Raw genomic sequence first — 115,343 nt, 5'->3', positions numbered from 1 at the left:
GAAGGTTGCCAAAACGGCGAACGCGTCGCACTTTGTTACGTAACAGATCAGACCGGACACCGTAACATCGCCCCACTGCCGCACCCAACGCCTCAATAGCGACGCGGGTTTCCAGTGCCGGCGCATCTGGCACGAGGCTTGCGTGAAGATTGAAGGTCGCCCTTTCAAATGCCCCGAAGAGAGCGACTTTGCGTCTGCTCCTCCTCCCGTTTCAGACGCGGGAGGAGGACTTTTTCCCGATCCTCCGCCCTGCATGCCTCCGGAAGCCCAACACCGGATCGCGCGCCTTGCCTGCATCGCCCACTGTGCAGGCGTCCTCCGAATTCCACTTCATTTGAGCGTTTGAAATGTATCGACGACATAAGCGCGTCGACTTCGCACACGGTTGCTTTATCGTGAGCGTCTTATTTGGCGCGGCTTTCGACGGGATTCACCGTTCGCGGCAACCAACGACATGCGGGTTGGCCCGGTCTCAAGTTGCCGCCTTCCCTGTCGTAATCGCGTCTATAGAGGACTGCGCGCCAACGTCGCGTTGGCGCAGCATCCCTTTCGTGACGGCCGCACGACACGCGCCGGGGCAAGCGTATCAAGGGAGAACGTCATGGAAATCGCCACACCGGAATTGCAAATGGAACAACAGGAACTACAGGCCGTCAGCGCGGCGCTCAATCGCGTGCAGGCCGTCATTGAGTTCGATTTGCAGGGTCAGATCCTGCACGCCAACGAGAATTTCCTGCAGACCGTCGGTTACCAACTCGACGAAATACGGGGGCAGCATCACCGTATCTTCTGCGAGTCCGACTACGTGGCGTCCGGTGCGTACCGCGACTTCTGGGCCAAGCTGGGTCGCGGCGAGTTCGACGCCGGCGAGTACAAGCGCATCGGCAAAGGCGGCCGCGAGGTATGGATCCGCGCGTCGTACAACCCGGTGTTCGACACCCATGGCACCGCGTACAAGGTCATCAAGTTCGCCACGGACATCACGGCGGATCGTGCACGCCAGGCGGAATTCGAAGGCAAGGTGCGCGCCATGGACCTCGCCCAGGCCGTCATCGAATTCAACCTCGACGGCACGGTCATCGCGGCCAACGACAACTTTCTGAACACGCTCGGCTACTCGCTCGACGAGATTCGCGGCAAACACCATCGCATGTTCTGCGAGGCGGATTACGCCGCGTCGCCGACCTATCGCGATTTCTGGGGGAAGCTCAATCGTGGCGAGTTCGACGCGGGCCGCTACAAGCGCATCGGACGTGGCGGGCGGGAAGTCTGGATCCAGGCGACTTACAACCCCATCCTCGACGCAAGCGGCCGCCCCTACAAGGTGGTGAAGTTCGCCACCGATATCACCCAGCAGGTCGAACTGGAAGCGAGCGTGAAGCGCCGCGCCGAAGACGACCAGCGCAAGGTGGCGCTGCTGCTCGACACGGTCAATCGCGCGGCGGCGGGCGACCTCACGGGCGAGATCGCGGTGGCGGGCAACGACCCCATCGACCAGTTGGCCGACGGCATTCGCCACATGATGGACGACTTGCGCGGGGTGATCGGCAAGGTCGTCAAATCGGCGGGCGAGTTCTCGAGCGCCTCGCGCGATATCGCCGACCGTGCCAATACCGTCGCCACCGGCGCGCAGGCGCTCGGTGCGACGGTGGAAGAGATGAACGCGTCGATCGAGGAGCTGACGGCATCGATCAACTCGATTGCGGACAACACCAAGGGCGCCGACCAGCTCGCCAAGGCAACGCAACAGGAAGCCGAAACCGGCGCCCGTGCGATCGCGCGTTCGGTCGAAGCCATGGAGCTGATCAACAAGTCGTCGGAAGACATCAGCGAGATCGTGAAGGTGATCGGCGAGATCGCCGGGCAAACCAATCTGCTCGCGTTCAATGCGGCCATCGAGGCGGCCCGCGCCGGAGAACACGGACTCGGCTTCTCGGTCGTGGCCGACGAAGTGCGCAAGCTCGCCGAACGCTCGTCGCAGGCGACCAAGGAAATCTCCAAGCTGATCAACGAGTCGACCAAGCGCGTGGCGCAAGGCAGCGACGTGTCGCGACAAGCCGGTGAGGCGTTCGAGAAGATCGTCGGCGGCGTGTCGCGTACCACGCAGGCGATCTCCGAAATCTCGTGCGCTGCCGAAGAGCAACTCGTCGCCGCTCGCGAAGTCAGCCTTGCCATTCAGCACGTGGCGGAAGAGACAGAGAAATCCGCGGGCGCCTGCGAAACCATCGCACAGGCGACGACCGGGCTCAACCACGGCGCGGAAGATCTCGACCGCACCGTGTCGCGATTCAAGGTGTAAGCCCCATCCGGCGAACGCCACGGGCATCGGCCCGGACCGTTCGCCGGGATCTCCCGGTTGCGGTCGTTCGTGCCGCGCCGGATCACACGTCCGCCACGAGGGGCCGATATGGAAATCGAAGCCGACGCCGATCCCGGTACCCAGCAGGCGCTTCTGCGCGCTGTCCACCGGCACACCGGCATCTCGATGAACGAGAAGAAGTGGACAATGTTGCAGGGCCGTCTTCGCCCGCGTCTGCGCACGCTCGCGCTGTGCAGCTACCGCGACTATCTGGCGCTGCTCGAGAACACGCCCGACGAAGTGCGCAACTTCGTGAACCTGGTCACGACGAACGAGACCACGTTCTTTCGCACGCCGCGCGTCTGGGATTACTTCGCGCAACACTACCTGCCGCGCTGGCATGCCGCGAATCCCGGCCGGATGTTCCGGATGTGGTCCGCCGCGGCCTCTTCCGGCGAGGAGTCCTACTCGGCCGCGATGCTCTGCGAGGAATTCCGCGCTCGACACAGCGGCTTCCAATACCAGATTCACGCCACCGATATTTCAAGCCAGGTGCTGGCCGTGGCCATGGCCGGCAACTTCAGCGGGCGCAGCATCGACGGTCTCAAGCAGCAGCGTCCGGCCATGCTCGCAAAGTACTTCCGCCCGGGCGCCGGCGGCTTCACTGTCGCCCCCGAACTGCGAGCGCACATCACGTTTGCCGAGCACAACCTGTACCAGCGCATGCCGCGTCGCGACACATTCGATCTCGTCATGCTGCGCAATGTCCTGATCTATTTCGAATCCGCCGATCAGGAACGCGTTCTCGAGAACGTCCGCCACACGCTGACCCCCGACGGCGTGTTGATTGTCGGAGAATCGGAGTCGCTGACGCGGCTCTCGACCGGCTACCAGTTTGAGCAACCGCTCATTTACCGGAACCAGGGGGCATCGAATGGGGCCGTCGCATGACATCCAGGTGTTGATGGGCGAGGTGCGCATCGGGCGCGGCGAAGACGTGCTGCGCGCCACCCTTGGCTCGTGCGTAGGTATCGGTCTGATGTGGCGCGCGCGTGGCCTCTACGGACTCGCGCACTGCCTGTTGCCCGAAGCGCCGAACCCTACCTTCGCTATCGGGGCGAAGTACGTCACACAAGCCGTGCCGTCGCTCCTCGCGCTGATGCGGGCAGACCGCGCGCGCCGCAGCGAAATCGAGGCGGTGATCGCGGGCGGCGGCAACATGATGCCGCACCAGCCGCCCGCCCGGCACGGGCTGATCGGCGTGGCAAACGCCAAGATGGCGCAGACCCTGATGGCCGAGACCGGTATTCCGATCGTGCACGTCGAGGTCGGCGGCGAGATCGGCCGGCAACTGACGATCCACTGCGCACATCACACCTTCCATGTGCGCACGATCGGCACCCATGGGGCGGCGGCAGCACCCACCCCGCCCGTACTCTGACGCGTGGGACGAAAATCATGAATGCACCGACACCAGAATTTCCGCTTCCGCAGCACGATGCCGTCGCCGGCCGCACGTTGCTGCCGCGCGCGTCAACTTCGGAGGACATCGAAGTCTTCGGCTCGTTTCATCTGGGCGACGTGGAATTCGCGCTGCCCATCGCGGCATTGCAGGAGGTGGTGAACTACCCGGCGCGCGTCACGCCCGTGCCGCTCTCGCCGCCCTTTCTGCTTGGCCTGTTCAATCTGCGCGGCACGCTCATTCCCATCGTCGATCTCAAGCCGCTGCTGGCGATGGCCGCCGACGTGCCGGACAGGCCGGCGCCCGTGAACGAGAAGATCGCGATTGTCGACGTCGAGGGCGTGCGGGTGGGGTTGCTGTTCGACACCACGAGCGAGATTCTGCGCGTGCGCGCATCGCAGCGCACCGGGTTCGAATACGCCCCGTCGCATACGGCGCCGCAGGTCGTCTGCGGGGCCATCAAGCTCGACGACGGCGACCGCATCCTGCAGATCCTTGCGCCGAGCGCCCTCGTGCGCATCGAGAACATGCCGCAATTGCTCGCGCGTCAGGCGCTGAGCGCACCGCAGCGCCGCCAGCAGCGTCAGCGCCTGCAATGCGTGTCGTTCACGGTGGAGCAATCGCGTCTGGCGCTGCCGATGAGTGCGATTCGCGAAATCATCCGTATTCCCGACTTGCAGAATTCGGCGCTCTCCAGCGTGTTTTGCGTCGGCATGCTCAATCTGCGCGGCACCGTTGTGCCGGTCATCGACTTCGCTCACTTCCTCGGCCTGCACCCTTGCCGCCCCGAGCCCGAGATGGCGGGCACGGCCTCGGATCCGCGCCGGATTCTGATCGTCAAGCAGGAAGACGTGCATTTCGGTCTGCTGGTGGACGCCGTGGACAGCATCGTGACGTACTTCGCCGACGAGCTGCTCGCCATGCCGTCCTTCAGCGCCTCGCACGCGCAGCTCTTCTCGGGCTGCATCGCGCGCGAGCCCGCCGACGATATCGTGCTGCTCAACGCCGACGAACTCTTCACGCATTCGCAAGTGCTCGAGCTCACGCACGGCCATCGCGAGCTATACCGGGAGAGCGACAGCGCACAGCGCGCGACGCCAGGCGATTCGGCATGGCGCGGCGCCGGGGCCAGGTCGTCGCGCGGCACACGCCATGCCTATGTGTCGTTCCGTCTGCAACACATGCTGGCCGTGCGTCTCGATCAGTTGCGCGAGATCATTCACGACTCTGCGGACATCATGCCCGCGCCGGGTGCACCGCCCTTTGTACGCGGCATGCTCAATTTGCGACGCGAGCTGGTCGCCATCGTCGATCTGCGCACGCTGTACGGCATGCCGCCGCAAGACGATGCGCAGGCGCGCAAGATTCTCGTCATCGAACATGGAAAGGACAAGCTCGGGCTGCTCGTCGACGCCATCGAGAACATCGTCACGCTCGACGAGGCGGACAAGCTGCCGGTGCCCGCCATGCTGCTCGGACGCGCCACGCACGAAATGCGCAACGACATGCGCGAAGCCGTCGAGTTGCCCGCCGCAGACGGCACCGCGCGCACGGCCATGCTGCTCGATCTGCAACCGCTCAAGCAGCGGATGGAGACGGCGCTGGCGCAGTCGGCGGTGTGAGCGGGTGAGCGGATCGGTTCAACGAAGTGCCGGCGATTCGCACGAGCCGGTCGCGGGGCCCTGTGGCGTGTCGGGGGGCACGCCACAGGGGTAGTTCGAACGAGATGAGGCCCGATAACGACGGGTCAGACGACTTCGTGACGATGGATGTCGTGCGTGACGAAGCCCGAGGTATCGTCGGGCATGGACAGCCAGTCGGCATGCGTGAGCGTGCGGCGCACGTCGTCGAGTCCGCTTGCCCAGTGATCGAGCATGGTCGCGAGCCCGAACTGATAGTCCTTGTAGTGCCCCTCGTTTTCCTTGTTGCGATAGATGAGCTGGATGACGTTATAGCGCTTGCTGCAGGCGATCTCCTGCGCCGCGTGGCACCACGGGTCGTGCGCGCGAACGTCGGCCGGCACACGCTCGAGCACTTCGCGCAACACGCGACGATAGTGCTGGGCGCGCTGCAGGTTGTCGGTCACCAAGCGCGTACGGCTCGAAAACTGGATGTCCTTCTGACGGCCCGCGACATCGTTCAGATTGTCGGGCAGCGGCCCGCGCGCACTCCATAGATCCACCTGGAACGCGAGCGTGTCGCGGCGCGGCGACGTGCCGAGCACCTCCGAGAGCGGCGTATTCGACACGAGGCCGCCGTCCCAGAAATACTGTCCGTCGATCTCCACGGCGGGAAATCCCGGCGGCAAGGCCCCCGATGCCATGAAATGCTCCGCGCGCAGCTTTTCACGCGTGTTGTCGAAGTAGATGAAGTTGCCCGTTTGCACATTGACGGCGCCCACGGACACGCGCGTCTCGCATGCGTTGATTCGGTCGAAGTCGACGAAACGCTCCAGCGTGCCGCGCAGCGCCGAGGTGTCGTAGTAGCTTGCGTGCGCCGGGTCGCCCATCGCCGCGGGCAACGGTTGCGGCCAGCGCGGCGTGAAGAAGCCCTTCTGGCCTTCGGCCATGGCGCGCCATGCCTGCCATGCGCTGTAGGCGATGCGTCCCGACTCGGGGCCGTTGAGGATGGCCGCTTCCAGCGGTGCCGGCAACGGCGGGAAAACAGCGGGCTCGCAGATCGTGCGCCAGAACGCTTCGAGCTGTGCCACGCGACGCTCGGGCGGATTGCCCGCGATGATCGCGGTATTGAGCGCCCCGATGGAAATACCGGCAATCCAGTTCGGCGCGATGCCGGCCTCGAACAGACCGGCGTATACGCCTGCCTGATAAGCCCCGAGCGCGCCACCGCCCTGCAAGACGAGCGCGACCGTCTCGTAAGGCGGGAGATCAATGGCACGTTTGGGGACTTTCGGCGGGTTGGCCGTCATGACCGTTCTCCTGAAGCTTTCTGAGGCTGAATCGAGACGCGACGCAACGGGACGGCGCCGGCGCATGTCGCGGCCGGCCCCCCCGCTTCGTCAGCGTGTTACTGCATGAACCAGCCGTGGCTCACCACGAACGACTGGCCGGTGAATGCGGCCGTCGGGAACGTGGAGAGGAAGAGCGCGGTTTGCGCAACGTCGTCGACCGTGGTGAACACGCCGTCGACCGTACCGCCGAGCATGACCTTCTTGATGACCTCGTCTTCCGAAATTCCCAATTCCTTGGCCTGCTCCGGAATCTGCTTGTCGACGAGCGGCGTGCGCACGAAGCCAGGGCAGATGACGTGCGAGCGCACGTTGTGCTTCGCGCCTTCCTTGGCGAGCACGCGCGCGAGTCCGAGCAACGCGTGCTTGGCCGCCACGTAGGCCGACTTCAGCGGCGACGCCTCATGCGAATGCACCGAGCCCATGTAAATGACGATGCCGCCGCGGTCGTCCTTGTACATATGCTTGAGCGCTGCCTTGGTCGTGAGAAAGGCGCCGTCCACGTGAATCGCCTGCATCTTCTTCCAGTCGGCGAACGAATAGTTCTCGATGGGATTGACGATCTGAATGCCCGCGTTCGAGATCAGGATGTCGACCGACCCGAAGGTCGCCGCCACCTTGTCGATGCCGCTATTCACCGCCTCTTCGCTGGTCACGTCCATCGCCACGCCAATGGCGCGGCCACCGGCGGCCTCGATTTCTTTCGCCACGGCATCCGCGCCCTGTTGGTTCAGATCGGCAATGGCCACGGCCGCACCGGCACGCGCGAGCGTGAGCGCGATTTCGCGTCCGATGCCGCTGGCGGCACCGGTCACCACGGCGACTTTCCCATTCAACTGATTCACTGACTGGCTCATTTGCACACTCCTGATTCGTCAAAATGGCGGGTCATGCGGCGCACCGGGCGCCAACATGGCACGTCGAACACGGGTAATGACAGCCGGCCTACTGCCACGCACTCGTCATGCGCTCGGCCGAGCCGTCGTTCAAACAGAAAAGGCGCCTTGCGGCGCCCTCTCGTGCCTTACCGCGCGATCGGCTTGTAGCGGATTCGCGTCGGTTTTGCGCCCTCCTCGCCAAGGCGCTTCTTCTTGTCCGCCTCGTATTCCTGATAGTTGCCCGGGAAGAACTCGACGTGCGAGTTGCCTTCGAAGGCCAGAATATGCGTGGCGATACGATCGAGGAACCAACGGTCGTGCGAGATGACCATCACGCAACCGGCGAACTCGAGCAGGGCGTCTTCGAGTGCGCGCAGGGTTTCGACGTCCAGATCGTTCGACGGTTCATCGAGCAGCAACACATTGCCGCCGGAAATCAGCGTCTTGGCCATGTGCAGGCGCCCGCGCTCACCGCCGGAGAGCGACCCGACCTGCTTCTGCTGGTCCGAGCCCTTGAAGTTGAAACGCCCGATGTAGGCCCGCGACGGCGTTTGATACTTGCCCACCGTCAACATGTCGGCACCACCCGCGATCTCTTCGAACACGGTCTTGCTGCCATCGAGCGCGTCGCGGCTCTGGTCGACATAGGCCATCTTGACCGTCGGCCCGATCTTGATCTCGCCGCTGTCCGGCTGCTCGCGGCCCGTCAGCATCTTGAAGAAGGTCGATTTACCGGCGCCGTTCGGGCCAATGATGCCGACGATAGCGCCCGGCGGCACGTTAAAGCTCAGGTCGTCGATCAGCAGACGGTCGCCGAACGCCTTCGACACGTGCTTGAACTCGACGACTTCGTTGCCCAGACGCTCACCCACCGGGATGAAGATTTCCTGGGTTTCGTTGCGCTTCTGGTATTCCTGGCTATTCAGTTCGTCGAACCGGGCGAGACGCGCCTTCGACTTCGCCTGACGGCCTTTCGGGTTCTGACGCACCCATTCCAGTTCCTTGTGCAGCGCCTTCTGACGCGCCGACTCGGTCGCTTCTTCCTGCTTCAGGCGCTGTTCCTTCTGGTCGAGCCATGAGCTGTAGTTGCCCTTCCAGGGAATGCCTTGCCCGCGGTCGAGTTCGAGAATCCACTCGGCGGCGTTGTCGAGGAAGTAGCGATCGTGGGTGACGGCCACCACGGTGCCCGGGAAGCGCGTGAGGAATTGTTCGAGCCAATCGACCGATTCTGCGTCCAAGTGGTTGGTCGGTTCGTCAAGCAACAACATGTCGGGCTTCGAGAGCAGCAGGCGCGCCAATGCCACGCGGCGCTTCTCACCGCCGGAGAGCACACCAATTTTGGCGTCCCACGGCGGCAGGCGCAGCGCGTCGGCGGCCACTTCCAGGGTTTGTTCGATGTTGTTGCCGTCGCTCGCGGCGAGAATCGCTTCGTACTTCGCCTGCTCGGCGGCAAGCGCGTCGAAGTCGGCGTCCGGCTCGGCGTAGGCGGCGTAGATCTCGTCGAGCTTCGTGCGGGCTTCGAAGACTTCGCCCATGCCGCCTTCAACGGCTTCACGCACGGTCTGCTCCGGATCGAGTTGCGGCTCCTGCGGCAGATAACCGATGTTCAGGTTCGGCATCGGGACCGCTTCGCCCTCGATCTCCTTGTCGACGCCGGCCATGATCCTGAGCAGGGTCGATTTGCCCGAACCGTTCAGGCCCAGCACGCCGATCTTGGCGCCGGGGAAGAACGACAGGGAGATGTCCTTGAGAATGTGACGCTTGGGCGGCACGATCTTGCCCACGCGGTTCATGCTGAATACGTACTGTGCCATTCGGCTTTCCTGATCCTGAATCGGTTATGTCGGCTCGGGGGCGAGCGTCAGATAGCGCCAAGTTTAACAAAGCGTGGCGTCGGGCGCGTCGATGACGAGGTCGGCGCGGGCATAGGCGCAGCACGGCAGCAGCCATCCTTCGGTTTTCTCCTCGCGCGACAGCCCGGGCCAGGCGATGCGGTAAGCGACCGGGGCGGGCTCGCCGCCGGTTTGTGCCCGGCAGAGACAGGCGCGGCAGGTGCCATTGCGGCACAGGCTCGGCAGCTTGATGCCGGCGGATTGCGCCGCGAGCAGGATCGGCGTGTCGGCCGGGGCGTCAAAGTGCCAGCCCGACGGCACGAGCGTGACGCGGCAGGACTCCGGCTCGCGATTTCCGTCGGATGGCGCGGGGTCGGACGTGAAACGGTTCAAGGGCGGCGAGCTCGGGAAGGACGGGGACAGGGACAGGAACGAGGATGGTGCACCGCGCATCCAGCGCCAACGCGCTACCATACTCCGTTCCCGCGGCTTTTTGTCGCGTTTTCCCAGTCCGCCGTCGGCCCGCCGGCTGCCAGTGGGTCGCCTCTAGACCTTCTCCGAACTTCGCACCCCATGACCGCTGCTCTGAACGAAGCTTCTGCACAAGGTAACGTCGACGCCCCCCACGCGCGTCTCATGGAGACGGCCGGACTGGAAACGGCCCTGCAGGCGTTCGCGGATGCGCGACACTGGCAGCAGTACCATACGCCCAAGAACCTCGCGATGGCGTTGTCCGTCGAAGTGGCGGAACTGGTCGAAATCTTCCAGTGGCAAACGGACGCCGAAGCCCAGGCCGTGATGCAGACGACCGAAGCCCGCCACGTCGAGCAGGAGCTGGCCGATATCGCCATGTATCTCGTGCGATTGTCGTCGGTGCTTGGTGTCGACCTGAACCGTGCCGTGGCAGACAAGCTCGTCATGAACGCGCAGAAATACCCGGCACCGCCTGCGTAATTCGTCTGCCGCCCTTGCGATTGCGCCGCGCGCCCCGATAGTGACCTCGTCCGCCCCCGAATTTCGAACAGACAACGCCATGTCGCCCTCCCCACACGCTTCAACCGCATCCCACCCCTCGCCAGACGCCGCCCATGCGCACAGTAAATCGTCACGGCGCACCCTGCCCGCGCGTCCGCGCTGGTTGATGCTCGCGCTCATCGCGCTACTACATGCCTACATCGGCTGGCGTTTGCTTACGCCGTTGCCGGTGGCCGTCGGCTGGAAGGTGCTGGGCGGGCTGTGGCTCGCCGCCTCGGCCGCACTCATTCCGCTCGGTTTGATGAGCCGCGCGATCCAACGGGAGCCGCTTGCGACACTGCTGACCTGGACCGGCATGACGGCCATCGGCATCTTCTCGACACTGTTCGTGCTCACGGTGCTGCGCGACGTCGTGCTCGGCGTGGCGATGCTCATCTCGGCACTCGACGCGCAACTCGTCGTCCGCTCGGCGGTCATCGTGCTGATGCTCACCGCCATCGCCACCTTGCTGGGCTTCTACAACGCGCGACGCCTGGCACGCGTCGTCGACGTGGACGTACCCATCGCCAACCTGCCGCCCGAACTCCACGGATTCACGATCGTGCAGTTGAGCGACATTCACGTGAGTTCGACGATTCGCCGCGGCTATATCGAGGCCATCGTCGAAGCGGCCAACGACCTCTCGCCCGACCTCATCGCCATTACCGGCGACCTGGTCGACGGCGGGGTGCCCGCGTTGCGCGAACACATCGCACCGCTCGCGCAGCTCACGTCGCGCCACGGCACCTACGTGTGCACCGGCAACCACGAGTATTACTCGGGTGCGCCGGCCTGGGTCGAGGAGTTGCGGCGCATCGGCCTGACGGTGCTCGAAAACGAGCACGTGGTGCTCGCTCACGAAGGCGCGTCGCTGACCGTGGCGGGCGTGACCGACTTCACCGCGCACCATTTCGACCCCGAAAAGTCGAGCGACCCGCACGCAGCCGTGGCCGGCGCCCCCGAAGGCGTACCGCGCGTGTTGCTCGCGCATCAGCCGCGCAGCGCGCCGGCGGCGCAGGAGGCCGGCTTCGACCTGCAACTCTCGGGGCACACGCACGGCGGGCAATTCTGGCCATGGATGTACTTCGTGCCGCTGCAACAACCTTATGTGCATGGCCTGCACCAGCTCGGCCGTCTGGCCATCTATGTCAGTCGGGGCACCGGCTACTGGGGACCGCCCAAGCGCTTCGGCGCCCCGTCGGAGATCACGCGTCTTCGGCTGGTCACGGGCAAGGACTGAGCCGCAAGGGCGCGCTCACGGACGACGGGGCGGGCAAGCGTCAAACGATGGCGCTACAATCGCCCCTTCCCTGAAGGCTCGTCTTTCGAATCCTTGTCGTTGCTTTTTCCGCTGCTCGCCGCCATGAAGTCACTCTCGCCCAGTTCCCTGCTCGAAACCGTTGCCGTGCGTTTGCGCGGCAAGATTCAAGGCGTGGGCTACCGGCAGGCGGCCGTGCGCGAGGGGCACTTGATTGGTGTACGCGGTTGGGTGCAGGCGCTGCCCGAGGGTGACATCCTCGCGCTGGTGCAAGGCACGCCCGATCAGGTCGACAAAATGCTCGAATGGATGCGGCATGGCCCGCCGGGCGCGCGCGTGACGGCTTTCGAGAGCGAAGTGGAGTACACGGGTCGCCGATTCGACCGCTTCGAGCAGCTCTGAGAGCATGACACCCACGCCCCGCCGGCCTTGCTTGCGCCGCACCATCGAGCCTCGGTGACGGCGGGCGTGCGCGAATGGCAGCCGCTCAGGCAGCACGTTCTGCGAGCCATACGGGGACTATCCGGGGAACAACTCGGGAGGGGATATCCGAGGGGGAAATGCGGGGGGGAAACGGGAGGGGAAATTCGGCAGCAAATGCGAAGTGACGAGCAGCGACCGACCCTCGGGTCGCCGCGCATCGCTTCCGTGCGCGTCAAGGCGATGCCCGTGACGCGCAAAAGCCAGACGTCTTCGCTGACTTAATTCTTGTGACGATAGTTGATGCGGCCCTTGCTCAGGTCATAGGGCGACATTTCCAGCGTCACGCGGTCACCCGCGAGAATGCGGATGCGGTTCTTCTGCATACGGCCGCTCGCATATGCCATCACTACCACGCCGTTTTCGAGCGTGACGCGAAAGCGATTGTCCGGCAATACATCCGAAACGTGTCCGCTGAATTCGATCAGTTCTTCCTTGGCCAATATCGTGTCCTCTTGAGGGTGCCGCTCGCGAGAGCGCAGCACCGATGTTACTGAAGGTTCGTTCGCCAATACCGTCGCCGCACCCTGGCGATGACCGGGTGCACATCGAACGCCAAAAGGAGCCTACCCGGTGGACTGGCCATGACAGCATGGCGGTGCACCGAAACGCGGCGATGGTTCGAAGGAGCAAGGCACATTGCGGCAGTGCCACAATGACGAGCAGTGTGTGTCGGGAGGGCGAAGACCGTGGGGTCTGCGCCATCGGCACAGCGAGTGATCCGGCTCGCAGGACATGGCTGTCAGCGACGCCGACAAAGCTTTTCGCGATCGTCAGGCGATGATCGACGAATTTTCGCCGATCCCGCTAGGATACGCCTTTCTGCGTTGCTCGTGGGAAAAAAATGGCATTCGGGCGGCAATCGCGAGGGCTTGGGCCGCCGATTGGTGGCGCATTGCACAAAAAGCGGCCGGTCGTAGCCGCCGCGCGGGTTTGCCGCGATCGCATTCACTCGGGGACAACGCGAGCATGACGCGCGGCCCGCCCTCAACTATGCTGTAAGTACCCGCAGCCCGCAGGAGGATGACCATGAAAACAGTCGCTCAGATCCTGAAGTCCAAATCGGTCGACACGGTGTACAAGGTACACCCGTCCGATTCGGTACTCGATGCCTTGACCCTGATGGCCGAAGCACGCATTGGCGCGGTGCTGGTCAGCGAAGACGGCCGCACGATCGTCGGCATCTTCACCGAGCGCGATTACGCTCGAAAGGTCGCCCTCATGGGGCGAACCTCGGTCAATACGCCGGTGCGCGACGTCATGACCTCGGCCGTACGTTACGTCGGCCCCGAGCAGACCAATGAAGAGTGCATGTCGCTGATGACGGAACATCGCATTCGCCACCTGCCTGTCATGAAAGACGGCGAGCTGATGGGCCTGCTTTCCATCGGCGACCTGGTCAAGGCGATCATCACGGAACAGCAGTTCACCATCGACCAGTTGGAGAATTACATCATGGGGGGTGGCGCCGCGCTGGCGGGCCGCACACCGTCGCGGCCGAGCTGAGCAGGCGATCACGGCAGCGCAATCAGGGATACGGCGCCTCATTCGAGGCGCTTTTTTTCGGGTCGCGCCTCAACATGTCGGCACCGGCCAGCCTGGCGCCCCCCCGCCCGCTCACGGGCAGGCGCGCCTACCGCATCGTCGCCTCGGTGGCGAGGGGGCCGCCCTGCCCTGATGGGTAACGAAGTCAAATGCCATTCAAATCGCAAATCGTTAGTGAACCCTCACCTTCCATTAAGCGTTTACAGAACATACCCTCATGCCTCAGCCGGCGAGACGATTATCGATGGGCCCGCCGAAAAGGAGACAATGCGCTTGGAACCTGCGTCGTGATAGGCGCAACGCCATTACAAACGCTTACCTTTTCTTACAGCACAAAGGTCTGCGGAACCCTACATTCCGCGTCGTGGTCGCAATAGACTCACCACAGGGTGCGCAGCGTCACCGCGGACGTCGGTGATGGCGCATTTACCTCACGCTCACGAGGACGAACCAAAATGAATATCAAGACACTTACGGGAATCAGCGCGGCACTGGCCGCCCTCATGCTGGCCGGTTGCGTTGCACCGGGCCCGCAGTATGGGTATCAGCAACAGGGATACCAGCAAGGCTATCAACAACCGGGGTATCAACAGGGCTATCAGCAGCAGCCGCCGGGCTACCAACAGGGGTATCAGCAGCCGCAACAGCAGCAGATTCCGGGCGCGCTGTATGGCCGCGTCGAATCGATCGAGCAGGTGAACGGCGACAATAACAGCCCGAACATTCTCGGTACGGTGCTCGGCGGCGCGGCGGGCGGCCTGCTCGGCAATACGATGGGCGGTGGGCGTGGGCGTACTGCGACCACCATTGGCGGTGCCTTGATCGGCGCCATCGCGGGCAATCGCATCGAGAACAATATGGGTCAGCCGAACGTGCTGTACCGCATCACCGTGCGCCTGGACGACGGTCGCGTCGCGACGGTAACCCAGGCACCGCCGCTGCGCGTTCAGCAGGGCCAGCGCGCCGCCGTCGCGAACGATATGGTGTATCCGTACTGATCGCTCACGCGTGACAGCAAAGGCACTCTCCAAAAATAGCGCCCGCCGGTGTCATGCCGGCGGGCGTTGTCGTTTGGCCCGCACGCAGCGGTCAATCGGCAGCGGGTGAGGCTGCTTCGATCTCGCGCCGAACGAGAAACAGCCGTGTATCGAATTCGAGTTGCCGATACTGTGGCTCCATGAACTCGCACAGGCGGTAGAAGGCCTTGTTGTGATCGCTTTCCTTGAGGTGCGCGAGTTCGTGCACGACGATCATGCGCAAAAACTCGGGCGGGGCTTCGCGAAACAACGAGGCGACCCGAATCTCCTTCTTGGCCTTGAGCTTGCCGCCCTGCACCCGCGAGATGGCCGTATGCAGCCCCAGCGCGTGATGCACGACATCGATTTTGGCGTCGTAGGCCACCTTGTGGATGGGCGGAGCGCTGCGCAGGTAATCCTGTTTGATCTGCGCCGTGAATTCATACAGCGCGCGGTCCGTCTGCACCGTGTGCCGCGCAGGATAGCGCCGGTCAAGATGTGCGGCCAGTTGGCCCGCCTCGACCAGTGCTCGCACTTGCGCAAGCACGCCGGCGGGATAGGCGGCGATGAAGCGCATCGGATCCTTCGGCGCGGGACGCCACGGCGTGAGCACGGCGGTCATGGATGATTCGCTCGGCCGAACCGGGGCACCTCGGCGGCCCGCCCAGCGAATACCCGGGCGAACGGCGCGCGCACGCAAGTCCACGCCGCGCGTACGAGCGCGAGCGCAGCGCTCAATGGTGATGGTGATGTGACCATAGCGGATCCATCGAGTCGACGAACGACGCCACCGCGTTCTTGTCGCCCGTGGCATGACGCATCAACTGACCGCACTTGCACCAGCCCTGATACGGCGTGATGTGTGAACACGCGGTCGTCTTCTGCAGATACAACGTGACCGGCTTGGCGCACTTCGTGCACTTGAACTTGAGAGTGAGGGCGGGTTTGCTCATGAGGAATTCAGCACAGCGCGCGCGTCGACATGGCGTGCGCAAAGACGTCATTGTACCGGCAACGCCCGCTGGCTTGCCGGCACGCGCCTGCGCCGTCTGACGCGGGCAGGCCGTAAACGCAAGAAGCCGGATGTCGTGAAAGACAGCCGGCTTCCTTGAGCGATTTGCCGAATCTGACGCCGGCCGGCTTCGATGTATCGATGTCACATCGCTGCCGTGAGATGGCGTCCCCTAGGGGATTCGAACCCCTGTACTCACCGTGAAAGGGTGATGTCCTAGGCCTCTAGACGAAGGGGACGTAAACCGTCATTCGTTTGGTGGAGGTAAGCGGGATCGAACCGCTGACCTCTTGCATGCCATGCAAGCGCTCTCCCAGCTGAGCTATACCCCCGCGCGAAGAGGCGTGACTATAGCGCATTTGATTGCGACCGGCAACTGCTCGCCCCGAGCACGGTGGGCCTTCTGGCGGGATGTTGAAGATCGCGCGACGCGAGTAGAATCGGCCGCACGGCGCCCGTCTCGGGCGACGCGTGGCGGATGCGGACGCAGCCGCCGTAGACTCCTGACGGAAGACATCCCCATGAAGAAAGCCGCCGCCCTGGCGCTGATGGTCGCCACGAGTTGGGCGCATGCCGAGAAGATCGGCGACGTCGATACCGCGTTCAAGCTCGTAGGACCCGACCACAAGATTGTCGTCGACGCCTACGACGATCCGAAAGTGCACGGCGTGACCTGCTACGTGTCGCGCGCAAAAACCGGTGGCCTAAAGGGACTGGTCGGACTTGCGGAAGACAAGGCGGAAGCCTCGATTGCGTGTCGTGCGGTCGGGCAGGTCTCGTTCGAAGGCCCATTGCCCAAGAAGGAAGAAGTCTTCTCGGAAGGCCTGTCTCCGCTCTTCAAGAAGCTGCGCATCGTGCGCATGGTCGACAAGACGCGCAACACACTCGTCTATCTCACCTACTCCGACAAGCTTATCGACGGCTCCCCGCAGAACAGCGTGACCGCCGTCCCCGTGGATCGCGCAACGCCGATCCCGATGAAGTGAACGCCCCCGCTCGGCGGCTGCGCGACCGGTGTTATCCGCGCAGCAGGCCGAATCGCTTCAACTTTCGATAAAGCGTATTCCGACTCACGCCGAGCTTGCGCGCCGCGGCACTGACCTGCCCCTGACAGGCATCAAGTGTCGTGCGCAACGCCTGGCGTTCCGCCGCCTCCAGGGGCGCCTCCGCCAGCGGGTCGATCGGGGGAAGCCCCGGCGCGTCGCGCAATGCGTCCGGCAGGTCGTCCAGCGTGATGACGCCGCGCTCGCTGAGCGCAACCAGTGTCCGAATGACGCTGCGCATCTGACGCACATTGCCGGGCCACGGATACGCGCACAGCCGATCTCGCGCCGCGTCCGTCAGGCTGATGGGGCCTTGCGGGCAGGCCTGCGCCAGCAGCATGCGCATCACGTCGACTTTGTCGTCGCGCTCGCGCAGCGACGGCACACGCACCTCGAGGCCGCTCAACCGATAGAAAAGATCTTCGCGGAACTGCCGCTCGGCAATCCGTTCGGACAGATCTCGGTGCGTTGCACTGAGCACGCGAATATCGAGCGGCACCGGTTCGCCACCGCCGAGCGGCGACACCCTGCGCTCTTCGAGCACGCGCAGCAAACGGGTTTGCATGGCGAACGGCATATCGCCGATTTCGTCGAGAAACAGCGTGCCGCCGTTGGCTTGCCATAGCTTTCCGGCCATCCCTTCCTTGCGCGCCCCGGTGAAGCTGCCGCCCACGTAGCCGAACAGCTCGCTCTCGATCAACGACTCGGGAATCGCCGCGCAATTCAACGCCACGAACGGGCCGCTGGCGCGCGCGCTTGCCGCATGCACGGCGCGCGCGAAGACTTCCTTGCCGCTGCCGGTCTCACCGCGAATCAGCACCGGCACGTCATGCGCGAAAACGCGGCACGCGCGCGAAAATTCACGCGTCAGCACCGGGTCGGAAAACGGTTCGACCGCCGCCTCATGCGGCACGCTCACCGCACGCGCTACCCGGCGCACCGCGCGCAACGGCGAACGCACCATCGCCACCAGCGCCTCGCCCGTGTGCGTCCGAATCGGCCAGCACGCACTCGGCGTCGGATGCGCTTGCGCGAGCATGGCGTCGAGCGCTTGCGCGAACCATCGATCCACGCGCGTGCCCACCAGCGCGTCGCGCGTCGCGCCGAGGCGATTCAGTGCGCTCTGATTGGCGGCGAGAATATGGCCGGCGTCGTCGAAAGCAAGCAACGCCTGCGCGAAGTCACCCAAATGGTCGCCGGGCTCCTGCAATTGCAGCAGCCACTCGTCGCGATAGTGCTGGAAAAAATAGTCGCGCTCCACGACTTTGGCCGACAGGTTCACGAGCGCCAGCGTATGAAACTGGCTTTGCCGGGTCTCATCGGCGCTCGTCGACGAGACATCGATCACGGCAAGCAAGTCCCCCTGCGGCGCGAAGACAGGACTTGCCGTACAGGTGAGCGGCGTGTGCAGCGCGCGGAAGTGATCTTGCTGGCAGATGATGACGGGCGCACGCTCGACCACGCAGGTGCCGATGCCGTTGGTCCCTTCACACGACTCGCTCCAGTCGGCGCCCGGCCACAAGCCTGCGCGATGGAAGTCGTCGCGCGTGTCGTCGTGCAGCCGGGAGTCGACGATCACGCCGTCAGGGGCCGTGAGCAGCACGGCCTGGCGCGGATTCATCAACTGACGCTGCAAACGCTCGAGCACCGGCATGGAGACATGGCACAGCCGCTCCATCGCGCTGCGCCGCTCACGTAGTTGCGACGACGCCAACACCCGCGGCGTCATGCGCGCCCCCGGATCGAGCGCGTAGGTGTCGAGACATCGGCGCCATGAACTCGCGATGTTCGGGTCTGTCGCCGTCGCGACGGACGTCAGGTGACCTTGTACGACATCCAGCACACGACGCGCGTGCGCGGATTCTGTCTTGGCTGGCATTGGTCGTCTCCCCCGTGCCGGATGATCTCGTAGTCGTTCCCGAAGCATGTCCCATGCCGGGGGCGATTGCAATGCGGTATGTCAATCGATCGGCACTGAGCGATTGCCTGTCATGAGGATGAGACAACCGTGTCACGGCACGAGACAACCCTGTCTCGGATTCGGCACACATCGCCCGTTGTCGAACCGGCGTCTGGCCCGTGAATCGGCGACCGGCCCCGGGTGGCCCGCGACTTGCTTATTGCCCTGTGTGGCCGCCGCGCCACCGACACGACAATTATCCGGAGACACACCATGCGATACGCCCCGCCCGGCACCCCCGGTGCCCTGCTGACTTTGCAGACGCGCTACGAGAACTACATCGGCGGCAAGTTCGTTCCGCCCGTGGAAGGCCGTTATTTCACCAACACATCGCCCGTCACCGGCGGTGTTATCGGAGAGTTCCCACGCTCCAACGGGGCGGATATCGAGCTGGCGCTCGATGCGGCACACGCGGCGGCGCCCAAATGGGGGAAGACGTCGGTGCAGGCGCGCTCGCGCATTCTGTTGCAGATTGCCGACCGGCTCGAAGCGCACCTCGAACGGTTCGCCGTGGCGGAGACGTGGGACAACGGCAAGCCGGTGCGCGAGACGCTCGCGGCGGATCTGCCGCTGGCGATCGATCACTTCCGCTACTTCGCCGGTTGCATCCGCGCGCAGGAGGGCACCGCTGCCGAGATCGACGAGCACACGGCCGCGTATCACTTTCATGAGCCGTTGGGTGTCGTCGGCCAGATCATTCCCTGGAATTTCCCGCTGTTGATGGCCGCGTGGAAGCTCGCACCGGCGCTCGCGGCCGGAAACTGCGTGGTGCTCAAGCCTGCCGAGCAGACGCCGCTCTCGATCACGCTGTTCGCCGAGCTGGTCGGCGATCTGCTGCCGCCCGGCGTGCTCAACGTCGTGCAAGGCTTCGGCAAGGAAGCCGGAGAAGCGCTGGCGACGAGCCGTCGCATCGCGAAAATCGCCTTCACCGGGTCGACGCCGGTCGGTGGCCACATCCTGTCGATGGCGGCGGCCAACCTGATCCCGAGCACGGTCGAGCTGGGCGGCAAATCGCCGAACATCTTCTTCGACGACATCATGCACGGCGAGCCGGCGTTCATCGAGAAGGCGGCCGAAGGTCTCGTGCTGGGCTTCCTGAATCAGGGCGAGGTGTGCACGTGTCCGTCGCGGGCACTCGTGCAGGAATCGATCTACGAGCCCTTCATGGAAGTGGTGATGGCGCGGGTGGCGCGCATCAAGCGCGGCGATCCGCTCGATACCGACACAGCTGTCGGCGCGCAGGCGTCGCAGCAGCAGTACGACAAGATCCTCACGTATCTCGATCTCGCCCGCAAGGAAGGCGCGCAGGTATTGACCGGCGGCGGCATCGAATCGCTGGGCGGTCCGCTGGCGTCGGGCTTCTACATCCAACCGACGTTGCTCAAGGGCGATAACCGCATGCGCGTGTTCCAGGAAGAGATCTTCGGCCCGGTCGTTGGGGTGACCACGTTCCGGGACGAAGCGGAAGCGTTGGCGATTGCGAACGACACCGAGTTCGGCTTGGGCGCCGGGGTCTGGACACGCGACATCAATCGCGCGTATCGCATGGGCCGCGGCATTCAGGCCGGACGCGTGTGGACCAACTGCTATCACCTCTATCCGGCGCACGCCGCGTTCGGTGGGTACAAGAAGTCCGGCATCGGCCGCGAGACGCACAAGATGATGCTCGATCACTACCAGCAAACGAAGAATCTGCTGGTGAGCTACGACGTCAATCCGCTCGGTTTCTTCTGAGCCATCGGGCGATGTGCGTCGCATGGCGCGCTGACCCGCGCGCCATGCGACGAGCAGGCAGAACAGGTAGCGATCGAGGCGTCGCTGCGCCGGACGCTCAAGGGATTGCGGGCATCGACGACGCTGGCGACACGGGGCGTTGGCCGAGATTGTTGCGTGCTAACATTCTCATTTTCGTTGCCAGCCAATAGCTATGAAGCGCGCGGTGAAATCTGAGAGTCCGGGGTCTGTCGCGGCGGCGCCCGCCGCCGACGGCCGGCGCAAGTACGATGCCGAACAGACCAAGCAGAACATTCTGGATATCGCGACGCACGAGTTTTCCACGATGGGTCTGTCGGGCGCGCGCGTCGATGCGATCGCCGAGCGCACGCACACGACCAAGCGCATGATCTATTACTACTTCGAGAGCAAGGAGAAGCTGTATGAAGCCGTGCTCGAGAAGGTGTACAGCGACATCCGCGTACTCGAGCAGGCACTGAACGTCGATGCCATGGATCCCGCCGAGGGCATGCGCACACTGGTCGAGTTCGCGTTCGATTACCACGACAAGCATCGCGACTTCGTGCGCCTCGTGGCCATCGAAAACATTCATCAGGCGAAGTACGTCGAGCAACTCAAGACGTTCAAGAACCGCAACGCCACCATCATCAACACGCTGGAATCGTTGCTCGCGCGCGGCACCGCGTCCGGCGAGTTCCGCGCGGGCATCGACGCGGTCGACCTGCACCTCATCATCAGCTCGTTCTGCTTCCATCGCATTTCGAACCGCTACACATGGGCGGCGGCCTTCGGGCGAGACCCGTCTCACGCGCGCTTGCGTACGCAGCATCGCGACACGCTCGTCGACGTCGTGCAGCGTTACGTCGCCGCCTGAGCGGTGGCATCGCGCGCGTACGGTTAATCGCCCCGCCATCGCGCGCATCACACGACGCCAATTGCGCACTCGCTCGATTCGATCCGTGGTCGAAGACATGCGAAACGCCCCGGACGCCTTGACGGCGTGCCGGGGCGTTTCATTGGCGTGCCACGTCGATCAGCTTGCCAGCTCGATCCGCTTGATGTCCCCCACCACGAAGATGTAGGACAGCGCGCCGATGATCGCGATGGCGCCGATGAGCGTGAGCGCCCAGACGAACGACCCGGTCGCGGCGACGATGAAGCCAATCACGAGCGGCGTCACGATACCGGCGAGGTTCGCCGCGAAGTTGAAGATGCCGCCCGTCAGGCCCAGCAGGTGCTTCGGCGCGATGTCCGAGACCAGCGTCCAGCCCAGCGCCGCCATGCCTTGCGCGAAGAACGCTACCGACAGGATCGCGATGACGACGGCATTGTTGTCGACGTAGTTCGCCGCCACGATGCTCGATGCGCCCAGCAAGCCTGCGATGATCGGCAGCTTGCGGGCCACGTTGGCCGAGAGGCCACGACGCAGCAACCAGTCGGACAGCGAGCCGCCGAACATCACACCCACCGATGCCGCGATGAACGGCAGGATGGCGAAGAAGCCGATCTTGAGCCAGCCCATGTGACGCTCGGTCGCCAGGTACGTCGGGAACCAGGTGAGGAAGAACACGAGCGTCGAGTTGCCCGCGAACTGGCCGATACAGATGCCGAGCAACTGGCGGCGACGAATCAGCTGACCGACCGTCTTCCAACTGAATGGCTGCCGCTCGACGGCAACCGCCGGCGTGGCCGCTTCATCGCCGCGAATGTAGGCCAGCTCGGCGGCGTTGGCCCCCGGGTGATCCTGCGGTTCACGGTAGAAGCGCCACCACACCAGCCCGAACAACACCCCTGCCACCCCCACCGTGATGAACAACACGCGCCAGCCGAAGGCGCCCGTGATGGCGAAGAGCACCGGCGAGAAGAACGCCAGGCCGATGTATTCGCCAACGGTATAGGTGCCGGTCGCCATCGCGCGCTCGGTCTGCGGGAACCATGTGGCAACGACGCGGCTGTTGACCGGGAAGCAAGGCGCTTCGACCAGCCCCAGTCCGAGCCGGCAGGCGATCAGCCCCGACAGCCCTGTGACGAGGCCATGCGCGAGCGTGCAGATCGACCAGAGCGTCATCGCCAGGTAGTACGTAATCTTGCTGCCGAAGCGGTCGAGGAACATGCCGCCCGGTACCTGCGCGAGCACATAACTCCACGAGAACATCGAGAACACGATGCCCATGACGGCGGCCGACAGCCCCAGCTCCTTGGTCAGTTGCGGTGCGGCAACGCCCAGCACCGTGCGATCGAGATAATTGATCATGGTGCCGATCGCCAGCAGCGCGAGAATCTTGTAGCGCGCGTTGGTTCGTTTCGTACCGGCCGCCACGTTCGGGCCGCCCTTCGCTCGTGCTTCTACGCCTTGAGATCCGGCGCTTTGTGATGGGTAAGACATGTCTCCTCCTAGGGAAAGGGTATCAGCTCGACAGCAGACTTCGGAAGTGATTGAGCATTCGATCGGGATCCGGTGCCATCCGCGTAAAGATCTCGTAGGCATCCACCGCCTGGAAGACGGCCATGCCGCCGCCGTTGAGCGTGCGGCAGCCCACCGACCGGGCGGTACGGATCAGTTCGGTTTCCAGCGGGAAATACACAATGTCGGCCACCCACATCGCGGCGCGCAGCAACGTCGCCGGAATCGGCATGCCCGGTAGCTTGGTCATGCCGGTGGGGGTCGCGTGGATCACACCGTCGGCCGCGTCCAGCGCCTGTGCAATGCTGGTGACGGCCAGCACGCGCGCCTGCGGGAAGCGCCCCGCGAGATCCTGCGCAAGGTGGTTGGCCTTCGCGGCGTCGACATCGAACACACGCAGCTCCTGCGCGCCAAGCTTCATGGCGGCATGACCGACGGCGCAACCCGCGCCACCGGCGCCGATCAGCGCCACGCGCGCCATCGCCACGTCGCCCGGCATGCCTTCGCGGAATGCACGGTAGAAGCCCGACCAGTCGGTGTTGTGGCCGAACCGGCGCCCGCCTCGCAACACCACGGTGTTCACGGCACCGAGCGCTTTCGCGTCTTCGGACAACTCGTCGAGCTGCGCGATGATGGCCTGCTTGTACGGATACGTGACGTTGAAGCCGTCGTAGCCCGCCGCCTCCAGCGCCTTCACCGTGGCCGGCAGGTCCGCGGCGCCGCGCCCGAGTTCCGCCATATCGATACGGCGATAGACATACGACACGCCCATGCGGCGCGCCTCCTCCTCGTGCATGGCCGGGGACATCGAGGCACCGATGCCGTCGCCGATGAGGCCGATGAGCCACGACTTCGGCTCGACTCGCAGATCGTTCTTCATACTCACTCCGTCGTGTCGCCCAGCAGCTTGGCCAGGTAGCGCAAGCCATACTCGTAACCGTCGGAGCCCGCGCCGCAAATCACGCAGCGCGCCACGGCGGACACATAGGAACGATGACGAAACGCCTCGCGCTGGTGCACGTTCGAGAGATGCACCTCCACGACAGGCAGATCGGATGCGCGCAACGCGTCGCCAATGGCGACCGACGTATGCGTGTAGGCGGCGGGGTTGATCACGATACCGTGCGCTTCGACACGGGCCTGATGGATCCAGTCGATGATCTGGTGCTCGGCGTTGGATTGATGGAAACGAATGTCCACGCCCAGTGCGTCGCCGACGCGACGGCATTTCGCCTCGATATCGGCAAGCGTCTCCGAACCGTAGATGGTCGGCTCACGCGTTCCCAACATGTTCAGATTCGGCCCGTTCAGCACCCATACCGACGGCCTCGTTCGATTCGACATCCCTTCACTCCTCTTCACGTTACCTGCTGGCGCGACACCCTCCGGTACTCAGGGGGAGGGTCGGGGCGGGTCGCCATTCGGCGGCACAGCACCGATTCACGCTCATCAGGCCACCGATTCTGAGAACAAAAACGTCGGGCGTCATCTGGGGTTAACTATAATTTTAACCATCTAGTTAGTTACTATAATTCGCATCACAACCGTTATATCAATTGAATTACTTTTGGTTATGCATGATCTAACTGGTGGGTATAACCATTCATCGATCATCGAATCACGTAGCTTTCAGCCCCGCCATGGGGCGATCGGATCGCACCGCGCATGAAGACATCCATTGCCACCGTATCGCTGTCGGGCATGCTTCCGAGCAAGCTGACGGCCATTGCCGCCGCCGGCTTCGACGGCTTCGAACTGTTCGAGAACGATCTGCTGTACTTCGACGGCGCCCCCAGGACGGTGCGCTCGATGGCCACCGATCTCGGGCTGGCGATTTTTCTGTATCAGCCGTTTCGCGACTTCGAAGGCGTGTCGCCGGCCCAGTTGGATCAGAACCTCGAGCGGGCGCGGCGCAAGTTCGACGTGATGCACGCGCTCGGGGTCGACACGATGCTGGTGTGCAGCAATGTCTCGCCGAACGTGATTCGGGACGATCGCCTGGCGATCGATCAGCTTGGCGCGCTGGCGGAACTCGCCCGTCAGGCCGGCATCGTCATCGCCTACGAGGCGCTTGCCTGGGGCGCCCATGTCAACTCGTATCGCCACGCCTGGCAGTACGTGAAGGCGGTGAACAGCCCGCACCTCGGGCTCGGGCTCGACAGCTTCCACACCTTGTCCATCGGTGACGACCTCGCCGACCTGGCATCGATCCCCGGCGAGAAGCTGGCCTTCCTGCAGGTCGCCGACGCGCCGCTGCGCAAGATGGACGTGCTCGAATGGAGCCGCCATTACCGCTGCTTCCCCGGCCAGGGCGACCTCGATGTGACGCGCTTCGTCGCCACCGCGCTGGAGGCAGGCTATCGGGGTCCGCTGTCGCTGGAGATTTTCAACGACGGATTCCGGGCCGCCCCGGCCGAGTCGACCGCCAAGGATGGCATTCGCTCGCTGCGCTATCTCGAATCCCAGGTGCGCGATGTGCTGGTCGACGACAAGGCGACGCGCGGACTCGACACGCTGACGAGCCTGCCCCCGGCCTCGGCGGCCATCGACCTTCAGTTCCTGGAATTTGCGGTGGATGCGAACGCGCGCGCCACGCTCACGACGTGGCTCGAGAAGCTCGGCTTCCTGCGCATGGGCCGCCATCGTTCCAAGGATGTCACGCTGTTTCAGCACGGCCGCGCGTCCATCATCCTCAACGCCGAGTCCGATTCGTTCGCCAGTGCGTTCTTCATGCACCACGGCGTATCGCTGTGCGCGTCGGCCGTTCGCGTGCCCTCGGCGCACGACGCCGTGACGCGTGCGACGCAAGTCGGCTACGCGCGCTTCGAAGGACGCGTGGGACCGAACGAGCGCAATGTGCCCGCCGTGCTCGCCCCTGACCAGAGCCTCTTCTATCTCGTCGACGAGTTGCCCGATGCGCCGACACTGTTCGAGTCCGACTTCCACCTCACAGACATCGACGGGCCGACCCAGACCGGCCCGATCACGGCGGTCGATCACGTGGCGCTGTCGGTGCCGGGCGGCTCGCTCGAACGTTGGGCGCTGTTCTTCCGGTCGGTGTTCGGATTCCAGGCGGAGCACAGCGTCGTGTTGCACGATCCTTACGGGCAGATCCAGAGCCAGGCGATCCGCAGCCGTGACGGATCGGTGCGCATCGTGCTCAACGCGTCGGTCGATCCGCGCACGATCCATTCGGAGACGATTTCCGCTTACAAGGGCTCCGGGCTGAACCATGTGGCGTTCCGCACCGACGACATCGCCCTGGCGGTTCGTCGATTGGAAGGCGACGGCGTGCCGATCCTGCGAATTCCGCAAAGCTATTACAACGACATTGCCGCGCGCTTCGGCCTGAACGAGGCGTTCGTCGACACGCTGCGCAAGCACAACATTCTGTACGACCGTGATGCGAGCGGCGGCGAGTTCCTGCACGCCTATACGGCGCAGGTCGATCACCGCTTCTTCTTCGAACTGGTCGAGCGGCGCGGCGGCTATGACGGCTACGGCGCCCCCAATGCGTCCGTGCGCTTGGCCGCGCAGTCGGCACTGCGTAGCTGAGTGCGGCGTCGCGCAATCACTGGGTTCCAGAAAAGCAAGCACCACCCACGTCAATCACCAAGAAGGAGACACACATGAGGAATGCACGTCAGTGCAGGCGCGCGGTCGCACTTGCGGCCGGGATGACCATTGCCGGCGCGGCCGCCGCGCAATCGAACGTCACGCTTTACGGGATGGTCGACAGCGCGATCACCTACGTAAACAACCAGAACGGCGCGTCGAACGTCTATCTGCGGCAGGGCAATCTTTACGCGTCGAAGTGGGGCCTGCGCGGACGCGAGGATCTGGGCGGCGGCACCGCGGCAATCTTCGACGTGCAGGCCGGCTTCGACCTGAACACGGGCGCAGCCGCGAGCGCCGGTCAGTTATTCAATCGTCAGGCATTCGTCGGCCTGCAGGACAACAAGTTCGGCACGGCGACGATCGGTCGTCAGTACACGCCGTATTACCAGTTCGTCGGCCCGCTCACGGGCAGCAACCTGCTGACGGGTGCTACCGGCGCGCATCCGGGCGATATCGACGGCCTCGACACGACGATCCGCATCAACAACTCGATTGTCTACACGACGCCAACGTATGCGGGCCTGCAAGCCAGCGTGATGTATGCGTTCGGCGGCCAGGCGGGCAGCACGGGCAAGGGCAGCACGATCAGCGCGGCCTTGCGTTACGACAATGGGCCGGTGTCCGTCGGTGCGGGGTATTTGCGCCTGAACAATGCGGCCACGACGACCGGGTTCGACAGTGCGTCGACGGGCTCTTTCGGCACGTCCGTGTTGAACCAGGGATATGTCAGCGCGCGGGCATTGGAGCAGTGGGCGGCGGCGGGCAACTATTCGTTCGGCAACTTCGTTCTCGGCGCGAACATCTCGCACGTCACGTATCTGCCGGGCAGCCGTTCGATCTTCACCGACTCGGCGATCTTCAATACAGTGGGCGTGCTGGGCGTGTACAAGCTCACGCCGGCCTTCGACGTCGGCGCGGGCTATTCGTACACCGCCGCGACGAGTGCGAACGGCGTGACCGACAGCGCGCGTTATCATCAGTTTTCGCTGCGTGAGTACTACCGGTTGTCGAAGCGCACGGTACTGTATGCGCTTCAGGCCTATCAGCACGCGAGCGGGCAGACGCTGGGCAAGAACGGGGCGGGGAACATCATCGCCGCCTCGCCGGCCGTCGGCGACTCGCAGAACCTGACCGGGTCGAGCACGTCCGGCCAGTTCGTCGGCATGCTGGGCATGGCCGTCATTTTCTGATCGTATTGCAACGTCCCCTGCGATACGTTGGAAACAGCCCCGCCGGCATCACTGCCGGCGGGGCTTTCACACGTTCCGACATCGAACGATCGTCGTTCGGCTGGCGCGGCTACGCGCCGATATCAAGGAGTGCCATCTTTTTGTACAGCGTGGCACGCCCGATGCCCAATCGCGCGGCAGCCTCCGCGACCCGCCCGCCTGCGGCACGCAACGCGTCGATCAGCAACTGACGCTCGAACGCTTTCATCGCCTCGTCGTATCGCGGCACGTCAGCCGCGCCCAGATCGCCGTTCGCCTGACCGACGACCGTCTCCGCATCCGCCGCCCCATCGGTATCGCTTTGCGCGCCGACGCCGTCGCCAATGAAGCGAGCCAATGAACGCGCGTCGATGCGCCCGCTCTCCGAGAGCAATGCCACGCGCTCGAGCGTGTTGTGCAATTCACGCACATTCCCCGGCCAGCGATAGGCCCTGAGTCGCCCGATGGCGTCTTCGTTCAATTCCAGATGCCCCGCATCGCGGCGCGAACTCAATTTATCCAGAATCGCATATGACATGGCCTCGATGTCCGACGCACGCTCGCGCAGCGGCGGAACCCGAATCATCAACACGTTGAGGCGATAGTACAGATCGGCCCGGAACTTCCCTTGCGCGACCAGGTTCGGCAAATCCGCCGACGTGGCGGCGATGATGCGCACGTCCGTCTGGACGACACGGTTCGACCCTATCGGCTCGAATTCCCGCTCCTGCAAGACCCGCAATAGTTTGCCTTGCAGCGATAACGGCATGTCGCCGATTTCGTCAAGGAAGAGCGTTCCGCCATGCGCCAGTTCAAACTTGCCCGTTCGGCCTTTTCGGTCCGCCCCGGTATAGGCACCGGCCGCGGCGCCGAAGAACTCCACTTCGAGCAGTGCATCGGGAATCGCGGCGACATTGACCGTGACCAGCGGCTTGTCTGCGCGCATGGATTCGCCATGAATCGCATGGGCCAGCAACTCCTTGCCGGTCCCGGTTTCCCCAAGCAGCAACACCGGCGAATCGAGCTGAGCGGCGCGACGCCCGAGGCGCTTGGTCTCCAGGCTTGCCGCACTGGTGCCGACAAAACTCGAAAAGCTGTATTTCGCCCGCCGCGCCTGCGCCAACGACTGGCGCGTTGCAAGGAGCTCCGACTGCAGTCGCGAGTATTTGCTGAACATCGGCGTCAACGCCTTCAGCTCGTCGAATAGCGCGAATCCCACGGCGCCAATGGTTCCACCGCGCGAATCCCGAATCGGAAGCCGCGTGACCACCAACGGCTCCTGCCCGGTCTCAAGAATATCGAGCAGGATTGGCCTGCCCGTCGCCACAACTTCGCGCATCAAACTATTGGGAATCACGGTTTCGCAATCCAGACCGATCACTTCATCGGGATTGGTGAATCCGAAGCGAGCCGCGTAACTGCGATTGATCCAGACAATCCGCGCATCGCTGTCGACGACCACGGTGCCCTCGCTGGAATTGTCCAGCGTCTCGAACAGCGACTGCATGGCGTGCTTGCGAACGAATCCGTAATCGGAAAGCAAGCCTCTCGCCTTGCCTAGCGTGACGGTGTCCGGCGTTTTGTCATCAGTCATGTCGAAATCGCTGTTTGTCCATATTTCGAGATGATTATTCCACAAACTGAGACACCGGCTCTATCAGTGAAAACGCCTTCTCAACACTGATTTTTCTGAAATTTCGGCCATTGCAGCCCAAGCAACACTCGCTACCCGTCTCCAAATCGAGACAATCCAACGCCCTCTTACCGCGCTTCGCTGTTCGTTTCGTTGGTCACTGCGGGGCAAGAACTGCCGGAGTCTTTCCCGATCAAGGACTTAAGCAACGAAGGCACGGTTATTGCGTAAGCGGCTGCCGGTCGTAAGAACTTCAGCCTGCACAACAACGTGCAGGCAAACATACCGGAGACAAAATGTCGTTTCTCATCGTGCTCGCCGCATTGGCGTTTCTGATGTTTGTTGCGTATCGCGGCTATAGCGTGATTCTTTTTGCCCCGATCGCGGCGCTGGGTGCTGTGCTGCTGATCCAGCCCGACGCCGTTGCGCCCGTCTTTTCCGGCATCTTCATGGAAAAGCTGGTCGGTTTCGTCAAGCTCTACCTGCCGGTATTCCTGCTCGGGGCCGTATTCGGCAAGGTCATCGAACTGTCCGGTTTCTCCGAGTCCATTGTTGCCGCGGCGATCAAGTACATTGGCCGCACACGGGCAAACGCCGTGATCGTCGCGGTGTGTGCGCTGCTCACCTATGGCGGCGTCTCCTTGTTCGTGGTGGTATTTGCCGTCTATCCGTTTGCCGCGGAACTCTACCGACAGAGCAATATCCCCAAGCGCCTCATGCCCGGTGCTATTGCGCTGGGGGCATTCAGCTTCACGATGGATTCGCTGCCGGGCACGCCGCAGATCCAGAACATCATCCCGACCACGTTCTTCAAGACCACGGCCTGGGCAGCGCCTGTGCTGGGGGTTGCCGGGGCAGTCTTCATCGTCGTGGTTGGCCTGAGCTACCTCGAGTGGCGTCGCCGCATTGCGGCGGCCAACGGCGAAGGCTACGGCGATTCGCTGCACAACGAGCCCGAGCGCGTCAACACCGAGAACCTGCCCAATCCCATTCTGGCCATTACGCCGTTGGTCCTGGTGGGCGTGGTCAATTACGCGCTCACGAAGGCGATTCCGCATTGGTATGGCGATCGCTTTGACGTGACCCCGGACATTCTTCCCGGTATTCATGCCCCGCTGACGATATCGATCAATGGCGTGGTGGCGATCTGGGCTGTCGAAGGCGCGCTGCTCACCGGCATTCTGCTCGTGCTGCTGACGGCCTTCGGCAAGGTGCGCCACCGCTTCGCGAACGGCACCAAAGCCGCCGTGTCCGGCGCCTTGCTCGCCACGCTCAATACGGCTTCCGAGTATGGATTCGGGGGCGTCATTGCCGCCCTGCCCGGCTTCCTCGTGGTCGCCAATGCGCTCAAGGGAATTCCCAACCCGCTCGTGAACGCGGCAGTGTCCGTCTCGACGCTCGCGGGGATTACGGGCTCGGCCTCCGGTGGCATGAGCATTGCGCTCGCTGCCATGTCCGACACGTTCATCAAGGCAGCGCAAACGATGCACATCCCGCTCGAAGTGCTGCATCGCGTGGTGGCGATGGCCAGCGGCGGCATGGACACGCTGCCGCACAACGGCGCCGTCATCACCCTGCTCGCCGTCACCGGACTGACGCACCGTGAATCGTATCGCGACATCTTTGCGGTGACGTGCATCAAGACGATGGCGGTGTTCTTCGTGATCGCGCTCTATTACACGACTGGATTGGTGTGAACGATGGATTCCATGACGACGCTGAACGGAAAAACCGCGCTTGTCACTGGCTCGACCAGCGGCATTGGCCTGGGTATCGCACGGGTACTGGCACACGCCGGCGCCAACCTCATTCTCAACGGCTTCGGCGATGTGGATGCCGCCGTCTCGACGATCGCATCGGAGGGTGCCGAGGTCATGCACCATCCGGCCGACATGCGTAGCGCCGAAGCCATCAACGCCATGTTCGCTGCGGCGCACGATCGCTTCGGTGCCGTGGACATTCTCGTCAACAATGCCGGCATTCAGCACGTGGCGCCCATCGAGACGTTCGACCTCGACAAATGGGACGACATCATCGCCATCAACCTGAGTTCGGCGTTCCACACGACCCGCCACGCGTTACCTGGCATGCGCGCTCGCAACTGGGGGCGCATCATCAACATTGCGTCGGTGCATGGCCTCGTTGGCTCCGCGGGCAAGTCGGCCTATGTGGCCGCAAAGCACGGATTGGTGGGGCTGACGAAAGTCACGGCGCTGGAAACCGCGAGGACCGGCGTGACATGCAATGCCATCTGCCCGGGATTCGTGTTGACGCCGCTGGTGCAGAAACAGATCGACGACCTGGCGCTGCGCGACGGCCTTTCTCCCGACGACGCGCGAGCTCGCCTGCTGGGGGAAAAGCAGCCGTCCGGCCAATTCGTGTCGCCCGAGGCGCTTGGCAACCTTGCCTTGATGCTCTGTTCGCCGCTGGCGTCTGAGGTACGCGGCGCCACATGGGCCGCGGATGGTGGCTGGACCGCGCAATAGGCTTGGCCGGTGGTACGGGCCCTCGCGGACCGAGAGGCGCGATGGGCCCACGTGCTGTGACGTGAGTACAAAGCACGGCGACTTCGTTTTCCTAACCCGCAGTTTTCATTGATTTGTCATCGACATCATGAACAGCAACGAAAGCCAGTTTTCCCACGTCAAGCCGGGCGACACCGCATTTGTGAGCGGCGGTCTGCGCGACTTCTTCATGTATCGCGACCTCGGCATTGCCGACGCCACCGGCGGCAAAGTCATCGCGCACCTGGTTCGCGCCAATCAGGCGCCCGAGGCGGGTACGGGGTGGCATATCCACGGTGCCGATTTCCATATCGTCTACATGCTCAAAGGCTGGGCCAAGTTCATGTATGAAGACAAGGAAACGCTCGTGGAAGCGGGCGATTGCGTGCATCAACGACCCGGCATCCGCCACTTCCTTTTCGACTATTCGCCGGATATGGAATATCTGGAAGTGGTGGGCCCGGCGGAGTTCACCAGCGTAGGCGTTGAGGGGCCGTGCGCCGTGCCCGCACCGGCGAAATGGTGACGTTCGCGACGACGCGACGACGCGGCTACACGCGGCTATGCGGCGATGGCAACCGCGAGGTGCGCTGACTCGGTAATCTTGAATGACGAGACCGCGGTTTTCAGCTTGGCCGCCTGGTCTTCGAGCGAGTGGGTGGCGGCTGCCGCCTGCTCGACCAGCGCCGCGTTCTGCTGCGTCACCTGGTCCATCTGCGTGACGGCCTGGCTGACCTGTTCGATGCCACGACTTTGCTCTTCCGACGCCCCCGCGATTTCGCCAACGATTTCCGTCACCCGCTTGATGGCGCGCTTGATCTCGTCCATCGCGGCGCTGACTTCGACGGCCTGTTGCGAGCCATCCTGAATCGTGGCGACCGACGAGGAAATCAAGTCCTTGATTTCCTTTGCCGCCGACGCCGATCGCTGGGCCAGGCTACGCACCTCACTGGCCACCACCGCGAAGCCACGTCCCTGCTCGCCGGCCCGCGCCGCTTCCACGGCGGCATTCAGCGCGAGGATATTCGTTTGGAACGCAATCCCCTCGATCACGCTCGTGATTTCGGAAATCTTGTTCGAGCTACCGTTGATTCGCTCGATGGTGGCCACCATGGTTTGCACGGCGTTGCTGCCAGTACCGGCGATGTCCGTGGCGTTCGTAGCCAGTACGTTCGCCTGGCGTGCATTGTCGGCGTTCTGCTTCACCGTCTCGGTCAGTTGCGTCATGCTGGCGGCGGTCTGCTCCAACGACGCGGCCTGTTCTTCCGTGCGCGCGGAAAGGTCGAGATTTCCGGCCGCGATTTCGCGCGTCGCAGTGGCGACCGATTCGGTCGAAACATTCACGGCGGACACAGTCGCTTCGACACGACGCATCAACTTGTCGAACGCCACGGCGGCGCGGCCGAACTCGTCCATGCGCGGACTGGATGAGCGCTTTGACAGGTCAAGGGAGACCGCGATGTCCTCGAATTTTTTGCCCATGCGGTTCAACCCACCGCATACAACGCGGTTCAGATGAACACCGCAATAGATCGCGACGGCACCGCCCATCGACGCCACGGCAATCAGACTCGTCAGCGACAAGCGGTATGACGACGCCGCGTTCGCGTCGAGGCCCCAGAGGGATGTCAGCGCCACCAGTCCGACGACCAACATCAGGGTTGCCCAGGCGCCGAAGGCAAGCATCAACTTGAATCGGATCGTGAAGACAAATCGCTGCACTTCTCTTCCTTCGTGAGTGGCGACGCGGCAGCGCCGTGAAACGTACCGCCAAGGGAGGCCGTACGACACAGGCTGATGCTTTTCGACGTGCTGTCGCGCGCGCTTGTTTTACCGGAATGCAGGGGTTCGGCCTTTAGATCAGTCCATACGGGCCTGATATTTCGAAACGCGATCAAGGCATTGACCCTTGCACTTGCTGTTTACGGCCGGGATGCAAGATCTTGCATACGCGTTTACCCGGTTCCGTCATTGAGACACTGGGCCCACCTTGTGCCAGTTCCTTGATCGACCTCAAGTCGTGCCTCGGCAAGACGCCCAGAATTGTCATGTGGGGAATTGCGCTCGCGGCCATCACATTGAACGTCGTGTCGAACCGCACACCTCGGAGGGAGTGCCGACGTGGCGAGCGCTCCGAGACGGGAGTCGAGCTTGCACGACACGTGGACGCATATGCGGGCCGGGGCGATGTGATCGTACTGGCACCGCCGCGCGGCGGCGTCGGACGGCTTATCGGGGACTTCGGGCAGACGCGCGACGCCGACGTGTGCGTGCTCCTCGCCCGCTCATATCAGGACCATCGATAATGCACCCCGCTACCACGCCCTTTCTCGCCGTGCGCGAGCTCGCGCAACGGCTCAATGACAACGATGGCGATTACGATGCGTTGCTGGAGATGGCGCGCGATCGCGAATTCGTGCTGCTTGGCGAAGCCACGCACGGCACGCACGACTTCTACCGGATGCGAGCACAGATCACCCGCCGCCTGATCGCGGAGGGGGGATTCGACGCTGTCGCCATCGAAGGCGATTGGCCGGATACCTGGCGCGTGAACTGTTTCGTGCAAGGCGAAGGCGATGCCGATGCGGAGGCCGCACTTGCGGATTTCAAGCGATTCCCTACCTGGATGTGGCGCAATCGTGAGATGCGCGACTTCATCCTATGGCTACGTGAGCACAACGCCTCGCTGTCTCCCGAAGCACGGGTCGGCGTTTATGGACTCGACCTGTACAGCATGTACCAGTCGGCGGATGCGGTGATCCGTTATCTTGAGCGGGTCGATCCCGAGCAGGCTGCCATGGCGCGCGATCGGTACGCGGCGCTCGATCACGTGCGCGAGCCTCAGGCGTATGGGTACGCCACTGCGGTCGGCGCTCGGCCGGATGCCCGCGAAGGCGTCGTCGCCCAGTTACTGCAACTGCGGGCCGACGCGCGCCTGCATCTCTTGCAGGATGGCCTCGCAGCGCTCGATGCGCAGTTCTTTGCGCAACAGAATGCTGAAGTTGTCGTCGACGCGGAGAATTACTATCGGTCGATGTTCGGGCGGCGCCTGAACACCTGGAATCTGCGTGATGCGCACATGTACCGCACGCTATCCGCCCTCGCCCGTTATCGTCTACAGCGTGGTGGACGGGGGCGGATTGTCGTCTGGGCACACAATTCGCACCTGGGCGATGCACGCGCGACGGACTCCCATTGGCGCGGCGAATGGAATCTTGGTCAACTGGTGCGAGAAGCGGCCGGTGCGAAGGCCCTGCTGGTCGGCTTCAGCACCTACACGGGGCACGTATCGGCCGCGTCTCAATGGGACGGCGACGTCGAGCACAAATGGGTGCGTCCGGCGTTGCACGACAGCTATGAATACCTGTTTCACAGCACCGGACTGGACCGGTTCTTCCTGCCGCTCAATGAGGTTGCGGCGGAGCCGCTTTGCGACGCCATGCTTGAACGGGCGATCGGCGTGATCTACCTGCCTCAGAGCGAACGTGAAAGTCACTATTTCTGGACATCACTCGCCCACCAGTTCGACGCACTGTTTCATCTGGACGAGACAAGCGCCCTGGAGCCGCTGGACGTGCCACCGATCTGGCACCGGCGTGAGGCGCCGGAGCAGGCGGCCTGAACGCAATGAGGCGATACAGAGGCACCCAATGCGCGAAGTTCAGTTGACTGGCGCGCTGTGCTCCCGGCAACCGCCACGTTCAACGTATCGGCTTCGCCGTGTCGCGCTGAGGCCGCCAGTGCAGAACGCGCCACTGTTTTCCGGATTCCAAGAGAGGTTCTCCGACGGATCGTCGCGGAACACGTCAGGGCAACGCTCAGATCGACTTGGCGATCAGACCGATCGAGACAATCATGCACACCACGGAGAACGCCTGCTTGAGATGCGAGGGATGCCATCGTGTCAGGAGTCTGCCGCCGACCAGCATGCCGACCACCGCACCTGCCGAGAACGGCAATCCGATCGTGAGATCGAAATGGCCGCCATAGATGCTGGTACCGACGCTCACCAGCGAGATCAGCGAGATCACAGCCAGCGAAGTCGCGATGACCGAGTGCATCGCCAGATCGGTAAAGCGTTGTAACGCCGGCACCATGACGAATCCGCCGCCCACACCGAGCAGACCGGAGAGCACCCCCGCCACGCCGCCCATCGCCGCGAGCCGGCTGGCGCAGCGCCGGGTCCAGACGAAGCGGCCGCTTGCGTCGCGCAAGCAAGGGCAATCGGGCTTCACCGGCGCCAGCGACTTGCCGCGGCGGGCTTCCCATAACCCTTTGAGCGCCACCCAAATCATGATTGCCGCGAACAATAGCGTCAGATAGCGGGTATTCATGTGATGCGCCAACCACGAACCCAACGGCGTAAGCACGATGCCAATGGCGGCGATGAGCATTGCCGCGCGATAACGGACGATACCGGCGCGCACGCCCATCCATGCGCCCATGGCAGACGCGATGCCCACGGCCAGAAGGCCGATCGGACCGGCCTCCGGCACGCTCAGATGCCGGCCGAACACCAGCAGCGGAATCGCGAGGATACCGCCGCCGGCGCCGGTCAGGCCCATGATGCAGCCGACGATGGCGCCCAGCAACAGACTGACAGTCATGGCAAAGAATCTCGATGGATTGTCATGGAACGAGCGCGCATCAGCCGACCATTTCCGGCTGTGCCATCCACTCATGGCCTTTGAGCATGCCTTCCCAATAGAGCGGCGGCAGAATGCGCTCCTTGAGCAGCCACGCCAGACGCGAGGGGCGCGTGCCGTCGATCAGCCAGGAAGGAAAGCTGGGCGCGAGCTTTCCACCGTACTTGAACTCGGCCAGCACGATCTTGCCGCGCTCCACCGTCAGCGGGCACGATCCGTAACCGTCGTAGCGTGCCTGCCCGCGTTTGAGACCAAGGTTGAAGAGCACGTTGTGCGCCACCACCGGCGCCTGTTTTCGCGCGGCCGCAGCAGTTTTCGCGTTGGGCGAATTACTGGCATCTCCCAGTCCGAAGATATTGCTGAAATGCTTGTGCTGCAGCGTCTCCTGATCGACATCGATCCACCCGGCGGGATCGGCCAGCGGACTGCGGCTGACGAAGTCGGGCGCCGTTTGTGGCGGCACCACGTGGATCATGTCGAACGGAACTTCGATCTTCCCGGCGTCGGCCTGGGCGGATGCCACGCTGAAGGTCGCGATCTTGCGTACGCCGTCGACGGCCGTCAGGTTGTGGCCGAAATTGAGATCGATGCCGTAAGACTTCACATACTCCATGAGGGCCGGTACGTATTCCGGCACGCCGAACAGCGCATTACCGGCCGAGAAGAACTTCACGTGCGACTGGCCGAGCACGCCGGCGCGTCGCCACGCGTCGCACGAGAGGTACATCGCTTTCTGAGGCGCGCCGGCGCATTTGATCGGCATCGGCGGTTGGGTAAACAGCGCATTGCCGCCTTTGAAGCGCTCGACCAACTCCCACGTGTAGGGCGCGAGATCGTAGCGGTAATTCGACGTCACGCCGTTGCGCCCCAGCGTATCCGTGAGCCCTTCGATACCCTCCCAGTTCAGTTTCAACCCTGGGCACACAATCAACTGCTCGTACTTCACGACCCGGCAGCCTTCGAGCAAGACCGCGTTGCGCTCCGGTTCGAAGCCTGCGACAGCCGACTTGATCCAGCGCACGCCGCGCGGAATCAGCGACCCCATGACCCTGGCGGTCTGTGCGGGCTTGAATACCCCGCGGCCCACCAGCGTCCATCCAGGCTGGTAGTAATGCACGTCGGCGGGATCGATGATGGCGATGTCGAGTCCCGGCTGGCGGGCCAGCAGACTCGACGCCACCGATATGCCGGCCGCGCCGCCGCCCACGATGACGACCCGGTGGGTCGAATCGGCGACAGCAAACGGCGTGGCAGCGTTCTGTGAGATCCGGCGCACCAGCGCGCTCAGATCGTAGCCGCACGCTTCGGCGCGCTTGAGGATTTCGCTGGTGGACAGGCGATCGGCGCGCGAGAGTCCCCACAGCGTCGTGCTTCGCATGCCACTGCGGCAATACGCAAGGATCGGCTTGGGCAACACGTCGAGCAGTTGATCGAACTGCGCGGCCTGTTCGTCGGAAACCTTGCCGGGTGTCACCGGCAAGTAGCGGATTTCCAGCCCTGCTGCCTGAGCCTGCTGCTCCACTTCGCGAAAGCTGGGTTGGTCGGCGGCTTCGCCGTCCGGCCGGTTGCAGATGATGGACTTGAAGCCGGCGGCAGCAATGTCCGGAACGTCGGCAGGCGAGACCTGCGCGCAGACGGACAATTGCGCCGTCAGTTGCTTGATATTCATGGCGTGTCTCCTCGGTGACTATAGGTGCTTCGGCGTGGGCGTTTCGGGGGCAAAGCCGCGCCGGTGCCGTCCGAGCGATGGGGTCAGCGACCCCGTGTCTTGCAACTGCTGATGCCGAACAGCGAGTAGAGCGGACAGAACCGGACCAGCCCGGTGATCACAGCAATCAGCCCCAGCCACCCCCACCAGCCGATGGTCCCGGTGGCCGCAAGCATCACCAGCACCGCGCCGGCGACGATTCGCAGCCCCCGGTCCACACCGCCCACATTGATATTCATGATGGCGCCTCGCGTTTTCAGACAGCGTTAAGGGGAATCTTCAGGTAGCGCACGCCGTTGTCTTCCGCAGGCGGCAACTGCCCCGCGCGCATGTTGACCTGGACTGACGGAAGCAGCAGCGTCGGCATGTCCAGCGTCGCGTCGCGTGTCGTGCGCATGGCCACGAACTCTTCCTCGCTGATTCCGTCACGCACGTGAACGTTGTGCTTGCGTTCATCGGCGACAGTGGTGACGAATTCCAGCTTGCGGGCGTTGGGTTGATAGTCGTGGCAGAGGTAGAGCCGCGTATGCGCCGGCAGACTGAGAACCTCGTTGATGGAGTGGAACAACGTGCGCGCATTGCCGCCGGGAAAATCGCAACGCGCCGTGCCGTAGTCGGGCATGAAGAGCGTGTCGCCCACGAAGGCGGCGATCTGGTCGCCTTCCTCGACGACGTATGTGATGCACGCGGGGGTATGCCCCGGCGTATGCATGACGCGGGCTTTCAGATCACCGATCTGGAAGTGCTCGCCGTGCGCGAACAGGTGATCGAACTGACTTCCGTCGTGCGCGAATTCGCTGCCCGCATTGAACAATTTGCCGAACACATCCTGCACCTGGCGGATATGCTCGCCAATGCCGATACGACCGCCCAGCTTCTGCTTGAGATAGGGCGCAGCCGACAAATGGTCGGCGTGAGCGTGGGTCTCCAGAATCCATTGCACCGTCGCGCCCAGCGCCTGAACCCGCTCGATAAGGTGGTCGGCGCTGTGTGTCGAGGTCCGGCCGGACTTCGGGTCGTAATCAAGCACAGTGTCGAGCAATGCGCAGTGGTTTGTGGCGCGATCCAGCACGATATAGCTGATGGTGCTGGTCGCCGGGTCGAAGTGACCCTCGATGTACAAGTTCTCCATGATCTCCTCCTCATGAATCAGTCGAATGTCCGATAACTATCAAAATTCGTGCCAACTCACGAAATTCCTTTAACTCAATGATTTGAATAATAAAAATTTTGATCTCGGATGAGGCTGAAGGATTTCTGTCGCTCGTGACAGTGCCATTTGGCAGTGGCATACTGCCAAATGGCAGTACTGGCAGTTGTTGCTGTTCCACTATCGCGAGCATCCGCTATGCAACCCGTTCCCGACGTTCTTCAGGCCTTTCAGGTCCAGGCCCTGATTTCCTATCTCGATCACGAATCCGCGCCCATGATCGTGATGAACACCGATTACGAGATCCTGGCGGCCAATACGGCCTACAAGCGCCAGTTCGCGACGGCAGGAAAGCCTTACGTCGGCCACAAGTGCTATGCGATGTCGCACCATTACGCGGTGCCCTGCGATCAGGCCGGCGAGCATTGCCCTATGCAAAGCGCGCTGATCAGCAAGGGGCCGGATCGCGTTCTCCACATCCACCACACGCCGCGGGGTCCGGAGCATGTCGACGTTGAACTCCGGCCGATCGTGGACAGCCATCATCAAGTGGTTGGATTCGTCGAACGGTTGCAAACCGTACGACACGCGTCGGTGCAAGCCAGTCGTCAGGGGCTGGTCGGCAAGTCGCCCGCGTTCAATCGCGCCCTTGGCGAACTGCAGCGGGTGGCTACTGCCGAATTGCCGGTGTTGCTGCTGGGGGAGTCTGGCAGCGGCAAGGAGTTGTTTGCGCGCGCGTTGCACGAGGCGAGCCAGCGCTCGCGCGGCCCGTTTGTGGTGGTCGACTGCTCGGGGCTGACCGAAACCCTATTCGAGAGCGAACTGTTCGGCTACGAGAAGGGGGCATTCACCGGCGCGCATACGCGCAAGGCTGGACTCGTCGAGACGGCAAAAGGCGGCACCATTTTCCTCGACGAGATCGGTGACGTACCGCTGGGGATGCAGGTCAAGCTGTTGCGGCTGATTGAGTCGGGCACCTACCGCCGGGTCGGTTCCGTCGACACGCAACAGGCGGATTTCCGTTTGGTCGCCGCCACCCACAAGCCGCTGCAAACGATGGTGGCCGAAGGCGCGTTTCGACAGGATCTCTATTACCGGATCAGCGCTTTCCCCATTCACCTGCCCGCGTTACGGGAGCGGCGCGACGATATTCCCCTGCTCGTGGAGTCGTTGCTGCAGCGAGGCGGCAAAGACCCCGATCAACGACTGCATACTTCGCCGGAGGCCATGGCGCAACTCGTTCGATACGACTGGCCAGGCAACATCCGGGAATTGCGAAACGTGCTTGAGCGCGCGCGTCTGTTTGCCGACGACGGCGTGATCAGGCCCGAGCACCTCGCACTTGACGTGGCCACAACCCGCCAGACGGAGATGCGCACGACTGGCGGCGAGGTCGATCTCGCCACGGTGGTCCGCGATTTCCAGGGCACGCGCAAGGCGTTGGCGGCCCATCTGGGGTTGAGCGAGCGCACCCTGTATCGGCGTCTGAAAGCCGAAGGATTGGCGTGACACCGGCATTGCCCGCCGGTTGCGCCGCGCGGGTGCGAATCGAACGCGACATCCGGCTTCGCGGAGAAGCGGGAAACCGGCGGCGGGAGCGGGAAGCGGCGAGGGAGTGACGCATCCGTATTTTCAACCCGCCGTACGTCGCGAGCGTTTTTGTCGGTGGCCGATACGTTTCGAGTGTCGACACATCGGCGAAGTTATTCGGAAGTTACTGAAACTCAAGGCTCGACACTGCTGCGATGATGAGCTTGGCCGAAAGACCGGCTGAACCCGCGCACATCACAGGAGGCCTTGATGAGTACTTCAGAGAATGACAACGGAAAGGGCGGTTCAGATGGAGGAGATGACGGACGCGATATCCCGAAGTCGCTGGCACGTGAAGGACACGTTGTCTGGTTCTATGAACACAGGAAATACCTCGGCTTCGAGTGGGACGAACTGGCAAGGGAAATCAAAAAGTCCCCGGTTGCCGATCCGGAGCACGCCATCTATTTCGACACCTTGGCACATGCCGTGGTCGCGTCGGACAAACTGATTAGCCCGAGTCTTATCCTCTACTCGCCGGGCAAGGGGCTGCCGCCGAAAGTGAGGGGGTAGCTGGGGCGGAGGCCCGTCTAGGTCGGCGGGCCTCCCTTCTTCATGCCTACTTTCCCGACTACGTGATTGGACGCTATCTCCGCGCGCAACTCAAATTCGGGGAGACGTCGCACCGAATCGGCAGCAGCCCGGTTTGCCTCGACCTCGGCGACAATTGGAAACGTGCGGTTGTTGGCAACCGACGGCTTGCGGGTCTGCAGGCGATCAATCTTCGCGCTGTGCTCAAGGCCCTGCCGCACCTGCCGATAATGGATTTACAGGGTATTGGAAGATCACGATGAGTCACGAAGAAAAGGATTTAGCTCCCAGCTCGCTTCAAGCCGCATTCCTGCGCCACGAGGACAGCCTGGTATCGTCCGGACACCAGCCCGGCGAGGACAACCCCGCGGTTTATCGCACGTTGCTCGAGTCAACCCGAGCGATCCCCTGGAAGATCGACTGGGCGACAATGCAGTTCACCTATATCGGCCCGCAGATTGAGGAACTGCTTGGCTACGCGCCGTCGACGTGGAGAACGGTCGAGGACTGGGCCTCGCGGATGCATCCGGAGGACCGGGACGCGGTTGTGGAATTTTGCGTCGCACAGTCGCAAGCGGGTGCCGATCATGAGGCGGACTATCGTGCGCTGACTGCGGACGGCGGGTATGTGTGGATTCGCGACGTTGTCCACGTCGTGCGCAAAGAGAACGGTGACGTTGACGCGCTGATCGGCTTCATGTTCGACATCAGTGAACGTAAGCGCACCGAGGCACGGCTCGCGGAACTCCAGCGCGAACTGGAGCGGCTCTCGTTGTCAGACAGTTTGACCGGGGTCGGCAACCGTCGCATGTTCGACACGGTCATTGCCCGCGAATGGGCGAGCGCGGCGGCATCGGGCAACCCGCTTTCGCTCGTGATGGTCGACATCGATTTCTTCAAATCGTACAACGATTATTACGGTCATCTTCAAGGCGACGAATGTCTGAAACGCCTTGCGCGCGTGCTCGAAGAGGCAGTGGGGCCGAATGCGTTCCTGGGCAGGTTTGGCGGGGAAGAATTCGTGCTCGTGCTCGCAGATACGAATGCCGATGACGCCGTGCGTGTCGCGGAGCGTTGCCGCGCGCTGATCGCGGAGGAAGCCATCGCTCACCTGCGCTCCCCGCACGGTCTGCGAGTCACAGCAAGCTTCGGGGTAGCCACCGTCGTGCCGACCGGAGACATCGATATCACCGCGTTTATCAATCTGGCTGATGCGCAGCTCTATCAGGCAAAAGACCAGGGACGCAACCGAATTGCGGCGGTGGACCGAGCACGCATCGGCGGCGAAGGATACAAGCGGCAGTCGCGCTGATCAGCTGGTTTGGGTGCGGCGATTGTTTTGGCGTGGCGTTATGTGTTTCGCCGGGCTGATCCTCGCGACTGGGCGTCGTCGGGCGTCCCTGCGGCGACCTGCACCGGGAGCGTTAGTGAGCCGTCTCAAGCGGCACATTGGCAGCGCGGAAAAAGAAGAACGGAACGAGGACCGCTGTACTCGCTCATGCCCCTCAAGCTTTCCAACCTTGCGGCACAAACGGTTAGCTCGTGGCTGGAATCCGAGGTGCCGGTTGGTCCCACCAGCGCCGCCTACGCCTTCCGCATGCTCGAGGCGTTTGCCCGGTGGTGTGAGGGCGAGGACAGGTACGCAGGCATCCTTCCGTCCGACACCTTGAACACATCCACCGCGCGCTTGAGAAGCGCGGCCTGTTCGCTCATCGACTGGGTGGCCGCCGTCGCCTGCTCGACGAGCGCCGCGTTTTGCTGCGTGACCTGGTCCATCTGGACCACCGCCGAATTTACTTGCTCGATGCCCTTGTGCTGTTCGTCCGAGGCGGCTGCGATCTCGCCCATCAGATCCGCCACGCGGCGCACGGCGGACACCACTTCGTTGATCGTCCGGCCGGCTTCGTCCACGTGTTCGGCGCCGGCGCTCACGTGGTCCACCGACTCGTTGATGAGGTCCTTGATCTCCTTCGCGGCCGTGGCCGCGCGCTGCGCCAGGTTGCGCACTTCGTTCGCGACCACCGCGAAGCCGCGCCCCTGTTCGCCGGCCCGGGCGGCCTCCACGGCCGCGTTGAGCGCGAGAATATTGGTCTGGAATGCGATGGATTCGATCGTGGCGGTAATGTTGGCGACTTTCGTCGAGCTGTTCGAAATATCGCGCATCGTGTGAACCACGCGCCCCACCACCTCGCCGCCGCGCGCAGCGATTTCGGATGCGTGGGCCGCGAGCGTGTTGCCCTGTCTCGCGCTTTCGGTGTTGTGACGAACCGTCGACGTCAGCTGTCTCATGCTCGCCGCGCTTTCTTCAAGTGACGCAGCTTGTTCTTCCGTTCGCGAACTAAGATCCGCGTTGCCGGCAGCAATTTGCGCCGACCCCGTGGAAATGGTTTCCGCTCCCGTGCGAATCCGGGCAACCATGCTGGCCAGGCTACTGTTCATCGCTTTCAGCGCCTGCATTAGCTGGCCGGTTTCGTCCGTGGTGGCCACTTCGATATGACTCGTGAGATCCCCGTCGGCCACACGATTCGCCAAGGCCAGCGCATTACGGAGCGGCCCCGTGATGCGGCGTACGACAATACTGGACAAAGCGATCGCGATGAGAAGCATCATGCCAAGCAGTCCGACCTGGACCAGCATCGCGCGATGCACGCGGTTCGAGCGCAGGTCGAGTTGTGCCTTAAGGCTGTCGAGCGCGCGGGCTTCGAGCGCAAAAAGCGGGTCCAACGCGCCCGTGAAGGTTTTGATGTAGTCGATTGCCGCGTAGTGGATCGCGTCGGCACTGACGATCTCTCGGGTCGCCAGATCAAGGGCCGCGCGAATCGACGTATTGGCGCGATCGAGCTCGTCCGCCAGCGCGGCACTGAGTTCGGGCTCCGCGTGAAAGGCCTTGTCAAAAGCCTTTCTCAGATCGTCGGCCTGATCCGATGCGGCGTTGGCCAGCGAGGCGAGCATGGCCCGTTCCGTCGGGCTCGCTTCTCCTCTGGCCAGTATTCCGGCGCCCCGGGACCGCGTGAGGCTCAGCGTTGCGGTGGCCTTCGGCAAGCTCACGAGTGCCGCCCGCACGAGATAGTGCGTCCCCACCTCGGGATCGAGCGCGAGGCCGCTGTCGTCGAGCAGGAGATCGAGAAGCGAGAGGTATTGTTCGATGATCTCCGTGTGGCGCATAGTGGATTCCTTATCGCTGAGCTTGCGCGCGTCGACTGCCGCTGCAATCTCACGCCAGTTCGCGACCGCGCTTTGCCAGGCACGCATTATGTCAGGACGGCGCGTTCGTGCTTTCAGATCCTGGTCGATGCGGGCGATGGCCTGGTCCATCGCTGCCCGTGTCGCTTCGCGACTCGCGGCGACGGTGTTGTTACCGCCCAGCAGCGTGGCGGCTTGCGCCCGGTGCTGCAGCGTCAGTTGAATCAACGACAGGAGCGCGCGTGCGGACTCGAGGCCCGCCTTTTCGACGCTGTCAGCGCTCACGGCGTTCAACGATGACTTGACCTGGAGGTACGTTGGCACGCCTATGGTGGGCAGAATCAGGATTCCCAGCAGGAGAAGCTTTCGGGCGATAGGCAGGCGATCAATAAACGATATCAACAATTTCATGATTTCCGAGAGCAGGCGTTTCGAAAGCGGTCAGCGCGCAACAGCGCGCCGAAACGGGTAGGGCGGATGCCAGGCGCGGGCAGTGCTTTATCCTTGCCGGCCTACGCGTCGCCGGTCACGCTCATCACGCCGGACCGGAAGATTTCAAGCACGACGTTCGCGCTCGCACGAGGCGCCGGAAAATCGCCTCGCCGTCCTCGCTTTTCACGTTAAGCGAGCACTTGCCGGCGTTCTGCGCGAGAAAGGAGGTGCCCATGCCGCGCCGGTTCAGCGCGGCGTCGGCGCCGAGCAACGCGAGCTGATAGCCCGCGAGCGGGCCGGCCAGCACGTTGGTCAGATCGAGCACGCGCACGCCCGTCAGTAGTTGGCTGCTCATCACTATCCCGACAAGATTTCGACTGTATTCGCGTTGTACGAATTTCACCGCTTCGACGCCTCCGTTTCGCCGGTTCCGGCACGTTGCGGAGGCGTCGTTTTTCAAGCGGGTGAAGTCAGGCGCGATGCGACTGAGGGCGCGCTTTAGAACACGTGACGAATGCCAGTCACGACCACCGTCTGGTTTCCGTCGCTCGACGGCGCCAGCAGGTACGTAACGGCTTTCGCTTCGGTCGCACGCTGATAGGTGGTAAAGACGTAGACGTTGGTACGCTTCGACAACAGATAGTTGATGCTGATCTGTCCCATGTTCCAGTGCGGAGCCGCGTCGATACCGCCGCCGTATTGCCCCTTCGTGTAGACATAGCCCGCGCCGAGCACGAGGAACGGCGTGATGTCGTAGGTGACGTTGATGTCAAAGTTGTCGAGATGCAGCGACGTGTGGTCGCGATAGTCGTACCGCACGTCCGTGACGACGCCGCCCAGGCGCAGCTTGCCGAACGTGTATTGCGCGCCGCCGCCGAATACGCGCTGACGGCTCACGCCCGCGTTCCTGTTGATCGGGCTGGTATGGAACAGCAGGAACGGCGGCCCGACGTAATCGTCGGTGACCGCGCCGTTCGAATTCGGCGTCGCGCCCGGGTAATTCGTATTCAGGCCGACCAGCGCCAGCTTGAGCGGCCCGTTGTCGTAGGCCACGCCCGCGCTCACGGAGCGATTCACGGCCCACTGGCCGGGCGCGTTGCTCATCGCGTACATGACCGACCCACGCAGGCCGTTTACCGTCGGCGACTGGTACTTGATCGCGTTGTTGAAGCGATACGATCCGAACAGATTGTCGTTGTCGCCGATATGGGTGGCGAGGCCCAGCGCGGCAACCGGCGCTTCGAAACGGTCGAGATAGTCGAACGGGATGTCGTACTGGCGACCGAGCGTCACCGTACCCCAAGACTTGTCGCTCAGGCCGACGTAGGCCTGGCGTCCGAACATGCGTCCACCTTGCTGGAATTGGCCGTTGGTGATGTCGAAGCCGTTTTCGAGCGTGAAGATCGCGTTGAGACCGCCGCCCAGATTTTCGACGCCGCGCAGGCCCCAGCGGTTATTCTGCATCGTGCCTGCAATCATCTGGACGGACGAGCTTCCGCCCACGTTACTGACCCATCCCACGCCCGTGGAGATAATGCCGTACAGCGTGACCGAACTCTGCGCGTGCGCAGCCTGGGCGCCAAAGAGCAAGGTGGCGAGGGACGCCAAAGCTGCGCTCCGGCGCAGCACGGCGTTGGGTGACTTCGAATTCATATGCGTCTCCAATGCGTAGTTATAAGAGTGGACTGCAATACGAAAAGCGGATTGCCCGAAAGCAGTCGCGCTACGTGCCTGATTTAAACGGCCCGTTCCGGAAAGTGCTGCATCAGGCTGTTATTTTTTCGACGAACAGCGCGTCCCGCTCATCCGGATGGAGCCGGATGACTGAACGGGTTTTGTGGTGGGCGCCGCTTTTTCGGGCGCCCGGACTTCACTGGATCATCAGCACGTGAGCCCGAATACTCTTCGTGCGTTTTCCTCGAAGATGAGCTTCTTGTCGCTCTGGCTGATTTAGTTATCCATGCGGCATACAGAAATGCGCAGCGTCCAATACACGTGCCAGCACATCGTCCAGCACCTGTGCCAAGCATTCGGCGGCAACCACATGGTCAGGACGAACGACAACCGCACCGACCGGCCTGGCGTCAAACCAGGCTTGCAAGCTGGACTCTCCACCCAAGTCACCGATCACCGTAACTCCGGCAGGGGCGTGACGACGCGCCCACGGCAGTTGTGTTTTAGGCACCACCTGAACAAGTCGTACGCGCAGATGCGCTAGCGCAGCGCAACGTTCGGCCGAAATAAAAGCCATCGGATTGTTGTTCCACATCACTACGCGCCAACCCTGACCGGTGGCGTCGTCGAGCAGCATTTCGACGCCTTCAGCGTTGGTCACTCGTGGCTGCGGGAAGATGGCACCAGCCATGCTGGGCACATCGCGCGCCGGCACTGTCTTGAAGCTCGGCAGCGGTGTGTGTACCACCACACCTTTGTCGAACTTGGGTTGAGGCTTGAAGGCCTGACGCTTCTGTGCTTCACGTTCCTCGGGGGTGCGGTTGGCAGCGATGCGGTCTCGTTCCGCGGCTTTCGCGGGGTCGTGATCCGTCATTTCCTTGGCCATGCCAAGTGAGACGGCGACCATCTGCTTGACGTGCCCCATTCGCTCCATCTCGTACGTTTCGAGCAGGGCATCGCCGCATGCGCCATCGATCACCGCACCAAGCTTCCAGGCCAGATTGAAAGCGTCGCGGATGCCGGAGTTCCATCCCTGTCCACCCACCACCGGCATCACGTGCGCGGCATCGCCCGCGAGGAAGATGGAGCCAACCTTGAACTGTCCGGCCACACGCGCGTGGTGCCGATAGACGCGACGACGAATGATCTCCAGCCTGGTTGGGTCAGGCACATGCGGTGCCAGCAGCGCGTGAATGTAGTCATCGTTTTCCACCAGCGAAGGATCTTCGCTTTCGAACAGCGTGAATTCCCAACGACGGATCCCATGCGGCAGTGCGATGCTGGCATAGCTGCGTTTCGGGTCGCCGCCGAACACGGCGTGCGGCGTTCCAATGGGGTCGTTGGCAACGTCAATGACGATGCCATCGGATGGTCGAGTTTCGCCGTCGAACGAAATACCCAGTTGCTTGCGAGTGCGCGAAGCACCGCCTTCTGCTGCGACTACGTAGCGTGCACGCAGCTTCTCGCCACGCTCAGTCGTGGCCACCACACCCTCGCCATCGTCGAGCAAATCGACGACCTCGGTACTGAACCGCACCGCCGTGTTCGGAAAACGCTTGAGCCCGTCAAGCAGCACCCTATCCACCAGCGGCTGAACAAATCCGTTGCGGCGGGGCCACCCAAACTCGCGAGTTGTCGGGTTGACTTCAGAAAGGATCTGTCGATCGCCGTTGACCATATAGATCTTCTGATCGGGGATGGTGTGAGGCAACACCTCATCCACAAGGCCAGCAGTCTGCATCGCCCGCAGGGCTTCGTCGTCGATGCCCACGGCGCGTGGGTAGTCGATCAGAGTCTCGCTCTTCTCGACGAGAAGAACCTTAACTCCCTGCTGTCCAAGCAGGTTGGCTAGCAAAAGGCCAACAGGCCCCGCACCGATGATGAGAACGTCCGCGGTTTTGCTCATGAGCGATTCCTTGTAGATAGCGCGGTCTTGAGTTCGTTAATGTTGTCGCCGAGCGCGCGATTCAACAGAACAAGGTCGATACCGAATGCGACATAGTCAACCAGTCCATCGGCCAACAACGCCGCGGTGTATGCAGATTTGCCTGAATAGATGCCGAGGGTCACGCCATGGGCTCGGGTGAGTTTTCGCAAGTGGACGATCGCGTCGCGAACAGGCCCGTCGTCCCAGTCACCACGCCCCGGAAGGCCATAGGAAACGGCAAGATCGGCAGGACCGATGTAGATCGAGTCCAGCCCCGGAGTGGAGATGATTTCCTCCGCGCGTTCGACGCCGATTCTGGTCTCGATCTGCGCAATGGTCGAGACGGCGAGGTTGCCTGCTTCGGCATACGAATCACCGATGTAGAGCCCCGGCCTCGACGGTCCCATGCTGCGATTACCAACGGGTAGATATTTGGTCGCAGCCACCAAGGCCTGTGCCTGCTCGCGCGACTCGATCGTTGGGGCAACGATGCCGCGCGCGCCGCTGTCAAGCAGGCGCAGGATCGGGCCGGGGTCAGTCGAGCCGACACGTGCCCAAGCGTAAGCGTTGTGGCGAGGAATCGAGCGCAGGATGCCACACGCGGCGTCGACACCCAGTTCGCCATGCTGAAGATCGAGGATGACGCCGTGGTAGCCCGCAACCTCCGCCCATTCCGGAATGGAGAACGAAGGCAGCGTCTGATGCACCAATATCTTGGGCCCGCTCACGAGATCTGCTGTTTTCATGACTTGCTCTCACTTTCTGTGAGCCGCGCCGCATGCGCAGCAGCAGCGTTGCCTCCGAAGACTGGCACGATCTCGCGGCGGGCGAATCGCCACTGACCATCTACCTTGCGATACCGCTCACGGAACTCACCCACAGTAGCGGGCTGTGTCTGCGGCTCGTTGGTGTCGCGGAACGTCAGATACTGCACGGTGCCGGCCACTTCATCGCCGTCCCAGACCAACCGGACTCCACCAATGAAATGGCGGCTGACGATGTCGGCTTGCTTCACCCGCTTGGCACCCCAAGTCTTGCTCTGCTCGCGATTCATCGTGCCCAAGGGCCCGACTGAGACGCCGTCTTCGGTATAGAGCTCCCACGTGGTATCGGCCTGGTTGTGATCCAGGCGGTAAAGCATCTCGGAAATGAGCTGCTCAATCTCGACGCGGGTGACTGCATCAACGGGGCAATAGTTACTCATGGTGTAGCTCTCTCTCTCGAAACTCATGCCTTAGAATCGACACTCGCGACCACACGGCCGAGACCGGTAATGGTGGCAACACACTCGACATCCACCGGCCAAGGCTCGATGTAGCCGATCGAACCCGAGAGCAGCACCTCGCCAGCTCGCAACGGCTGCCCCGTGCGGATGGCTGTGTCGGCCAGCCAGAGCACGGCGTTGATCGGGTCGCCAAGTACATTGCTTCCGACGCCGCGAGTAATCTCCTTGCCACCCCCGGTAATCACCATTTCGACCGCTCTGAGATCTACCGAGCCATAAGGATGCTTTTCCTCGCCTACCACGATGCCACTGCATCCGGCGTTGTCGGCGATGGTGTCCACAATCTGCCCCACGCTGCCGTCGTAGCGGAAATCAACGACCTCGAAGGCTGGTGTCACGTAGTCAATGGCCGCCGCCACTCGCTCGAGCGTGGCATCGAAAATATCGCTCTTGAGCACAAATGCGACTTCGGCTTCGATTAGCAATCGGTTGTAGCGCGACTTGGGCAACACCACACCCGACTGAAAAACCATGTCGTCGTGGATAACTCCGTAGTCAGGTTCACTAATGCCGACGCGCTTTTGCACGTTCGGATTGGTCAGTCCCACTTTTCGACCTACCCTGCGCACGCCCAGATTCCGTTCGCGCAGTGCGGCGAACTCAGCCGAGATTGCATAGGCCGCATCAAGGTCGCGCTCAGGCAGTCGCGGGCTGACGTAAGGAACGGTATAGACACCAACGCGGGCGTCGTAGAGCTCACGAGCGATGCTATGGATAGTTTCAGAGAGGATCGTCATAGTGGTCATGATCTGGCTAGCTCTGGCGGTGCTGTTTGTCGAGGAAGGAGATAGCCGCCGCATTGAACACCTCCGCACCTTCCCACTGGGGCCAGTGCGCAGCGCCCTCAACAAGCAGAAACTCGCCTTGAGGAATAAGCGCAGCCAAGCGCCGGCCCTCTGAAGCGTCGCCCGTAGGTTCATGGTCGGTCCAGACAAAGAGCGCTGGCACGGGGATGGCCGCGAAATCCTGATCTGTGACACGGTTGCGCCAACGCTGGTCCGGCTGACGCAACACCGAGATATGAGCCATGTTTGCCCCGCTCGGATCCCGGCTGTATATAGCTTGGCGAACGCGCACTAACTCTTCCGTTATCTTCTGTGGGTCGTGGATCACGACCTGAAGGCGCTTTTTGACGTTCTCGAATGTCGGCTCGGTGACCGCTTGCTTGCTCACCGATTGAGCCTTGTCTACCTTCTGCTCGCCAACCACGCGGCCGCCGGGCGCACTCAGAATCACGCTCAGCAAACGATTAGCGTGGTGGGCAGCGAACTTGACCGCGACCCATCCCCCGAGTGACTCCCCGGCAAGATGGACACGCTCGAGATTGAGCACATTCAGCAGCCCTAGCAAGTGCGACCCGTACTCGGGGATTTCCAAGTCGTGATCGGTCAGGGTTGTGTACCCATGACCTGGATAGTCGTAACCGATGACACGGTAGCCCGCCTGAACCAGCGCGCGCACGTTCTGCGTCCAGGCCTCGATGTGGCCACTGGTGCCATTGGCAAGCACTACGACCCTGTCACCTTCGCCGAGGTCGAGCACACGCGTGCGCCACGGCCCGACGTCAACGTAATGCAGACGATGCGGAAGATCCGACACTGCTTCCCAGAAGGTCACAAGACGGTTCATGCTGCACATCCCGCCTGAACGGCAAAGCCGGCGCCCCAGCGCTTGACGGCCCAGTACCGGTCGACAGGCAGCTTGTATTTGCCAGCAGTTGAGAGCGCGGCATAAGCCGCTATCCAGCTGCGCATCTCATGTGCAGCTGAGCCACCATCAATGACGAACTGGTCGTTGTCCCACGTATCAACCGGTGACAAATCACCCGATCGGAAGGTGTCGAGCAGCAAGGTATCCCAAGCTTCGTTCAGCGGGGCACTCGAACCCTTGCCATCCGCGATCCGCTGGATCGCATCCACGATGGCCTGTTCACGTGTGCGGCGCTCTTCGCGCGTGGGGGCATACGAAACCAAACGTGCTTTCAGTTCGGGAGGAGCCCCCTCCCAACGCGGAATTGGCGGGGAATGCGAAATGCCTCCCGAGGCGATGAAGAGCACTCGCTTTCCAAGCTGTAGCGCAGCTTTGCCAAACGCCTCACCCATCTCGCGCACACGCCTCATCGGTGTCAATGGAAAGGCAATTGCGTTGACGAACACCGGGACGATGGGCCGCGTATGACGCTTGCCAAGCAAGAAATCCACGGGCTGCATGACGCCATGATCAACGGTCATTCGCTCCGATCGCGCGATGTCGATGCCCTGATCCAGCACTGCGGCATGCAGCTGGCGCGCGGTCTCGCCATCAACATTGATGAAGCCCTCGGTCGTGCCGTAGTCGCCGACCCCCTCAGCCTGCGCACCGATCACCCACGGGGCGATGCACGAATACAGCTGGCCATTGAAGTGATCGGGCCCGAAAACGACGACGACCTCGGGGGCGAAATGCTCAATGAAGGCGCGAACCTCCTGGATGCCGGCCATGATTTCAGCAAGCGTGGTACCGCCTGGATCGACGTTACCGAAAGACGGCGCATGGGATAGCGCTGCGACAGCGAGTGACATGTGTATTCCTTTTCGAGGCGACCTGAAGGGCAGCCCTCTTGTTAGTAGGCTTGCTGACTACGGTCGGCCTGCTTGCCACCAGATCTCGCAGCCAAGGCTGCGCGCTCACGTGATGCCGAGCACTTAAGTCCAACGTGCAGTACCAAAAGGCCGACGGCTGCGATCAACATCGGAAGTGAAAACAGTGTGAAGGCCGTACCCATGTCCATGCCACCATCGAAGCACATACCGCCAAGGATGGGCGCCGCGATGCCGCCAAAGCGACCCATGCCGATGACCACCCCGTAGCCCGTTGAGCGGGCCAACGTGGGATACAGGAGCGGAACGATCCCGTAAAAACCCGCCGTTCCGGCACAGACGAAGAACGACGCGATGAACACCGTCCACATCGCACCAGGCATCGCCGGGCCGGCGATGCCGAAGTACGACATGGCCGCCGCGGCCATCACCAGGAAAATGGGCGTCAGGATGCGCAAATTGATGCGGTTGCCGATGAAGCCGAAGACGAGGCTCCCGGCGATACCACCCAAGCTGAATGCAACAACGAGCTGGGGAGCCAGCAACGGCTTGTGGTTCATACTGGCCACCGTGGTGGGCGCCCAGGTGGTCAGGAAGTAGAAGCTCACCATGTAGGCAACGTAGGACAAGATCATCAGCACCGTCTGCCAGAGCAACGGGGCGCTGGCAATGGTGCGCAATGCCCCGGTCACCTTGACATCGGGATTCGAAGACTCCGGCAACGCGGTCAACGTGGGCTGCCCCATTTTCGCGAGGATCCTGTTCAGTTGCAGCAGCGAGTCGCGACGACGCCCCTCGGCCAACCAGGCGAGCGACTCCGGCAGCAAAAAGTAGGTCCCGATCGCGGCAATCACGCTGAGGACAAACCCGACCCACCAGCCGAATTGCCACCCATGGGTGGCCAGCATCGGCCCGACAAGCATGGCACCGAGCAATCCGCCGATGTTGATCGCGGCCGCGTAGATCGCCATCACCAATGGATAGACGCGCTTGGCGGTGTATTCAGACAGGATCACGCCGACCACGGCGACAAGGGCACCAATGCCGACGCCGGTGATGATGCGGCTGATGACCAACAGCATGGTTCCACGTTCGGCTGAAGCGAACGGACCGATCAACATCCCGATCCCGATCACGCACGTCGCGAGCACTCCCGTCAGGCGGCGCCCCATTCGGTCGGCAATGGGTGCGACGACGATCGAGCCGACCAACATCCCGATGAGGGCGCCCGACAGCACCATCCCCAGCTGCGTCTTTGAAACGCCAAAGCCCCGCTCAATAAACGGCGCAGCGAATGCCGCCAGTGTCAAGTCGTAACCATCGAGCACGACGAGCACGATCGACACGAAGACGACGCGCAGCTGTAAGCCGGTCATGGGCGAATCTGCGATGTGATCGGAAATTTTCATAAAACGCTGTCTCTTTTGTATAATTGATTTTGTGATTTTATCTCAGCAATTGAGAAAAAAGTCAATTTCAGCATTGGGGCATTCCCGGAGCCGCAGTTAACACCACACACTCGAAGGAGTCAGCGCATGACCAAGATTGGAGATAGCCCGCGAGGCACGGAAAAGCAAAAGGTCGGCATTGTTGTCGCCGGAGGTTCCGGCATTGGCGCAGCCTGCGTGCGTGAGCTTGCGGCCTGCGGCTGGCGTGTCGTGGCCCTGTCTCCGTCCGGCCGCGGTCGCATGCTCGCCGAGTCACTAGGCGGTGCTGGCGTTGATGGCTCCAACACCAACATCGCGGACCTGCGCGCGACGGTTGATCTCGCAATCGAAAAGTTCGGTCGCATTGACGCGGTGATCAACAACAGTGGTCACGCCGCACGCGGGACTCTGCTCGACATCAGCGATGACGACTGGCTGCACGGTGTGGATTTGTACTTGTTGAGCGTGGTTCGCATGGCTCGCATCGCTACCCCACACCTTCTTGCGTCGGGCGGTGGCGCGATCGTCAACATCTCCACAGCCGGGGCTTTCGAACCCAACCGGATGTTCTCTATCTCGACAACGCTGCGCGCCGCGCTGGGTTCGTTCACCAAGCTCTATGCCGATGAGTACGGGCCGCAAGGCATCCGCATGAACAACGTGCTCCCCGGATTTACAAAGGACGATCCCGCTGCAGTGCCGCCCGAATGGACCAGCAAGATCCCCTTGCGCCGCGCTCAAAGTACCGCCGAATTGGCCCGGGTCGTACGCTTTCTCGCGAGTGACGAGTCCGCGTACATCACCGGGCAGAACCTGCGCGCCGACGGCGGGGAAACCCGCTCGGTCTGAGCAACACCGATCATTTGGTCGTCCCAACTGCTACGCTACGGGTCACGCCCACTTCAACACTTGCGCAGGTTGCGCTGCGCAATGTTGCTCAAGTGTTTGTGGCGCCCTTGCCGCCGGCGCTCATGCACAGATCGGGGAATCTGCGCCGCGTGCCTGCAGCAATTGCTCCAGCTCGCGGTCTGTCGCAGCGACCCCCGCGACATAGCGGTCGGGGCGTACCAACGCGGCAACGATGCCCGACGCCTCCATCCAATTCGTCAGCGAAGTCTCGGTGACCGCGACGATGGGCAAACGGTCCTTGATCAGGGCCTCCGCTGCACCTAGCGCGACGGGAGATACAAACAACGAATAGGCGTAGCCCGTGTCATCGTCCGTGCGCGATCCGTCGGCGCGAACCGCCTGCGGGATCATGCGTCCGCCAAGGGCACCTCCCACATGAGCGCCAGGGCCGAGCGACGGTTGCGGAGTCGAAAACAATTCAGGCTGTGCAAACTCCTTGTCGCGCCGCCGCACGACATCTGGGTCGGTGGTTTGGATGATGTGTCCCAGGCGCACCGCCGTTGAGACGAACTCACGCACGTGCGGCTCGCGCTCGGATTCATAAGTGTTCAACAAGTCTTCACCTGCCTCGCCGCGAATCACTGCCGCCAACTTCCATGCGAGGTTGGAAGCATCGCGGATACCCGCGCACATGCCTTGCCCCATGAACGGCGGAGTCAGATGCGCAGCATCGCCCGCCAGCAGCAGGCGGCCTTTTCGCCACCCGCGCGCGACAACAGCGCGAAAGGTATAGAGCGCGGGTCGCTCCAGCGTGGCCTCTTGTGGCGAGACCCATCGCGACAGCAGTTTCCAGATGGATTCCGGCTGCGTAATGATGGCTGGATCGTCGCCCGGCACCAACATCAGCTCCCAGCGCCGGCGCATGCCGACGCCGCGCACGTAAGTTCCCGGGCGCGATGGATCGCAATACTGGATGCTGTAGTCGCCTAAATCGGGGCGCTCATGATTCAGAACAATGTCCACGACGATCCATTGTTCGTGTTGCTGCAAATCGTCCATGCGCGCTCCGGTGAGTCCACGCATGATGGATCGCGCTCCATCGCAACCGACGACGTAGCGAGCTTTCTCTTGCAGTGCCTTGCCTGTGGAAAGATCCTTGATGCGTAGATCAACGCCGTCAGACGCAACCGTGCAATCGAGCATCTCGTGCTTCACGCGAATGTCCGCACCGGCGTGCTCGGCCAGCTTTTGCCGCAGCGTTTGTTCCAGCCAGGGCTGGTGGCAACGGTAGCTGGCATACCAGCCCATGGGCCCGACTTCCAAGTCGCGGGACCAATCAATCAGCAACCGCCCGTCGGAGTCAATGAACTTCATGCCCGGCGATGGACGCACCTGGGATTTCAAGGCATCGGCAACGCCGATGCTCTGGAACACACGCATGCACTCACCATCGAAATGCACTGCACGCGGCAGGGGATAGATGCCCGCCTCGCGGTCGATCGCCAGCACCCGAAGGCCTTGCTGTGCGAGCAGGGTTGCCAGCGTTACCCCCGTGGGGCCGAGACCGATGATCGCAACGTCGTGCATAAATTCTTTTTTCGATAGAGCGTTGCTCTGGTTTGCCTGATGGCGATGTCCCGGATCGCCTCGTCTTATTTTGGAAGCCATTGCGTTGATTTAGGCTCCCGCAGATCAGGTCTGCGCGACCTTGGGACAGCTAGTTCTGAGCGCTGTTCAGGATAGGAAGCCATGCGATGGGCACGCAGCCCACCATGCATCGGTATAGGGTCTTCATGCCGGTCTGTGAATGACCGTGAACATGAAAGAAGCCAAGGCTGATGCGCGATTCGTACGGAGCCGGATCACTGCTCGTCAGCAATCGGATTGCGCAGCACGCCGATGCGCTCCACCTCAATCTCCACCACGTCGCCCGCCTTCATCCAGACCGGCGGGTGGCGTCGTGCACCGACGCCACCCGGCGTACCGGTGACGATGACGTCGCCCGCTTCAAGCGGTGCAATGGTGGACACATAAGCAATCTGCTTGGCAATGCTGTGAATCATCATGTCGGTGGTGGTGTTCTGCATCTCTTGTCCATTAAGGCGCGTCACCATCTTCAGGCGCGTGTCAAACGGAATTTCGTCTGCGGTCACCATCCAGGGGCCAAATCCGCCGGTGCGCCAAAAGTTCTTGCCCGGAATCCACTGCGAGGTATGGCGCTGCCAGTCGCGCACGCTGCCATCGTTGTAGCAGGCATAACCCGCGATGTGCTGGGCTGCATCTGCTGGGGCGATGCGACGCCCGCCCTTGCCGATGACAACGGCGATTTCCGCCTCAAAGTCGAGCTGCGTCGATTCCCTGGGCCGCACGATGGCCTGCTCATGACCGACTTGTGAACTTGCCACGCGCAAGAAGAAGGTCGGCTCTTCAGTGACTTCGCGGTTGGTTTCCTGAACGTGCGCGTGGTAGTTCAGACCGCAGCACCAGATCTTGCCGGGGTCGGGAATCACCGGCAGCAGCGTCACGTCGGACATCTGAAAATCTGCCTGGCGCCCCGACACCAGCTCGGCAGCGTCACCCACGGCATCTACAGCCAGCAAATCCTTCAGGCTGACATACCGCCCGTTGAACGCCCGACCCAAGTCCACGATGCCTGCATCGATCACCGCACCAAAACCTACACGGCCTTGCCATTCGAAGCTCACCAGTTTCATTTAACGCCCCTCAATAAAATTTAATATATCTCATTATTCGAGATTTATATTTTATCGTCAAGCCATGCAGGATTCGAATGCAAGGCTCAACCATTCCTAGGCGAGCTGGCGAAGCACTTCGTTTCGGTTGGCGCGTGGTGCCTGACAGGCGCTGTAAGTTGAGCCCACGAGAGTCGCAAGACAAGATCTCAGAAGATGCACAGATCGCCATCAGTACGGTCACCATTGCCGATGACCATGGCGAGCGCGAGGCATCCAACGACGACACGCGCCGCACACGCTGGTACGGACAAGCGCCGTGACGCCAGAGCGTTCATCAACGCGCGCCTATGCACGGGGCGTGATTGCGCAGGCAACGCCGAACAACTGGGGCCGCCGCTCGATCAAGTGCCTGTAGACGACTCGTGTTGAAAAAGTGGCTCGGCAGCCTGTTGGATGGCGCGACTTCATGCGAGCAATTTGCGATCAAGAAAGGCGCCTATTCTTTCCAGCACCTGATCGCTGGCCGGCAGGATGCCTGTCATGGTGAAAAATCCGTGCATCTGGCCTGCCATTTCATGCTGCTCCACTTCCACGCCAGCATCAGCCATCGCGGCCGCGTAGGCCTGTCCTTCATCACGCAGGATGTCGTGTTGCCCTGTCACCACGAATGCCGCAGGCAAGCCCGACAAGTCCTTGGCACGCAGCGGAGATGCATCGGGATGCATGCGTGCAGATGAATCGGCCACATATTGGTCCCAGAACCAGGCCATGGATGGCGTTGACAGGAAGGTCTGGTTCTCCGGTTCGTGATAGGAGGCGCGCGTGAAATCTGCATCGGTCACGGGATACACCAGCACTTGCGCCGCCAGCTTTGGGCTGTTTCGCTCCCGCGACCACCGAGCGACGACAGCTGCCAGATTGGCGCCAGCGCTGTCCCCAGCGACGACCAGCGGGACGTCGTCTCCTGCGATCTCCACTTTGTGTTGATTCGCCCATAGCAGAGCATCCCACGTGTCTTGCAGCGGGATTGGAAAGCGATGTTCCGGCGCAAGGCGGTAGCCCACCAGCAATACCGCCGCGCCCGTGCATGTAGCAAGCTTCCGCCCGATGGCCTCGAATTCGGACAGTTCGCCCAACACCCAGCCGCCGCCATGCACGTACATCAACACGCCTCGCGGTCGCACCGTAGGCACCAGCAGCCGAGCAGGGATAGAGGAGCCATCTCGTACCGGAATCGCGACTTCCTCACTGCGTGCCATCGCTGGCCCTGGGTCATGCTGAAGCACTCTGCGTCCGGCGGCTGCCCGCGCTTGCACGGCATCGAGTTTCCATAGCGGAGTCGCATTCGCCCCTGCCGCTGCGGCCCAGGACTGCAAAAGGGCCTGCGAGACACTATCCAAAGCCATAGTCTTCTACGCTCCGTAGGCCTGTTAGCTCAATGCGAGATGAAGTCGCTGTCAAAGTCGACGTCATGGGTAAGCTGCCAGTACTCACGGTGACTGAACGGCCACACCTGAGAAACCCGGCCAAAGCGATTCTTGTACCAGGAGCGAACCTGCGGCCGGCCCCAAGCGCGGCGCTGATTCTCGGCGTCGACTCGCTCGACAAAGGCATCAAGAACCTCTGGCTTTACTTCGATGCCTTTGATGCCTCGTCGCAGAACTTGATGGATCGCTTCGACAGCGAACTCGGCCGCACACTCCATCATGAAGTGCTGGCTGCCGTGCACAACGTAATTCGTGTTCGGGCCCAACACCATGAAGAAATTGGGGAAGTCAGGCACGGCAATGCCCCCCCACGCCTTCGCGTTGCCCTGCCATTGCTCCTTGATCGTTCGCCCTGAAGCACCGTGAATCTTCATCGGATCGAGAAACTCGGCAGCGGTAAATCCTGTTGCATAGACGACGACATCAACCGGATGCTCGACGCCATCTTCAGTCACCAGGCCAGTTTCCGTGAATCGCGCAATGGGACTGGTGACAAGCGCGGAATTTGGCCGCTGCAACGCGGCGGCCCACACGCCGTTGTCGCGCAGCATTCGCTTGCCCCCTGGCGGGTATGTCGGCACGATCTTGTCGATGAGTTCGGGGCGGCCTTTCCACTGTTCGCGAATGATCTCGGTCAGCGTTTCGCGCACCTCCATGTTCTTTGCCGATACCGAATCCTCTCGAGTCCAACCGGGGTCGGTGACGACGGTATGCACACGTCCGGTCGCTGACTGGAAGAAGCCTGAAAGCCGGAACCATTGACCGTAGCATGGAACATGATCAGCCAACCACCGCAGCGCCCTCGGCGTGTCAGCATAGTAGTTCGGCGCAGGAACCATCCACGGACCAGAACGCTGGAACACAGTAAGGTGCTCAGCCTTATCAACGATGTTAGGGACGATCTGGTACGCGCTTGCTCCAGTACCGACGACTGCGATGCGCTTTCCGTGAAGATCAACATCGTGGTTCCAGCGAGCGGAGTGCATACACACGCCCTTGAAATCGCTCTGACCTTCGATCTCAGGGATATTGGGTCGCTCGAGCTGGCCCACCGCCGAAATCACGGCATTGAAACGATGGTGCACCGGCTCGTCATTGCCTGTGCGAGTCATCACATCCCAATTGCCGGAAGCCTCGTCCCAGTTGAGCGAGAGAACCTCAACTCCGAAATGGATATGCTCGCGAAGCCCGGCACGCGCTACGATCTCGCGAGCGTAGTCTTCAATTTCGCCGCCGGTCGCGAACGCATGCGGCCAGTCCGTGCGCTGAGCAAATGAAAAGCTGTACCCGAACGTCGGTGTGTCGAGCCGCACGCCCGGGTAGGTGTTCGCCCACCACACGCCGCCAACGTCGGGGTTCTTCTCGAAGGCCGTGAAGGGCACGCCTGCCTGCTTGAGCCGATACATGGCGGCAATGCCCGACATGCCGGTGCCAATGACCGCGACGGCGAACTGGCGATCACCCGCCACATTCTCGAATTTCCAACCAGGCGCGCCGAGCTTTTTCGGGGCGAGATCCATCTCGTGGGTGAGGAGCTCAGCATCGGCATCTCCGGCACCGTTCGTGAGGAAATCGATCAGGATGCGTGTCTCGGCGTCCTCAAGAGGACGTGGCCGAGTCAAGCTTTCGTCGCGCACGCGCTTGAGTGCAGCCAGGGCCAGTGCGCGGGCTTCGATTTGCGCGGCTTCGCTCATGCCTCCATGGGCAGGCCCAACCGTATCAACAAGAGGAAACGGCGCGCGCAGGTGCGGACGGAGCATCGACAAGTCTCCGGTGACGGCGGAAAGCGCAGTGAGAAGCGAGGGCAGGTCGGCTTCCGTCACGATTTCGGCGAGAAAGGCATCGTCCTCGTCGATCTGCGCGTATTCCTCGCGCCAAAAGACGTCGTCAACACCCGGAGTTTCAATGGCAGTAGTGGTTAGAGGCATAGCAGAAAGGCTTTCATTGCTGGATAGGAGATACAGGCGCACGCCTCTTTCTCGTTGCTGTCCCGATTGACTTCGCAAACACTGGCGCGTGGCCGCTGAAGGTCGCGTCGCCGAATGGGTCAGCAAGGCGACTTGCGACCGTGATATCTGGTTGATTACGGCCGATCTCTCACAGCGCATGCGCGACGGGAGCGTCTCGCTGATGCGTACGGAGAACAGGCGCAGGGCGCTGGAGCGAAGATCGCCATCACGGCGATCCAAAGAACTGTGCCAGCCCGACCGCCAGACCAGACGGGCGCCCCTTAGGAAAAAACAGCCCGGGGAACACAACTGCAAAGGCTATCGGGTACGGCCGGCAGCCGTAGCCGTCGATCGCGCTCGCGATGCTGAAATGGCACTGGGCACATGTTGCGCCACTCGAAGCTCGCCTGATTCATCGAATCCCCCCTCTTATAAGTTTCAAAATCTCATAAATCGAGATTTAAGCTGATACCATGGATCACTGTCAATCCAAGGAGAAACCCTATGTCACTGGAAACCCCGAAACAGCCCGGCTTCAAGTTCAGTCACTTCGGCATGTTTGTGACCGACATTGCGAAGGTCACAGACTTCTACACCCGCCTGCTTAATTTCACCGTGACGGACCGAGGCCAGTTGCCCGGGCCGAACGGAATGATGGACCTCGTGTTTCTGAGTCGAGACCCGGACGAGCACCACCAGATCGTGCTTCTGACGGGGCGCCCCAACGATATGCCCTTCAATCCCATCAACCAGATTTCGCTCAAAACAGACAGCTTGGATACGCTGTGCGAGATGCACGAGACTCTGCTGGCCGAGAAGCTGCCCAATATCACGCCGGTGACACACGGCAATGCACTTTCCATCTATGTTCCCGACCCAGAAGGCAATCGGCTGGAGCTCTATTTCGATTTGCCTTGGTACGTTTCACAACCCATGCGCGTAGCGATCGACCTGAAGGATCGAAGCACGCTGATGCAGCGCCTAGAATCGCATGCGCGCACGCTGCCGGGTTTCAGACCGCGGTCGGTTTGGCGTGCGGAGATGGCGCAGCGCATGGGTGTGAAATGAGAACTCAGTCGGTCTATCAAGCACCATTCATCGCGAATAGTGTTCGTTAGTCTCGCAATCGCGGCGGGACGACGCACCAGCCACAGGCCACCTAGTCATACAAAAGTCCGCCAGGCTTTGATGGGCAAGGGATGGCGGGCATTCCTTGCGCCCAAGGCCGAAGGCGAGCCTGGTGCCAATACGATCTGGGAGAGCTTGCAGCGCGTTATCATATCCGCCGAAACGCTACGTGCGCTTCGGGGTGAGGCCACATGAACCGAGATGTGTATAACGAGGTGGCCACAGGCCGCTATCATGTTCACTTTGAACTTCAATACCTAAATCTAATATGAGCAGCCCCGGCCGGGTTCTTGCCATTCTCGATCTATTCACCGAGGAAAATCCGATCTGGCAACCGGACAAAATCAACGATGTTTTGGGCTATTCCCGCCCCACGGGTTACCGCTATGTGAAGGAATTGGTCGAGGCGGGGTTATTGCAAAAAGTCGCGGCGGGGCGCTATTCCCTCGGCGGGCGCATCATTGCGCTGGACTATCAGTTGCGACAAACCGACCCGGTGTTGTTCGCGGCCGATCCGGTCATGCGCAAGCTGGCAGCCAGCACCAAGTTTGACGCGGCACTCAGTGTCATGTTTGCCGGGCCGCAGGTCATCGACGTCCATCGCGTCAGCGCGGAAAAAAATCTTCAACTTTCTTATGGGCGCGGGCGGCCCCGCCCCTTATTCCTGGCTGCTGCCCCAAAAGTTCTGCTAGCGCACCTGCCGCGCAGCTCGCTCAAAAAGATTTACGCAACCCACGCCAAGGAGATCGGCCTCAATGGCATGGGAGATACTTGGCGGGAGTTTTTGAGCGTGCTGACGAAAATCCGCAAGGATGGCTTTTATCGTTCGCAAGGCGAGTTGGAATCCGGGCTCGGCGCAGTGGCTGTTCCAATTTTCAATGCCGAAGGTGATTGCGTAGCTGCGCTGGCACTCGTAGGCAGCGTTCAGCGCTTTGATACCGGTTCGAACGCTCGCCTGTTGAGCCGCTTGCAGGAGGCATCCGCCGTCATATGTCTCTCTTTGGGGTAGCGCTCGATTTTTTCCAGCCACCGGTGACCGCGCCACTTGTGCGATAAACCGGCCGAGATCGTTGGCCTGCGAAACAATGCCTCACGCAATGCAGAGAAATGCTCGCACGCGGGCCTGAGGTCGCGACGTCTCCCTCTTAATGAGAAAATTCTCCTTCTCCCAGCGTTGAATTTCAGGGGGGTATTACTGGGTCTGTGAAGTACTTGATCCAAAAGGGCACGCTTGAGATTGCCCCAACGGCGCTTGTCCCAATCGCACGAATTGTAGAACAGCGGCTAATTCGTAGAACAAAAAAAACGGGCCCCATCTCTGGGACCCGCTTCAAATTTGGTGCCGGCTGCAGGACTCGAACCCGCCACCTGATGATTACAAATCACCAAAACACTTCATGCATTGAAGTTGATTGAGATACATGAAGCTCAGAAAACCCATGAAATAAAGCACTTTCCGTCGATTTCCGGTGATACTTTCGTTGACCGAGATAGATCAAATACCACACAATCTGGTTACATGACGGTTACATGGAGCAATGTAACCAGAGCACAGCCCTCCCCTGATTGAACATGGCCAAGGTCAACTTCACTGCCGCGCGAATAGATTCACATCGATGCCCCGAAGGTAGAACACAAGCATTCCTGTGGGACTCTGCTTCGCCCGGTCTGGGACTACGCGCCACGGCAGGCGGAGCCAAGTCCTACATTTTTCAAGGCAAGATTCACGGACAGACGGTCCGTCTGACCATTGGCGACCCGCGCAGCTGGACTATCAGCAAGGCCCAGGAAGAAGCACGCCGGCTGCAGACGCTCGTTGACGCCGGTCACGACCCGCGAGAAGTGAAAGCAGAACGACGCGCCAGTCATGAGGCCAGGCGAGTCGCGGCGATCCGGAATAGCGTGACCGTCGCGGACGCTTGGGCCGACTATCTTGACGATCTTCGCACAAAGATTTCGCCGAAGACTAAGAAGCCGAGATCTGCGGGCTACATCAACGACCATATTAAGTTGACCGCTCCGGGCGGGAGTCCAGCCAAACGTGGCAGCAAAAAAACGGAGCGCGGGCCGCTTTACTCGCTGATGGCACTAAAGCTTTCCAACCTCACCGCCAAAACGGTTGGTGCATGGCTGGAGGCCGAGGTACCCGTTCGGCCAACTAGTGCCGCCTATGGCTTTCGCATGCTCAAGGCGTTCGCCAAATGGTGCGAGGGTGAAGACAAGTTCGCTGGCATTATTCCGTCGGATTGCTGCACATCTCCCAAGGTCACCGGGGCACTGCCGGGCACCAGCACTAAAGAAGGAGACAGCCTCCAAAGGGAGCAGCTCGCCGCATGGTTTTCCGCCGTCCGCGCCTTGCACAATCCAGTGCAATCCGCGTATCTGCAAGGCTTGCTCATCACCGGGGCGCGCAGGGAGGAACTCGCGGCACTGCGTTGGGAAGATGTCGATTTCCAGTGGCGAAGCCTCCATATCGCGGACAAGATCGAAGACGGGCGTGAGATTCCCCTCACCCCCTATCTAGCCGCCCTATTGCTCGAGCTGAAGCAGCGCAATGAAATACCGCCCAGCAGGCGCCGCTTGCGCAGCCTGGAAGCCGACGGACTAAAGTGGGAGCCATCGCCCTGGGTGTTTCACAGCATCAACGCCGAAAAGGGGCGAATCGCTGAACCGCGCTATGCGCACAACCAAGCGATCGAAGCAGCCGGTCTGCCTCATCTGACGCTGCACGGGCTACGCCGGTCGTTCGGCACACTGTCCGAGTGGTGCGAGGTTCCCGTTGGCGTCGTCGCCCAGATTCAAGGGCATAAACCGTCAGCACTAGCGGAGAAGCACTATCGGCGGCGCCCACTGGACATGTTGCGAATGTGGCACGACAAGATCGAGCATTGGATGCTCGATCAGGCCGGCATTGTGTTTGAGCAAGCGCCGAAAGCAACGGAGTAAATAGGGTTTCGAGTAAGCCTTCCACGTGAAGTGCAGAGGCCTCTCACTATTTGAGGTTGCCTGCACAGCCAAGCAGCCCACCAACCAATACGAATGATTATCAAGGGCGACCTGACACTTTGGCCTCCGAAGCCGAGGGCCACTGGCTCGATCCCAGTCGGGCGCGCCAATCAAATCACATGCTTGCGTGAATTCTGTGGAATCCCTACACGCAACGCATGACTACGTGTAGGCGTGACGTAGGCATTTCCGGTCGGCTTCAATCCACGTAAATCCATCTGGCAGCGGCGATTTTTTTGCGTGATGATGTCAATAATCACCGCCGTTGCGAGGCTCCCCCGTAATTTCCCCGTATCGCGGGACCCCGAGTTGTCGACTGAGGCGACGACGCTCCATCGCTTTGTTCGCTTGACGTCGATGACGACATCGCTTTCTCCGGGCGCTTCTGTCGGCACGATCTGCATCGCCTCGGTTTTATCGACAAGCGGAAGATGCGGAAGTACGAGGCACTCTGCCTCGAACCCGTGCCGGAATACGATGCCGCGAAAATTCCCGCATTGCGAGCCCGGCTTCATTTAAGCCAGGCAGTGCTTGCAGCCGCGCTCAATACCAGTCCCTCGACGGTGTGCAAGTGGGAAATCGGCGACAAACGACCGAGCGGACCTTCGCAAAAGCTGCTGAACGTGATTGATAGGAAAGGACTCGAAGCAGTTCTTTAAGCTCGAGAGCAACTGTGCCGCCAGTGTCAGGCGGCATGCCTGTTCCCTCATGCCCCCAGAAATGCCCCCAAACTGTTCCGGTACCAACAGAAATACCAACAAAAGCCTGTGGTAGCGCAGTTCGAGTACCGCAAACTTTCACGCCGCGAGCTCCATACCCACCTTGGTCGGCAAGCCCGAGTTGGCAATGTCGGTCGGCGCCCGGTGACGGATACCGTGGCTGCCAACGTGCGACACACCTGCGGCCTTGAGCACGCGCGTCCAGCCGCCGTAGTGCTCACCGTGGGTCATGTGCCGAGTCGGATAGTTCGGCGACGGTATGAACCTCAAGGGCGAATATTCGGAATCTGATCCTAAACAGCAGTCGACCAGCGGATGGTGGATTTCTCCTAGAGCTTGGCAAAGGCTGCGCCTTAGCCTACGGCAGCGTCGATTGCGTATCGGCTAGACATGGTGCTGGGTGGGTCTCTACCGGCACCACTCGATCAAACCCTTCTTTACCCAGAAGTGACATGAACATGCTCGATGCTGGTGGATAGAGGGCGACATGGTTGGTCGCCCCCAGAAGTCTGTTTCGACAGACCACCGGGGGCGTCGATCCGGGTTAAGGGAAAGCGATATCTGTACGCCACAACCGCCGGGGCAGCTCATGCAAGCCCACTTCTTGACGCCGGTGTCGATGACCACCCACAGCTCGCCGGGCGGCACGGCGTTTTTGCCCGGATGCTGCGCAACCGGATAAACGAGCAGATCGTAGCGCAGCCACCCGAGCCGGCGCAGGGCTCGCACGATAATTCGCTTGATGGTCATCCGATAACGCCAAGGAATGGGTTGACATCGCCTCGCCCCCAGCTCGCCTGGCTGGCACAAACCGGGCAAGAAGCCACGGGTCGACAGGTCATCGCCCGATCTTCTACGCGGTCGAAGCGGCGAATCCTGTTGTGTGTCATGCCCCCCGAGCCGCGAAAGCTGGTCAGGCCCTGAATAAGCTCATCGACGGCTGCGCAGGCGATGGCCGTGGTGAACGTAACCACGGCGGGCGCGGGGTCGCCGCTACCATCCACATAGGCTTCCGCCTTACGCCGCTCGAACTCGGCCGGGTCGCTGCGCCGGAGTCCTTCGTTCGCAGCGCGGCGCGGATCAGCCACTCCCAAACACATGAGACAAGGGTTGCCAGGGCGAATCGTCGACACGCGGCCTGTCATGTCGTAGTCCGTGCCGCTGCGTGCCGGGCGCATCCGCAGGCCGACATCGATCAGCGGGATGCCGTAGTAGTGCGCCAGGCGGTTGAGCGTCAGCCGCCCCTGATGGTCGTCGGTACAGCCGAACAGCACATCGCAGGAGCGCAGTAGATCGCGCAGATCAGGATGGCCGACCCACTCCTCTTTGGTGACGACCTGGGTGCCGAGACCCGCGGCACGAATCTCGCGCGCGAGGATGTCTACCTTGGCCAAGCCCGCGGCCACATCTGCGGTGCGCGAGCCATGCACGCGGTTGAGATTGGTGACATCAATGGTATCTTTGTCCATCAGCCCCAGAAAGCCGACGCCCAGCCGCGCCAATAGCATCGCGACAGCACTGCCCGTGCCGCCGCCCCCTACGACACCGACCCGCAGCCCGCGCACGACTGGATTGAACCCTAGGCCGAAGAGCGCGGCCTGCCGCGCCAGGAATTGATCTTCGTCAGCCGCAGCCACCGTGCGCGCGATCTTGATCTGGCTTCCTACCAGCGAGATCGAGGATGCCATGACCGTCTTGCCGAGTGCGGTCCAGAGCCTGCCCGCGATGGCGTCATCGCGGCCGAACACCATGCTGGCCAGGCCGGAAACGCCCTTATTGAACGTCGTCCGGGCCAGCTCCGCCTCGTTTCGGTCATCCTGGTCGGAGAAAAACGCTGCCGCGTTCGGATGCGTGTGTACCAGGCCCGCAACTAAGCCCCGTTCCTTCGCGATGCCGAGAATGCGCATGAAGCCGCGGGTGAACCATGTGACGTGGACAGGCGATGCGGAGACCATTTCATCGGCCGCGACGGGGATGACTTCGTGCGAGATCAACCTGGTGCGAGGCACTCCCGACCAGGGGTCTGCCGAGATGTCAGCCTTGCCGAACAGCACATAGGCGGACGCCTCTGCCCCGTTCTCCCTTTGCAGCAGCAAGCGCAGGGCCGCCTCGTGCGGCTCCAGCAGGACGATGTCCAGAGCGGCCGGCGACATCACTTCGCCTCCGCTAGGGCGTGCTCGATGCGCTTGAGCATAGTGTGTAGGCCGTCGATGCCCGGGCGCCACGCTGTGTTGTGGCGCGACCAGCGCTGCCAGCTGCGGCCCTGGAACGCGTGGGCCTGGTCGGCGCAGGTCGGGTAGCGCCCCACGCTTTGCAGCGTCAGCCAGGGGTCGCAATAGAACATGTCCGGCGCGACATCGGGATAGCCCGGCGGCAGGAGAACGAGCACGTCGGCCGTGGCGTGGTTGAGCTTTCCGGAGGGCATCGGCAACTGCTTGAAGATGACGCCCGTGTGCGCACCGTCGCTCACCATCTCGAAAGCCACGCCATGGCCGCTCAGATAGCGTTGGTCCGCTTCGGGCAGCGTGAGCAGCCCCTCAGTGGTGTCACGGATCAGCGTGATGAAACGCTCGATACCCGGCTTACCCAGATCGATCAGGTCGCCGTCGCGGATCAGAATGTCCTGGCCCCCGCCGCGCACTTCGAGATAGACGTCGTAGGTCTCTGGCGGGACACCGGCTAGCGCCTTGAGCACGCGGCCGCTGATGCTGGGCTTGCCCCACTCCAGTTGCCGGTCATCGATCGTGAACTTGAACGCGCGATCTGTCTGGAAGATGACGAAACGTTCCGCACCGCGGCCGCGCAGATCGTAGGTTTCGTCCAGACGCAGGTCCTCGAACTCGCCAGAGGTCAGAATCGCATAAACGCTGTACTCATCGGCCGGGCGCGCCCCGGCGGCCTGGAGGATCTGGCGCCCAGTCGGCACCGGATCGGAGAGATCGACGTGACGTTCGTGGAGCTGGTCGTCCAGGACGACGATCCGGTAGAGCGCCGATGGCCGCAGGCTGCGGCCTTCGCGGATCGCCGCAGCAACATCTTCGACATCGAAGCGGTCATCACCGCTGGTGGTTTGGGATTGCATTTGATTGCCTCATAGGGAGCCATCATCTGCGGGATTGCAGGTTTTCTAGCCCCTTACTTAGTCAATCGCAGCCCTGCTGCCAGACCGGAAAGGTCGATCAAAGTTTTTCTTGTATCCCCCCTCCGGGCAACTCGCCGCAGAGGAAGAAGTGCGGGCAGCGCGGACAGCCGCGAGCCTCGGGCTTGGCGGGGAACTGGCCGGCCTGCATTGCCCGAAGGAAGGTCTGCAGCTTCTCGCGCCTGGATTCCAGCTTGCGCGACGTGATTTCCATCGGCTGGATGGTCTCGCTCGTGAGGTAGGTCACCTCGACCTGCGCATGTGGTCCATACGCCTGGACGGCGGCGAGTTGGAGAATTGTGTACTCGATATCATCGAAGGCGTTCGAGCGCTGCTTGCCCGTCATGACGCGCCGCACCGTGACCCGGCCACCGGCTCCGTGGGCTACACCATCCGGGCTTACGAGGATCTCGCCCTCGGCCCAACCCAGCGAGATCGGTGGCGCCGGCGCGGCCACGTCACGACTCCGGCTCTCGATGAGGAAATCGACAAGCCGCTTGCCGATGCGGCGGTAGTCTTCCGCATATCCATGCTCTGTCGCACCCTTGGAGCGCCAGGCCTCCTCGAAGCGTGCTGCCAACTCGTCGACCGTGGGGATTGTCGTCTCGTGCTCCCGCTTCAACCAATCGAACACGTCGCTCACGACATTGTGCATCTTCATGAATGCGGTTTCGGTTCGCCGACCGCCAAGCCTCAGCACATGGGTGTACAAGAAGCGGCGCGGGCACCGCTCGAAGAGGTTGACCTGGATGTCGGTCCATTGGGGGCGCCCTTGCCATGTGATCGCGAGCGGCATGCCCTTCGATGTCAAGGCGGCTTGCAACGGCACCGATACTGGACGAACAAGGAGCCGTTCGATTGGGGCGATGAACTTGGAGGGGCTACGTGCACGACCATCCGCCTGCCTGGCGTAGGCATACAGCTGAAGCCTGTCGCGCGCTCGCGAAAGCGCTACGAAGAACAAGCATTCTTCTTCCTCGTCGTGGCCGGCCTTCACCGCCTCGATGCCGGTCAGTCCCTCCGAACCATGGATCAGACCGTCCGGCGGAAGACAACGCGGCGGCACGTTGTTGCGCGGCAGGCCGGACGTTACCATGCCAGGCAAATGAACGACATCGAACTCCAGCCCCTTGCTTCCGTGGATGGTCATCAGGCGCACTGCGTCGATGTTCTCGGCACTGCGGGGCAACTGGCTCAATCCACGATCCTCAGAGAGCAGCACTAACCGCCTGACGCGATCAAGCAGGCGAAGCACTGGCATGCCGTGGCCTCTTGGCTGCCGGCGACAGAAGTTCAAGAACTGCCAGACAGCCAGACATTGCATGCGACTCTGCGGATCACCAGCCAAATGAAGCGTCTTCGCGAGTCCGAGACCATCGATCGTCCATCCAGCAAGTAAGAGCCAGGGGTCGGTCGATGCGTTCACACCTGCAAAGAGCGCGGACAGGCGAGAGAGCGCTTCTCGACTGCCGTCTGCCAGGCCGTCCACTTCAGCGTGCATTGCCAACCAATCCAGCGGAGCCGGACTCGTCGCCCGCAGCCGCTCGATGACCCGCATGACATCCTTCAAGGGCATTTGGTACCAAGCCATGGTTGCCACACGCACCATCGCGGCCGTCCGAGGGTCGGTCACCAGCGATAGCAACGCGAGTAGATCCTTAATTTCCGGCCTCTCGAACAAGCTGCCCAAGTGCAGCGCGGGAATGCCTCTGGCCTCAAGGCCTTCGGCAATGGCGTTCAGGCGCGCGTTGGACGCGCACAGCACCGCCTGGCCGCCGTAGGCAATGCCCTGTTCGTGCAGGGCCGTGATCGACGCAGCAAGCGCGGAGATTTCATCGTCGGCCGATCCGGCAACGCGAAGCTCAACCCGGGCTCCTGTAGAGCCACGTTCGGCCTGCAGGTTCAGTGGCAACGCACCAGCGGATGCTTGCATACCGCGCGCGAACGCGGTGAAAACATTGACGATCCGTTCGTCGGAGCGATAGTTGACGCCGAGCTGTGCGGCCTGCGCGCCGGGAAAATCGATCGCAAAGCGCGCGATGTTTGTCGCGGAGGCGCCGCGGAAGCGGTAGATGGACTGGCGTGCATCACCGACAACCCACAGATTGCGGCCGCCGTCGACGATGGCCTTCAGGAGCCGGACCGAGGCGCGGTTGACATCTTGGTATTCATCTACCAGCACATGCTCATGGCGAGCACGTAGTGCGTCCCTGACCTCGACGCTACCCTCGACAAGACGGACCGGCAGCGCTACCAAGTCACCGAAGTCCAGTAGATGGCGCGCGGTCAGCAGTCGTTCGTACGCATCGAAGAGCATGGCGACCTCCAGGCACTTCTGCGCGTGGACCGCGGCGTCCTGGTCGGCCCCCGCCTGGATCGCCATAGACTGCGCGAGGGCGCGATAACCCGCAGCATCGATGACTTCATCCTTGGCGCGTGAGATCGCGCTCAGCATGTCGCTCAAGTCCAGGACCGGGTCCCAGAGGTTGCGATAGTGCTTTAAGTCGAGCCGCGGAAACTCGTCCTCCAGGAGTTCAATGGCCTCCGTCCGGTCGATCAGACGCGGGTCTGCGGGCAGCCCGAGTCGGTCATGGAAACGGCGAACGATGTCCAGACCGAATGCGTGGAATGTGCCAATCCACATCGCTGCCGCCGCAACAGGGTTTCTCGCAGCAATCCTCTCGCACAGTTCATTGGCCGCCTTGTTAGAGAAGGTGAGTACCAGAATCGTGGTGGGATCGACGCCATCCGCAAGCAACCCTTCGATGCGGCGAACAAGCGTCCGCGTCTTGCCGGTACCCGGCCCTGCCTGCAACTGGAATGCCAAACCCCGATGTGCGGCCGCCTGAGCCTGCGTGTGGTCTGGGGTGAGCGGACCCGCCGCCGCGCCGACGCCCGCGGGGTGCAGTTCTCCGACGGGGGGCAGCAGCAGTGCATCCAGGAGCTGCTGCTGCACCACAGCCAGCGGTGCGCCGAAGCGCGTCGCGATCGCGTCGGATCCCAACCCGTCGTTGATATGCAAGTCGCGCAACACAGAGCGCGGCAGCAGAAACTCGCGCGCGAAGAGGTCCATCTTCACTTCACGTCGCTCGCGCGCCCCGTAGTCAAGGACACGATCGACGCCCACCGGCGCGTCTTCCAGCGATCGGTCGGGCTCGACATCCACCGTCACCACGTCAAGCGTGCCACCTTCCAGCACGACATGGCCGAGTTCGTGTGCTATCAAAAACGCGCGCTCGAAGTCCGATCCGCGATCCTCGTAGAGGATGCCTCCAGCCTGACAGTCGAACGTGGCTTTGCCTCCCTTAAGCTGTGGGTCTCCTTGTCGCAGCGCGTACACATCCAAGCCGCGATTTGAGGCTTCCTGAAGCGCAAACACCAAAGGCCGGGTCGGATCTCCGCCGGCCGCGACGTTCGCACGGTGCAGGCGTTCTGCTTCCAGTCGAGCGGCCTCGGTGGCGTCCATCGTTCAGTCCGACAATGCCTTCAGCGTCGCCTGCTGTTCCGGCGTGAGTTGTGAAGTCGCGACAGCCTGGTCGAACGTGATTTGCTCGCCCGCACTCGGCTTCACACTTGACCGAAAAGCGTGTCCGGAAACAATGCCCGGTGGACCCTGCAGGTATGCGCTCACAGCTTGAACGGTGGCACCCAGTTCAAACGCGAGCTTCTCGACGAATCGGGCAGGAATGGTGGCAGTACGGATGGCCCGATCGCGCACGCGCATCAGGAAGAGATTGCTGACGTCCAGGCTGCGTGCGAGCGACTTGAAGCTGCTCGTATTGAGCTTGGCGAACGGATTCACGACCTCCGTGTCAGGCTGCTGGGCAGCCCGTTCGAATCGTTGCCAAGCTTTGTCTACCGCGCTTTCAGCCACCTCGATCGCAAGAACATCTCCCTCCGGTGGTTCATGAAGCAGATCCATCGAGCAGTCGATCAGAGCGGTCGCATGCTGTGGATACTCCCTGATGTAGCGTTCAAGCGTTTCCCGGCCATGGTTAGGCTCCATCGAGAACGCCATCAGCACAGATTCCTCTTCTGCGGCGAAAGGCTTTGACGTACTCATGCTTCCTCCTGCAGAACAGACCTGAGGGTTTTGTAGGCACGGTCGCGGCGATTGCGCACGGTTCTCTCATCGCACTGGAGCATCTTCGAGATAGTCATGATGTTCGGGTCCTTCGAGTCGATCTGGAAGCCTTGCCGTAGCAAGCCAACGACCCGTCTCTGATCGTCTGGTAATGCGTCAATCGCAGCGCCCAGCTGCAACCGGAAAGCCGGGTCGTCAATTTTTTGAGGGTCGCCTCCGAGGAAGTCGGCCGCTGCTGCCTCTACCTCCGGTGAAATATCTTGCCCATCATCGTCATCAGTGGACAGCGGCACGGTAAGGACCGAGGCCGGACCAATCTGCCTCAGCACGGTTTTGCGGAACCGGGCGAATGCTAGGTCGAACCGCACTTCAAAGAAATCCAGCATAGCGAAGCGACCGTTGCAGTCCTTGGCGATTCGCTCGGCGAATCGGCTCATGACCTCTTCTCGGATGTCTTGCGCCCCGCCCATACGAGAGTCCGGGATCGATGCAAACAGAGACTGCCCGACCCGTTTCAGGAGCAGTCCGAAAAGCTGTTTGAACTCGTCCTTTGCGCCCGTCGTATGGGCGCGCCGCAGGAAATACGTCATTGCTTCCGACGGAACATAGCCGCTACTCTTCCTTGACGCGACGGCGAAAGCCTGCAAGCGTGCTGCGACATCGACTGATTCCAACCTTACCAGCCAGGCCTCGATCTCAGGTGGCCGCGCGAACGGCACCCCGTTTTTGTCCTTGCTCTTCAAAAGTTCCGGCATCGGTCTTCTCCTTGCCCGTCAGTCCGTGCTGTACATGCGTTTTCTCTTCCATCGTTACCGAACACGAATCGGCAAGGACACCTGCGGCTGGATCGGCACGAGTGTTTTGGCATAGGCACGCAAGATGTCGTTGTAGAGATCGGCATGCTTTGGGGCCTCGACCGAGAGGATCAGCGCATAGCGGATCTTTTCGGCGCCAGTGGTGGACCGGCCGCCGCCGTCGCGGGCGTTGTAGTGGATGTCGAACACGGGGTTCTTGAGGCTGGAGCCTCGGAAGGTCTTGGCTCCATGCAACACGGTCTCCCATTTACCCTGATCCGAGCGCCGCTCTTGCTCGGTGGCGAACTTCTTCAAGTCGAAGAAGCCCTTGGTATCCGCGTTGCTCTTGCCGTCCTTAATCTTCTCGTCGTTGGGCCGGAAGACGACTTCGAGGCCAGCTTTGGTGTAGGCCGCGGCATCCTGCGGATCGGTGGGTGAGGCGTAGCAGAATGTGGCCTTCAGGCGCACATTGCCCATTAGCCCGCCCTTCGGCAGCGGGAGGCTGGCACGCAGGTACTTGCTGGGCTTGAGCTCGCCCTGGTACACAACCCGGGCCACGCCGTCCGGGCAGGTGATGATGTCGAGCGTGTCCTCAGGGATCTTGCCCCACCCCACTTCGACCAGATCATGCTCGCCGGGATCGGCCGCGTGGACCAAGAGCGCCTTGATGGCGAGCGGCGTCAGGCCACCGCCCAAGATCGCGCGGATGCCGACCGCGCTGCGCAGCAGGTACGGCGCCGCAAAGCTGGTACCCAGCTGCGGTGTCAACACCGGCTTCACGTTCGGCGCCAACACGTGAAAGTATTTGGCTGCTGGGTTGCCACCAAACGCCATCAGGTCTGGCTTGATGACGCCAGGGCTTCGGCCCGGCCCGATCGCGCTGTAGGGGGCGCGTGCCCAGCCAGCATCTGTGTCGTCGGCCGCGCCGACCGCGAGCGCATTCACGCAATCCGATGGAACCTGCACGCGGTTGTAACCGAGCTCGCGGTCCCGTTCTCCGTTATTGCCAACAGCCACGGTCATGAGCGTGTCGCCGTCGCTGAGCAACTCGTCGATAACGGACGTCCAAGCATGGACCTCTTGGTCCTCCACTTCGAGATCTGGGCCCAGGCTCAGATTGATGAACTCGTAGGACCTCGATAACAGAACCTGCTCGATGAGACCGAGCGTGCGATACAACTCCAACGGATCTTCGCCGCCCGCCTCCTGGTCCAGCACGCGCAGATGGTCCACCGGGGCGAACGGCCTGCCAGCTGTACCATTGGGCTGGATCGGCCCGAACAGCACGGCCGAGGTCACGCCCAAGCCATGCTCCGGACCGTCCGGATCATCGTCGGCGTCTTCGTCGAGCTTGCGGTACGAGCGCAGCCAGGGGCCGATCGGATGGTGCTTGGGCAGGCCACCGTCCAGGATGGCGACACGAGGTTCGGATGAAAGGGCCTGTTCGGTGGGGAGGCTGCAACCTACTGAGGGCCCACCGCTTCGTTGCAAAGGACGGATACCACGCAGCTTAGGCACGGGACGGATCACCCGCACAAAAGCGAAGGTGGCCAGCCTCTCAATGTCACGCGGTTTGCCTTCGACCGGTACGAACCACAGATTGCCGGCGACGAAATCGACCTCGCTGTGAACCTTCACGTCCCCTCGTTTGGCGAACTTCATGAAGGCCTTCTGAATCAGCCCGGGGTCTTCGTCCGGCAACAGATGCAGGCCGACCTCGAAAAAACGATCCTTCGGGCGGCCGAAACCCACGATCCGCTCTGCTGGCGCAAAGACGGCGAACTGTTCGGTGTGAGCCAGATCTTCGCCCTCGTCGGATTCCGCCTCAATGGTTTCCGTCCATCGGGAGAGGTTGCGGAAAGCCTGGCGCTTGCCGGCGACGAACAGCTCTGTGGTCGTGGTTTCATGCGGCGGCCCCTTGCGGGTCCAGGCCTGCGGCTTGACCTTGACGGTACGGCTCCCGATGGACTCCAGGCCCGTGCTACGCAACAGGCCCGTTGGGAAGTAGGAACGAGCGATGAAGCTGGGGTTCATCATCAGCCGGGCTACCGCGAAGTCGCCCGGGCAAGCGTCAGCAGGTAGTTCGTCCAGCGCCTTGCTGGCACTGCGGAACTGAGGAGCCATTCGCTCCCGCGCCTGCGCGAATGTGTAGACCTCAACATTGCCTGGCATGCGCTTCGGGCCGACGATGTCATGGGTCAACAGCTCGCCACGACCGATCAGGAAATTGGTTTGGCTCATGCGTCAACCTTTCTCCGTGGTGCGGCCTTTCGTACCGCAGACGTCTCATTGGTGTACTTTCGGATCGTGTCCCGGCTCACCCCGGTGATGTCGGAAACGGTGTGCTGGGACAGGCGGGTCTGCTTGGCCAGCATCACTGCCAGGTCGATGCGGCCCTGCCTATCGAGCGCCAAAGCACGCGCCTTCATGAAGTCTTCGACCAGATCAGCGTCGGTGGTCACGCCCAGCGCCACGGCACGCCGGAAGCGCTGGACGTCGCGCTCGATGTCGCTGAACGAATGGCCTGCGAATGCAAATACCAGGATATCGATCCAACGGGCAAAAAGAGCATAGTCCGGCCCCAGGAAGCGCTTGATGGCTTCCTTGACCGCCTGTTCATCGGGCATCTTGAACTGGACCACCAGGTCGAAGCGTCGCCACAGCGCCGGATCGATCAGTTCCGGGTGGTTGGTGGCCGCCAGCAATACGCTGCTAGCAGGCCATTCGTCGACTTCTTGCAGGATCACCGTGACCAGGCGCTTGAGTTCGCCTACGTCACTGTCATCGCTGCGTCGCTTGGCGATGGCGTCGATTTCGTCCAGCAGCAGCACGCAAGGCTCGCGCTTGGCGAAGTCGATGGCCGCCCGCAGGTTGGTGCCGCTCTTGCCCAGCAGACTGCTCATCACGGCTGTCAGGTCGAGCACGTACAGCGGCACCTTCAATTGCGCGGCCAGCCAGTTGGCCGTGAGTGTCTTGCCGACCCCGGGCGGCCCCACAAAGATGGCCGAGCGGGTCGGCGTCAGCCCCATGGCCTGAAGTCGATCGCTCTGCCGGCGCTCGGCGATGAGTTGCCCCAGTGAATCCTCGACATCGCTAGACAGCAGTGGCGCATCTCTCGTCGTCTCGTCCTTAAATACCTTCAGGAGGGAGAGACGGGATTCGTCGTCAACCGGCAACGCATAGGCCGTCGGCGGCTGAGACGACAGCTTGCGCATTGGAGAAACACTGCGTGCCGGCTTCGACTTCAGGAACAGTTCGAGTTGCTCAGCCAAGTCGGGCGCCGTCCCTCGGTACTTGCGGACCAGCCGCGCCGTGAACAGGCGCACATCCTCACTCTGCTCGGCCAGAGCCAGACGGACCATCTGGGCTAAATCTGAATGCTCTTCTTTCATTTCGCCCAAAAGATTACTAACTCATTGATATACATTGAAAAATAAAAATTCCACAATGGACTAAATTAATTATCTCATAAATTTCGGTCAAATTGTAAGAGCGGCTGCGGCAGTAGCGGTCACAGCTTGGTCGTCGACCGGCGGGTTTGCCGTCGAGCGTGATCTGCAATTCCGCGCTGAGAAACACCTGAGCGCCTATGCTCGCGAGGCGCGATTGGTCGGGCGGGGTGTCGTATGAACGGCCATCAGGGCTTGAGAAAATCCGGCAGGCAGTCTGCGAACGCCGGCTGGGCCTTGCTCATCGGCCTTGCGATGGCTTCATCGCCGGCGAGGATGGCCATCGTCATGGCGGTCATGGTGCTCAGACCGTTCGAGTTACGCAGCAACTGCAGGGCCAGATGCGCGGGGGAGCCATCGGAATTGCGTCGCAGGGGATGTCGTGCTTCGCATCGAGCCGCCTTCCGCGTCTCGCCCCTGACGGGCTTCCATCGCACCCTCGCTCCGCTCGGCTGACGCCTACGGCCCGGCTTCCAGCTTCGGGCCTGCCCGCCTCGCTTGCGTGCGGTTTGCGCATCGCGGCGGTCGTTGCCATGTCCAGCCGCCCCCCCCCCGACTCCATCACCTTGCTCGCGGCTGTAGCCCGCGGCCGCGGGCTCCTGACCGTCGCGGGCGATGAACTCAAGAAAGACGGTGGCAACTGGGCCAACCGGGCTCTTCGTGCCAACCGCACCGAACAGTCACAAAGGCTGGGCTCCGAACCTAGGAATCCGGTGTGCGGTTTGAACAGCAAACCCTTTTCGTCAAGAGAAAGGCCATGCTTGCATCCCGTTTTGCTTGCCGTTCCCCGGTACTGCGTAGCAACTCCCCGCTGTCCGAAGACCAGATTCACCGCGTGGCCCCGTCCACACTCGACAACCTGGTGAGCACCGATCCGGCCGGGCATGCCGGGCTGGAACGGGCATTGGGATCGCATCTTTGCCGTTGCGGCGCTGACCACGCTGCCGGGCATCGGTGCCGAGCTGGCCGCGCCGGAGAACCGCCAGGGCGGCGATCGCGTCATCATCGCCGGGCGCGACAGCTCGCAGGACACGGTGAATCAGGTCGGCCAGGAAGTGACTCGGCGTAACCTCAGCATCCAGCCCACTTTGACCGAACGGCGGGGTCTGCCGGTACGGATCACCGTGAACCGCGACTTGGTGCTGCGTCCGTACCAGCCGCTCTTTTTCAACAAGGGGACTTCGCGATGAACACGACCAAAAAATTGCGGCTTGCCCCCTCTGCTTCGGCAAGAAGTCACAAAGTTGACCTTCTCTTGCCCGGCCAACCTGAAAGCCGACCTCGACCGCTACGCCGCGCCGCACGCGCAGGCGTACGCAAGGCGTCCGAAGATAAGAAAACCAAGCATCACGGTCAAACCGATCAAGTTGCCGCAGCGATACGCCGGGGACATGTAACGACGGAGGGCAGTCAATTCGCATGTTCTTGCTCGCACAATAAATGCAGATGACGATGCGAAGACTCGATCACGCGCGCGTCGCATTTGGTCTGATCGGCACGCGCCGGCAGAACGGGTACTCAGGTCATTGTTCATGTATTCGGCATGAGGCTGCAAACTCCGGGCCGATCCCGCCAGTCGTGAATCCAGATTTTTTCGACCACATATCACCTCCTTGAGTCAGCCAACGTGTGCGGGCTCCCTTCGCGCGATCCCGCGCAAGGCTGTCTATGGAGGATGTGTGACCCTGAACTTTCTCTACCCGACACTGTTTATCTGTGTCGCGATGATGTGCTTTGCCACCTGGTTTGTTGCTGCACGCGTGCGCAAACACTACCGCCCCCTTCAAGTCGAACTGACGGCGCAAACACCCGACGCCGAAGTCATAGACGATGAGATCCCGGGGGGCGACCCGGGCTATTACACGTATTCGGCAAGTCACAAGGAGTGGAGTGACAGCGGCAGTGATGCCGAAGCCTCTACGTTTCAGGAAGCCCCCGAACCTCCTTCGCCCCCAAACCATCGGTTATGCCCTCGGTGCGGATCCGACCACGTTGAAAAGCGTAATCAGGCACGTAAGGCAGGCAGCACCATTGGTGCGGTGGCTGGCGCCACGAGTGGTGTCGCCATGACACTATCGGGTGCCGAAGTCGGCGCAACGGTGGGACTGATCGCGGGTCCCATCGGCTCCGTGTTCGGTGGCTTAGCCGGGGCAATCCTCGCCGGACTTGCTGCTAGTGCTGCCGGCTGTGCTGCGGGAGCTGCCATGGGCGAAGTCATCGACGAGAACGTTCTCGACAATCATCGTTGTGTGGCGTGCGGACATACGTTCAACGCTTCGGTTTGACGGGGTGACGATGATCCAACCGTCTCCGCTCGAATATCTCATCGCGTTCGCCATCGCCTTCCTTGCCTGAGCACTCTGGTCCGCGCTTCTCTGTCGCCTCCCGCGGCGTACCACCGGCATTGAGAGGGTCTGCTCGGCGAGCTAATGCTCGTGCTTGCTGTTCTGATCGCAGTTCTTGTCCGTGCGCCCGCTCCGGCGCTCGTCTCCCGCTTTTCTTATCCGACATAACGCCCGGCATGTGCCGGGCCATATGCCGTTATCCGCCTTTGTCTATCCCTAATAGGAGAAATCCATGCATCTCGTTAAATCCATGGCCTATGTCGGCGCCACACCGTGGCACGGTCTGGGCAACCGCCTCGCCCCGAAACAATCACTCGACGTCTGGGCCAAAGCCGCTGGCATGGACTGGCGTATCGAAGAAGCCGACGTGCGCTTTGTTGCTGCTGGCAACGGCGATCTCGGCTCGATCCATGCGTTCCCGGACCAGAAAGTCCTCTACCGCTCCGACACCAAGGCACCGCTGTCCGTGGTTTCCGCTCGCTATCAGGTCGTGCAACCGGCTGACATCCTGGATTTCTACAAGGATCTGACGGAAGTCGGTGGGTTCGAGCTCGAAACCGCAGGTGTTCTCAAGGAAGGACGCAAGCTCTGGGCGCTCGCCCGTACCGACCAGAGTGGCACCCTCAAAGGACGCGACGAAATCAACGGCTATTTGCTGCTCGCCACAGCCTGTGACGGCACGCTCGCCACCACCGCGCAGTTCACGTCGGTACGCGTCGTGTGTAATAACACGCTGGCGATTGCACTCGATAACAACGTCGGTGCCGTCAAAGTCCCGCACCGCTCACAGTTCGACGCACAGGCAGTCAAGCGTCAACTCGGTATTGCGGTGTCGTCGTGGGATGCCTTTATGGTGCGCACCAAAGCGCTGGCAGAACGCAAAATCTCCGACGCTACCGCAGAGGCGTTTTTCCGACGCGTGCTGACTTACTCAACGACCAATGCGACAGATCGAGACGCTATTGCCGTCAACGAGCGTGCCGTCAAGGCTGTCGGCCAGTTGTATGCCGGTCGCGGCCAGGGGGCGACGCTGGCCTCAGCGGCAGGTACCGCATGGGGCTTGGTTAATGCGATCACTGAGCACGTTGACCACCATCGTCGTGCGCGCAGCGATGACCACCGACGCGATGCCGCCTGGTTTGGTGCTGGCGCGGCCCTCAAACAGAAGGCTTGGGACGAGGCAATGAAGCTGGTTGCCTGAATACTTCATCAATACGACATAAGGCCCGGCCGGGAGCTATCCCGCCGGGTCTTCTTATTTTGGAGGTCTATATGTCACATCCAGAACCGGCGCAGCGAACCCCACACCGCCTGGCCTTGCGCCTGATCGAGACTGCCGATCTGTCTCGCGAGGACTGGCTGTCCGTAAGAAAAACGGGCATCGGTGGCTCCGATGCCGCAGCCGCCGTGGGCTTGAGTCCCTACATGAGCCGGCTGGAACTGTGGATGATCAAAACCGGACGTGATGCCGATCTACCTAAACCCGATCCCGACGACACGACGGATCCCGTGTATTGGGGGACATTGCTTGAGCCGGTCGTCGCTGCGGCCTACACCAAGCAGACCGGACGCCGGGTGCGGCGAATCAATGCCGTACTCCGACACCCCAACATTCCCTGGATGCTCGCCAATATCGACCGAGAGGTCATCGGTGCTGCTGATGTGTCCATTCTGGAATGTAAGACGGCAGGAGAATTTGGTGCACGGCTTTGGCGCGAGGGCGTCCCGGAATACGTGCAGATCCAGGTTCAGCACCAACTCGCGGTTACCGGCAAGCATGCCGCCGACGTGGCCGTGCTGTTGTGCGGCCAGACGCTCGAAGTTCACCGAATTGTCCGGGACGACGCGTTGATTGCCCAACTGATCGAACTCGAAGCGGCGTTCTGGCATTACGTCGACACCGATACCCCACCGCCCGCTGACGGGTCGGAATCGGCCGATCGTGCATTGCGCTGCCTCTATCCGGGCACCGGCGGCATGATCGATTTCACCGAAGACCGAGCGCTGTCCGCGGCGTTTGCCGATCTTGTCTCGGTACGTACTGAGATCGAGTCTCGTCAGGCGGTGGAAGCGCAGTTGAAACAGACGCTCGCGCAAGCGATGGGCGAAGCGGACCGGGCGCAGTTTGAGACCGGATCCGTTTCCTACAAACGCAGCAAGGACAGCACTGGCGTCGACCTCAAGCGGTTGCTGGCCGACCACCCCACATTGACGACCGAGTACGCCATCACGAAACCCGGTTCCCGCCGGTTTCTCGTGCAGGTCTAGATCGTCATTACCTCCATCGTCACATCCATAGGGAGCCCCTCATGCTCAAAGGTCTTGCTATTACACCGCCCGTCATCGGGCGAATTTCCATTGGCCGTGTTGTCGAAAGGAACGGGAAACGCCTTCCCGAGAAGGACGACCAGTTCACCTTGACCACCCAGATCCAGCAACGCGACGGCTGGATGCTCCACCCCCTGAACGAATCCTTGCGTAAAGCCAATACCGGCAAGCTACGCGCAATTCCCGTTCGGCTACTGTTCAACGATCCGGACCTAAACCTGCGCGCTGAGTACTCGTGCTTCGACCGCGAGTCGGGCCGGCCAGTGTGCGTCGGTAACGGCGAGACCTGTCGCCGTGCCGGTGAAGCAGGTGTCACCGAGTTACCCTGCCCGTCTCCTGACGGATGCGCTTTCGGACAAGGAGGCGCATGTAAGCCGTATGGGCGACTCAATGTCCTTATTGGCGACGAGGACGAGATGGGTTCGTTCATTTTCCGGACCACCTCATACAACTCGATTCGCACACTTGCCGCGCGTCTGCATTACTTCAACGCCGTGTCAGGCAACCGGCTCGCATGTCTGCCGTTGGAATTGAAGCTGCGCGGCAAGTCGACCACGCAAAGCTACCGCTCGGCCATCTATTACGTGGACATCGACGTGCGTAGTGGCAGTACGCTGGAACAAGCCATCACCGTAGCGACCGAACTGGATACACGACGAAAGGCGGTTGGCTTCGATCAGACGGCACTTGATGTTGCGGCGCGTACCGGATTCCAGAACGGCGCGTTCGAGGAAAGCGCCGAAGACCGGGCTGCTGTTGCGGAAGAGTTCTATCCCCCGGCGGCGTCCGACAGCGAGCCAACTGGCAAGGACGACGCTCCGGATTCTCCTGCATCGTCCAGTCTCAAGGACCGCTTGAATCAGCGAGCCACACGGCTGGCCACCCACCGCGAAGGTCGAGCAGCATGATCCGGGATCGCCCGGCGGATCGTCTTGCGTTATGGCTGGCCGTCGCAGCAACGGCCACCGCCATTGACATTTCGGTCATCGCTGGAGAGCAGCGAGGTGGCACACTCGCCGAACGATTCGTGTGGGTCACGCTGGGCTTGGTGTTTGTGGCAGGCGCACATCTGCTACCCGCGCTGCTGCGAGAGGTTCATGGTGGTGTCCGACTATCGGGCTACGCGCTGTGGGCCGCATGCATGCTTGCTGCCATCAACAGTCACGCCTACTTTTTCCTGTTCGCTCAGCAGCACGCCTCAGAGCGCCGTGCCGACGCAACGCCTATCGCCCTGCTCGCACCGGCCAAACGCAGTCTTACCGTCGTTATGCAAGAAAGGGCGGAAGTCTCGGCGCGACTCGCGACGGCTAAAGTGCAATCGTGTTCCGGCAAATGCACCGGGCTGGAGGCACGACGCATTACGCTTGCCGCCAAGCTCGAGGCGTTGAACGCGGAGGCCAGCGACATTCGTCGCGCACAGGACTTCGACGACCGAGCGATGACCCAGCACGACACGTTGGTGACCGATCCCGTGACCGCACGACTCGCCGCGTTACTCGGCACGACGGGAGCGCGCGTCGATCTGCTGACCGGGCTGGCATTTGCGTCAGTCCTGGAAGGCGTCGCGTGCCTGCTCTGGACCGTCGCGCTTCATCCCCGGTGCCCGCCGCCCGGCGCGGCAGTCGTGCCCATAGTCGCGTCCTCAGTCATGGAAAGTCACGAACGCGCCGACGGTGACTGTGACGGCCACGCGATGCCAGACCAGCCCGGCACGCCGTTGTCGATACCGGCAAAGACGCCTGAGGCCATCGATCACGACACGACGCAACTCGTTCGGGACATTGCTGCCGGACGACTACGCCCCACCGTCGCTGACATTCGCCGTCATCTCGGTTGCTCCCAAGCTCGTGCTACCACCCTGCGCCGACAACTGGCCGAAATGTCCCGAGTCGCCGAACGCAATGTCTCGGCATAGAACCCAGGGGCTTCCCCAGGCGACTATTCCCTCTCACTTCCCTTACCTTTATCCCCAGTCATGACACATGGACACCACCGATCTCGTCAAAAGCATCAGCATCGCCAGCCTCACCAATCAGCGCACCGCCATCGTCGAGCGGATCCATGCCGCCCTCGACCTGCTCGGCGAAGCTCAACAGATCGCCACCGCAGCGCAACTCCGATTTCCCCGACTTGTGCTCGACGAAAGCTACGGCTGCCGTGGTCGCCCCTGCGTGACGGGAGACTACGCCAAGCGTGATGAAGCACAAACCGCCATGGTGCGCCTTATCGACGCTCACGGCTGGAACTACTTGCTGTCGGAATCCGGCATGCGCACGTTTATGGATGCCAAAGCGCGCGAGCAGTGGAACCAGCAGATCGCCGAAGGTGACGTGCCGGAGCTCACTGCCGCCAACATTGAGGCCACATTCGCGCAGCTCTACGGCGCTCGCGGAGAGATGTTTGAGCGTGGCGTGTTCCAGTGCTTTCGCAGACTGTCGTGGGACTACAAATCGAATATGCCGTTCAAGTTCGGCAAGCGCATCATCGTGCGCTCTCTCCTTTCGCAAGGTTGCTCGAATTATCACGCCACCAACGAACTGGACGATCTAACGCGAGTGTTCAGCGTGCTCGATGGCGAGCCCGAGCCGGATCATCGGCATGGCATATCGTCGCTCATTTCGCACGCTCAGCGTCTACGCAAGACAGAGGCCGAGAACGTCTATTTCCAGTTGCGTTGGTTCAAGAATGGAAATGGTCATTTGACGTTTCTGCGCACCGATCTCGTCGACGAAATGAACAAGATCCTCGCCAAGCACTATCCCAACGCGCTCGCCTGCGAAGCGCGCTAGCGTTGCCTACGGACTGCGACTCTGTACAACCGACAGAAGACAAACATCGTCGCGCACTACGGCTTATCAATGCCAACGCGACCGACCTGCAGCGTGCAGGCAAGAACTTTTCCTAAGGAACAACCATGAATTCCAAAAAGATTGAAGAGGGTATCTTCGAGGTGAACGTTGGCCCGATCAAGCGCAATGCTGAGTGCACCGGCATATCGAACCTTGGCGAACGATTCCCCGCTGCATTGGAGAAGTTCAATGCCCGCGCAGAGAGGGGCGGGGTGCGCGCAGAGCTCGGCCATCCGACAGAGAGCGTTCATTCGCCTGAGCTCACGGAGAAGCGCGCAATGGCGATCGACGAGCAATACGTCTGCGCATCCATCTCCAGCGCACAAATCCGGGACGATGAATTGTTCCTGCGGGGGCATCCCGAAGGACCGTACGGCGATCTCCTCGCCGAGGCGATGGACAACCCGGGCGGCCCGGCTTTCTTCGGCATGCGTGCGTTCTGGTCAGGTGATCTGAACGACATGCGACTGAACATCGTCACGTGGGACGTAGTCTCAGGCAAGCCATGAAGCCGATCGCCCGCCCTTAAATGACGCCGCACTCGATCTGTTCGGTGAACCCTAACAGATTGCCTTCGCCACACGTCTCCGATTTTCCCGACTTGTGTTCGGCGCAAGCGACAGCCGCCGTGGTCGCCCCAGCGTAAAGGGTCACGGCAAAGAACAAGATTCTCGCTAGCCCTTGCCCACGGGCGCGTCCTGCGTCTGGCATTTCCCATTGGTTCCATTGAACTGCGCATCCGATTCTTTCGGAGGTCGCTGCTCGTCCCTATATAGGAGAACACTCTGATGAACTCGACGTCACCCATCCGGCGCGCCCGCCTGCCCCTCGGTCGCTTGCTGGCAACTGCCGCCGCCGTTGATGCCATCCGGTCGGCCGGGGCCTCGATCTTTACTTTGATCAACCGCCATGCCTGCGGCGACTGGGGCGATCTATCCGAAGCCGATCGGGAGCAAAACAACCTGTCTGTCGTGGCAGGACGACGTGTGCTGTCCTGCTACCCACTGGGAGGAGAGCTGAAGGTGTGGATCATCACCGATGCCGACCGCTCGACGACCACCCTCTTGTTGCCAGAGGAGTACTGACCATGCCGATTCAGAAATTTCATCCGGCCATCCGGCTTGGGCAGCAACCGGTCATCGCACAAACCGGCACCCCACTGTTCAGTCGTCAAGGTCACTGGGACGGCGGTAGCCCATTGCACTGCGTTGCCATGGCGCTCGCGCTGCTTGGCAAACTGACAGATCCGGTGTATCTGCCGTATCACGGCAGCGGTCCCGAACGGAAGGTATGGGACGACGCCTGGCCGCATTACCTAAACGGGATGACGCTGGCCGAACTGGCGAGCTTTATCGCGGAGTTAAATCTCGGGGTGCGGCCGGCTACGTGTGCGACCTCCGAACACGACCTACTGTCCTTTGCGCAACGAGAGCTCGACGCCGGATGGCCGGCCATCATCGGCTGGCAACAACGGCATCCCGTCAAATGGCGTGCGGCGCTCGTTGTCGGCATCGAAGGACGCCAGAACGGTCGGGCCTTCGACACGCAAACATTACTGCTACTGGATCCCGCAGGCGATGCGCCGGAATTCGCAGGATTCAATGCACGTGTTGCCCGACACAACGACACGCTATTTCGTTATCAGTCGCCGTCAGCGTCGCGTGGCGTCAAGTTGCTTGGCGGTGTCTCAATCCGCAATGTCGTCAGCGCAGACGCTGACGCTTGATTTCCGGCGGAGTTGCCGCATTCGTGCGGCGTGTACCCGTCGGTGCCAGGGACACCTTGCCAAGCGGCTCGAACAGCTCGGCGAGCGTCACACCCAACACATGGCAAATGTTGGCGATCGTCTCAATTGACGGGTTCGCCACACCACGCTCGATCGCCGAGATATACGTGCGATCCACGTGCGCCTCAAACGCCAGCGTTTCCTGTGATTTTTCTGCAGCGTGCCGACATTGCTTAAGCCGCTTGCCCAAGGCAAGCGAAATAGGGGCCGGTTGGCGAGCAGCAGTGGCGTCCTGGCGTTTGGCAGTCATGAACGGCAGGATGCCCGCTTGACGACTGATTAACGACGCTGTAAACACATCAATTAATGATGACTATATACTACAAATCTATTCTGATCCTTTGCCTCACAAATCCGCCGTGACGCAGCGGTTAGTGGACAAGACTAAGGTTCGCCCATCTTTGTAGAGTAAACACATCAAACCTTTAAGGAGAAAGGTGCCTCATGACGGATTCATGGCATTACGAAAAGAACGGTCAGCGCATCGGGGCGATTAGCGCCACCGAGATCGGGGCGTTGATTCAGAACCGCACTATCGACGGCAAAACTCTCGTCTGGTCGCAGGGCTTGGCCGATTGGACGCCGCTTGCTGAGACAGATCTCGCCGTGCATTTGCGTCAGGCGAGCGCGCCACCGGTACTGCCAGCTGCACGCATTAGCAACACGATCGTGTGGATCCTCGCCTTCGCTCCGATCATCGGGGTACTTCTTGAGGCGACCTTTGCCGCGGCTATTGCGCCTGACTATTTGGCCAGTACGGCAGCCACCGCAGCGCTGAGGTCCAACCAGTACTGGTACATCACGCTTTTGCTCAATATTGGCTTGAGCTTGCTGGACGACCGGCAACTCAAGCGGGCGGGCGTAAATACGTCGGCTTTCGGCAAGTTCGCTTTCATCGTGCCCGTGTACTTGTGGAAGCGGGCCACCTCGCTGCGCCAGCCTAAAGCCTACTTCTGGGTTTGGCTTGCAGCATTCGTTCTCGTTGGACTTATTTGAGCGCGCCAACAAGGACACGTCGGCTCATCACTCGCCCCATCATCACAACAAGGTAAATCATGAAGAAAATCACCGCAGTCTTTGCTATCGCCATCGGTATTGCCTGTTCGACGAACGCATTCGCGGCCAACCACCTCGGGCAGTGCGTGTTTCCTAAAACCAAAGTGGGGGCGGGAGGTCGGCTCGTCATGAAGGCACCGATCAACGTTGCCGATGCGCCGAATGCCGCAGCAAGCAAACGCGCGCTCACCTCAATGCAAGCATTCACCATCAAGGCACAAGCGCCGGGTGGGTATGTGCAGTTGGCGACGGTACCGGACTACGACAAGCCGAATCCGAATCAGAATGGGGGGCGTGTCGTGGGGTGGGCAAAACTGAGCGACTTCGACTTCCAGGATCAGCGCAACTGCAACTGAGAACCCAATCGCTAGCTGGAGCTGCCCTCGCCGTTCTCGTGTTTTCGGGTCAGCGTCGTGACCGACTCCTCTGCCAGACGCCACGATGACGCGAGCATCAGGCTCACGCACGGCGCTCGTCATTCCGTGCTTCCGAAAGGCTTAAACATGTCCGTCGACATTCAGAAATTCTCCACCGATGAACTCAGCGCGGAGAAACTTAACCAACTCATCGCCTCTACCACGTCGTTCCAAATCGTGGGGGTTGCCGACATCAGCAAAGTAGTCGAAATGATCGAAGGACGGATCGAAAAATTTGATATGAGATGCAGAGTTTACACAGAGTATCGCTCCGCATCGCTGGCAACGATATTCAGCCCAGCAGCGATTCTCGGCGTCGGTGCAGCCATTGGTATCGCTGCGCACAATCTCGCCACGTATGATCCGGACTATGAGATCGGAAAGAATAAGGTCGCGGGCACCGTGACCGTCAAGTACATGAAGTAGTCCATCTGTGACGAGAGGCATCCGACCGGGTGCCTCTCGTTGTCTTGCCGCTACTTTTTCTTTTTCATGCTAGTTCACCGCCCATGAGCGGTGCACAGTTAGACAGTTGGGGCACGGCCCAAGGTCGCCTTCCGGCCCCAAAGGCATCGTTTACGGCGCTTCCCTCGGCTGACATCTACAGAGCAGGTAAAACACAAGTGGACCATTCGATGGCGATTCACACGAGCCGCCAGCGGTCACGGGCACAAGGCGCGCCGCAGCGGCCGGCATGTGGTCAAGTTGTCCGCGCGCCTCCTCTCCGGCTTCAGGGGCGGAACCCACTCTCGAAAAATGGTCCCGCGATCATATAAAGATCGGGCTCGCAGAATGCGCCGAATCACTCCCACTCGATCGTCATTAAGATAAAAATACCTTTATAAATTAATATGTTATTTAAATTCATGATCATGATGCCATGAAAAGTACCATGCAACACCAAGAGAATTTGAACTAGTCACCTTCGGATGGCGTTCAACCTCCAGCCGTGCGCCGCTTCTCCGGTTCTACGTGGGCGAGGTCGCCGGACCACCTCGCCAACTCGTCATTGGTGAGGCCCGCGAGGATTTGCGGCAGGTTCATGGTCCGATGCGGAGGGGGCGGCAGGTCATTGGACGGCAGGCCGTCGGTGATGAAACACGGCTCGGCCGAGTCGGTTAGATTCAGGTGCGTCATGCTCACTTCTCCAGTCTAGTCGCTAGAAAATGTGCGCCTCAAGCATCCGTTGCAGGACGCTTGAGGCGCTTTCTGATCGAGTTGCCTGATCTCGCCATGACAGCGAAAAAACCTACCCCTTTGCTGCCTCGGTCAAAAGATCGCCAACCGAGCGCGCAACCACATACCGGGCAGGGTTCTCACCAACCCCCAGCGCAGTGAAATGCGCCTTGCCGCATTCGATCTTGGCGCTTTCCTTATCGCGCAGGTCGTCGGTGAACAGGCTGCTTTTGGTTTCCACCACAAAGTACAGGTGCTGGGTGCCGTCTTCTTCCACCAACACGGCCCAGTCGGGGTTGTAAGTGCCCAGCGGCGTGGGCACTTTGAACCAGCCTGGCAGCTTGGCGTAGAGCTTGATGGCGTCGTTCTTCTCCAGCCCGTCGGCGAAGTCCCGCTCGGTGGTCGAATCGTACACCACGTGCTCGTAGATCGACTTCTGGGTATCCAGCAGCATGTTCTTGAGATAGCCGGTGAGCTCTTCCTTCTCGAACAGCTCTTGTGCATAGACATGCTGGTCGCCGAGCTTCTGATACTTGATGCCATCGACCAGGGCCAAACGCTTGCAGCGGTTGATGGTTTCGGCGGTCAATTCGATGAACTGCTGCGGATTGCGCTTGAAGTCGTCAAGGCGGCCGCTTCCCGTCAGGATGCTGACGATGGTGCGTCGAGTGAGCTGGGTGCGGTCCTGCAGGTCGGTCAGCAAATCCGGCAGCTCGATATCAGCCTCGTCTAGCACCACAGTCGCCGCGCCCGCTTTCTCCGCCGCGGCGACACCCGCCTTGCCGATAGAGATGTCGGCCTTGCGCCATTGCAGCCGTGCCTTGGCAATCACCGGGGCCTTCTGCAACGCTGCGATGCAATCCGTCACCAGCTTGGCGTTATCGAACTGCACGCGGTACGTTGTTTGGCGCTTGATGCGGTCCCAGAGTGCCTTGAACTCGTCGCTCAGATAAACGGCCTTGCCATCCTTGCCCTTGCGCAGCGGCACTTGCCTGCGCTCATCGGCATTCTTGATATCCAGCCGGCCGGACACCTTGCGCAGCACTTCGGCAATCCGGCTCTTTTGCGCATCGAACTCAGCTGGCAGTTCCAAGGTGCCGTTCTTCAGTGCCGTTTTCAGTGAATCCTGCACCTTGTCCTTGGCATCGATATGGCCGGCAGCTTTCAAGTGCTCCCAAAGTGCCTTCGATTGCTCCATGCCCAGAGGTGCGGTATGCCCGTCAGCGCCGGTCACGGCAATGGCGGCAAATTGGTGCTGCTCCACGATGCCAAAGCGGATGCCCGTGTCTTTCTCGATTTCCTTTTGCAGGTTCTCTGCAAACTGTTCGTAGTTTTCCGTGGCCACCACGGTCAGGGTGTTGACCTCGAAGCCGCGTACCCGTTCGCCATCCTGGTTGACGCACAGGCGCAGGCCACGGCCAATGGTCTGGCGGCGCTCGCGCTCGGTCTGAATGTCGCGCAAGGTGCAAATCTGGAACACGTTGGGGTTGTCCCAGCCTTCCTTGAGCGCAGAGTGGGAGAAGATGAACTTCAGCGGAGTGCTGAAGGACAGCAGCTTCTCCTTCTCCTTCATGATCAGGTTGTAGGCACGCTCGGCATTCTCCCGGTTGCCCGCATTGTTCTCGGCGGTATCGGTCCAGCCGCCCTTCTTGTCGATGGAAAAATAGCCGTTGTGTACTTCCTCGGCGGCGGACTCCAGGTCGATCTCGGCAAACAAGCCCTGGTAGGCCGGCAACCTGGCGGCACGGCGATATTCCTCTTCGAACATCTGCGCATACACACCCTTGACCGGCTGGCCGGCCGCATCGTACTGGCGGTACTTGTCCACCGCGTCGATGAAGAACAGGCTCAGCACCTTGATCCCCAATGGGCGCAGGTGCTTTTCCTTGTCCAGATGCTCCTTGATCGTGCGGCGGATCATCTCTCGTTGCACGGCCAGCGCATCCACATCACCGTGGGCCTGCCCAGGCTGCAAAAACACTTCGCCGCCGGGGTAGCGTAGCTCGATGAACTCCTCGCCCTTGGCCGTGTTGATCTCGCCCACCCGAAAATCGGCGTAGATCGCACGGCCATTGGCACTTTGCTGAAGGTCGTCGCCATCGCTGACCGTCACCTCCACCCGCTGAACGCCGGTGGCGGCCTGTTTATCCAGCTCGACCTTGGCACTGATGCGGCCGCGCTTGTTCTCCACCTTCACCAAGCGTACGAAAGGCTTGTTGTGCGCGTCTTCTACGGTGGCCGAGGCCACCTCAATCTGCTTGACCAGCTTGCGCTCATACGCATCCACGGCATCCAGGCGGAACACCATGTGGTGCTTGTCCACATGGGTAGCGGAGTAGCGCAGCGTGCAGAGCGGATTCATGGCGTCCAGTGCTTCCTTGCCACGGCCTTCCAGGCCACCGTCCACGCTTTGCGGTTCATCCACGATGATGATCGGCCGGGTTGCCTTGATCAAGTCAATAGGCTTCTCGCCGCCGGTTTTCTCGCTCTCTTTGTAGAGGTTGTTCACATCCTTCTTGTTGATGGCGCCCACCGTCACCACCATGATCTGGATGTTGGAGCTGGTGGCGAAGTTGCGCACCGGCCCGGGCTTGCCCGAGTCGTACAGAAAGTAATCGAACGGCGCGCCCGCGTAGAGCCCCTTGAAGTGCTCCTCGGTGATTTGCAGGGTCTTATAGACGCCTTCCTTGATGGCCACCGACGGCACCACGATCACGAACTTGGTAAAGCCGTAGCGCTTGTTCAGCTCGAAGATCGAGCGCAGGTACACATAGGTCTTGCCGGTGCCGGTCTCCATTTCCACCGTGAAGTCGCCGGAAGTCAGCGAGCCGGAGGGCGGCAGGCCACCACGCAACTGGATGTCTGACAGGTTCTTGAGCAGCTCGTCGTCGAGCAGCGTCAAGCGGTTGCCAACGCCAAGGTCGGACTGCGCCATGCCCAGTGACATCTGCGCTTCATCGGGCAGTTTCATGGTCACCGTGAACTCGGTGCGGCAGACCTCCTGCCCACGGAAAAGATCGCACACAGCCTCGATGGCCTGCATTTGGTAGTCGAGGTTAGGCTCGAAGTGCAGCTTCATTGGCTCACTCCTTCGATCAAACGGAACTCCCTATCGTGGCGGGTGCGGTTCGGATCATCTGTCGAAACCACGAGTTTGAGCTGCTCAACGTAGTCTTTCGGCAAGCCGTGTTCCTGCGCACCGGCAATCACCAAGGCTTTGTACCAACCATAAGGCGTTAATGATTCATCTGTCGCCGTTGCTTGGTAGGCCTTGGCAATGACGTTAATGCCATCATGCAGAACATGAGCCTCGATCTCTTCATATCCATGTCCGAGACCCTCTGCGCGGTCGAGCGCAGTCTTATCAGAATCTTTAATTCGATAAAGGACGCCAATGATGAGCTTGCCTGGGCAGGCGACAACGTCGCATTTCCCCGAGTTGTCTTTGCTTCGCTTGTGCCAGCGAAGTTCATGATCAGGCAATTCGGCCACACCTACCGGCTCGGCAGAAGGGCAGCGCGCCCGCAGGCGACTGGAAAGCATGTTCGAGCCATAAGAAAAATACAGAAAAGTATTTACTGGCATCACAGGCTCCTGACGTTCTGAATGCCGTGCTGCTCCAGAATGGCGGCGAGGTTGGTCTTGGCCACGTCATCGGCAAAGGCGCTGTCGCGGAACACGCAAGTGGTATCGCCAGCGGGAGCCAGTTGCTTGTGCCAAGCGATGATGCCTTGGGCGAGTGACTCCACCTGCTCACGGGTAATCTTTTCGGCCAGGCAAGCCAGCAGCACGCCTCCGCCCACGGCATGCACATCCAGTCCTTCCACATTGCGCTTCTCGATGGGCACGCATAGGTCGAGGCCTAGTTTGAGCAACAGCTCATAGAACACATCGGCCTCAGAGCGACCTTCAAGCAGGTGATCCTGATGATCGAGCAGCGTGGCTTCTAGGTCATCCGGCTTCGGATTCCAAGCGCGAATGTTAGAGGTGTCGAGCTTGAAGACGCGGAAACCCGTATCGCCCACGAACAGTGGATTGTCCGCTTTAACCTTGGCTCCGGCACGACGCAGACGTTCTTTCGTCAACTCGGCGATGTTTCGCTTAAGTCCAAGCTTGTCGCATACGGTCGCGGCTGCCTTCTGGTTCTTTTCAGCCGGATTCAGCGGCTCCGGAAGTTGAATCGTCAGGATGCGTCGCGCAAAACCGTCGATTGCGTTCTGCTGCATCACCGCTTGTCCTGCTGCTGCAGAACCCGAAAAAAGGTCGGCAACAATGTCATTTCCACTCGAACCAAGCAGTACGCAGGTGCGAAGAAAATCGATTGACTTAGGGAAATCGAATGATTCGCCCGGAATCAACTCCTTCAATGCTCGCTTGGCACTATCGGTCGAAAATTCGCCGCCAAACCACACCGACTTCGGCTTCGAAGTGCGCTCAATGGCCTCATCCTCCTCATCATCAACTTCATCATCGGCATCATCTACTGCAATCGACGGATCAAGGTATAGCCGATGATCAACATCCAACCTTCCACTACGTCCAGATCGCTTTGCGTGCATCCAATCCAGATGCTGCTCCACCTTTTCATATCCCCAGCGCCAGCACCCCTCAGAACCGTCTCCACGCAGAGGGAAGATCTCGACGTCGGTGTCGCTTTTTCGACTCAACGAACATACGCCAGTCGCCTCATCCCAATAAATAGGGAAATACATCTTGGGGCGATCCTCACGACGATCCGGGCCGCCGCGTTTTCTCAGGTCTCGAAGTGCATACTTTTGACCATTTTCGTCCTCGTACTTGAATGCAGCGCGTTGCGCCTCAGTCAGCGGTAGGCCGTTGGAAACAAAGCCAGGATTTGCGTAGACAACAACGTATTCGTGACAAGCGGCGATGTGCTTTTTGTCGTTGCGACCCTTCATGTTGTTGACAACAGCAACGGTGGCAACGAAGTTTTCTTCGCCAAATATTTCATCCGCAAGCATGCGAAGGTTATGAAGTTCATTGTCGTCGATCGAGATAAAAGCGACACCATCCTTCTTAAGCAAGCTCTTCGCTACTTTCAAGCGCGGATAGATCATATTCAGCCAATCAGTATGAAACCGCCCGCTGGCTTCGGTATTGCTGCTGATCTTCTGCCCGCCTTCGACTTGCCCGGTTAACTCCAGATAGTTCTTGATGTTGTCCTGAAAATTATCCGGGTACACAAAGTCCTTACCGGTGTTGTACGGCGGGTCGATGTAGATCAGCTTGACCTTGCCGGCATAGCTCTTTTGCAGCAGTTTCAGCACTTCGAGGTTGTCGCCCTCGATCATCAAGTTCTGGGTGCTCTCCCAATCCACGCTGTCTTCCGGGCAGGGGCGCAAGGTGCCGGTGCTGGGCGTGAGTGCCAGTTGCCGCGCGCGGCGCTTGCCGTGCCAGTTGAGGCCGTACTTCTCGTCGGCATCGGTCACGGTGGCATCGCCCACTAAAGCTTTGAGCACGTCCACATTCACCGCCACTCCGCTCGCGCCCTCGGTGATCAATTCCGGGAACAGCGCTTTGAGCTGTTCGATATTGCCCGCCGCCAGATCGGCGGACTGAGCTTCCGGGCTGGCTACCGTGAGTTTTTTCATGGTCTTCTCCGTCATTCTTTCAATCTTCAAAGCTGTAGTTGTGCGGCGGCCAGTTCGGCCTGGAGGCGCTTGAGCGTCAGGTTCAGTTCCACCCGGCGCGCCAGTTGTTTTTCTTTGGCCGCCTCGGCACGCAGGCGACTGATCTCGCCTTCCAACCGCTGGCAATCGGCCAATGCTTGCCGCCGCGCCGCGGCCTGTTCTGCGGTTGCGACGATTTGATATTTGCCTGTCCGCCGTGCTGCATGCAGGGTGTGCACGCATTCAACCCAGCCTTGATAAAGGGCGTGTAGCGAGGTCTGGGGCTGACGCGCAATCGCAAGCGATTGCATGAAGTCCCGTTCGATGTCGGAAGCCACCTTCGCATCGGTTCCAGGTGTGCCATCGGCTGATTGAAACAGCGAGGCCCACACCAAGTCACCGTCGAGCACGACCTTGTCCGCCTCGTTCTGCGCCCAGCGCTTATGCGCCAGCGAGAGGATCAACGTTGGCCCATCAACCAGCAGCAACAGCACTGGATAAGGCACGGCCCGGTGCACCAATTCTGCAAGGCGTGAAAGTCTGGCTGGCTTTATGGTTCCGCGCAGGGTGACGGCCAGCACCGCAACCTCCAGGTATTCGCGCTGCGTGTCGCGGCATTCGGGCACGCCGATGGTGTTGGGCTTCATGGCGGCCAGCCACTGGATGTCTTCAATCGCATCCGTGATCAAGCGCTTGTCAGACGCCGTGGGTGCGCTGTTCTCCAGCAACAGCTTCTTGGGCACGCGCTGATCCACCCGGGCGCTATCGGGAAGACTCAGGGCACTGACGACATCCGACCAGTTCATCGCGAGAGTGCCGCTCCAAATGCCTTGACCGTTTCTTCGCTGTCGCGCCCGGCAATGGTTTTGCCCATGGCCTGCTCGATCAGCTTCAACAGTGCGGCGGCGCGTTGGCGGACAAACGCATCGAAGTCGTCCGAGCGCAGCGCAGTCACCGGAATCACGTGGGAGAGCAGAAACTCGTCCAGGCTATCCGGGGCCACCTGCTTGGCTTTCTGGATGCGGGCGAGGTACACGCTGGGCGCATCCCCGCTGATGAAACGATTGGTGCCAGCGGCCAGAGGGGCCTTGTTGACCACACTGTTCCATTTCTCCTTGGGCAATTTCTGCTTTTCGCACCAGGCACGGGGGAACACATGGTGGATGTCGATGGCGTTGTTGAAGTAGGTGTTGAGGTCGATCGGCGTACCGCTGACGAAATCCCGGCCGCCGTGCTTCATGAGCAAGGCAGCCAACCCCTTGTAGGCCGCTGCGAGGCGGCTTTGCAGGGACAGCAGGCGCGTCGGCGCAAAGTTGGCGTCGCGCGCCGTGCGCGGCTCGCTGCCGCCTTCGACCCAGGCGACCACATCCTGGATGTCCATGCCGAAACGGGTTTCGTTGGCGCCACCGTACAGTTCGCCCAGAACACCACTCCAGTACCAGCGCAGCAGCTTTTGCTTGATGCCATGTTGCGTCGTGCGGTCTGCCAGGTGCGCGCAGATGGCCGACAACGGAACGAGCTGCGTGGCATACGGCAGGCTTCGGTCATCGAAGATTTTTTCCTCTGCCAGCAACTCGGCAGCCCGCTTGAGGCCTTTCTCCAAATCGGATTCCAGCGCCTTGAAGTCCGCTAGCGGCAACTTCAGCACGTCAGCGCGCTTGCAGCTGACGGATGTGCCATGCGCTTTGTGCCGCCGATAGCTGGCAAGCAGCGTTACTGCGGTGAGAAAGCTGGTGCCATCCACCGCCGTGAGCACATCGTGCTTGGCGGTCAGTCGCTCCTGCCGCGCCTCCCAGTCATCGCGCAGGTTGAATTCATCCGCTGCGAAGGTGGCGGTCATCAACTCGAACACGGTCAGCGTGACACCGCCGGTATTGACCTTCTCGAAGACTTGACACACGGCTTCGCGCGGCGTGTCTTGGGTCAGTTCGATGGCGGGCACCTTGAACTGTTGGAAGCGTAGCCAGATTTCGTTGCGAAACCGCTGCATGAACTGCATGGCTTCCGCTGCGAACTGATGGTGCGCGCTGAAGCCACTTTCCCAGGCCATAAACCCTTGGATGTCGAACAACAATGCCACGGGGAAGAGCCGCTGGCTGTACTGCAGGTCTGGCGTGCTGACGTCCAGATCAACCTTTCGGCCGAAATCCGACGTGACTTGCAGCGTCTCCGGCACTGAGAGTACGGCATCTTCACGGTCCGCAGATTCATCCAGGCATTTGCTCATGTCGAGGAAATATAGACGACGAATATCCGCGCCTTTCTCCGTGCGTGTCGGCACTGGCTGGCCGCTGCGCAGCGCCAAGTACATGGAGGTCAAGCGCTGCTGACCATCAAGCACGAGGGTCTTTGGAGCAGGCGCAGGCTGCAGGTTCACACCGGCAAACAGTCGGGGCTTGAATGGCACCCCGCCCGCTTCCAGAAACATGACCGCGCCAATCGGGTAGGACAGCGAGAGGCTCGCGATCAACGACCGAATATGGTTGTCGTCCCACACCCAACCGCGTTGGAAGTCAGGAAGCTGGATTTGCCCCGATGCAATTCCATCGAGGACATCTTTCAATGCGGGTTCGGCGGTGCGAAAGCTCATGCTGGTCCTTGTAATCAAATGCTTTGCTGATCGGGCAGCACGACGAGAAATGCCACCACCTCAAAGTCGCCGCTGCCGGCGAACTCGCCTTTCATGGCGTGCGTGCCACCGGGCGTGAACAGGCTGGCCACGGCCCGTTCTTCTTGCCTCCCAGCGACGGAGGCGACCGCCGCAGCGAGCAGCTTCTGGGCGTGGCGCATGTCTTCGCCGCCTTTGGTTGCTTTGTCGAAACGTGTGCAGGCACTGTCATCCGGCCGTTCGCGCCCCAAAGCCAGGCGCTTGAGGCGATCCAGGATGCGCTTGGCCTGCGGGTACGGCAGCAACACGGTGCCGTCATCGCCGACATGCACCAGGTAGTGCGGCGCCAGCGGGTAATCAGACGTTGTGGCGGGCTTTGCTGCCGGGTCGCAGGCTTGCAGGCAGAAGATCACGCCGGGCGGAATGTCTGCATCCAGCGTGGTGGTGACCGCATAAGCACCCAGCGGCTGGGTGTCCAGCTTGCCGGGGTGGCTTTTGAGGAACTGCGCCAGGTCGATGCGAAAGTCGGTCAAGGTAAGGTCGGTGATCGCCACGCCAGTAGACAGGTCTTCCATGTCGATCACCGTGTCCTGCAGCTTGAGCAGTTGCTTGCGCCGGTACTCCAGGTCGTTCATGGCGTTGCCGGATTGCTGCTCGATCAGGTTTTCTTCGCCTGTGGCCGAGACATCGAGCAGCACCATGCGGCCGCTGACGCGCTGCTCCAGGTTGATGTATTCCTCCAGCTCCATGTTGGGCCAGAAGTTCACGAGCTGGATGCGCTGGTTGGGCGAGCCGATGCGGTCTATACGCCCGAAGCGCTGGATGATGCGCACCGGGTTCCAGTGAATGTCGTAGTTGATCAGCCAGTCGCAGTCTTGCAGGTTCTGCCCCTCGGAGATGCAATCGGTGGCGATCAGCAGGTCGATTTCGCCTTCATCCGCTAGGTCTTGCGGACGCTCCTTGGCGCGCGGGGCGAAGGTCGAAAGCACATCGCCCATGCTTTTGCGCAAGCCTGGCATGGTGGTTTGGACGCCGGCGCTGCCGGTGACGACCGCCGCATGTACACCCAGCGTATCCCTGGCCCAATGGGCAAGCTGTGCGTAGAGATAGTGCGCCGTGTCCGAGAAGGCGGTGAACACGATGATCTTGCGGTTAGCTTTGCCATCGTGGGTGTTGATGGGCTGGGCGCATTTGTGAGCAATCATGTCGCGCAAGGCCGCCAGCTTGGCATCACGCCCGGCATCCACTTGGCGCGCTGCCTCCAGCAGGGTCGACAGGCGGTTGCGGTCTTCCAGTAGGTCCTGCTTCCAGCGAATCAGATCTACATCGCCCAGCAGCACCTTGACCTTGCGGCCGACCAGCAAGGCCTCGAACGCCGGGTCGTCGATATCGACGTCGGCAATGTCGATTTCCTCCAGCGCCTCGGCATGGGATTCGATGCGCGCCAGGGTGTTCTCTACATCCTTCAGTTGGCGCTGTACGGTCAGGGTGAAGGCCGATACGCAGCTTTCCATGCGTTTGAGCACGTTCACGCGTAGCAGGTGGATCAGGCTTTCCTCACGATCCGCCTGGCGGAAGAAACCTTCACCACCACGCACCTGGGTGCTGTACTTGGCGTCGTAGGCGGCCTGCTTGTGGGGCAGCACATAGCGCAGCGGCGCGTAGCTGGCGAGGGTGAGCCGACGGATTTCCTGGTTGATGTCGCGGATGGCACGGAACTCGCCCGCAAGGTCCACGTCGGCCTTGATGTTGATGGGCGGCAGTCGGTCGGGGAAGCGACCGGTCTCGCTGGTGCCGTAGTACTTCTCCACATGCCGCCTGGAGCGGGCAATGGTGAGATGGTCCAACAGGGTGAAGTAATCAAAACCCAGCATCTCCACCAACTGGGCGGGGGTCTTTTCAGCTTCGTCCAACGCCAGCCAGCGATTGAATTGCGCCTGCGCCTTACGGGTCGTGGCCTCGATGCTGGCGATGCCGTGTTCCACCAGGGCGGCGTCATCGCCTTCGGTGGCAAAGGCAATCTGGTTGCGCAGGTCGGCCAGGCGGTTGTTGACCGGCGTGGCGGAGAGCATCAGCACGCGTGTCTTGACGCCTTCACGGATGATGCGTCGCATCAAGCGGTCGTAGCGTGATTCCTTGCCCTTGTGCGTGGCCTTGTTGCGGAAGTTGTGCGACTCGTCGATCACCACCAGGTCGTAGTTGCCCCAGTTCACATGAGACAGATCGATGTCACCCGACAGGCCGCCATCACGCGACAGGTCGGTGTGGTTGAGCACGTCGTAGTTGAACCGATCAGCCGCAAGGATGTTGCGCTTGTCGTTAGCCTTGTAAAGCGTCCAGTTGTCGCGCAGGCGATTGGGAGCCAGCACCAGTACGCGGTCGTTGCGCAGCTCGTGATATTTGATGATGGCCAGGGCTTCGAAGGTTTTGCCCAGCCCCACGCTGTCGGCGATGATGCAACCGCCAAAGCGGCTCAGCTTGTCAATGGCACCCACCACACCATCGCGCTGAAACTTGAAGAGCTTCTTCCACACCACGGTATTGCGAATGCCGGTGGCCGACTTGACGATGTGCTCCTCGTCCATCTCGTCATCGCTGTCCTGAAAGAGGCGGTGCAGCATCGAGGTGTAGATGGTGAAGGGATCGCGGTGCTCGCCCAGGGCCTGCAGTGTTTGAAGAACGGACGCGCTCTCGTTACGCTGGCCTTTGGAGTCGGTGGCAGAAGCACCTTGCAAGCCTGACCACTGATGATCGAACCATTGGGCGAGCTGCGCGGCTTCGTCGGCCGTTTCTGATGCTTGGATCAGGTTCAGCGGGTTGCCCGGCGTCAGGCCAAGGCCAGACGTGTTGAAGGCAAATGAGCCTAGGACTCCTTGGGCAGGTGCCCCGTCTGGCCCGCGCATAACGACAGCCCCCTGCGGCACAGCTTTTGATGCCCGCCGAAGCTCCACTTTCTCACTGATCCATTTCGCGCACTGATTGGCCAACCAACGTGCCTGCAGACGATTGCGCGCAGCGCGGTCGCCCTCCGTGCCTAAGAGTTCAAGTGCCTCGCTATCAGGAGGCACGATCAATTGAACTCGATCCAGAGCAGACAACGCCTCCCGGATTTCTGCAAAGGCATAGAGAGAAAAGGAAGGCGTTACACAGTCGAGTCGGTTGCCGTACTTGAGGTGGGGCCTCATCAAGTCGATGACGCGCTGTGTTCCGGTGTTTTGGATTAGCTTCATGGACGCCTTCGCTCACTTCTGACTATTTTTTTCGCGAGGCTTAATCACCCCTGCATACTTGTAGAGCGTGGTGCGAGAGATTCCGTACCGACGCGCCACTTCCGAGACCTGAATGTCAGGATCGCGTAAAAGGGCTTTGATCTCCCTCACTTGTTTCTCCCCCAGCTTTGGCTTGCGTCCACCGACCCGACCTCGGGCACGAGCGGCAGCTAGGCCTGCATGCGTTCTCTCCCGAATCAAGCCACGCTCGAATTCGGCAAGCGCAGCAAACACATGGAAAATCAGCTTGCCCGCCGCACTGCTTGTTTCGATTTTTTCTGTCAAACTTTCAAAACCGACGCCACGCTGCTCAAGATCGTTCACGACATGTACAAGGTCGGGTAGGCTGCGCCCGAGTCGATCCAACCGCCATACCACCAGGGTGTCTCCGGCCCGCAGCGCCTTGCGACATTGCTCAAGCTCAGGACGTGCTGCGCTCTTGCCGCTAGCTGCTTCCTCGTAGATCACGCCGCATCCAGCCTGCATGAGCGCGTCGCGCTGCAGATCTAGGTGCTGATCGTCGGTAGATACGCGGGCGTACCCCATACGTTGATTCATGGACGCAATCAGGACATTGAAAAATTGACGGGCATATTAACACTCGTCGACGACTTTTCACGATGGAAAAATGCGGTGTGCTCCCCCGTTCAGAAAACCACCGTTTGAGAGTCACTTTCGGAGCCGTCCTGCGACTTCGTGAGAAGAAATCGACCAAGAGTTGTAGAGGCCAACACGCTCTCGGAGGTGGCACGCCGACTGCACCTCTGCACGGCTCCGCTCGCTTGACGAATTTTTGTGCGATTTGTGCCACCCTTGCTTTCGGCGTGGCGTATGCGGATATCGCATGACGAAAACAGCGTATTGAGCATGTTCTTCGACGGACCTTCGATCTCCATCCCCCAAGATATCCCCATGCTCTCCTGCTTGCGGCGTCAACGCCCCATCGTCAACGTACGAGCTCTTTCAGTCGGTTTGACCCGCACCATTTGCTGTTTGTCCTTCGTAAAATACCAGACCAGGTACTCAACGAACTTAGCCCCCTGGGCTGGATCTGCCCTGTTGAGCGTATTGAGAGCCCATCGCCCCTGAGCTTCCAGCGCTGCTCGATCAGAACGTCCGTGGCAGTCGTACATCAGCCCATGCCCCCGAGTGACGTTCCGCCAACGATCCGCAATACGGTATTTGAAGCTCTCCAACTGGGCTTGCGTTACACGAGTCGCGTCAAAGAAGAATACGCAGTGAAAATGATTGGCTCGATATCGCCCACCTTGCTCCATTTTGGAGATATAGCCGACCATATGTTCGAATAGGTCGCTATCCGCACCACGCCGGTTATCGAAAAACCGGTCCCGGTCTGCCATTGCAATAGCAGAATCGAAGCGAGCTGCGGTCTCTGGCCGTCCGTATCCGATTGGTACGCTTGACATCACTTGCGGCCAAGCACCGTTCATCACGGCCCATTCAGCACGTACCCTGGCATCTTCCTCGCTCATGGCGAAGTCTGCGTAGCTAAAGTCGACTCGAATAGGGATAAGAAGGCTATATCGGCATTGAAGCATCTCTACATAGCTCCGAATTGACCGCCCCTGGTCGAATAGGTTGCGATTCCTATCGAGCAAGCTCTTTCTCACGTCTCGATGTTTCGCTTCCGTACGCAGGTAACCCACGAAGTCGTTATAGAGCTTCCTTACGTACACATAATCGTATTGCGCACTAATAACTCCATTGGCGAATACGCTGGCAAACGGGTGCTGTTGGAAGCAATCAAAGAACAGTTGGAGCTCAGGGCTGTAGTGATAGCTTCGCCAGTACAGATCCATCCATCGCGCACATAGCGGAAGAAATCCAACAAGACTTCTATAGCCGGAGACACCGATAGGGTTGCGCACGACAACCTCCCGCTCCCATTGGATACGGATATCGAACGGGACTTGCGTGGTATGCAATACGCTGTCGAGAAAGCTATCAAGGTCATTCAGTAGGCTGGCGTACTCACCGACCTCCCAGAATCGCGATGGAAATGTTACCTGCTGGTCATCCCATTGCGCGAAGGGAATGGGGTCGGACTGATTGAAGGGGGTTGTATTCTGCAACATCTCGAATCTCCGTGTTAGGACATTCGATAGATGAACCAGATAAATTTTTATCAGCAATCAGAAGAGGACGACTCTTCCTCGTGGCTATCGGGGCTACGCGCTGTGCGGCTGGGTGAGGCCAGTGACTTGATGGTACGGACAGATGCCAATTGAATACTGGGACAGTAGGCAGAGCGGTAATGCCCCCGTTTTCCACAGTCGGCAGAAGTAGAAACTAAGCGGCCATGGCCAGCCGCTGCTTCGGGGTAAAACCGCCCAATGCCATATTTGGGCGCTCGTGATTGTAAATCCACATCCAGTCGGCCGCCGCTTCGCGAACCTGCTCCAGGTCTTCCCACAGGTACTGCGACAGCCATTCGTATCGCGCAGTCCGGTTGAACCGTTCGATATACGCGTTCTGCTGCGGCTTGCCGGGCTCGATGTACTCCAGCCGGATGCCTTGCTTCTGCGTCCATGTCACGATGGCCGCACTCAAATATTCCGGGCCGTTGTCGCACCGGATGACCTTCGGCTTGCCTCGCCATTCCATATGCTGCTTCAGCGTGCGAATTACCCGCTCGGATGGCAACGAGAAATCCACCTCGATGCCCAGCGCCTCGCGGTTGAAATCATCAATCACGTTCAGCGTCCGGATACTGCGCCCGTCAACCAACTGGTCATGCATGAAGTCCATCGACCACACTTCATTGATGGCCTTCGGTACCGACAGCGGCTGTGGTGTCTCCCGCACCAGGCGCTTCTTCGGCTTGATACGCAGGTTCAGTTCCAGCTCGCGGTAAATCCGGTAGATGCGCTTGTGGTTCCAGCCGAATCCCTTCACGTTACGCAGGTAGAAGTAGCACAGCAGAAAGCCCCAGTTGCGATGACAGCCCGTGATACGCACCAGCCAGTCGGCAATCTCTTCGTTCTCCGTGTTCAACTTCGCTTCGTACCGGTAGCACGACTCGCTGATGCCGAACACCGCGCACGCCACACGAATCGACACGCGGCGCTGTTGTACAAGCCGCTTCGCCATCTCGCGCCGACGAGATGGCTTCAGAACTTTTTTTGCAAGGCCTCCGAGGCAATCTCAGCCTTGAGCTTCTCCTCGATGTACATCTTGCGAAGCCGGGCATTCTCCGCCTCCAGCTCCTTCATGCGCGACATCATCGACGCGTCCATGCCGCCGTACTTCGAGCGCCATTTATAAAACGTCGCCGAACTGATGCCCAGCTCCCGGCACAGCTCCGGTGCCGCCAGTCCCGCCTCCGCACGCTTGAGCGCCTCCAGTATCTGGCTGTCCGTGAATCTCGACTTCTTCATCTGCAGAACTCCCTCTTAATGAGAAAATTCTACTTCTCCTGACGCTGGATTTCCGGGGGCATTACCGAGCAGTCTGCCTACTCATGGTCGATAGGAATACGATTGCAATGCACTATCGCTAGGGATGAGAGGGAGTCTGCAGGGCAGAGATTGATGAGGAATGCTACTAGGAAATACTGAAGACAATCTTAATATAGGAGACAGAGAAGCACGGGGAGGCAAATGCCCAGTATCGTCTGGCATTCGTTGATCATAATCCAAGGAAACACTAGGGTTTCCTGTTCTTACGGGATTACAGCATTGTCCCGACAGAACCAAACCTGATTCCGCACATATGGCAGCTTGCATAGCCATCGCAGGCGAGCATTCACTTGCTGCTAGTCGCGACGCCCGGGTAGCGATCGACTCCGACGCAAATCGCCAGCCCCCAAGCGATGCTCGAAGGGTAACCCAGCCGAGTACGCCATTTGATAACTCCAGACTCACCACGCATTCGTTGCGGTCATGAGAGGCGGGTAACCATGCAGCATCGATCAAATCGCGAGGGAGGGGACCTATAGCACCTCTTCGCAGCCGCCTCAGAGTCGGGGATCATTGGTAGCAAAGCAAAACATTGCTCACCAGCAACATAAACCATTGATTTAACATTAAAAATATCAGTTCAATCGCACTATCAGAAGAAAATTTCATTGTGATTTCGCATCATTTCTACACTGCTACATCAACTACAGTAGTAAATTTGAACCTGCTGATGCCAGATTCCCGGACAGGTCGCGGCGATTACTCACCATCAACATCTTCATCAGGCGAACCTCCTGCTTCTGATGCTCGCATCGCATCATTTGACTCAAAGAGTGTGGGAAATTGCATTTTGACTGCATCAAACAGCGAACTTCCCTCAGGATAAAGGCCACAGACAAACTCCTCAGTTTCCGAGGCATCATCTTGCCCTGAGCCAACTGCTACTCCAAACACATTCTCACTCTGATCGGATTGAGGCTCAGTCTGCGAACTTTCAGTCGAGTTTGGCAAACTCATTGGCGAAAAAATCATCTGCATCGCCCTCGTCTGCTGTACTCCGTAATTCAATGTCACAGATTGGCGTTGAGAATGACAGTTCATGCAAGGGTATTGCTGATTCGGGTTATAGCAAATGAAGACCCCGCCATTCTTTCCGTACCCAAGATGCACACAATGCTCACCGGCCAGGTAGTGCAAGGCCGCCAGGATATCTGCCTTACTCTTTATAGTTCGATTAGCGTGTTGTATGTCGCGATACATCAGTCGAATACACGAACGCTGCTGCTTCGACTCATATTTCCGATAATGACGACGGATCGTGCCCAGGATGCGATCCGCGTTACTTCTGACCTGCGTTGAATAACCCCACGACGAAAAGCTGGGCTCCACTCGATCAGTGAGCACATTTTTTTGAAATTCAGCCATGTACCAATCACAGAGTCGAGTTGCTGCTCTCATGGTATCGAGTGGAATCTCGCGACTGGCTGCGCACAGATCTTCATCGTGATATTGGGCCCGTTTTTTCTCGGCAATTGGATAGCAGGAAAAGTAGTGAAATAATGCGGCTATGCGAGCCGCCTGTTCGGGGAGTTTCAGTACGAAGCCTCCCATTTTCTCATCGAACAATCGATTTCTTTGAGCAGTTACCAGAGTATTGTAGTAACTCTCCCAATATTGACGAGCCGCCTTCGTCATCCGCAAAGTGGCTCGCTTCTCAATCCAAGGGAAATCTTGCTCTAGGATTTCGCCGACTCGCTTGTGAAAGCGAGATAGACTTTCGAGCGCACCGTCGGAGCTATCATCCTCCCCACCCGCGAGTCGAGGTTGCTGCGGCGGAACTCGTGAAACAAGTATCCGAGAGAAAAATCCATTGTCGAGAGCGGACTCCCCGTAGTGATCTACGAACGACTCGAACTGTTTGGGTTGCAACATGAGTGCCAGCGTTAGGCGAGGCGCATCGATAACGTATTCTCTCTTGTCATATGTCTCACGATAAAACTCGCATCCCCACAGATCATTCCAAGCCCCCATATTGCGAGCAAGCATAGGGCTATTGAGTATTCCGCCAGCTTCTGCAGAGATAATCCCTGCGCTGCGACACTTGTCCTGGAGTCCGTTTCGGAAACCCGCGAAAGACCCGCGCTCATAGACCAATCGACGAGCATTCGGCCCCATCGTTGATCGAATTTTCTGTTCGATCTCGACGATCGAGTCTCGAAGCGAATTTAGGCGTAGCCTAATGTCGTCCCGCTCCCCTCTGGCCCGCCCCGTCGCAACTTGCCACTCACGCTGTCGCTCTTGACGTGCTTTGATCGCGTCGTCTTTTGCTCCCCCTTTAGGAGGCCTCACACGGACGTCGTGATACCGCTTACTCGCCTCCTTTTTGAGGGCGTCATCCTTCGTACATAGATCGTCAAATTCCACCAGAACTTCGCCGCGCTGAACGCGCAATTCATCTAGTCGGCGAAGACGGTCGACACGCGTAAGACTTGCGTGCTCGTCGGATGCAGCATTCGCCCGCTGCTCCTCTTCACGCTCGAATGTTTCGAGAGATCGCATGAATCGGCGCTGAATCTCCGACTTTCCGGCTCCCGTTCCTGCAATCGTGACCAGAAAGAGTGAGCACGAGCTTGGCTCCAGCTTTGGCCGCAGCACGTTGATGAACTCTTGGCAAACTACAGACACCACACCAAGGGCGGCAGCCGCACCGAGCTCTACGCCACCGCCAAGGGTTGCATCAACGTCAATTACCGCTTGTCGAATTACGTCCGGGAATGCGCTGATGGGGAATGTTACTTGCCCGCGGGGCAACTGATACGCATCGCTAGATTGAGGTACGTTCTCGTGATTCGAGCAGGATATGTTCCGGGACGTATCGGACATTCGAATTCTCTGTTGGGATACTGAGCGTCTTTTGAGGACAACTTTCGATTTTCATCTATGGCGACATGCACAGTCATGTGCGACCATCACATCTCTTACCGCGACGAAAACGCAAATGCAAAAATCATCATACGAGGCTCTCCGGGCTCAGATTGCCGAGCTAGAGCGGGAGGCAGAAGCATTGTTTCAGGAAGAGAAGGCTGCAGCCATCTCGAGTATGAAAGTGGAAATTGCCAAATACAGTATTACTGCTACTGATCTCGGCCTCCGATTGAGCGGACCAGCGCCAGCAAAACAGGCAAAAACGAGCCCTAGCGTGAAATACCGAAACCATGAAACCGGCGACGAGTGGAGCGGGCGAGGCCCGGCACCCAAATGGCTCAAGGAGCAGATAGCTGGAGGGAAAAGCAAGGAGTACTTCCTAGTCCCCCAGTGACTCTACTCATCTCGACGCCTTCAAGATACTCTCCACGGAGTCAGTCGGCCACGCGAGCCTACGGTTAGGTAGCTTTGTCGGTCTCACATTGCAGTAGTGCCCATCAGTTGAGTAGCCTTTGCGAATGGTCTGAGGTGCAATGCCGAGCGCAGCTGCAAATTCATCTGTTGTTAGAAACTGGCGAAGCGGATTGGGGGGAGAAATAGAAAGGACTGCAGTAATTGGAGCAGAGGAGGCCGATGTCGATCGGCACGCGTCGAGTGCACGACAGTCCATGGCGTCGAGCCGGCTAAGGATCTCATTGAGAGGCTGCGCCGTTTTCGCTGCGTACAGGGCAACTTCGAATGGCACATGGACGCTCTCACTCGGATAGCCCACTGCACCTTTGAAGGCGTCGATCCAAGGGAACGAACTGAACACCGCGAATCGTTCCTTGATCTCGTAATCGACACACCAAGCAATGAATTCGATTGGAGGTAGCGTCTCGGGTGCTTGTCCCTCCTCCTCGCACCAATCACTCCATTCCCGCAAGATTCGACGCGCCTCGATGAAACGACCGTTCGTCCCGCGATCAAGCTCAATCCCTTCCAATCCCATCCAACCGTCAGTCGGGATCTCGGTGCAGCCGACGTTCGGTCGGAGTCCAGCCAAAAGCATGGCACCCATCACTGGCGTCCACGCCGGCATGTCCAGATAGCAACGGAGTTGCGCATGCAGTTGCACGCTGAATTCAATCAGTTCCTGCGGCGTCTTTTTGTTTGTCACTGCTCGCTCCTCGGGAGTCATGGCGAACTATCAAGCCCGCTTGCTCAACAATCTCGGGGTCGATTTTATCGTGCCACGTCCGAAGTGACGCAGGTGGGAGGCACCGACAGCAATCACGAATACCTCGTGAACCATTTGGTCAACGATCGCGGGGACTACATTCCTTCACCGATCAAGGAGCAACGCCGGCGCGTAGGCGCACTTGCGAGCCTTTGACACTATGCCCAAGATGGAAACATGTTGATCCGCAGGTATCGAAATCGGTTACACCGCGGTTACATGGAGATCAAAAATGAACAAGGGGTTACAAGATTTCTCTCGTAACCCCTTGTTTTATTTGGTGCCGGCTGCAGGACTCGAACCCGCCACCTGATGATTACAAATCAACTGCTCTACCAGATGAGCTAAGCCGGCGAAGTCGTGTATTGTAACCGATTCATCGGTCACTGACGACTCCCTGTCAGGGCAAAATTGTTCGTGGACGCGAGCGATTGAGGTAATGCGCGCAAAGCGCCCGCCCCGCTCTCCCGCCCTCGCGAACTACTTCACCACCTTCAGGCGAGCCCGTCCAGCGTTGCCACCCGCCGCGCCATTGCCGCCCGGGCGCGTCGGATCCGAATCGTCGTCGCTCGAGGCCTGCACCGACGGCACCGCTTCCAACTCGGCGCCCTCTTCCGCAGACGCCTGCTTGTCGACCGGGAACGCCATCCCCTGGCCATTCTCGCGAGCATATATCGCCAGCACGTTCGGCACCTGCACTTCCACTTTCTGTGAAATGCCGCCGAAACGGGCGCTGAATTCAATCCAGTCGTTACCCATCTGCAATCCGCTCGTGGCATCGAAGCTGATGTTCAGCACGATCTCGCCATCTTTCACAAACTCGCGCGGTACTCGCGTCCTGGCATCGACATGCACGGCCAAATACGGTGTGTACCCGTTGTCAGTACACCACTCGTAAAGCGCGCGCAAAAGGTAAGGCTTGGTAGACGTTTCAGGCATATGACCAACTTATCCCGCCGCGAAACCCGCCCACCGCACTCGGCAGGCCAGCCTCGCCAGCGGTTCAATCAACGCATCAGCGACGCATGACCTTTTCGGACGGCGTCAGCGCTTCAATGTAGGCCGGACGGCTGAAAATCCGCTCGGCATACTTCATCAACGGCGCGGCATTCTTCGACAACTCGATGCCATAGTGATCCAGACGCCACAACAACGGCGCAATCGCCACGTCGAGCATCGAGAACTCCTCGCCCAACATGTACTTGTTCTTCACGAAGATCGGCGCAAGCTGCGTCAAACGATCGCGAATCGACGCACGCGCCTTCTCATGCGTCTTCTCCGCCGCCTTGCCCTTCTCGTTCTCGAGCGCGCTCACATGCACGAACAGCTCTTTCTCGAAATTGAACAGGAACAAACGCGCACGCGCACGCTGCACCGGATCGGCCGGCATCAACTGCGGATGCGGGAATCGTTCGTCAATGTACTCATTGATGATGTTCGATTCGTACAGAATCAAGTCGCGTTCAACAAGAATCGGCACCTGACCGTACGGATTCATCACCGCAATGTCTTCCGGCTTGTTGAACAGGTCGACGTCACGGATTTCGAAATCCATGCCTTTTTCGAACAGAACCAGCCGGCAACGCTGGGAGAAGGGGCACGTAGTGCCCGAGTACAAAACCATCATAGCGCGTCTTCCTTAAAAACCAACGGGGCCGGGGCGGGAAATCGACGCTCCCCAAACCCTGGCCCCGTCGTACAGACGTTATTTTACTTCACGTCCTTCCAATAGGCCGCATTCAGGCGCCAGGCAAGGACCGTAAAGAGTCCCAAGAACAACAAAACCCAGACACCCAACTGCCGGCGTGTGCGTTGCGCCGGTTCCGACATCCAATCCAGATAAGATACCAGATCAGCCACTGCAGCATCGAATTCCACCGGTTTCATCGTCCCCTGCGTGATCTGCACGAACTGGGCCGGACCATGCTCCGCCCCCTCCCCATGCTTCAATCCCCGCTGTCCCTGCATCTGCCAAAACGGGTTCGGCATGCCCACATTCGGGAACACAAGGTTGTTCCACCCCGTCGGCCGCGCATCGTCTCGATAGAACGTACGCAAGTAGGTATAAAGCCAGTCCGTCCCCCGCGCCCGGGCCTCGACCGACAGATCCGGCGGCGTTGCACCAAACCACTCCTTGGCGTCCGCCGCACGCATGGCCACAGTCATCGTGTCGCCAATCTTGTCCGTCGCGAAAAGCAGATTGTTCTTGATCTCTGCGTCCGACAATCCCAGATCCTTCAGGCGCGAATACCGCATCGACGCCGCCGAATGGCAATTCAGACAGTAGTTCACGAACAGCTTCGCGCCCCGCTGCAGCGAGGCCAGGTCGTCGATCCGATTGGGCGCCGTATCCAGCGCCATGCTTTCTTCAGCCAAGACCGGCGTCGCGAAACCACTCAGGAGCGCCAGGACAAGCAACAGTTTTCTCATCGTGATATTCCTAGTCGTCGTTGGCGTGCGCTCAATGCGCCGCGAAGGTCACGCGATCCGGCACCGGCTTGAACGTGCCGCGTTTGCTCCAGAGCGGCATCAGCCAGAAGAATCCGAAGTAATACAGCGCGCCGACCTGCGAAATCGCGGTCTTCATGGGCGTCGGTTCCTGAATGCCCAGATACCCCAGCACCGCAAAAACGACGACGAGAATACCCAACAACACTTTGTGGAATCCCGGACGGTAACGAATCGACTTCACCGGGCTATGGTCCAGCCAAGGCAGGAAGAACAGCGTGACCACCGCGCCGCCCATCACCACCACGCCCCAGAACTTGGCCTCGGTCAGATACATCGCCAGCAGCAGCAACACGACACCGCCAGACGCCGCCACCTTCGTGGTCGCGGCCGCTTTGCCCTTGACCCACCAGATCGCCGTGACGATCACCGCCAGCCCCATCAGCAAATGCTTGAAGTCGTCGGTCGTGGCTCGCAGCATCGAGTAGAACGGCGTGAAATACCACACCGGCGCAATGTGCGGCGGCGTTTTGAGCGAGTCGGACGGAATGAAGTTGTTCGCTTCCAGGAAGTAACCGCCCATCGTCGGCGCAAAGAACACAATCGCCGAGAACACCATCAGGAACACGCCCACCCCCATGATGTCGTGCACCGTGTAGTACGGATGGAACGGAATGCCATCGAGCGGCCGGCCGTTGGCGTCCTTTTTGTCCTTGATCTCGATGCCGTCAGGGTTGTTGGACCCGACTTCATGCAGCGCGATGATGTGCGCGACGATCAACCCGATGAGCACCAGCGGAACGGCGATCACGTGGAACGCAAAGAAGCGGTTGAGCGTGGCATCCGACACCACGTAGTCGCCGCGAATCCACAGCGACAGGTCCGGACCGATGAACGGAATCGCCGAGAACAGATTCACGATCACCTGCGCGCCCCAGTACGACATCTGCCCCCACGGCAGCAGATAGCCCATGAACGCTTCAGCCATCAGGCACAGAAAGATCAAGCACCCGAACACCCACACCAGCTCACGCGGCTTGCGGTAGGAACCGTACAACAGCCCACGGAACATGTGCAGATACACCACGACGAAGAACATCGATGCGCCCGTCGAGTGCATATAGCGAATGAGCCAGCCCCACGGCACTTCGCGCATGATGTACTCGACCGACGCGAACGCGAGATTGGCGTCGGGCTTGTAGTTCATCACCAGGAAAATACCTGTGAGGATCTGAATCACCAGCACCAGCATGGCCAGCGATCCGAAGAAATACCAGAAGTTGAAATTCTTGGGCGCGTAATACTCGGACGCGTGCTCCCTCCAGAGCTGGCTGAGCGGAAACCGGCGATCGATCCAGCCCAGCAAGCCCGTCGTGTCGACCTGTTTGTCGGCGGCCATGATTACGCTTCTCCTTTTTCGTCTTTACCGATCATGAGCTTGGTATCGTTCACGAACATGAACCGGGGAACGTCGAGATTCTTTGGCGCCGGCTTGTTCTTGAACACACGGCCAGACATATCGTAGGTCGACCCGTGGCACGGGCACAGGAAGCCCGGATCGGGGCCCAGCGCGGCGTTGGCGTTCGCCTGGTAAGGGCCGGAAGGAATGCAACCGAGGTGAGTACAAATGCCGACGACCACGAGCAGGTCTTTGTGCTCGACACGCGCGCGGAACGCGTTCTTGCAATAGTCGGGCATCGGGTAGGAAAACGTTTCCTTGGAGTCCGGATCGGCCAGTTCCGCCGTCACTTTGGACAGCGAAGCCATCTCGTCAGGCGTGCGACGCACGATCCACACGGGCAAGCCGCGCCAGGACACGGTCATCTTCTCGCCCGGCTTGAGATTGCTGATGTCTGCCTCGACGGGCGCCCCGCCTGCCTTGGCGCGCTCCGAGGGTTCGAGCGAACTGACAAAGGGAACCAACGTTGCAACGCCGCCCACGCCTCCCGCTACGGACGTTGCAATCAACAGATTCCGACGGCTACTGTCGACGGCCTTTTCTTGATTGTCACTCATCACAAGCCCCACACGGTTGAATTGGTATTTCCGTCAACCTTAAATCATACGCGAGCGTGAATGCCTGAAACAACGGCAAAACGCCCCAGCCTCCTAGTGGTTTTCGCGTATTTTCAAAGGATTAACGTACCCTGCGGGTGGCTAGCGCTCACCCGGGGTTTCGCTTCTGGGATGCTGCACGAGAACCGTCATGATCGCCGCTTTCGTTGACGCGTGCACGACATTTAGTCATCATTTTCCCTGTCTCGTCCCGGTGACATCGTGCGCGGCCTGTGGCATTCGCGTGACATTATGTGACGCGACCCCCGCCGCAGATGTGCGGCCCGCATGGAATTACCGGTCAATCAATGCCAGTTCATGAGTGCCGGTGTAGCGCGATGCTCCTCCGGGTCACGCAACATAACAGGGAGAAATGGCATGAGCTTCATGTCGGAATTCAAGGAATTTGCCGTCAAGGGCAATGTGATCGATCTGGCCGTCGGCGTGATCATCGGCGGGGCCTTCGGCAAGATCGTCGATTCGGTCGTCAAAGACCTGATCATGCCGATCGTCGGTGCAATCTTCGGTGGCCTAGATTTCTCGAGCAAGTTCATTCTGCTGGGCACCATCCCGCCCGACTTCAAGGGCAACCCGGCGTCCTACGCCGATCTGACCAAAGCCGGCGTGGCCGTCTTCGGTTACGGCAACTTCATCACCGTCGCCCTGAACTTCCTGATCCTGGCCGTGATCATTTTCATGATGGTCAAGCAGATCAACCGGCTCAAGCGTCCGGAGGCGGAAGCCCCGGCAGCCCCCGCACCCACGCCGGAAGACATCGTTCTGCTGCGCGAAATCCGCGACAGCCTCAAGAAGCAGAACGGGTAAAGCTGTGCAGGGCGGCCTCGTGCCGCCCCCGAAGGCGCCTCAGGTCAAGCCGGGTTCGGCATATCGAAGAATCGATGCGTGAGCCCGAACCGGGCTGCGACATGCTCGCCAATGGCCTTCGCGCCGCCACGCTCGGTCGCATGATGGCCCGCCGCCAGATAACCCACGCCGCTCTCGAGCGCGAGATGCTGGGTAGGCTCGGAGACTTCGCCGCTGATGTACACATCCGCACCCGCCCCGATGGCAGCCTCGAAGAAGCCCTGCGCTCCGCCGGTGCACCACGCCACACGGCGCACCTCGCGATTCGGGTCCCCCAACAACAGCGGCGCGCGCCCCAGCCTTGCTTCAACGTGCGCCGCAAGCGCCGCCAATGTCGTCGGCGCGGCGGGTGCGCCAAGCCATCCAAGCTGATCCGGGCCAAAACGGCCGCCGTCGTCGGTGAAACCCAGCAACTTGCCGAGTTGCGCGTTGTTGCCCAGCTCGGGATGGGCGTCGAGGGGCAGGTGGTAGGCGAACAGATTGATGTCGTGACCGATCAACACCCCCAAACGACGTCGCTTCATCCCGGTAATTCGGGCATCTTCGCTCTTCCAGAAGTAACCATGGTGAACGAGGATGGCATCGGCGCCCCAATCGCGGGCGGCTTCGAGAAAAGCCAGGCTGGCGGTCACGCCGCTGGCGATTTTCTGAATCTCGCCGCGCCCTTCGACCTGTAGGCCATTCGGGCAGTAATCGCGAAATTGCGCGATTTGCAGGGTATCGTTCAGATACAATTCGAGTTCAACACGATTCATATAAGGTCTCGCTCTTTCATGCTCAGACGCTTCTGGCTACTGTTCGCGCAAGCGGTCACCGTGCTGCTTGCGTTGCTCTTCATCGTCGCCACCCTCAAGCCTCAGTGGCTGCAACGCCAGGGTTCGTTCGGCAAGCAACTGGCCAATCCCATCATCGCCCTGCAGGAAGTCGCGCCGAGTCTGTCCGAAAAGCCGTCGACCGGCTCGTACGCCGATGGCGCGCAAAAGGCGATGCCTGCGGTCGTCAGCATTTTTTCCAGCAAGGAACAAAAGCAGAATCGCGATCCGCGCCTCGATGACCCGTTGTTCCGGTATTTCTTTGGCGACGGCGGCGGCACAATGCGGCAAGACCCGGTCTCGAGCCTCGGCTCGGGCGTGATTGTGAGCAGCGAAGGCTATATTCTCACGAATCATCACGTGGTGGACGGGGCCGACGAGATCGAAGTCGCCCTTGCCGACGGCCGCAAGGCGCGCGCCAAGCTGGTCGGCAGCGACCCCGAAACCGACCTCGCGGTGCTCAAGATCACGCTCGACAACCTCCCCGCCATCACGCTGGGCCGCATGGAACAGGTGCGCGTGGGTGACGTGGTCCTCGCCATCGGCAACCCGTTCGGCGTCGGCCAGACGGTTACGATGGGAATCATCAGCGCGCTGGGGCGCAATCACCTCGATATCAGCACGTTCGAGAACTTCATCCAGACGGACGCCGCCATCAACCCCGGCAATTCGGGCGGCGCGCTGGTCGACGTCAACGGCAACCTGCTCGGCATCAACACGGCGATCTACTCGCGTAGCGGCGGCAACATGGGCATCGGCTTCGCGATTCCCGTGTCGACGGCGCGCTCGGTGCTCGAGAGCATCATCACCACCGGTTCGGTCACGCGCGGCTGGGTCG

At 60.8% G+C, this 115,343-nt stretch carries 100 protein-coding genes, 3 tRNA genes and 8 pseudogenes (1 of these 111 only partly in view); 46 read left to right on the top strand and 65 right to left on the bottom strand.

The features are described 5' to 3' along the window. Positions 1-601: 601 nt before the first annotated feature. The 4 genes from PSO31014_RS14660 to PSO31014_RS14645 all read left to right on the top strand — a co-directional run bounded on the left by PSO31014_RS14660 (position 602) and on the right by PSO31014_RS14645 (position 5,383). A complete protein-coding gene (locus PSO31014_RS14660) occupies positions 602-2,299 on the top strand; it encodes a methyl-accepting chemotaxis protein (protein WP_150552252.1) in 1,698 nt (565 codons plus the stop codon). 108 nt (positions 2,300-2,407) lie between these two features. Further along, the gene (locus PSO31014_RS14655) at positions 2,408-3,250 is read left to right on the top strand and encodes a CheR family methyltransferase (RefSeq protein ID WP_150552251.1); all 843 of its coding nucleotides are present in this window, start codon (positions 2,408-2,410) and stop codon (positions 3,248-3,250) included. Next, positions 3,234-3,740 (top strand): chemotaxis protein CheD, encoded by a 507-nt coding sequence (locus PSO31014_RS14650; RefSeq protein WP_150552250.1) that lies wholly within the window; start codon positions 3,234-3,236, stop codon positions 3,738-3,740. The genes PSO31014_RS14655 and PSO31014_RS14650 overlap by 17 nt, the downstream gene beginning before the upstream one ends. 17 nt (positions 3,741-3,757) lie before the next feature. After that, positions 3,758-5,383, top strand: a complete 1,626-nt coding sequence (locus PSO31014_RS14645) for a chemotaxis protein CheW (protein ID WP_150552249.1) — start codon at positions 3,758-3,760, stop codon at positions 5,381-5,383. Positions 5,384-5,508: 125 nt separating this feature from the next. On the opposite strand, the gene PSO31014_RS14640 is transcribed toward PSO31014_RS14645, so the two are convergent. The 4 genes from PSO31014_RS14640 to PSO31014_RS14625 form a co-directional block, all read right to left on the bottom strand. Further along, entirely contained in the window at positions 5,509-6,690 is a 1,182-nt protein-coding gene (locus PSO31014_RS14640; RefSeq protein ID WP_150552248.1) for a DUF3734 domain-containing protein, read from the bottom strand. A 98-nt stretch (positions 6,691-6,788) separates the two neighbouring features. Further along, on the bottom strand, positions 6,789-7,586 hold the full coding sequence (locus tag PSO31014_RS14635) for a 3-hydroxybutyrate dehydrogenase (RefSeq protein ID WP_150552247.1): 798 nt from the start codon (positions 7,584-7,586) through the stop codon (positions 6,789-6,791). A 167-nt stretch (positions 7,587-7,753) separates the two neighbouring features. After that, positions 7,754-9,421: an energy-dependent translational throttle protein EttA gene (ettA, locus tag PSO31014_RS14630; protein ID WP_150552246.1), complete on the bottom strand. Its 1,668-nt coding sequence runs from the start codon at positions 9,419-9,421 to the stop codon at positions 7,754-7,756. A 63-nt stretch (positions 9,422-9,484) separates the two neighbouring features. Then, on the bottom strand, positions 9,485-9,832 hold the full coding sequence (locus PSO31014_RS14625) for a 2Fe-2S iron-sulfur cluster-binding protein (protein ID WP_425494879.1): 348 nt from the start codon (positions 9,830-9,832) through the stop codon (positions 9,485-9,487). A 180-nt stretch (positions 9,833-10,012) separates the two neighbouring features. Between PSO31014_RS14625 and PSO31014_RS14620 the strand changes: the two genes are divergently transcribed. The 3 genes from PSO31014_RS14620 to PSO31014_RS14610 all read left to right on the top strand — a co-directional run bounded on the left by PSO31014_RS14620 (position 10,013) and on the right by PSO31014_RS14610 (position 12,113). After that, on the top strand, positions 10,013-10,393 hold the full coding sequence (locus PSO31014_RS14620; RefSeq protein ID WP_174976521.1) for a nucleotide pyrophosphohydrolase: 381 nt from the start codon (positions 10,013-10,015) through the stop codon (positions 10,391-10,393). A 187-nt stretch (positions 10,394-10,580) separates the two neighbouring features. After that, positions 10,581-11,693 (top strand): metallophosphoesterase, encoded by a 1,113-nt coding sequence (locus PSO31014_RS14615; RefSeq protein ID WP_150552245.1) that lies wholly within the window; start codon positions 10,581-10,583, stop codon positions 11,691-11,693. A 123-nt stretch (positions 11,694-11,816) separates the two neighbouring features. Beyond that, entirely contained in the window at positions 11,817-12,113 is a 297-nt protein-coding gene (locus PSO31014_RS14610; protein ID WP_174976526.1) for an acylphosphatase, read from the top strand. 299 nt (positions 12,114-12,412) lie between these two features. Here PSO31014_RS14610 and infA read toward each other — a convergent pair whose 3' ends face one another. Beyond that, positions 12,413-12,634 carry a translation initiation factor IF-1 gene (gene infA / locus PSO31014_RS14605; RefSeq protein WP_017234638.1) on the bottom strand — a complete coding sequence of 74 codons (222 nt, stop codon included), beginning with the start codon at positions 12,632-12,634 and terminating at the stop codon, positions 12,413-12,415. Between the two features lie 586 nt (positions 12,635-13,220). Here infA and PSO31014_RS14600 point away from each other — a divergent pair. Together PSO31014_RS14600 and PSO31014_RS14595 are read left to right on the top strand one after the other, a co-directional pair. Next, positions 13,221-13,697, top strand: a complete 477-nt coding sequence (locus tag PSO31014_RS14600) for a CBS domain-containing protein (protein WP_150552243.1) — start codon at positions 13,221-13,223, stop codon at positions 13,695-13,697. Positions 13,698-14,191: 494 nt separating this feature from the next. Continuing rightward, positions 14,192-14,734, top strand: coding sequence for an outer membrane lipoprotein (locus tag PSO31014_RS14595; RefSeq protein ID WP_150552242.1), 543 nt, complete (start codon positions 14,192-14,194; stop codon positions 14,732-14,734). A gap of 91 nt (positions 14,735-14,825) precedes the next feature. Here PSO31014_RS14595 and PSO31014_RS14590 read toward each other — a convergent pair whose 3' ends face one another. The 4 genes from PSO31014_RS14590 to PSO31014_RS14575 all read right to left on the bottom strand — a co-directional run bounded on the left by PSO31014_RS14590 (position 14,826) and on the right by PSO31014_RS14575 (position 16,096). Continuing rightward, on the bottom strand, positions 14,826-15,329 hold the full coding sequence (locus PSO31014_RS14590; protein WP_150552308.1) for a M48 metallopeptidase family protein: 504 nt from the start codon (positions 15,327-15,329) through the stop codon (positions 14,826-14,828). Positions 15,330-15,486: 157 nt separating this feature from the next. Beyond that, on the bottom strand, positions 15,487-15,705 hold the full coding sequence (locus PSO31014_RS14585; protein ID WP_150552241.1) for a hypothetical protein: 219 nt from the start codon (positions 15,703-15,705) through the stop codon (positions 15,487-15,489). A 222-nt stretch (positions 15,706-15,927) separates the two neighbouring features. Further along, a tRNA-Glu gene (locus PSO31014_RS14580) sits at positions 15,928-16,003 on the bottom strand. Between the two features lie 17 nt (positions 16,004-16,020). Then, positions 16,021-16,096 (bottom strand) — tRNA-Ala (locus PSO31014_RS14575). Positions 16,097-16,285: 189 nt separating this feature from the next. On the opposite strand from PSO31014_RS14575, the gene PSO31014_RS14570 reads away from it, so the two are divergent. Continuing rightward, on the top strand, positions 16,286-16,750 hold the full coding sequence (locus PSO31014_RS14570) for a CreA family protein (protein ID WP_150552240.1): 465 nt from the start codon (positions 16,286-16,288) through the stop codon (positions 16,748-16,750). A gap of 31 nt (positions 16,751-16,781) precedes the next feature. Here PSO31014_RS14570 and PSO31014_RS14565 read toward each other — a convergent pair whose 3' ends face one another. Next, positions 16,782-18,686 (bottom strand): sigma-54-dependent Fis family transcriptional regulator, encoded by a 1,905-nt coding sequence (locus PSO31014_RS14565; protein ID WP_150552239.1) that lies wholly within the window; start codon positions 18,684-18,686, stop codon positions 16,782-16,784. A 294-nt stretch (positions 18,687-18,980) separates the two neighbouring features. On the opposite strand from PSO31014_RS14565, the gene exaC reads away from it, so the two are divergent. Both exaC and PSO31014_RS14555 read left to right on the top strand, forming a co-directional pair. Then, entirely contained in the window at positions 18,981-20,501 is a 1,521-nt protein-coding gene (exaC, locus tag PSO31014_RS14560) for an acetaldehyde dehydrogenase ExaC (RefSeq protein WP_150552238.1), read from the top strand. A 193-nt stretch (positions 20,502-20,694) separates the two neighbouring features. Beyond that, positions 20,695-21,375: a TetR/AcrR family transcriptional regulator gene (locus PSO31014_RS14555; RefSeq protein WP_017234629.1), complete on the top strand. Its 681-nt coding sequence runs from the start codon at positions 20,695-20,697 to the stop codon at positions 21,373-21,375. Positions 21,376-21,534: 159 nt separating this feature from the next. Here the strand turns inward: PSO31014_RS14555 and PSO31014_RS14550 are convergent, their stop codons facing one another. From PSO31014_RS14550 to aroQ, 3 genes are read right to left on the bottom strand one after another with little or no spacing between them, the layout of a single operon-like run. Continuing rightward, positions 21,535-22,887 (bottom strand): MFS transporter, encoded by a 1,353-nt coding sequence (locus PSO31014_RS14550; RefSeq protein ID WP_246176645.1) that lies wholly within the window; start codon positions 22,885-22,887, stop codon positions 21,535-21,537. 22 nt (positions 22,888-22,909) lie between these two features. Continuing rightward, complete coding sequence (locus PSO31014_RS14545; RefSeq protein WP_150552237.1) at positions 22,910-23,785, bottom strand: shikimate dehydrogenase; 876 nt, start codon at positions 23,783-23,785, stop codon at positions 22,910-22,912. A gap of 2 nt (positions 23,786-23,787) precedes the next feature. Further along, on the bottom strand, positions 23,788-24,249 hold the full coding sequence (gene aroQ, locus PSO31014_RS14540) for a type II 3-dehydroquinate dehydratase (RefSeq protein WP_150552236.1): 462 nt from the start codon (positions 24,247-24,249) through the stop codon (positions 23,788-23,790). Positions 24,250-24,570: 321 nt separating this feature from the next. On the opposite strand from aroQ, the gene PSO31014_RS14535 reads away from it, so the two are divergent. Together PSO31014_RS14535 and PSO31014_RS14530 are read left to right on the top strand one after the other, a co-directional pair. Continuing rightward, the gene (locus PSO31014_RS14535; RefSeq protein ID WP_150552235.1) at positions 24,571-26,460 is read left to right on the top strand and encodes a bifunctional sugar phosphate isomerase/epimerase/4-hydroxyphenylpyruvate dioxygenase family protein; all 1,890 of its coding nucleotides are present in this window, start codon (positions 24,571-24,573) and stop codon (positions 26,458-26,460) included. Positions 26,461-26,534: 74 nt separating this feature from the next. Then, on the top strand, positions 26,535-27,713 hold the full coding sequence (locus tag PSO31014_RS14530; RefSeq protein ID WP_150552234.1) for a porin: 1,179 nt from the start codon (positions 26,535-26,537) through the stop codon (positions 27,711-27,713). Positions 27,714-27,822: 109 nt separating this feature from the next. Here the strand turns inward: PSO31014_RS14530 and PSO31014_RS14525 are convergent, their stop codons facing one another. After that, the gene (locus PSO31014_RS14525; protein WP_150552233.1) at positions 27,823-29,325 is read right to left on the bottom strand and encodes a sigma-54 interaction domain-containing protein; all 1,503 of its coding nucleotides are present in this window, start codon (positions 29,323-29,325) and stop codon (positions 27,823-27,825) included. A 335-nt stretch (positions 29,326-29,660) separates the two neighbouring features. Here PSO31014_RS14525 and PSO31014_RS14520 point away from each other — a divergent pair, with 335 nt between their 5' ends. The 3 genes from PSO31014_RS14520 (at position 29,661) to PSO31014_RS14510 (ending at position 32,394) form a co-directional block, all read left to right on the top strand. Next, a complete protein-coding gene (locus PSO31014_RS14520) occupies positions 29,661-31,061 on the top strand; it encodes a GntP family permease (protein ID WP_017234621.1) in 1,401 nt (466 codons plus the stop codon). 12 nt (positions 31,062-31,073) lie between these two features. After that, on the top strand, positions 31,074-31,850 hold the full coding sequence (locus tag PSO31014_RS14515) for a 3-hydroxybutyrate dehydrogenase (RefSeq protein WP_150552232.1): 777 nt from the start codon (positions 31,074-31,076) through the stop codon (positions 31,848-31,850). A gap of 127 nt (positions 31,851-31,977) precedes the next feature. Next, complete coding sequence (locus tag PSO31014_RS14510; protein ID WP_240756088.1) at positions 31,978-32,394, top strand: cupin domain-containing protein; 417 nt, start codon at positions 31,978-31,980, stop codon at positions 32,392-32,394. Positions 32,395-32,429: 35 nt separating this feature from the next. Here the strand turns inward: PSO31014_RS14510 and PSO31014_RS14505 are convergent, their stop codons facing one another. Next, the gene (locus tag PSO31014_RS14505) at positions 32,430-33,590 is read right to left on the bottom strand and encodes a methyl-accepting chemotaxis protein (RefSeq protein WP_150552231.1); all 1,161 of its coding nucleotides are present in this window, start codon (positions 33,588-33,590) and stop codon (positions 32,430-32,432) included. 583 nt (positions 33,591-34,173) lie between these two features. Between PSO31014_RS14505 and PSO31014_RS14500 the strand changes: the two genes are divergently transcribed. After that, positions 34,174-35,490: an erythromycin esterase family protein gene (locus tag PSO31014_RS14500; protein WP_150552230.1), complete on the top strand. Its 1,317-nt coding sequence runs from the start codon at positions 34,174-34,176 to the stop codon at positions 35,488-35,490. Between the two features lie 196 nt (positions 35,491-35,686). Here PSO31014_RS14500 and PSO31014_RS14495 read toward each other — a convergent pair whose 3' ends face one another. The 4 genes from PSO31014_RS14495 to PSO31014_RS14480 form a co-directional block, all read right to left on the bottom strand. After that, complete coding sequence (locus PSO31014_RS14495) at positions 35,687-36,475, bottom strand: sulfite exporter TauE/SafE family protein (RefSeq protein WP_150552229.1); 789 nt, start codon at positions 36,473-36,475, stop codon at positions 35,687-35,689. Between the two features lie 40 nt (positions 36,476-36,515). Next, positions 36,516-38,183, bottom strand: a complete 1,668-nt coding sequence (locus PSO31014_RS14490) for a bifunctional protein tyrosine phosphatase family protein/NAD(P)/FAD-dependent oxidoreductase (RefSeq protein WP_150552228.1) — start codon at positions 38,181-38,183, stop codon at positions 36,516-36,518. 83 nt (positions 38,184-38,266) lie between these two features. Next, positions 38,267-38,461 carry a YgaP family membrane protein gene (locus PSO31014_RS14485; protein WP_150552227.1) on the bottom strand — a complete coding sequence of 65 codons (195 nt, stop codon included), beginning with the start codon at positions 38,459-38,461 and terminating at the stop codon, positions 38,267-38,269. Positions 38,462-38,478: 17 nt separating this feature from the next. After that, positions 38,479-39,354 carry an MBL fold metallo-hydrolase gene (locus PSO31014_RS14480; RefSeq protein WP_150552226.1) on the bottom strand — a complete coding sequence of 292 codons (876 nt, stop codon included), beginning with the start codon at positions 39,352-39,354 and terminating at the stop codon, positions 38,479-38,481. Positions 39,355-39,570: 216 nt separating this feature from the next. Between PSO31014_RS14480 and PSO31014_RS14475 the strand changes: the two are divergent. From PSO31014_RS14475 to PSO31014_RS14465, 4 genes and pseudogenes are all read left to right on the top strand, one after another. Then, a pseudogene (locus tag PSO31014_RS14475) lies at positions 39,571-40,705 on the top strand (sigma-54 interaction domain-containing protein); the annotation flags it as partial. Between the two features lie 38 nt (positions 40,706-40,743). Next, positions 40,744-40,881: a helix-turn-helix domain-containing protein gene (locus tag PSO31014_RS23005; protein ID WP_369751594.1), complete on the top strand. Its 138-nt coding sequence runs from the start codon at positions 40,744-40,746 to the stop codon at positions 40,879-40,881. Between the two features lie 291 nt (positions 40,882-41,172). Beyond that, on the top strand, positions 41,173-41,475 hold the full coding sequence (locus PSO31014_RS14470) for a hypothetical protein (RefSeq protein WP_150552224.1): 303 nt from the start codon (positions 41,173-41,175) through the stop codon (positions 41,473-41,475). Between the two features lie 277 nt (positions 41,476-41,752). Then, positions 41,753-42,805: a GGDEF domain-containing protein gene (locus PSO31014_RS14465; protein ID WP_150552306.1), complete on the top strand. Its 1,053-nt coding sequence runs from the start codon at positions 41,753-41,755 to the stop codon at positions 42,803-42,805. A gap of 272 nt (positions 42,806-43,077) precedes the next feature. Here the strand turns inward: PSO31014_RS14465 and PSO31014_RS14460 are convergent, their stop codons facing one another. From PSO31014_RS14460 to PSO31014_RS14415, 10 genes and pseudogenes are all read right to left on the bottom strand, one after another. Next, positions 43,078-45,087 (bottom strand): methyl-accepting chemotaxis protein, encoded by a 2,010-nt coding sequence (locus PSO31014_RS14460; RefSeq protein ID WP_150552223.1) that lies wholly within the window; start codon positions 45,085-45,087, stop codon positions 43,078-43,080. 110 nt (positions 45,088-45,197) lie between these two features. Beyond that, a pseudogene (locus PSO31014_RS14455) lies at positions 45,198-45,463 on the bottom strand (CoA transferase); the annotation flags it as partial. Positions 45,464-45,606: 143 nt separating this feature from the next. Then, a complete protein-coding gene (locus PSO31014_RS14450) occupies positions 45,607-46,761 on the bottom strand; it encodes a porin (RefSeq protein WP_150552222.1) in 1,155 nt (384 codons plus the stop codon). Between the two features lie 301 nt (positions 46,762-47,062). Continuing rightward, complete coding sequence (gene mhpA, locus PSO31014_RS14445) at positions 47,063-48,688, bottom strand: bifunctional 3-(3-hydroxy-phenyl)propionate/3-hydroxycinnamic acid hydroxylase MhpA (RefSeq protein WP_150552221.1); 1,626 nt, start codon at positions 48,686-48,688, stop codon at positions 47,063-47,065. Further along, positions 48,685-49,455, bottom strand: a complete 771-nt coding sequence (locus PSO31014_RS14440; protein WP_150552220.1) for an HpcH/HpaI aldolase family protein — start codon at positions 49,453-49,455, stop codon at positions 48,685-48,687. The genes mhpA (PSO31014_RS14445) and PSO31014_RS14440 overlap by 4 nt, the downstream gene beginning before the upstream one ends. Further along, positions 49,452-49,940: a nuclear transport factor 2 family protein gene (locus PSO31014_RS14435; RefSeq protein ID WP_246176644.1), complete on the bottom strand. Its 489-nt coding sequence runs from the start codon at positions 49,938-49,940 to the stop codon at positions 49,452-49,454. Before PSO31014_RS14435 ends, PSO31014_RS14440 begins: the two co-directional genes overlap by 4 nt. Next, on the bottom strand, positions 49,937-50,740 hold the full coding sequence (locus PSO31014_RS14430) for a 2-keto-4-pentenoate hydratase (protein ID WP_150552219.1): 804 nt from the start codon (positions 50,738-50,740) through the stop codon (positions 49,937-49,939). Before PSO31014_RS14430 ends, PSO31014_RS14435 begins: the two co-directional genes overlap by 4 nt. Before the next feature lie 7 nt (positions 50,741-50,747). Continuing rightward, positions 50,748-51,623 (bottom strand): alpha/beta fold hydrolase, encoded by an 876-nt coding sequence (locus PSO31014_RS14425; protein WP_150552218.1) that lies wholly within the window; start codon positions 51,621-51,623, stop codon positions 50,748-50,750. Next, a complete protein-coding gene (locus tag PSO31014_RS14420) occupies positions 51,620-52,555 on the bottom strand; it encodes a 3-carboxyethylcatechol 2,3-dioxygenase (RefSeq protein ID WP_150552217.1) in 936 nt (311 codons plus the stop codon). The genes PSO31014_RS14425 and PSO31014_RS14420 overlap by 4 nt, the downstream gene beginning before the upstream one ends. 41 nt (positions 52,556-52,596) lie before the next feature. Next, positions 52,597-53,982 (bottom strand): MFS transporter, encoded by a 1,386-nt coding sequence (locus tag PSO31014_RS14415; protein WP_150552216.1) that lies wholly within the window; start codon positions 53,980-53,982, stop codon positions 52,597-52,599. A 126-nt stretch (positions 53,983-54,108) separates the two neighbouring features. On the opposite strand from PSO31014_RS14415, the gene PSO31014_RS14410 reads away from it, so the two are divergent. Continuing rightward, on the top strand, positions 54,109-54,849 hold the full coding sequence (locus PSO31014_RS14410; protein ID WP_150552215.1) for an SDR family oxidoreductase: 741 nt from the start codon (positions 54,109-54,111) through the stop codon (positions 54,847-54,849). Between the two features lie 120 nt (positions 54,850-54,969). On the opposite strand, the gene mhpA (PSO31014_RS14405) is transcribed toward PSO31014_RS14410, so the two are convergent. Next, on the bottom strand, positions 54,970-56,436 hold the full coding sequence (gene mhpA / locus PSO31014_RS14405) for a bifunctional 3-(3-hydroxy-phenyl)propionate/3-hydroxycinnamic acid hydroxylase MhpA (protein ID WP_150552304.1): 1,467 nt from the start codon (positions 56,434-56,436) through the stop codon (positions 54,970-54,972). Positions 56,437-56,711: 275 nt separating this feature from the next. Continuing rightward, on the bottom strand, positions 56,712-57,563 hold the full coding sequence (locus PSO31014_RS14400) for a fumarylacetoacetate hydrolase family protein (RefSeq protein WP_150552214.1): 852 nt from the start codon (positions 57,561-57,563) through the stop codon (positions 56,712-56,714). A 158-nt stretch (positions 57,564-57,721) separates the two neighbouring features. On the opposite strand from PSO31014_RS14400, the gene PSO31014_RS22440 reads away from it, so the two are divergent. Further along, complete coding sequence (locus tag PSO31014_RS22440) at positions 57,722-57,865, top strand: hypothetical protein (RefSeq protein WP_174976520.1); 144 nt, start codon at positions 57,722-57,724, stop codon at positions 57,863-57,865. Positions 57,866-58,009: 144 nt separating this feature from the next. Here PSO31014_RS22440 and PSO31014_RS14395 read toward each other — a convergent pair whose 3' ends face one another. Both PSO31014_RS14395 and PSO31014_RS14390 read right to left on the bottom strand, forming a co-directional pair. After that, positions 58,010-58,708 carry an alpha/beta hydrolase gene (locus PSO31014_RS14395; protein WP_246176650.1) on the bottom strand — a complete coding sequence of 233 codons (699 nt, stop codon included), beginning with the start codon at positions 58,706-58,708 and terminating at the stop codon, positions 58,010-58,012. 272 nt (positions 58,709-58,980) lie between these two features. Then, positions 58,981-61,002 carry a flavin-containing monooxygenase gene (locus PSO31014_RS14390; RefSeq protein ID WP_246176642.1) on the bottom strand — a complete coding sequence of 674 codons (2,022 nt, stop codon included), beginning with the start codon at positions 61,000-61,002 and terminating at the stop codon, positions 58,981-58,983. A gap of 483 nt (positions 61,003-61,485) precedes the next feature. Between PSO31014_RS14390 and PSO31014_RS14380 the strand changes: the two genes are divergently transcribed. The 3 genes from PSO31014_RS14380 to PSO31014_RS14370 all read left to right on the top strand — a co-directional run bounded on the left by PSO31014_RS14380 (position 61,486) and on the right by PSO31014_RS14370 (position 65,055). Beyond that, positions 61,486-62,049 carry a VOC family protein gene (locus tag PSO31014_RS14380; RefSeq protein ID WP_150552212.1) on the top strand — a complete coding sequence of 188 codons (564 nt, stop codon included), beginning with the start codon at positions 61,486-61,488 and terminating at the stop codon, positions 62,047-62,049. A gap of 328 nt (positions 62,050-62,377) precedes the next feature. Further along, the gene (locus PSO31014_RS14375) at positions 62,378-63,118 is read left to right on the top strand and encodes an IclR family transcriptional regulator (protein WP_150552211.1); all 741 of its coding nucleotides are present in this window, start codon (positions 62,378-62,380) and stop codon (positions 63,116-63,118) included. Between the two features lie 563 nt (positions 63,119-63,681). Next, positions 63,682-65,055, top strand: a complete 1,374-nt coding sequence (locus PSO31014_RS14370; protein ID WP_150552210.1) for a tyrosine-type recombinase/integrase — start codon at positions 63,682-63,684, stop codon at positions 65,053-65,055. A 317-nt stretch (positions 65,056-65,372) separates the two neighbouring features. Here the strand turns inward: PSO31014_RS14370 and PSO31014_RS22705 are convergent. Beyond that, a pseudogene (locus PSO31014_RS22705) lies at positions 65,373-65,522 on the bottom strand (ShlB/FhaC/HecB family hemolysin secretion/activation protein); the annotation flags it as partial. Between PSO31014_RS22705 and PSO31014_RS22875 the strand changes: the two are divergent. Continuing rightward, on the top strand, positions 65,481-65,774 hold the full coding sequence (locus tag PSO31014_RS22875; protein WP_150552302.1) for a helix-turn-helix domain-containing protein: 294 nt from the start codon (positions 65,481-65,483) through the stop codon (positions 65,772-65,774). The pseudogene PSO31014_RS22705 and the gene PSO31014_RS22875 overlap by 42 nt on opposite strands. A gap of 147 nt (positions 65,775-65,921) precedes the next feature. Here the strand turns inward: PSO31014_RS22875 and PSO31014_RS14355 are convergent. From PSO31014_RS14355 to PSO31014_RS14315, 9 genes and pseudogenes are all read right to left on the bottom strand, one after another. Beyond that, positions 65,922-66,095, bottom strand: a pseudogene (locus tag PSO31014_RS14355) (integrase); the annotation flags it as partial. A gap of 147 nt (positions 66,096-66,242) precedes the next feature. Continuing rightward, on the bottom strand, positions 66,243-66,584 hold the full coding sequence (locus PSO31014_RS14350; RefSeq protein ID WP_246176641.1) for a ubiquitination-like system serine protease family protein: 342 nt from the start codon (positions 66,582-66,584) through the stop codon (positions 66,243-66,245). Further along, positions 66,581-67,987 (bottom strand): ThiF family adenylyltransferase, encoded by a 1,407-nt coding sequence (locus tag PSO31014_RS14345; RefSeq protein ID WP_150552209.1) that lies wholly within the window; start codon positions 67,985-67,987, stop codon positions 66,581-66,583. Before PSO31014_RS14345 ends, PSO31014_RS14350 begins: the two co-directional genes overlap by 4 nt. Continuing rightward, a complete protein-coding gene (locus tag PSO31014_RS14340) occupies positions 67,987-68,916 on the bottom strand; it encodes a multiubiquitin domain-containing protein (protein ID WP_150552208.1) in 930 nt (309 codons plus the stop codon). Before PSO31014_RS14340 ends, PSO31014_RS14345 begins: the two co-directional genes overlap by 1 nt. A gap of 97 nt (positions 68,917-69,013) precedes the next feature. Then, positions 69,014-72,439, bottom strand: a complete 3,426-nt coding sequence (locus tag PSO31014_RS14335; protein WP_150552207.1) for a UvrD-helicase domain-containing protein — start codon at positions 72,437-72,439, stop codon at positions 69,014-69,016. A 3-nt stretch (positions 72,440-72,442) separates the two neighbouring features. Next, positions 72,443-73,036: a hypothetical protein gene (locus tag PSO31014_RS14330; protein ID WP_150552206.1), complete on the bottom strand. Its 594-nt coding sequence runs from the start codon at positions 73,034-73,036 to the stop codon at positions 72,443-72,445. After that, entirely contained in the window at positions 73,033-73,812 is a 780-nt protein-coding gene (locus PSO31014_RS14325; RefSeq protein ID WP_150552205.1) for an RNA polymerase sigma factor, read from the bottom strand. The genes PSO31014_RS14330 and PSO31014_RS14325 overlap by 4 nt, the downstream gene beginning before the upstream one ends. A gap of 54 nt (positions 73,813-73,866) precedes the next feature. Then, a complete protein-coding gene (locus PSO31014_RS14320) occupies positions 73,867-76,092 on the bottom strand; it encodes a S8 family peptidase (RefSeq protein ID WP_150552204.1) in 2,226 nt (741 codons plus the stop codon). Next, a complete protein-coding gene (locus tag PSO31014_RS14315) occupies positions 76,089-77,243 on the bottom strand; it encodes an AAA family ATPase (RefSeq protein ID WP_246176640.1) in 1,155 nt (384 codons plus the stop codon). The genes PSO31014_RS14320 and PSO31014_RS14315 overlap by 4 nt, the downstream gene beginning before the upstream one ends. A gap of 142 nt (positions 77,244-77,385) precedes the next feature. Between PSO31014_RS14315 and PSO31014_RS14310 the strand changes: the two are divergent. Then, positions 77,386-77,481, top strand: a pseudogene (locus PSO31014_RS14310) (DUF2958 domain-containing protein); the annotation flags it as partial. Between the two features lie 7 nt (positions 77,482-77,488). Here PSO31014_RS14310 and PSO31014_RS22950 read toward each other — a convergent pair. Further along, entirely contained in the window at positions 77,489-77,737 is a 249-nt protein-coding gene (locus PSO31014_RS22950) for a DUF6988 family protein (RefSeq protein ID WP_425494878.1), read from the bottom strand. A gap of 410 nt (positions 77,738-78,147) precedes the next feature. Here PSO31014_RS22950 and PSO31014_RS14300 point away from each other — a divergent pair. From PSO31014_RS14300 to PSO31014_RS14250, 11 genes and pseudogenes are all read left to right on the top strand, one after another. Next, a pseudogene (locus PSO31014_RS14300) lies at positions 78,148-78,490 on the top strand (TrbI/VirB10 family protein); the annotation flags it as partial. Further along, positions 78,487-78,697 (top strand): annotated as a pseudogene (locus PSO31014_RS22945) (DUF2274 domain-containing protein). The pseudogenes PSO31014_RS14300 and PSO31014_RS22945, both read left to right, overlap by 4 nt. Before the next feature lie 282 nt (positions 78,698-78,979). Further along, positions 78,980-79,585 (top strand): hypothetical protein, encoded by a 606-nt coding sequence (locus PSO31014_RS22690; protein ID WP_246176639.1) that lies wholly within the window; start codon positions 78,980-78,982, stop codon positions 79,583-79,585. A 292-nt stretch (positions 79,586-79,877) separates the two neighbouring features. Then, positions 79,878-80,846, top strand: coding sequence for a DUF932 domain-containing protein (locus PSO31014_RS14285; protein ID WP_150552203.1), 969 nt, complete (start codon positions 79,878-79,880; stop codon positions 80,844-80,846). Positions 80,847-80,917: 71 nt separating this feature from the next. Next, positions 80,918-81,913, top strand: coding sequence for a YqaJ viral recombinase family nuclease (locus PSO31014_RS14280; RefSeq protein WP_150552298.1), 996 nt, complete (start codon positions 80,918-80,920; stop codon positions 81,911-81,913). A 41-nt stretch (positions 81,914-81,954) separates the two neighbouring features. Then, on the top strand, positions 81,955-82,881 hold the full coding sequence (locus tag PSO31014_RS14275) for a recombination directionality factor (RefSeq protein WP_150552202.1): 927 nt from the start codon (positions 81,955-81,957) through the stop codon (positions 82,879-82,881). After that, positions 82,878-83,888 (top strand): hypothetical protein, encoded by a 1,011-nt coding sequence (locus PSO31014_RS14270; RefSeq protein WP_150552201.1) that lies wholly within the window; start codon positions 82,878-82,880, stop codon positions 83,886-83,888. Before PSO31014_RS14275 ends, PSO31014_RS14270 begins: the two co-directional genes overlap by 4 nt. A 67-nt stretch (positions 83,889-83,955) precedes the next feature. Further along, positions 83,956-84,762 carry a DUF4942 domain-containing protein gene (locus tag PSO31014_RS14265; protein ID WP_150552200.1) on the top strand — a complete coding sequence of 269 codons (807 nt, stop codon included), beginning with the start codon at positions 83,956-83,958 and terminating at the stop codon, positions 84,760-84,762. A gap of 125 nt (positions 84,763-84,887) precedes the next feature. Continuing rightward, entirely contained in the window at positions 84,888-85,331 is a 444-nt protein-coding gene (locus PSO31014_RS14260; RefSeq protein ID WP_150552199.1) for a S80 family phage morphogenetic serine protease, read from the top strand. A 279-nt stretch (positions 85,332-85,610) separates the two neighbouring features. Beyond that, positions 85,611-85,907: a hypothetical protein gene (locus PSO31014_RS14255; protein WP_150552198.1), complete on the top strand. Its 297-nt coding sequence runs from the start codon at positions 85,611-85,613 to the stop codon at positions 85,905-85,907. Further along, on the top strand, positions 85,847-86,548 hold the full coding sequence (locus PSO31014_RS14250) for a hypothetical protein (RefSeq protein WP_343039587.1): 702 nt from the start codon (positions 85,847-85,849) through the stop codon (positions 86,546-86,548). Before PSO31014_RS14255 ends, PSO31014_RS14250 begins: the two co-directional genes overlap by 61 nt. Here the strand turns inward: PSO31014_RS14250 and PSO31014_RS14245 are convergent. Continuing rightward, positions 86,526-86,870 carry a helix-turn-helix domain-containing protein gene (locus PSO31014_RS14245; RefSeq protein ID WP_150552297.1) on the bottom strand — a complete coding sequence of 115 codons (345 nt, stop codon included), beginning with the start codon at positions 86,868-86,870 and terminating at the stop codon, positions 86,526-86,528. The genes PSO31014_RS14250 and PSO31014_RS14245 overlap by 23 nt on opposite strands. A gap of 182 nt (positions 86,871-87,052) precedes the next feature. Between PSO31014_RS14245 and PSO31014_RS14240 the strand changes: the two genes are divergently transcribed. The 3 genes from PSO31014_RS14240 (at position 87,053) to PSO31014_RS14230 (ending at position 88,506) form a co-directional block, all read left to right on the top strand. After that, entirely contained in the window at positions 87,053-87,604 is a 552-nt protein-coding gene (locus tag PSO31014_RS14240) for a DUF4339 domain-containing protein (protein WP_150552196.1), read from the top strand. Positions 87,605-87,663: 59 nt separating this feature from the next. Then, positions 87,664-88,020 (top strand): hypothetical protein, encoded by a 357-nt coding sequence (locus PSO31014_RS14235; protein ID WP_150552195.1) that lies wholly within the window; start codon positions 87,664-87,666, stop codon positions 88,018-88,020. A gap of 147 nt (positions 88,021-88,167) precedes the next feature. Next, on the top strand, positions 88,168-88,506 hold the full coding sequence (locus PSO31014_RS14230; protein ID WP_217424922.1) for a hypothetical protein: 339 nt from the start codon (positions 88,168-88,170) through the stop codon (positions 88,504-88,506). Positions 88,507-89,016: 510 nt separating this feature from the next. Here the strand turns inward: PSO31014_RS14230 and PSO31014_RS14225 are convergent. From PSO31014_RS14225 to PSO31014_RS14175, 11 genes are all read right to left on the bottom strand, one after another. Beyond that, entirely contained in the window at positions 89,017-89,217 is a 201-nt protein-coding gene (locus PSO31014_RS14225) for a hypothetical protein (RefSeq protein WP_150552194.1), read from the bottom strand. A gap of 112 nt (positions 89,218-89,329) precedes the next feature. Then, positions 89,330-92,335, bottom strand: coding sequence for a type III restriction-modification system endonuclease (locus PSO31014_RS14220; RefSeq protein WP_150552193.1), 3,006 nt, complete (start codon positions 92,333-92,335; stop codon positions 89,330-89,332). Then, positions 92,332-92,841, bottom strand: a complete 510-nt coding sequence (locus tag PSO31014_RS14215) for a gamma-glutamylcyclotransferase family protein (protein WP_150552192.1) — start codon at positions 92,839-92,841, stop codon at positions 92,332-92,334. The genes PSO31014_RS14220 and PSO31014_RS14215 overlap by 4 nt, the downstream gene beginning before the upstream one ends. Beyond that, entirely contained in the window at positions 92,841-94,868 is a 2,028-nt protein-coding gene (locus PSO31014_RS14210; RefSeq protein WP_150552191.1) for a site-specific DNA-methyltransferase, read from the bottom strand. Before PSO31014_RS14210 ends, PSO31014_RS14215 begins: the two co-directional genes overlap by 1 nt. A gap of 26 nt (positions 94,869-94,894) precedes the next feature. Next, entirely contained in the window at positions 94,895-95,692 is a 798-nt protein-coding gene (locus PSO31014_RS14205; protein WP_150552190.1) for a DUF4391 domain-containing protein, read from the bottom strand. Further along, on the bottom strand, positions 95,689-97,476 hold the full coding sequence (locus tag PSO31014_RS14200) for a DUF262 domain-containing protein (RefSeq protein WP_150552189.1): 1,788 nt from the start codon (positions 97,474-97,476) through the stop codon (positions 95,689-95,691). The genes PSO31014_RS14205 and PSO31014_RS14200 overlap by 4 nt, the downstream gene beginning before the upstream one ends. Before the next feature lie 14 nt (positions 97,477-97,490). Then, a complete protein-coding gene (locus PSO31014_RS14195) occupies positions 97,491-100,724 on the bottom strand; it encodes a helicase-related protein (protein WP_150552188.1) in 3,234 nt (1,077 codons plus the stop codon). Between the two features lie 12 nt (positions 100,725-100,736). Next, positions 100,737-101,321 (bottom strand): recombinase family protein, encoded by a 585-nt coding sequence (locus tag PSO31014_RS14190; protein WP_150552187.1) that lies wholly within the window; start codon positions 101,319-101,321, stop codon positions 100,737-100,739. Positions 101,322-101,695: 374 nt separating this feature from the next. Next, positions 101,696-102,859, bottom strand: coding sequence for an inovirus-type Gp2 protein (locus PSO31014_RS14185; protein WP_150552186.1), 1,164 nt, complete (start codon positions 102,857-102,859; stop codon positions 101,696-101,698). A gap of 214 nt (positions 102,860-103,073) precedes the next feature. Then, a protein-coding gene (locus PSO31014_RS14180; RefSeq protein ID WP_150552185.1) for an IS3 family transposase occupies positions 103,074-104,161 on the bottom strand; the annotation gives its coding sequence in 2 pieces (ribosomal slippage) (positions 103,074-103,912 and positions 103,912-104,161; 1,089 coding nt in all). Positions 104,162-104,941: 780 nt separating this feature from the next. Continuing rightward, positions 104,942-107,065 carry a DUF3987 domain-containing protein gene (locus PSO31014_RS14175; RefSeq protein WP_150552184.1) on the bottom strand — a complete coding sequence of 708 codons (2,124 nt, stop codon included), beginning with the start codon at positions 107,063-107,065 and terminating at the stop codon, positions 104,942-104,944. 115 nt (positions 107,066-107,180) lie between these two features. On the opposite strand from PSO31014_RS14175, the gene PSO31014_RS14170 reads away from it, so the two are divergent. Further along, positions 107,181-107,501 carry an H-NS histone family protein gene (locus tag PSO31014_RS14170; RefSeq protein ID WP_174976518.1) on the top strand — a complete coding sequence of 107 codons (321 nt, stop codon included), beginning with the start codon at positions 107,181-107,183 and terminating at the stop codon, positions 107,499-107,501. A 6-nt stretch (positions 107,502-107,507) separates the two neighbouring features. Here PSO31014_RS14170 and PSO31014_RS22430 read toward each other — a convergent pair whose 3' ends face one another. The 8 genes and pseudogenes from PSO31014_RS22430 to petA form a co-directional block, all read right to left on the bottom strand. After that, positions 107,508-108,266: a helix-turn-helix transcriptional regulator gene (locus PSO31014_RS22430; protein WP_174976517.1), complete on the bottom strand. Its 759-nt coding sequence runs from the start codon at positions 108,264-108,266 to the stop codon at positions 107,508-107,510. 338 nt (positions 108,267-108,604) lie between these two features. Beyond that, positions 108,605-108,680 (bottom strand) — tRNA-Thr (locus PSO31014_RS14160). Between the two features lie 126 nt (positions 108,681-108,806). Continuing rightward, the gene (locus PSO31014_RS14155; RefSeq protein WP_150552182.1) at positions 108,807-109,265 is read right to left on the bottom strand and encodes a ClpXP protease specificity-enhancing factor; all 459 of its coding nucleotides are present in this window, start codon (positions 109,263-109,265) and stop codon (positions 108,807-108,809) included. 76 nt (positions 109,266-109,341) lie between these two features. After that, complete coding sequence (locus PSO31014_RS14150) at positions 109,342-109,953, bottom strand: glutathione S-transferase N-terminal domain-containing protein (RefSeq protein ID WP_023593906.1); 612 nt, start codon at positions 109,951-109,953, stop codon at positions 109,342-109,344. Between the two features lie 83 nt (positions 109,954-110,036). After that, positions 110,037-110,756, bottom strand: a complete 720-nt coding sequence (locus tag PSO31014_RS14145) for a cytochrome c1 (protein WP_150552181.1) — start codon at positions 110,754-110,756, stop codon at positions 110,037-110,039. Continuing rightward, complete coding sequence (locus tag PSO31014_RS23000) at positions 110,753-110,992, bottom strand: Bbp19 family protein (RefSeq protein ID WP_437343808.1); 240 nt, start codon at positions 110,990-110,992, stop codon at positions 110,753-110,755. Before PSO31014_RS23000 ends, PSO31014_RS14145 begins: the two co-directional genes overlap by 4 nt. Continuing rightward, positions 110,932-112,026, bottom strand: a pseudogene (locus PSO31014_RS14140) (cytochrome b); the annotation flags it as partial. The pseudogene PSO31014_RS14140 and the gene PSO31014_RS23000, both read right to left, overlap by 61 nt. Before the next feature lie 149 nt (positions 112,027-112,175). After that, entirely contained in the window at positions 112,176-112,790 is a 615-nt protein-coding gene (gene petA, locus PSO31014_RS14135) for a ubiquinol-cytochrome c reductase iron-sulfur subunit (protein WP_150552180.1), read from the bottom strand. A 417-nt stretch (positions 112,791-113,207) separates the two neighbouring features. Between petA and mscL the strand changes: the two genes are divergently transcribed. Further along, the gene (gene mscL, locus PSO31014_RS14130) at positions 113,208-113,654 is read left to right on the top strand and encodes a large conductance mechanosensitive channel protein MscL (RefSeq protein ID WP_150552179.1); all 447 of its coding nucleotides are present in this window, start codon (positions 113,208-113,210) and stop codon (positions 113,652-113,654) included. A 44-nt stretch (positions 113,655-113,698) separates the two neighbouring features. Here mscL and PSO31014_RS14125 read toward each other — a convergent pair whose 3' ends face one another. Next, positions 113,699-114,448 (bottom strand): Nif3-like dinuclear metal center hexameric protein, encoded by a 750-nt coding sequence (locus PSO31014_RS14125; RefSeq protein ID WP_150552178.1) that lies wholly within the window; start codon positions 114,446-114,448, stop codon positions 113,699-113,701. A gap of 18 nt (positions 114,449-114,466) precedes the next feature. On the opposite strand from PSO31014_RS14125, the gene PSO31014_RS14120 reads away from it, so the two are divergent. Beyond that, a protein-coding gene (locus PSO31014_RS14120) for a Do family serine endopeptidase (RefSeq protein ID WP_130027386.1) crosses the window boundary here: on the top strand, positions 114,467-115,343 show its 5' portion. The gene runs 359 nt beyond the window's last position; the window shows 877 of its 1,236 coding nt (coding positions 1-877); its start codon is at positions 114,467-114,469; its stop codon lies beyond the right edge, outside the window.

The organism is Pandoraea soli, from assembly GCF_902459595.1.
GTDB classification, from domain to species: domain Bacteria; phylum Pseudomonadota; class Gammaproteobacteria; order Burkholderiales; family Burkholderiaceae; genus Pandoraea; species Pandoraea cepalis.
Note: the sequence above shows the minus strand (reverse complement) of the source record. Positions and strands in the feature narration are given on the sequence as shown.

Bases quoted from the DNA above. Each gene is read 5' to 3' on its own strand.
- PSO31014_RS14660 (WP_150552252.1), top strand. From the start codon at position 602: ATGGAAATCGCCACACCGGAATTGCAAATGGAACAACAGGAACTACAG.
- PSO31014_RS14655 (WP_150552251.1), top strand. From the start codon at position 2,408: ATGGAAATCGAAGCCGACGCCGATCCCGGTACCCAGCAGGCGCTTCTG.
- PSO31014_RS14650 (WP_150552250.1), top strand. From the start codon at position 3,234: ATGGGGCCGTCGCATGACATCCAGGTGTTGATGGGCGAGGTGCGCATC.
- PSO31014_RS14645 (WP_150552249.1), top strand. From the start codon at position 3,758: ATGAATGCACCGACACCAGAATTTCCGCTTCCGCAGCACGATGCCGTC.
- PSO31014_RS14640 (WP_150552248.1), bottom strand. From the start codon at position 6,690: ATGACGGCCAACCCGCCGAAAGTCCCCAAACGTGCCATTGATCTCCCG.
- PSO31014_RS14635 (WP_150552247.1), bottom strand. From the start codon at position 7,586: ATGAGCCAGTCAGTGAATCAGTTGAATGGGAAAGTCGCCGTGGTGACC.
- ettA (WP_150552246.1), bottom strand. From the start codon at position 9,421: ATGGCACAGTACGTATTCAGCATGAACCGCGTGGGCAAGATCGTGCCG.
- PSO31014_RS14620 (WP_174976521.1), top strand. From the start codon at position 10,013: ATGACCGCTGCTCTGAACGAAGCTTCTGCACAAGGTAACGTCGACGCC.
- PSO31014_RS14615 (WP_150552245.1), top strand. From the start codon at position 10,581: ATGCTCGCGCTCATCGCGCTACTACATGCCTACATCGGCTGGCGTTTG.
- PSO31014_RS14610 (WP_174976526.1), top strand. From the start codon at position 11,817: ATGAAGTCACTCTCGCCCAGTTCCCTGCTCGAAACCGTTGCCGTGCGT.
- PSO31014_RS14600 (WP_150552243.1), top strand. From the start codon at position 13,221: ATGAAAACAGTCGCTCAGATCCTGAAGTCCAAATCGGTCGACACGGTG.
- PSO31014_RS14595 (WP_150552242.1), top strand. From the start codon at position 14,192: ATGAATATCAAGACACTTACGGGAATCAGCGCGGCACTGGCCGCCCTC.
- PSO31014_RS14590 (WP_150552308.1), bottom strand. From the start codon at position 15,329: ATGCGCTTCATCGCCGCCTATCCCGCCGGCGTGCTTGCGCAAGTGCGA.
- PSO31014_RS14585 (WP_150552241.1), bottom strand. From the start codon at position 15,705: ATGAGCAAACCCGCCCTCACTCTCAAGTTCAAGTGCACGAAGTGCGCC.
- PSO31014_RS14570 (WP_150552240.1), top strand. From the start codon at position 16,286: ATGAAGAAAGCCGCCGCCCTGGCGCTGATGGTCGCCACGAGTTGGGCG.
- PSO31014_RS14565 (WP_150552239.1), bottom strand. From the start codon at position 18,686: ATGCCAGCCAAGACAGAATCCGCGCACGCGCGTCGTGTGCTGGATGTC.
- exaC (WP_150552238.1), top strand. From the start codon at position 18,981: ATGCGATACGCCCCGCCCGGCACCCCCGGTGCCCTGCTGACTTTGCAG.
- PSO31014_RS14555 (WP_017234629.1), top strand. From the start codon at position 20,695: ATGAAGCGCGCGGTGAAATCTGAGAGTCCGGGGTCTGTCGCGGCGGCG.
- PSO31014_RS14550 (WP_246176645.1), bottom strand. From the start codon at position 22,887: ATGTCTTACCCATCACAAAGCGCCGGATCTCAAGGCGTAGAAGCACGA.
- PSO31014_RS14545 (WP_150552237.1), bottom strand. From the start codon at position 23,785: ATGAAGAACGATCTGCGAGTCGAGCCGAAGTCGTGGCTCATCGGCCTC.
- aroQ (WP_150552236.1), bottom strand. From the start codon at position 24,249: ATGTCGAATCGAACGAGGCCGTCGGTATGGGTGCTGAACGGGCCGAAT.
- PSO31014_RS14535 (WP_150552235.1), top strand. From the start codon at position 24,571: ATGAAGACATCCATTGCCACCGTATCGCTGTCGGGCATGCTTCCGAGC.
- PSO31014_RS14530 (WP_150552234.1), top strand. From the start codon at position 26,535: ATGAGGAATGCACGTCAGTGCAGGCGCGCGGTCGCACTTGCGGCCGGG.
- PSO31014_RS14525 (WP_150552233.1), bottom strand. From the start codon at position 29,325: ATGACTGATGACAAAACGCCGGACACCGTCACGCTAGGCAAGGCGAGA.
- PSO31014_RS14520 (WP_017234621.1), top strand. From the start codon at position 29,661: ATGTCGTTTCTCATCGTGCTCGCCGCATTGGCGTTTCTGATGTTTGTT.
- PSO31014_RS14515 (WP_150552232.1), top strand. From the start codon at position 31,074: ATGACGACGCTGAACGGAAAAACCGCGCTTGTCACTGGCTCGACCAGC.
- PSO31014_RS14510 (WP_240756088.1), top strand. From the start codon at position 31,978: ATGAACAGCAACGAAAGCCAGTTTTCCCACGTCAAGCCGGGCGACACC.
- PSO31014_RS14500 (WP_150552230.1), top strand. From the start codon at position 34,174: ATGCACCCCGCTACCACGCCCTTTCTCGCCGTGCGCGAGCTCGCGCAA.
- PSO31014_RS14495 (WP_150552229.1), bottom strand. From the start codon at position 36,475: ATGACTGTCAGTCTGTTGCTGGGCGCCATCGTCGGCTGCATCATGGGC.
- PSO31014_RS14490 (WP_150552228.1), bottom strand. From the start codon at position 38,183: ATGAATATCAAGCAACTGACGGCGCAATTGTCCGTCTGCGCGCAGGTC.
- PSO31014_RS14485 (WP_150552227.1), bottom strand. From the start codon at position 38,461: ATGAATATCAATGTGGGCGGTGTGGACCGGGGGCTGCGAATCGTCGCC.
- PSO31014_RS14480 (WP_150552226.1), bottom strand. From the start codon at position 39,354: ATGGAGAACTTGTACATCGAGGGTCACTTCGACCCGGCGACCAGCACC.
- PSO31014_RS23005 (WP_369751594.1), top strand. From the start codon at position 40,744: ATGCGCACGACTGGCGGCGAGGTCGATCTCGCCACGGTGGTCCGCGAT.
- PSO31014_RS14470 (WP_150552224.1), top strand. From the start codon at position 41,173: ATGAGTACTTCAGAGAATGACAACGGAAAGGGCGGTTCAGATGGAGGA.
- PSO31014_RS14465 (WP_150552306.1), top strand. From the start codon at position 41,753: ATGAGTCACGAAGAAAAGGATTTAGCTCCCAGCTCGCTTCAAGCCGCA.
- PSO31014_RS14460 (WP_150552223.1), bottom strand. From the start codon at position 45,087: ATGAAATTGTTGATATCGTTTATTGATCGCCTGCCTATCGCCCGAAAG.
- PSO31014_RS14450 (WP_150552222.1), bottom strand. From the start codon at position 46,761: ATGAATTCGAAGTCACCCAACGCCGTGCTGCGCCGGAGCGCAGCTTTG.
- mhpA (WP_150552221.1), bottom strand. From the start codon at position 48,688: ATGAGCAAAACCGCGGACGTTCTCATCATCGGTGCGGGGCCTGTTGGC.
- PSO31014_RS14440 (WP_150552220.1), bottom strand. From the start codon at position 49,455: ATGAAAACAGCAGATCTCGTGAGCGGGCCCAAGATATTGGTGCATCAG.
- PSO31014_RS14435 (WP_246176644.1), bottom strand. From the start codon at position 49,940: ATGAGTTTCGAGAGAGAGAGCTACACCATGAGTAACTATTGCCCCGTT.
- PSO31014_RS14430 (WP_150552219.1), bottom strand. From the start codon at position 50,740: ATGACCACTATGACGATCCTCTCTGAAACTATCCATAGCATCGCTCGT.
- PSO31014_RS14425 (WP_150552218.1), bottom strand. From the start codon at position 51,623: ATGAACCGTCTTGTGACCTTCTGGGAAGCAGTGTCGGATCTTCCGCAT.
- PSO31014_RS14420 (WP_150552217.1), bottom strand. From the start codon at position 52,555: ATGTCACTCGCTGTCGCAGCGCTATCCCATGCGCCGTCTTTCGGTAAC.
- PSO31014_RS14415 (WP_150552216.1), bottom strand. From the start codon at position 53,982: ATGAAAATTTCCGATCACATCGCAGATTCGCCCATGACCGGCTTACAG.
- PSO31014_RS14410 (WP_150552215.1), top strand. From the start codon at position 54,109: ATGACCAAGATTGGAGATAGCCCGCGAGGCACGGAAAAGCAAAAGGTC.
- mhpA (WP_150552304.1), bottom strand. From the start codon at position 56,436: ATGCACGACGTTGCGATCATCGGTCTCGGCCCCACGGGGGTAACGCTG.
- PSO31014_RS14400 (WP_150552214.1), bottom strand. From the start codon at position 57,563: ATGAAACTGGTGAGCTTCGAATGGCAAGGCCGTGTAGGTTTTGGTGCG.
- PSO31014_RS14395 (WP_246176650.1), bottom strand. From the start codon at position 58,708: ATGTACGTGCATGGCGGCGGCTGGGTGTTGGGCGAACTGTCCGAATTC.
- PSO31014_RS14380 (WP_150552212.1), top strand. From the start codon at position 61,486: ATGTCACTGGAAACCCCGAAACAGCCCGGCTTCAAGTTCAGTCACTTC.
- PSO31014_RS14375 (WP_150552211.1), top strand. From the start codon at position 62,378: ATGAGCAGCCCCGGCCGGGTTCTTGCCATTCTCGATCTATTCACCGAG.
- PSO31014_RS14370 (WP_150552210.1), top strand. From the start codon at position 63,682: ATGGCCAAGGTCAACTTCACTGCCGCGCGAATAGATTCACATCGATGC.
- PSO31014_RS14350 (WP_246176641.1), bottom strand. From the start codon at position 66,584: ATGACCATCAAGCGAATTATCGTGCGAGCCCTGCGCCGGCTCGGGTGG.
- PSO31014_RS14345 (WP_150552209.1), bottom strand. From the start codon at position 67,987: ATGTCGCCGGCCGCTCTGGACATCGTCCTGCTGGAGCCGCACGAGGCG.
- PSO31014_RS14340 (WP_150552208.1), bottom strand. From the start codon at position 68,916: ATGCAATCCCAAACCACCAGCGGTGATGACCGCTTCGATGTCGAAGAT.
- PSO31014_RS14335 (WP_150552207.1), bottom strand. From the start codon at position 72,439: ATGGACGCCACCGAGGCCGCTCGACTGGAAGCAGAACGCCTGCACCGT.
- PSO31014_RS14330 (WP_150552206.1), bottom strand. From the start codon at position 73,036: ATGAGTACGTCAAAGCCTTTCGCCGCAGAAGAGGAATCTGTGCTGATG.
- PSO31014_RS14325 (WP_150552205.1), bottom strand. From the start codon at position 73,812: ATGCCGGAACTTTTGAAGAGCAAGGACAAAAACGGGGTGCCGTTCGCG.
- PSO31014_RS14320 (WP_150552204.1), bottom strand. From the start codon at position 76,092: ATGAGCCAAACCAATTTCCTGATCGGTCGTGGCGAGCTGTTGACCCAT.
- PSO31014_RS14315 (WP_246176640.1), bottom strand. From the start codon at position 77,243: ATGAAAGAAGAGCATTCAGATTTAGCCCAGATGGTCCGTCTGGCTCTG.
- PSO31014_RS14285 (WP_150552203.1), top strand. From the start codon at position 79,878: ATGCATCTCGTTAAATCCATGGCCTATGTCGGCGCCACACCGTGGCAC.
- PSO31014_RS14280 (WP_150552298.1), top strand. From the start codon at position 80,918: ATGTCACATCCAGAACCGGCGCAGCGAACCCCACACCGCCTGGCCTTG.
- PSO31014_RS14275 (WP_150552202.1), top strand. From the start codon at position 81,955: ATGCTCAAAGGTCTTGCTATTACACCGCCCGTCATCGGGCGAATTTCC.
- PSO31014_RS14270 (WP_150552201.1), top strand. From the start codon at position 82,878: ATGATCCGGGATCGCCCGGCGGATCGTCTTGCGTTATGGCTGGCCGTC.
- PSO31014_RS14265 (WP_150552200.1), top strand. From the start codon at position 83,956: ATGGACACCACCGATCTCGTCAAAAGCATCAGCATCGCCAGCCTCACC.
- PSO31014_RS14260 (WP_150552199.1), top strand. From the start codon at position 84,888: ATGAATTCCAAAAAGATTGAAGAGGGTATCTTCGAGGTGAACGTTGGC.
- PSO31014_RS14255 (WP_150552198.1), top strand. From the start codon at position 85,611: ATGAACTCGACGTCACCCATCCGGCGCGCCCGCCTGCCCCTCGGTCGC.
- PSO31014_RS14240 (WP_150552196.1), top strand. From the start codon at position 87,053: ATGACGGATTCATGGCATTACGAAAAGAACGGTCAGCGCATCGGGGCG.
- PSO31014_RS14235 (WP_150552195.1), top strand. From the start codon at position 87,664: ATGAAGAAAATCACCGCAGTCTTTGCTATCGCCATCGGTATTGCCTGT.
- PSO31014_RS14230 (WP_217424922.1), top strand. From the start codon at position 88,168: ATGTCCGTCGACATTCAGAAATTCTCCACCGATGAACTCAGCGCGGAG.
- PSO31014_RS14225 (WP_150552194.1), bottom strand. From the start codon at position 89,217: ATGACGCACCTGAATCTAACCGACTCGGCCGAGCCGTGTTTCATCACC.
- PSO31014_RS14220 (WP_150552193.1), bottom strand. From the start codon at position 92,335: ATGAAGCTGCACTTCGAGCCTAACCTCGACTACCAAATGCAGGCCATC.
- PSO31014_RS14215 (WP_150552192.1), bottom strand. From the start codon at position 92,841: ATGCCAGTAAATACTTTTCTGTATTTTTCTTATGGCTCGAACATGCTT.
- PSO31014_RS14210 (WP_150552191.1), bottom strand. From the start codon at position 94,868: ATGAAAAAACTCACGGTAGCCAGCCCGGAAGCTCAGTCCGCCGATCTG.
- PSO31014_RS14205 (WP_150552190.1), bottom strand. From the start codon at position 95,692: ATGAACTGGTCGGATGTCGTCAGTGCCCTGAGTCTTCCCGATAGCGCC.
- PSO31014_RS14200 (WP_150552189.1), bottom strand. From the start codon at position 97,476: ATGAGCTTTCGCACCGCCGAACCCGCATTGAAAGATGTCCTCGATGGA.
- PSO31014_RS14195 (WP_150552188.1), bottom strand. From the start codon at position 100,724: ATGAAGCTAATCCAAAACACCGGAACACAGCGCGTCATCGACTTGATG.
- PSO31014_RS14190 (WP_150552187.1), bottom strand. From the start codon at position 101,321: ATGAATCAACGTATGGGGTACGCCCGCGTATCTACCGACGATCAGCAC.
- PSO31014_RS14185 (WP_150552186.1), bottom strand. From the start codon at position 102,859: ATGTTGCAGAATACAACCCCCTTCAATCAGTCCGACCCCATTCCCTTC.
- PSO31014_RS14175 (WP_150552184.1), bottom strand. From the start codon at position 107,065: ATGTCCGATACGTCCCGGAACATATCCTGCTCGAATCACGAGAACGTA.
- PSO31014_RS14170 (WP_174976518.1), top strand. From the start codon at position 107,181: ATGCAAAAATCATCATACGAGGCTCTCCGGGCTCAGATTGCCGAGCTA.
- PSO31014_RS14155 (WP_150552182.1), bottom strand. From the start codon at position 109,265: ATGCCTGAAACGTCTACCAAGCCTTACCTTTTGCGCGCGCTTTACGAG.
- PSO31014_RS14150 (WP_023593906.1), bottom strand. From the start codon at position 109,953: ATGATGGTTTTGTACTCGGGCACTACGTGCCCCTTCTCCCAGCGTTGC.
- PSO31014_RS14145 (WP_150552181.1), bottom strand. From the start codon at position 110,756: ATGAGAAAACTGTTGCTTGTCCTGGCGCTCCTGAGTGGTTTCGCGACG.
- petA (WP_150552180.1), bottom strand. From the start codon at position 112,790: ATGAGTGACAATCAAGAAAAGGCCGTCGACAGTAGCCGTCGGAATCTG.
- mscL (WP_150552179.1), top strand. From the start codon at position 113,208: ATGAGCTTCATGTCGGAATTCAAGGAATTTGCCGTCAAGGGCAATGTG.
- PSO31014_RS14125 (WP_150552178.1), bottom strand. From the start codon at position 114,448: ATGAATCGTGTTGAACTCGAATTGTATCTGAACGATACCCTGCAAATC.